The sequence below is a fragment of the Rheinheimera maricola genome, assembly GCF_016918075.2.
In the GTDB taxonomy this organism is placed as follows: domain Bacteria; phylum Pseudomonadota; class Gammaproteobacteria; order Enterobacterales; family Alteromonadaceae; genus Alishewanella; species Alishewanella maricola_A.
The window spans coordinates 403,701-519,043 of record NZ_JAERPS020000003.1 but is presented as its reverse complement, the minus strand read 5'-3'; the positions used below and the strand labels follow the sequence as shown (position 1 = coordinate 519,043).

The 115,343-nt window shown below is 48.2% G+C and carries 99 protein-coding genes, 2 tRNA genes and 1 pseudogene (2 of these 102 cut by a window edge); 71 read left to right on the top strand and 31 right to left on the bottom strand.

Annotation, left to right across the window (positions count from 1 at the left end; translation table 11 throughout):
* The 13 genes from I4W93_RS11105 to rimI all read left to right on the top strand — a co-directional run.
* Nucleotides 1-591, top strand: the 3' portion of a protein-coding gene (locus I4W93_RS11105; protein ID WP_205310855.1) for a phage tail tube protein. The gene continues 351 nt to the left of window position 1, outside the view; 591 of the gene's 942 nt are visible here — the last part of the coding sequence; the start codon falls outside the window, past its left edge; the stop codon is at nt 589-591.
* A gap of 91 nt (nt 592-682) precedes the next feature.
* Nucleotides 683-1,111, top strand: a complete 429-nt coding sequence (locus I4W93_RS11100) for a hypothetical protein (RefSeq protein ID WP_205310856.1) — start codon at nt 683-685, stop codon at nt 1,109-1,111.
* A gap of 98 nt (nt 1,112-1,209) precedes the next feature.
* Nucleotides 1,210-1,479, top strand: a complete 270-nt coding sequence (locus I4W93_RS20530; RefSeq protein WP_205310857.1) for a DUF1799 domain-containing protein — start codon at nt 1,210-1,212, stop codon at nt 1,477-1,479.
* Nucleotides 1,476-7,337 (top strand): phage tail length tape measure family protein, encoded by a 5,862-nt coding sequence (locus tag I4W93_RS11090; protein WP_205310858.1) that lies wholly within the window; start codon nt 1,476-1,478, stop codon nt 7,335-7,337. Before I4W93_RS20530 ends, I4W93_RS11090 begins: the two co-directional genes overlap by 4 nt.
* Nucleotides 7,334-8,758 carry a hypothetical protein gene (locus I4W93_RS11085; RefSeq protein WP_205310859.1) on the top strand — a complete coding sequence of 475 codons (1,425 nt, stop codon included), beginning with the start codon at nt 7,334-7,336 and terminating at the stop codon, nt 8,756-8,758. Before I4W93_RS11090 ends, I4W93_RS11085 begins: the two co-directional genes overlap by 4 nt.
* Complete coding sequence (locus I4W93_RS11080) at nt 8,755-9,594, top strand: hypothetical protein (RefSeq protein ID WP_205310860.1); 840 nt, start codon at nt 8,755-8,757, stop codon at nt 9,592-9,594. The genes I4W93_RS11085 and I4W93_RS11080 overlap by 4 nt, the downstream gene beginning before the upstream one ends.
* Nucleotides 9,594-11,096 carry a phage head spike fiber domain-containing protein gene (locus tag I4W93_RS11075; protein WP_224673394.1) on the top strand — a complete coding sequence of 501 codons (1,503 nt, stop codon included), beginning with the start codon at nt 9,594-9,596 and terminating at the stop codon, nt 11,094-11,096. Before I4W93_RS11080 ends, I4W93_RS11075 begins: the two co-directional genes overlap by 1 nt.
* A 164-nt stretch (nt 11,097-11,260) precedes the next feature.
* On the top strand, nt 11,261-11,560 hold the full coding sequence (locus tag I4W93_RS11070) for a hypothetical protein (protein ID WP_224673392.1): 300 nt from the start codon (nt 11,261-11,263) through the stop codon (nt 11,558-11,560).
* Entirely contained in the window at nt 11,557-11,943 is a 387-nt protein-coding gene (locus I4W93_RS11065) for a hypothetical protein (RefSeq protein ID WP_205310863.1), read from the top strand. Before I4W93_RS11070 ends, I4W93_RS11065 begins: the two co-directional genes overlap by 4 nt.
* Before the next feature lie 464 nt (nt 11,944-12,407).
* A complete protein-coding gene (locus I4W93_RS11060; RefSeq protein ID WP_205310864.1) occupies nt 12,408-14,444 on the top strand; it encodes a S9 family peptidase in 2,037 nt (678 codons plus the stop codon).
* A 152-nt stretch (nt 14,445-14,596) separates the two neighbouring features.
* Nucleotides 14,597-14,673: transfer RNA gene (locus I4W93_RS11055), tRNA-Trp, on the top strand.
* A gap of 9 nt (nt 14,674-14,682) precedes the next feature.
* On the top strand, nt 14,683-15,024 hold the full coding sequence (locus I4W93_RS11050; RefSeq protein ID WP_205310865.1) for a hypothetical protein: 342 nt from the start codon (nt 14,683-14,685) through the stop codon (nt 15,022-15,024).
* The gene (rimI, locus tag I4W93_RS11045; protein ID WP_205310866.1) at nt 15,014-15,454 is read left to right on the top strand and encodes a ribosomal protein S18-alanine N-acetyltransferase; all 441 of its coding nucleotides are present in this window, start codon (nt 15,014-15,016) and stop codon (nt 15,452-15,454) included. The genes I4W93_RS11050 and rimI overlap by 11 nt, the downstream gene beginning before the upstream one ends.
* A gap of 59 nt (nt 15,455-15,513) precedes the next feature.
* Here rimI and I4W93_RS11040 read toward each other — a convergent pair whose 3' ends face one another.
* The 7 genes from I4W93_RS11040 to I4W93_RS11010 all read right to left on the bottom strand — a co-directional run bounded on the left by I4W93_RS11040 (nt 15,514) and on the right by I4W93_RS11010 (nt 21,276).
* A complete protein-coding gene (locus I4W93_RS11040; protein ID WP_205310867.1) occupies nt 15,514-16,638 on the bottom strand; it encodes a M14 family metallopeptidase in 1,125 nt (374 codons plus the stop codon).
* Between the two features lie 18 nt (nt 16,639-16,656).
* Nucleotides 16,657-17,679, bottom strand: a complete 1,023-nt coding sequence (locus I4W93_RS11035; RefSeq protein ID WP_205310868.1) for a permease — start codon at nt 17,677-17,679, stop codon at nt 16,657-16,659.
* 54 nt (nt 17,680-17,733) lie between these two features.
* Nucleotides 17,734-18,021, bottom strand: coding sequence for an ArsR/SmtB family transcription factor (locus I4W93_RS11030; RefSeq protein ID WP_166836078.1), 288 nt, complete (start codon nt 18,019-18,021; stop codon nt 17,734-17,736).
* A gap of 60 nt (nt 18,022-18,081) precedes the next feature.
* Nucleotides 18,082-19,233 (bottom strand): nuclear transport factor 2 family protein, encoded by a 1,152-nt coding sequence (locus I4W93_RS11025; RefSeq protein WP_205310869.1) that lies wholly within the window; start codon nt 19,231-19,233, stop codon nt 18,082-18,084.
* 82 nt (nt 19,234-19,315) lie between these two features.
* A complete protein-coding gene (locus tag I4W93_RS11020) occupies nt 19,316-20,365 on the bottom strand; it encodes a helix-turn-helix domain-containing protein (RefSeq protein WP_205310870.1) in 1,050 nt (349 codons plus the stop codon).
* 31 nt (nt 20,366-20,396) lie between these two features.
* Complete coding sequence (locus I4W93_RS11015) at nt 20,397-21,119, bottom strand: sensor histidine kinase (RefSeq protein ID WP_205310871.1); 723 nt, start codon at nt 21,117-21,119, stop codon at nt 20,397-20,399.
* 19 nt (nt 21,120-21,138) lie between these two features.
* Nucleotides 21,139-21,276, bottom strand: a complete 138-nt coding sequence (locus I4W93_RS11010; protein WP_205310872.1) for a hypothetical protein — start codon at nt 21,274-21,276, stop codon at nt 21,139-21,141.
* Nucleotides 21,277-21,427: 151 nt separating this feature from the next.
* Between I4W93_RS11010 and I4W93_RS11005 the strand changes: the two genes are divergently transcribed.
* Nucleotides 21,428-22,912 carry an MBL fold metallo-hydrolase gene (locus I4W93_RS11005; RefSeq protein ID WP_205310873.1) on the top strand — a complete coding sequence of 495 codons (1,485 nt, stop codon included), beginning with the start codon at nt 21,428-21,430 and terminating at the stop codon, nt 22,910-22,912.
* Between the two features lie 54 nt (nt 22,913-22,966).
* On the opposite strand, the gene I4W93_RS11000 is transcribed toward I4W93_RS11005, so the two are convergent.
* Nucleotides 22,967-24,151, bottom strand: coding sequence for a helix-turn-helix domain-containing protein (locus I4W93_RS11000; protein ID WP_205310874.1), 1,185 nt, complete (start codon nt 24,149-24,151; stop codon nt 22,967-22,969).
* A gap of 64 nt (nt 24,152-24,215) precedes the next feature.
* Between I4W93_RS11000 and I4W93_RS10995 the strand changes: the two genes are divergently transcribed.
* From I4W93_RS10995 to pdxH, 6 genes are all read left to right on the top strand, one after another.
* Complete coding sequence (locus I4W93_RS10995) at nt 24,216-24,935, top strand: hypothetical protein (RefSeq protein WP_205310875.1); 720 nt, start codon at nt 24,216-24,218, stop codon at nt 24,933-24,935.
* A gap of 292 nt (nt 24,936-25,227) precedes the next feature.
* On the top strand, nt 25,228-25,644 hold the full coding sequence (locus tag I4W93_RS20360; RefSeq protein WP_255604742.1) for a formylglycine-generating enzyme family protein: 417 nt from the start codon (nt 25,228-25,230) through the stop codon (nt 25,642-25,644).
* 4 nt (nt 25,645-25,648) lie between these two features.
* Nucleotides 25,649-26,848 (top strand): SUMF1/EgtB/PvdO family nonheme iron enzyme, encoded by a 1,200-nt coding sequence (locus tag I4W93_RS10990; protein ID WP_205310877.1) that lies wholly within the window; start codon nt 25,649-25,651, stop codon nt 26,846-26,848.
* 192 nt (nt 26,849-27,040) lie between these two features.
* The gene (prfC, locus tag I4W93_RS10985; RefSeq protein WP_205310878.1) at nt 27,041-28,627 is read left to right on the top strand and encodes a peptide chain release factor 3; all 1,587 of its coding nucleotides are present in this window, start codon (nt 27,041-27,043) and stop codon (nt 28,625-28,627) included.
* Between the two features lie 12 nt (nt 28,628-28,639).
* Nucleotides 28,640-30,379: an arginine--tRNA ligase gene (argS, locus tag I4W93_RS10980; RefSeq protein ID WP_205310879.1), complete on the top strand. Its 1,740-nt coding sequence runs from the start codon at nt 28,640-28,642 to the stop codon at nt 30,377-30,379.
* 2 nt (nt 30,380-30,381) lie between these two features.
* Entirely contained in the window at nt 30,382-31,020 is a 639-nt protein-coding gene (pdxH, locus tag I4W93_RS10975; protein WP_205310880.1) for a pyridoxamine 5'-phosphate oxidase, read from the top strand.
* 5 nt (nt 31,021-31,025) lie between these two features.
* On the opposite strand, the gene I4W93_RS10970 is transcribed toward pdxH, so the two are convergent.
* The gene (locus I4W93_RS10970) at nt 31,026-33,008 is read right to left on the bottom strand and encodes a winged helix-turn-helix domain-containing protein (protein WP_205310881.1); all 1,983 of its coding nucleotides are present in this window, start codon (nt 33,006-33,008) and stop codon (nt 31,026-31,028) included.
* A gap of 110 nt (nt 33,009-33,118) precedes the next feature.
* Here I4W93_RS10970 and I4W93_RS10965 point away from each other — a divergent pair, with 110 nt between their 5' ends.
* Complete coding sequence (locus I4W93_RS10965) at nt 33,119-34,651, top strand: amidohydrolase family protein (RefSeq protein WP_205310882.1); 1,533 nt, start codon at nt 33,119-33,121, stop codon at nt 34,649-34,651.
* Nucleotides 34,652-34,739: 88 nt separating this feature from the next.
* Nucleotides 34,740-35,519 (top strand): TatD family hydrolase, encoded by a 780-nt coding sequence (locus tag I4W93_RS10960; protein WP_205310883.1) that lies wholly within the window; start codon nt 34,740-34,742, stop codon nt 35,517-35,519.
* On the opposite strand, the gene I4W93_RS10955 is transcribed toward I4W93_RS10960, so the two are convergent.
* Nucleotides 35,499-36,092 (bottom strand): AhpA/YtjB family protein, encoded by a 594-nt coding sequence (locus I4W93_RS10955; RefSeq protein WP_224673390.1) that lies wholly within the window; start codon nt 36,090-36,092, stop codon nt 35,499-35,501. The genes I4W93_RS10960 and I4W93_RS10955 overlap by 21 nt on opposite strands.
* An 80-nt stretch (nt 36,093-36,172) precedes the next feature.
* Between I4W93_RS10955 and serB the strand changes: the two genes are divergently transcribed.
* Nucleotides 36,173-37,219, top strand: coding sequence for a phosphoserine phosphatase SerB (gene serB, locus I4W93_RS10950; protein ID WP_368735602.1), 1,047 nt, complete (start codon nt 36,173-36,175; stop codon nt 37,217-37,219).
* Between the two features lie 2 nt (nt 37,220-37,221).
* Nucleotides 37,222-38,112, top strand: a complete 891-nt coding sequence (locus tag I4W93_RS10945) for an alpha/beta fold hydrolase (RefSeq protein ID WP_205310885.1) — start codon at nt 37,222-37,224, stop codon at nt 38,110-38,112.
* Here I4W93_RS10945 and I4W93_RS10940 read toward each other — a convergent pair.
* A complete protein-coding gene (locus tag I4W93_RS10940; RefSeq protein ID WP_205310886.1) occupies nt 38,086-40,614 on the bottom strand; it encodes a PilZ domain-containing protein in 2,529 nt (842 codons plus the stop codon). The genes I4W93_RS10945 and I4W93_RS10940 overlap by 27 nt on opposite strands.
* A 120-nt stretch (nt 40,615-40,734) precedes the next feature.
* On the opposite strand from I4W93_RS10940, the gene radA reads away from it, so the two are divergent.
* On the top strand, nt 40,735-42,096 hold the full coding sequence (radA, locus tag I4W93_RS10935) for a DNA repair protein RadA (protein ID WP_205310887.1): 1,362 nt from the start codon (nt 40,735-40,737) through the stop codon (nt 42,094-42,096).
* A 36-nt stretch (nt 42,097-42,132) separates the two neighbouring features.
* On the opposite strand, the gene I4W93_RS10930 is transcribed toward radA, so the two are convergent.
* On the bottom strand, nt 42,133-42,882 hold the full coding sequence (locus I4W93_RS10930) for an outer membrane protein assembly factor BamD (protein ID WP_205310888.1): 750 nt from the start codon (nt 42,880-42,882) through the stop codon (nt 42,133-42,135).
* 123 nt (nt 42,883-43,005) lie between these two features.
* On the opposite strand from I4W93_RS10930, the gene rluD reads away from it, so the two are divergent.
* From rluD to I4W93_RS10900, 6 genes are all read left to right on the top strand, one after another.
* Nucleotides 43,006-43,980 (top strand): 23S rRNA pseudouridine(1911/1915/1917) synthase RluD, encoded by a 975-nt coding sequence (gene rluD, locus I4W93_RS10925; protein ID WP_205310889.1) that lies wholly within the window; start codon nt 43,006-43,008, stop codon nt 43,978-43,980.
* A gap of 5 nt (nt 43,981-43,985) precedes the next feature.
* Nucleotides 43,986-44,726 carry a peptidoglycan editing factor PgeF gene (gene pgeF, locus I4W93_RS10920; RefSeq protein ID WP_205310890.1) on the top strand — a complete coding sequence of 247 codons (741 nt, stop codon included), beginning with the start codon at nt 43,986-43,988 and terminating at the stop codon, nt 44,724-44,726.
* A gap of 92 nt (nt 44,727-44,818) precedes the next feature.
* Entirely contained in the window at nt 44,819-47,395 is a 2,577-nt protein-coding gene (gene clpB / locus I4W93_RS10915) for an ATP-dependent chaperone ClpB (protein WP_205310891.1), read from the top strand.
* 119 nt (nt 47,396-47,514) lie between these two features.
* Nucleotides 47,515-48,354, top strand: coding sequence for a CDP-diacylglycerol--serine O-phosphatidyltransferase (gene pssA / locus I4W93_RS10910; RefSeq protein WP_224673388.1), 840 nt, complete (start codon nt 47,515-47,517; stop codon nt 48,352-48,354).
* Between the two features lie 188 nt (nt 48,355-48,542).
* The gene (gene gshA / locus I4W93_RS10905) at nt 48,543-50,126 is read left to right on the top strand and encodes a glutamate--cysteine ligase (protein WP_205310892.1); all 1,584 of its coding nucleotides are present in this window, start codon (nt 48,543-48,545) and stop codon (nt 50,124-50,126) included.
* A 94-nt stretch (nt 50,127-50,220) separates the two neighbouring features.
* Nucleotides 50,221-50,853: a transglycosylase SLT domain-containing protein gene (locus tag I4W93_RS10900; protein ID WP_205310893.1), complete on the top strand. Its 633-nt coding sequence runs from the start codon at nt 50,221-50,223 to the stop codon at nt 50,851-50,853.
* Nucleotides 50,854-50,895: 42 nt separating this feature from the next.
* Here the strand turns inward: I4W93_RS10900 and I4W93_RS10895 are convergent, their stop codons facing one another.
* The gene (locus tag I4W93_RS10895) at nt 50,896-52,164 is read right to left on the bottom strand and encodes an HlyC/CorC family transporter (protein ID WP_205310894.1); all 1,269 of its coding nucleotides are present in this window, start codon (nt 52,162-52,164) and stop codon (nt 50,896-50,898) included.
* A gap of 65 nt (nt 52,165-52,229) precedes the next feature.
* Nucleotides 52,230-53,036: a cytochrome C assembly family protein gene (locus I4W93_RS10890; RefSeq protein WP_205310895.1), complete on the bottom strand. Its 807-nt coding sequence runs from the start codon at nt 53,034-53,036 to the stop codon at nt 52,230-52,232.
* A gap of 149 nt (nt 53,037-53,185) precedes the next feature.
* Here I4W93_RS10890 and ffh point away from each other — a divergent pair, with 149 nt between their 5' ends.
* The 5 genes from ffh to rplS all read left to right on the top strand — a co-directional run bounded on the left by ffh (nt 53,186) and on the right by rplS (nt 56,713).
* Nucleotides 53,186-54,553, top strand: a complete 1,368-nt coding sequence (ffh, locus tag I4W93_RS10885) for a signal recognition particle protein (RefSeq protein WP_205310896.1) — start codon at nt 53,186-53,188, stop codon at nt 54,551-54,553.
* A gap of 181 nt (nt 54,554-54,734) precedes the next feature.
* Complete coding sequence (rpsP, locus tag I4W93_RS10880) at nt 54,735-54,986, top strand: 30S ribosomal protein S16 (protein WP_027671544.1); 252 nt, start codon at nt 54,735-54,737, stop codon at nt 54,984-54,986.
* Between the two features lie 29 nt (nt 54,987-55,015).
* Nucleotides 55,016-55,543 (top strand): ribosome maturation factor RimM, encoded by a 528-nt coding sequence (rimM, locus tag I4W93_RS10875; RefSeq protein ID WP_205310897.1) that lies wholly within the window; start codon nt 55,016-55,018, stop codon nt 55,541-55,543.
* Nucleotides 55,543-56,331: a tRNA (guanosine(37)-N1)-methyltransferase TrmD gene (gene trmD / locus I4W93_RS10870; protein ID WP_438646774.1), complete on the top strand. Its 789-nt coding sequence runs from the start codon at nt 55,543-55,545 to the stop codon at nt 56,329-56,331. Before rimM ends, trmD begins: the two co-directional genes overlap by 1 nt.
* Nucleotides 56,332-56,353: 22 nt before the next feature.
* The gene (gene rplS / locus I4W93_RS10865; protein WP_205310898.1) at nt 56,354-56,713 is read left to right on the top strand and encodes a 50S ribosomal protein L19; all 360 of its coding nucleotides are present in this window, start codon (nt 56,354-56,356) and stop codon (nt 56,711-56,713) included.
* A gap of 253 nt (nt 56,714-56,966) precedes the next feature.
* Here rplS and I4W93_RS10860 read toward each other — a convergent pair whose 3' ends face one another.
* Both I4W93_RS10860 and I4W93_RS10855 read right to left on the bottom strand, forming a co-directional pair.
* Nucleotides 56,967-57,956, bottom strand: a complete 990-nt coding sequence (locus I4W93_RS10860; protein WP_205310899.1) for a hypothetical protein — start codon at nt 57,954-57,956, stop codon at nt 56,967-56,969.
* Nucleotides 57,957-58,042: 86 nt separating this feature from the next.
* Nucleotides 58,043-58,777, bottom strand: coding sequence for a hypothetical protein (locus tag I4W93_RS10855; protein WP_205310900.1), 735 nt, complete (start codon nt 58,775-58,777; stop codon nt 58,043-58,045).
* Nucleotides 58,778-59,138: 361 nt separating this feature from the next.
* Between I4W93_RS10855 and I4W93_RS10850 the strand changes: the two are divergent.
* From I4W93_RS10850 to tyrA, 4 genes and pseudogenes are all read left to right on the top strand, one after another.
* A pseudogene (locus I4W93_RS10850) lies at nt 59,139-60,316 on the top strand (IS4 family transposase).
* Between the two features lie 93 nt (nt 60,317-60,409).
* Nucleotides 60,410-61,015, top strand: a complete 606-nt coding sequence (locus I4W93_RS10845; RefSeq protein ID WP_224673387.1) for a DNA-J related domain-containing protein — start codon at nt 60,410-60,412, stop codon at nt 61,013-61,015.
* Between the two features lie 239 nt (nt 61,016-61,254).
* Nucleotides 61,255-62,313: a 3-deoxy-7-phosphoheptulonate synthase gene (locus I4W93_RS10840; protein WP_205310901.1), complete on the top strand. Its 1,059-nt coding sequence runs from the start codon at nt 61,255-61,257 to the stop codon at nt 62,311-62,313.
* Between the two features lies 1 nt (nt 62,314).
* Entirely contained in the window at nt 62,315-63,448 is a 1,134-nt protein-coding gene (gene tyrA / locus I4W93_RS10835; RefSeq protein WP_205310902.1) for a bifunctional chorismate mutase/prephenate dehydrogenase, read from the top strand.
* Between the two features lie 72 nt (nt 63,449-63,520).
* Here tyrA and I4W93_RS10830 read toward each other — a convergent pair whose 3' ends face one another.
* Both I4W93_RS10830 and I4W93_RS10825 read right to left on the bottom strand, forming a co-directional pair.
* Complete coding sequence (locus I4W93_RS10830; RefSeq protein ID WP_205310903.1) at nt 63,521-65,959, bottom strand: CapA family protein; 2,439 nt, start codon at nt 65,957-65,959, stop codon at nt 63,521-63,523.
* 137 nt (nt 65,960-66,096) lie between these two features.
* Nucleotides 66,097-66,978: an LOG family protein gene (locus tag I4W93_RS10825; RefSeq protein WP_205310904.1), complete on the bottom strand. Its 882-nt coding sequence runs from the start codon at nt 66,976-66,978 to the stop codon at nt 66,097-66,099.
* Nucleotides 66,979-67,127: 149 nt separating this feature from the next.
* On the opposite strand from I4W93_RS10825, the gene I4W93_RS10820 reads away from it, so the two are divergent.
* The 4 genes from I4W93_RS10820 (at nt 67,128) to I4W93_RS10805 (ending at nt 71,258) form a co-directional block, all read left to right on the top strand.
* Entirely contained in the window at nt 67,128-68,534 is a 1,407-nt protein-coding gene (locus I4W93_RS10820) for an MBL fold metallo-hydrolase RNA specificity domain-containing protein (protein WP_205310905.1), read from the top strand.
* A 118-nt stretch (nt 68,535-68,652) separates the two neighbouring features.
* Entirely contained in the window at nt 68,653-69,627 is a 975-nt protein-coding gene (locus I4W93_RS10815; RefSeq protein WP_224673386.1) for a tetratricopeptide repeat protein, read from the top strand.
* Nucleotides 69,628-69,661: 34 nt separating this feature from the next.
* Complete coding sequence (gene gloA2 / locus I4W93_RS10810; RefSeq protein ID WP_205310907.1) at nt 69,662-70,057, top strand: SMU1112c/YaeR family gloxylase I-like metalloprotein; 396 nt, start codon at nt 69,662-69,664, stop codon at nt 70,055-70,057.
* A gap of 163 nt (nt 70,058-70,220) precedes the next feature.
* Nucleotides 70,221-71,258, top strand: coding sequence for a hypothetical protein (locus I4W93_RS10805; protein ID WP_205310908.1), 1,038 nt, complete (start codon nt 70,221-70,223; stop codon nt 71,256-71,258).
* Nucleotides 71,259-71,373: 115 nt separating this feature from the next.
* On the opposite strand, the gene I4W93_RS10800 is transcribed toward I4W93_RS10805, so the two are convergent.
* Both I4W93_RS10800 and I4W93_RS10795 read right to left on the bottom strand, forming a co-directional pair.
* A complete protein-coding gene (locus I4W93_RS10800; protein WP_205310909.1) occupies nt 71,374-72,528 on the bottom strand; it encodes a chorismate mutase in 1,155 nt (384 codons plus the stop codon).
* A gap of 184 nt (nt 72,529-72,712) precedes the next feature.
* Nucleotides 72,713-75,058, bottom strand: coding sequence for a penicillin acylase family protein (locus I4W93_RS10795; protein ID WP_205310910.1), 2,346 nt, complete (start codon nt 75,056-75,058; stop codon nt 72,713-72,715).
* A 55-nt stretch (nt 75,059-75,113) separates the two neighbouring features.
* On the opposite strand from I4W93_RS10795, the gene I4W93_RS10790 reads away from it, so the two are divergent.
* Entirely contained in the window at nt 75,114-75,761 is a 648-nt protein-coding gene (locus I4W93_RS10790; RefSeq protein ID WP_205310911.1) for a cytochrome b/b6 domain-containing protein, read from the top strand.
* Between the two features lie 34 nt (nt 75,762-75,795).
* Here the strand turns inward: I4W93_RS10790 and I4W93_RS10785 are convergent, their stop codons facing one another.
* Nucleotides 75,796-76,248, bottom strand: coding sequence for a c-type cytochrome (locus I4W93_RS10785; RefSeq protein ID WP_205310912.1), 453 nt, complete (start codon nt 76,246-76,248; stop codon nt 75,796-75,798).
* 182 nt (nt 76,249-76,430) lie between these two features.
* Here I4W93_RS10785 and I4W93_RS10780 point away from each other — a divergent pair, with 182 nt between their 5' ends.
* From I4W93_RS10780 to I4W93_RS10765, 4 genes are all read left to right on the top strand, one after another.
* A complete protein-coding gene (locus I4W93_RS10780) occupies nt 76,431-79,322 on the top strand; it encodes a bifunctional diguanylate cyclase/phosphodiesterase (RefSeq protein ID WP_224673385.1) in 2,892 nt (963 codons plus the stop codon).
* Nucleotides 79,323-79,344: 22 nt separating this feature from the next.
* Nucleotides 79,345-82,494: an amidohydrolase family protein gene (locus tag I4W93_RS10775; RefSeq protein WP_205310914.1), complete on the top strand. Its 3,150-nt coding sequence runs from the start codon at nt 79,345-79,347 to the stop codon at nt 82,492-82,494.
* Nucleotides 82,495-82,505: 11 nt separating this feature from the next.
* Nucleotides 82,506-83,810, top strand: a complete 1,305-nt coding sequence (locus I4W93_RS10770) for an amidohydrolase family protein (RefSeq protein ID WP_205310915.1) — start codon at nt 82,506-82,508, stop codon at nt 83,808-83,810.
* Nucleotides 83,811-83,876: 66 nt separating this feature from the next.
* Entirely contained in the window at nt 83,877-85,559 is a 1,683-nt protein-coding gene (locus tag I4W93_RS10765; RefSeq protein ID WP_205310916.1) for a M28 family metallopeptidase, read from the top strand.
* A gap of 163 nt (nt 85,560-85,722) precedes the next feature.
* On the opposite strand, the gene I4W93_RS10760 is transcribed toward I4W93_RS10765, so the two are convergent.
* Nucleotides 85,723-86,121: an SUI1 family translation initiation factor gene (locus tag I4W93_RS10760; protein WP_205310917.1), complete on the bottom strand. Its 399-nt coding sequence runs from the start codon at nt 86,119-86,121 to the stop codon at nt 85,723-85,725.
* 161 nt (nt 86,122-86,282) lie between these two features.
* Between I4W93_RS10760 and I4W93_RS10755 the strand changes: the two genes are divergently transcribed.
* Both I4W93_RS10755 and I4W93_RS10750 read left to right on the top strand, forming a co-directional pair.
* Complete coding sequence (locus I4W93_RS10755) at nt 86,283-86,999, top strand: GAF domain-containing protein (protein ID WP_205310918.1); 717 nt, start codon at nt 86,283-86,285, stop codon at nt 86,997-86,999.
* A 41-nt stretch (nt 87,000-87,040) separates the two neighbouring features.
* Nucleotides 87,041-88,237: an amino acid aminotransferase gene (locus I4W93_RS10750; protein ID WP_205310919.1), complete on the top strand. Its 1,197-nt coding sequence runs from the start codon at nt 87,041-87,043 to the stop codon at nt 88,235-88,237.
* A 52-nt stretch (nt 88,238-88,289) separates the two neighbouring features.
* On the opposite strand, the gene I4W93_RS10745 is transcribed toward I4W93_RS10750, so the two are convergent.
* Nucleotides 88,290-89,135, bottom strand: a complete 846-nt coding sequence (locus I4W93_RS10745) for an alpha/beta fold hydrolase (RefSeq protein ID WP_205310920.1) — start codon at nt 89,133-89,135, stop codon at nt 88,290-88,292.
* Between the two features lie 26 nt (nt 89,136-89,161).
* Nucleotides 89,162-89,536 (bottom strand): DUF6746 family protein, encoded by a 375-nt coding sequence (locus I4W93_RS10740; protein ID WP_224673384.1) that lies wholly within the window; start codon nt 89,534-89,536, stop codon nt 89,162-89,164.
* A gap of 431 nt (nt 89,537-89,967) precedes the next feature.
* Here I4W93_RS10740 and I4W93_RS10735 point away from each other — a divergent pair, with 431 nt between their 5' ends.
* Nucleotides 89,968-90,120 carry a hypothetical protein gene (locus I4W93_RS10735; protein ID WP_205310921.1) on the top strand — a complete coding sequence of 51 codons (153 nt, stop codon included), beginning with the start codon at nt 89,968-89,970 and terminating at the stop codon, nt 90,118-90,120.
* Nucleotides 90,121-90,264: 144 nt separating this feature from the next.
* Nucleotides 90,265-90,618 carry a VOC family protein gene (locus tag I4W93_RS10730; protein WP_205310922.1) on the top strand — a complete coding sequence of 118 codons (354 nt, stop codon included), beginning with the start codon at nt 90,265-90,267 and terminating at the stop codon, nt 90,616-90,618.
* Nucleotides 90,619-90,704: 86 nt separating this feature from the next.
* Here I4W93_RS10730 and I4W93_RS10725 read toward each other — a convergent pair whose 3' ends face one another.
* Nucleotides 90,705-90,965, bottom strand: coding sequence for a hypothetical protein (locus I4W93_RS10725; protein ID WP_205310923.1), 261 nt, complete (start codon nt 90,963-90,965; stop codon nt 90,705-90,707).
* Between the two features lie 330 nt (nt 90,966-91,295).
* On the opposite strand from I4W93_RS10725, the gene I4W93_RS10720 reads away from it, so the two are divergent.
* Nucleotides 91,296-91,970 carry a substrate-binding periplasmic protein gene (locus I4W93_RS10720; protein WP_224673383.1) on the top strand — a complete coding sequence of 225 codons (675 nt, stop codon included), beginning with the start codon at nt 91,296-91,298 and terminating at the stop codon, nt 91,968-91,970.
* 61 nt (nt 91,971-92,031) lie between these two features.
* Here I4W93_RS10720 and ettA read toward each other — a convergent pair whose 3' ends face one another.
* Nucleotides 92,032-93,693, bottom strand: a complete 1,662-nt coding sequence (gene ettA / locus I4W93_RS10715; RefSeq protein WP_205310925.1) for an energy-dependent translational throttle protein EttA — start codon at nt 93,691-93,693, stop codon at nt 92,032-92,034.
* A 159-nt stretch (nt 93,694-93,852) separates the two neighbouring features.
* Here ettA and I4W93_RS10710 point away from each other — a divergent pair, with 159 nt between their 5' ends.
* The 11 genes from I4W93_RS10710 (at nt 93,853) to purF (ending at nt 106,094) form a co-directional block, all read left to right on the top strand.
* A complete protein-coding gene (locus tag I4W93_RS10710) occupies nt 93,853-94,206 on the top strand; it encodes a DUF2750 domain-containing protein (protein WP_205310926.1) in 354 nt (117 codons plus the stop codon).
* Between the two features lie 142 nt (nt 94,207-94,348).
* On the top strand, nt 94,349-94,993 hold the full coding sequence (gene folE / locus I4W93_RS10705) for a GTP cyclohydrolase I FolE (RefSeq protein WP_224673382.1): 645 nt from the start codon (nt 94,349-94,351) through the stop codon (nt 94,991-94,993).
* Between the two features lie 200 nt (nt 94,994-95,193).
* Nucleotides 95,194-96,315 (top strand): 4-phosphoerythronate dehydrogenase, encoded by a 1,122-nt coding sequence (locus I4W93_RS10700; RefSeq protein ID WP_205310927.1) that lies wholly within the window; start codon nt 95,194-95,196, stop codon nt 96,313-96,315.
* A gap of 14 nt (nt 96,316-96,329) precedes the next feature.
* Entirely contained in the window at nt 96,330-97,349 is a 1,020-nt protein-coding gene (locus I4W93_RS10695; RefSeq protein WP_205310928.1) for an aspartate-semialdehyde dehydrogenase, read from the top strand.
* A 257-nt stretch (nt 97,350-97,606) separates the two neighbouring features.
* On the top strand, nt 97,607-100,252 hold the full coding sequence (locus I4W93_RS10690; protein ID WP_205310929.1) for a FimV/HubP family polar landmark protein: 2,646 nt from the start codon (nt 97,607-97,609) through the stop codon (nt 100,250-100,252).
* 65 nt (nt 100,253-100,317) lie between these two features.
* Complete coding sequence (gene truA, locus I4W93_RS10685; protein ID WP_205310930.1) at nt 100,318-101,103, top strand: tRNA pseudouridine(38-40) synthase TruA; 786 nt, start codon at nt 100,318-100,320, stop codon at nt 101,101-101,103.
* Between the two features lie 141 nt (nt 101,104-101,244).
* Complete coding sequence (gene accD, locus I4W93_RS10680) at nt 101,245-102,120, top strand: acetyl-CoA carboxylase, carboxyltransferase subunit beta (RefSeq protein WP_205310931.1); 876 nt, start codon at nt 101,245-101,247, stop codon at nt 102,118-102,120.
* A 7-nt stretch (nt 102,121-102,127) separates the two neighbouring features.
* The gene (gene folC / locus I4W93_RS10675; protein ID WP_205310932.1) at nt 102,128-103,405 is read left to right on the top strand and encodes a bifunctional tetrahydrofolate synthase/dihydrofolate synthase; all 1,278 of its coding nucleotides are present in this window, start codon (nt 102,128-102,130) and stop codon (nt 103,403-103,405) included.
* Nucleotides 103,402-104,013: an SPOR domain-containing protein gene (locus tag I4W93_RS10670; RefSeq protein ID WP_205310933.1), complete on the top strand. Its 612-nt coding sequence runs from the start codon at nt 103,402-103,404 to the stop codon at nt 104,011-104,013. Before folC ends, I4W93_RS10670 begins: the two co-directional genes overlap by 4 nt.
* A 59-nt stretch (nt 104,014-104,072) precedes the next feature.
* A complete protein-coding gene (locus tag I4W93_RS10665) occupies nt 104,073-104,561 on the top strand; it encodes a CvpA family protein (RefSeq protein ID WP_205310934.1) in 489 nt (162 codons plus the stop codon).
* A gap of 21 nt (nt 104,562-104,582) precedes the next feature.
* The gene (gene purF, locus I4W93_RS10660; RefSeq protein ID WP_205310935.1) at nt 104,583-106,094 is read left to right on the top strand and encodes an amidophosphoribosyltransferase; all 1,512 of its coding nucleotides are present in this window, start codon (nt 104,583-104,585) and stop codon (nt 106,092-106,094) included.
* 64 nt (nt 106,095-106,158) lie between these two features.
* On the opposite strand, the gene I4W93_RS10655 is transcribed toward purF, so the two are convergent.
* A complete protein-coding gene (locus tag I4W93_RS10655; RefSeq protein ID WP_205310936.1) occupies nt 106,159-106,758 on the bottom strand; it encodes a Yip1 family protein in 600 nt (199 codons plus the stop codon).
* Between the two features lie 197 nt (nt 106,759-106,955).
* On the opposite strand from I4W93_RS10655, the gene miaE reads away from it, so the two are divergent.
* Nucleotides 106,956-107,720, top strand: coding sequence for a tRNA isopentenyl-2-thiomethyl-A-37 hydroxylase MiaE (miaE, locus tag I4W93_RS10650; RefSeq protein ID WP_205310937.1), 765 nt, complete (start codon nt 106,956-106,958; stop codon nt 107,718-107,720).
* A 29-nt stretch (nt 107,721-107,749) separates the two neighbouring features.
* Here the strand turns inward: miaE and I4W93_RS10645 are convergent, their stop codons facing one another.
* Nucleotides 107,750-108,523, bottom strand: a complete 774-nt coding sequence (locus I4W93_RS10645) for a UDP-2,3-diacylglucosamine diphosphatase (protein ID WP_306660284.1) — start codon at nt 108,521-108,523, stop codon at nt 107,750-107,752.
* Between the two features lie 9 nt (nt 108,524-108,532).
* A complete protein-coding gene (locus I4W93_RS10640) occupies nt 108,533-109,027 on the bottom strand; it encodes a peptidylprolyl isomerase (RefSeq protein WP_205310938.1) in 495 nt (164 codons plus the stop codon).
* Nucleotides 109,028-109,183: 156 nt separating this feature from the next.
* Here I4W93_RS10640 and cysS point away from each other — a divergent pair, with 156 nt between their 5' ends.
* The 4 genes from cysS (at nt 109,184) to I4W93_RS10620 (ending at nt 112,682) form a co-directional block, all read left to right on the top strand.
* Nucleotides 109,184-110,563: a cysteine--tRNA ligase gene (gene cysS, locus I4W93_RS10635; protein ID WP_205310939.1), complete on the top strand. Its 1,380-nt coding sequence runs from the start codon at nt 109,184-109,186 to the stop codon at nt 110,561-110,563.
* 162 nt (nt 110,564-110,725) lie between these two features.
* A complete protein-coding gene (locus I4W93_RS10630; protein WP_306660288.1) occupies nt 110,726-111,523 on the top strand; it encodes a DUF6795 domain-containing protein in 798 nt (265 codons plus the stop codon).
* On the top strand, nt 111,520-111,720 hold the full coding sequence (locus tag I4W93_RS10625) for a hypothetical protein (RefSeq protein WP_205310941.1): 201 nt from the start codon (nt 111,520-111,522) through the stop codon (nt 111,718-111,720). Before I4W93_RS10630 ends, I4W93_RS10625 begins: the two co-directional genes overlap by 4 nt.
* A complete protein-coding gene (locus I4W93_RS10620; RefSeq protein WP_205310942.1) occupies nt 111,690-112,682 on the top strand; it encodes a lipase family protein in 993 nt (330 codons plus the stop codon). Before I4W93_RS10625 ends, I4W93_RS10620 begins: the two co-directional genes overlap by 31 nt.
* A 284-nt stretch (nt 112,683-112,966) precedes the next feature.
* Here the strand turns inward: I4W93_RS10620 and I4W93_RS10615 are convergent, their stop codons facing one another.
* Nucleotides 112,967-114,022, bottom strand: coding sequence for an alpha/beta hydrolase family protein (locus I4W93_RS10615; protein ID WP_205310943.1), 1,056 nt, complete (start codon nt 114,020-114,022; stop codon nt 112,967-112,969).
* A gap of 206 nt (nt 114,023-114,228) precedes the next feature.
* Nucleotides 114,229-115,089: a bifunctional methylenetetrahydrofolate dehydrogenase/methenyltetrahydrofolate cyclohydrolase FolD gene (gene folD, locus I4W93_RS10610; protein ID WP_205310944.1), complete on the bottom strand. Its 861-nt coding sequence runs from the start codon at nt 115,087-115,089 to the stop codon at nt 114,229-114,231.
* A gap of 189 nt (nt 115,090-115,278) precedes the next feature.
* Between folD and I4W93_RS10605 the strand changes: the two genes are divergently transcribed.
* Nucleotides 115,279-115,343 (top strand) — tRNA-Pro (locus I4W93_RS10605); it runs 12 nt beyond the window's last position.

The window sequence follows — 115,343 nt, the reverse complement described above, 5'->3', positions numbered from 1 at the left end:
AGCTGCACTGTGCATGTGTTTCGCGGCAAGCTAAAACACCCAATGTTAGGCGCACGCAGCAGCGTTGATATTTCACTGGGCCCGGATGCGCTGCCTAAATTTACCTTTAACAGCATTATCGGCCTATTTGCTGACCCAACCCAAGTCGCCAGTTTTCAGAATGCGGATTTTAGCCAATTTGAAAATCCGCTGGTGACAGATCCGGTATCCATTACCAAGATGCAGCTGTTTGGCCAGGACATCAATATGTCCTCGATGACGTTCAAGCTGGGTAATACCGTGACATACCGCGCTGTAACTAATGATGAGTCTGTGCAGATCACGCAGCGCCGGCCACAAGTTGAAATCACTTTTGAAGAGCCGTTAATCAATGATTTTAACTGGTGGAATAAGGTGAGTACCTACGGCACGCTGGCCTATCAGATTGGTGAAGATGTTACGGACGCCGGACAGATATTTGAACTGGCGATCCCAAACCTGCAACTGCGCCAACTGAATACCACCATGATAGACGGTATCAGCCATCTTGTTATGACGTTGGATGTGGTGCCGACAGCACGCGACAACGACTTTGAAATGATATTCCGTTGATCCAATAGAACCCTAATAACACAACCGCCGCATCAGGGATGAGTCAGGGGCACGGATGCCCTCAACCTAATCTGAAAGAGAGTTACTTATTATGAAATTCAATATCACCGATTTAGCAGCACAGAAGTTTAAGGCAATGGTACTGGTATCGCTTCCAACAGAAGAGCTGGATAAAGACGGCAACACCGTTTATGCCAAAGCGCGTTTTGTAGGCTTATTTCGTTGTGTGCCAGTTGAGACGGCTAAAGCGCAATTGACTGAGTTGACCAGGCTGCAAGAAAGCGGTGATTCGCTAAAGGCGATTGAGTCGGCTGGTAAGCAAATAGAAGAGTATTTCCTTGGGTTTGAAGCGGCGCCAGGTGAAGAATTGCCTTTTGTTGATTCAGAAGGACAAGTGCTGGCGAATACGCCTGCCAACGTGAAATTGCTGCTGAATAGTAAAGAGGTCCGCGATGCCGTTCAGCAAAGCTGGCAAGACGCACGTAATAAAGACGTACTGGCAAAAAACTCAAGGAAGTAGCGAGCTGGTGGGCAACTGGCCGGTCCGCAACGGATGTTAAGCGGTGTGCTGAAGCGCTTGAAGCTGCCGGTGCACCGCCGGAGATTGTTCAGAGAACGTTGTCAGAGCGAACCCAAAGCCCTGACATACAACCTGCCAATCAGCTGACCGTCCATTTGTTTTTTAAAGCCGTTACACAGTGGAACTATGCCGGAATGGCCGGCGCACGAACAGGGCTTAACTATCAGGCTGTGGAGCTAAGGGCCAACAAAGTACCAGACTATGTTGCTTTAACGTTGGAACTGCAAGACCTGGTTTGGAATGGCATTCAAATTATGGAAGCTGAGTGCTTAACCGTGTGGAATCAGCAGAGTAAACAATCTCGATGAGTGATTTATCGTTAGCGATTAAGCTGACCACTGAAGGCGGTCAGATCGTTGTGAAAGAACTGGCGCAAATTGGTCAGTCCGCTGGCGATACCAGTGATAAGTTAAACAGCACTAACGCTGCAGGCCAGTCTGCAGCAAAAGGCTTCGATAGTGCGACCAAAAGCGGCGCGTCGTTAAATAACCAGATGTCCTCATTGCGCGGGATGCTGGGAATGGTAGCTGGAGCCTTTGGTGTATTTAGTGCCAGTTCCTTCTTTAAAGGGGTTATTGACGAAGCTGAGCAGCTGCAGCGCAACATGCTTCGGACGCAAGCTGTAATCAATGCAACTGGCCAAGCTGCCGGATTTAGTGCTGAAGAACTGCACAAGCAAGCCCGCGAATTAGCCTTGGCCACACTTCAATCAACTGAAGGCGTAATGCATGCGCAACAAGTACTGCTGTCGTATAGCAGTATTGCCAGTGATGTATTTAGCCGGGCCATTGAAACTGCAACAGATTTATCTACTTTAATTGGCGGTTCGCTTAACGGTTCTTTGGAAATGCTGGCGAAGACGTTGGATAACCCTATTGAAGGGATTAATGCAATGCGACGCCAGGGGATTTATTTCACTGATGCGCAGCAAAATGTCATCAAGTCACTTATTGAAACTAACCGGCTTGCCGATGCGCAGCGACTTATTCTGGATGAGCTGGCGGGGCAGTTTGGCGGTATAGCTAAGCAGGAAGCGCTAGGGCTGAGCGGCGCCTATGACACCTTAAACCAAGCGATCCAGGAATCTAAACTTGCAATTTCGGATCAGTTAGACACCAATGAAAAATTGGCTGTCATCGTTAATGATCTCGCGACGGCGGTATTTTCATTTAATGATGCCTTAAAAGCGGGTGAGTTGGATGATTACTTAGATACGTTAGCGTTAGCGACTAAAGTAACGCTGGCGTTGCTTGCTGCCAAATATGGTGCCGCTGCGGCGTCAGCAGTTTGGGCTGGGGCGATGTCTGTAGCAACCGCAGCCAGCGCGGCATTTTCTGCACAAAACGCATTAACCACTAAATCTCTTTTTAGCTTTGCAAATGCTGCGAATGTGGCAGTTTCGGCTTTTATCGGTTGGGAGATTGGCAGCTATTTACGTAACGAGTTTGCTGTTGTCGAAAAAGCAGGTATTGCCTTGGCTGCGGGCATTCACAAAGTGCTGGTTTGGATAAAAGGGCATTTTGAGTCTTTAGCTGAGTCAGTCAAATATGCGCTGACCCATCCGCTCGATTTTGCCAAAGAAAAGTTTATTGATTACCTGCAGTGGCTAACGGGGTTAGGTAGTAAAACATTAGGGATGCTTGGGCTAGATGGCGTTTTTGATGAGCTCAATGGCAAGCTTGACGGCTATCGCTCTACCTCAGCTGTTGAGCATAAATCTGCCTTAGAGGATATCAAATCGCAGACGGCAGCAGAGCTGAAGCAGATTGATGCCATATATGGCGAAATGTTCACGAATGTTGCTGAGGGTTCTGCCAGAGCTGCGAAGTCGGTAAAGAGTATTCCCACTAAGGTACCTGCTCCGACATTAGATGAACCGGCTGAAGAGGTTGGTGATTTTAATAAAGCATTATTAGCGCTGTACAACACACAGAAGTTGAATGCTGAAGCGGTTGACACCTATGGACGAGCGCTAACCGGAATTGACCTTGAGTTGTTCAAAACGCAGTTTAAAGAAGTCACCGACTTACCTGAAAATGCCTCTGAGGCAATCCGCCTTTTTGTTAAAACTGCTGAAGATGCGGCAAAAGTGACTGCTGCAGATGAAGTGCTTAAAAGCCTACAGGAAGAAACTGCACTATTAGCTGAGCGTCTTAAGGTAGGCGAAAAAGAGTATGAAATTCAAAAGGCGCTGGCGGCGTTAAAAGGCACAGATCCAGCGGTACTGGAAGCAATAGAAGCCGAACTGCGTTTACGCCAGGAACTGCAAAGCCAAATTAGCATCAGCGAGGAAATCAGTTCGGGGGCGTTTAACAAAACCCTGGACGAAATGACGGCGCTAACATCCGCAGGCGAAAGTTTTGGCGATGCATTAACTCAAGCGTTTGGCCGTGTGGCACAGCAGATTGATGGCATGGCTGCTGCCCAGGTCAACTATAACCAAAAACTGGATGAGCTGAAGAAAAAGCGCAAGGAAGTGGAAGCGCTGGAAGAGGGCGATCCAAAACGAGCCAAAGCGCTAATTGATATTAAGAATAAAGAAGCGGCGTTAACTAAAGAGAACTTTCAAGCCCAGCTAGGCCAGTTTGCTGCCTTAAGTGGTGCGGCCAGCCAAATGTTTGGTGAGCAAAGCAAAGAGCGGGAAGCGTTACATAAGCTGGAAATGGCGTTTGGTGTGGCAGAAATTGCCATGTCACTGCAAAAAGCCGGTGCCAATGCGTTAACGGCGATTACCAGTGCATTTAGTGCACCGTTTCCGCTGAACTTTGCTGCCGGTGCCGCAATGATTGCGATTATGGCGGGCCTGGGTGTATTTAGCGGTGGCAGTTCTGCAAGTGTGCCCAGTGCGGCTGACCGCCAGGCTGGCCAGGGTACCGGCACTGTATTTGGTGATACTGATGCGAAGTCGGAATCTATCGCTAATGCGCTGGAGCGTATTGAATCACTGGAGCTAGACCAATACGGCGAACTGCGTGAGATTAACGCAAATATTAAATCGCTTTCAGCGGGTATTGCTAATCTGGCCGTTAGCCTGGTGGGCAATTACGGCAAGTTTAATGAAGACAATTATTCCGGCGAGCTGGGCACCGTTAAGCGTTTTGGCAACCAAAGTGCTATTGATTTTATGCATTTGCAAGACCAAATTTTTGGCGGCGTGATTGGTGCGGTTGATAAGCTACTGGGCGGCGCTTTGTCTGACATTGCAGGCAGCATTATTGGTGGTATCAGCAAAACCACTAAAAAGCTGCTCGACTCTGGCATTAGCTTTGATGCCCAGGAGCTGGGCGAAATATTAGCCACTGGCCTGGTTGAGGGTAGCTATTACAACGTTATAGAAACCACCAAGCGCAAGCTGTGGGGCCTGAGCAAAAAGACCAAACAAAACACCGAATACACTGACCTGGACAACGCCCTGGAAGCCGAGTTTGGCCGCATTTTTGCCAGCATTGGTAACTCTATTACTGCTGCCGTGGATATGCTGGGGCTAGATACCACCAAGCTGCTGGCCAACTTTGTTATCGACTTGCCGGCGCTAAGCTTTAAAGACCTTAGCGGCGACGAGATACAAGCCGAGCTGGAAGCCATTTTTAGTGCCCAGGCCGATTTGATGGTGCAATACCTGGTACCGGCGATCGGCGAATACCAGCAAATGGGCGAAGGGTTGTATGAAACCTTGATCCGCGTTGCCCAGGAGCAGGCTGTATTTAACGCACAGATGGATGCACTGGGGCTGCAACTTAGCCGCTTTGGTGATATCGCCGCTGATACCCAGATTGCTATTGCGCAATCAATCATTGAGTTGATGGGCGGTATTGAAGAATTCCGCGATGCGACGGCGCAGTACTTCAGCAGCTTTTATAGCGAAGCGGAACAGTTTGAGTATTTAAGCAGTTCACTGGCCCAGGCCATGAGTGATTTAGGCGTATCGCTGCCGGCAACACGGGACGGTTTTAAAGCGCTGATTGATGGTATTGACCTGACGACCGAGGCCGGCCAGGCATTGTATGCCGCGCTGATGGCGTTGGTGCCAGGATTGGACGAGTACTTTAAAGCCATGGAGCGGCAAACCGAGGCAGCAGAAAAAGCCGCCGAGGCTGAACGTAAACTGGCAGAGCAACGCGCAGCGTACAACGCAGGTAACGCTAATGAGCTGGCACGCTTTGATATGAGCCCGTTACAGCTGGCGATAGACGATTTAAACGAGTGGTACCAGAACGCTATAAAAGAAGCCGAAGAGCTGGGCGCGGACACTGGCCTGTTAACCTCTATTTACGCCAGACGCAAAGAGAACCTGGCAGAAAAGACCCTGCAGCAAGCAATTGACACCGCCAACAACGCTATGACCCGCTTAGTTACCGACTACGAGCGCGCCAGTGGCGCATTGCAAAGCACGCTGCAGCAGCAAACTAATGCCATAAACGGCATGGTTAACAGCATCGCAGGCACTATCAGCAGCATACAGCAGACATTACCTGGTTTTGATAATGTGGCGTTTTTACGTGGCCGGGTATCAGAATTAGCTGGTGGCGTGGGCAGCGGCAGCATTGATGAGCAGTTAAGCAAAGCCGGCGAACTGCAGCAGGCCATTCAGGCGCGCTACAACGCTGAGCTTGCAGCAAACCGCGACCTGCAAAACGCTGCGCAAGGCCGTTATGATGCGCTGGCATCTGAACTAAGCACACTGCAAAGTGATTTTGAAAGCGCGGGCGCTGCACTGCGTGATGCGTTTGACCAAGTAGTTGAGCGTATTGCCGGCGCAGCTAAATCGGTGGCACAAACCGCTGCGCAAATTCGCTTATCAATGCCCGGTGCCGATGCGGCAGGTTATTACAGCAGCCTGGTAAGCAGCTTACGCGGCCAGCTGGGCGGCGGTGATATTGATAGCCAGTTAACATTGGTTAGTGAACTACAAAACGCAATACAGGCACGCTATAACGCTGAGCTGCAGCAGCTTGAGCAAGTGCAGCAAGTGGCTGATGAGCAGTATCAACTGCAGTTAGACCAGTACAACACGGCGTTAAGCACGTATCGAGAGCTGGCCAAAGCGGCTGAGGCGCTGCGCGATGCGGCTGCAGCACTGCAAATTGGTGATTTATCGCCATTAACTACCGGCGAACGCCTACGCGAAACCCAAAGCCAACTGCAACAAGCGATGCAAAACGCATTAAGCGGCGACGCGGGCGCGTATGGTGATGTGCAACAGCTGGGGCAGCGCTATTTAGAACTGGCCCGGGATTTTAACCCCGCTAGTTACCAGGGCGCATTTGACTATATAACTGGTTTATTTGACCAGCTGGGCGGCACCACCTTTGCTGAGCCCACCGCGCCCCGGCCGCATGCGGACACAACGCGATATGAGCAGGAGCAAATTAGCCTGGCGCAGGCGGCACTGGCAGAGCTGGCACAGCTGCAGCAGTTTACCCAGGCATTGGAATCTACGGCCGCTAACACGTTACATAACGATTTAACCGCGTTAGAAAGCACCTATAACGCTAATACCACTTTAGTAAATGCCCAAATGCAGCAGCTGCAAGACGAACTTGCAGCGCTGGAGCAACAGCAAATTGTGCTTGCCCAGGCCGCGATTAGTGAGCTTGCAGCACTGCAGTCGACTGTGGCCGGCCTGCAAACGCTGGCAAATACGGAGTATGCGGCAGGTGTTGAGGAATTAAAGGCCCAGTTTGCGCAGGACTCTGCAGCTATAACGGCCTCGTTTGAAACGAGCCTGGCTGAGTTAACAGACTTGATGCCGGCAGAAACTGATCGTGTTGTCGCTAAGCTGCAAGAGCAGATAGATGCACTTTATCAGATGGGTACCGACATTACCGGCGCTATACGCGAAACGCCGGCACAAACTCCTGATGTAGTGGTAAACGTGCCAGAAATTGTGGTACCGCCGGTTGTATTTCCGCCTGAACTGATTGACCCCATTATCAAGCGGCCGCCGGATGGGATTTATCCTGATCCTAATCCGATTTTAAGCGACATACGCAACGAGTTGCAGCAACACCGGCAGCAGCGCGACGAGATAGCGGCTAGCCACAGAATGCTGTACGAGCAACAGCTAGAGCAGCAACGGCAGTTGACCCTGGTTACAGAGCGTTTTGGCCGTGAAATTGTGGATTTAAGCAACGAGCAGCTTGCTAACCGGAGGGCTATTGCATGACGTATGAGCAATGGTTAGCAACCCCTGGGCTGTATCGATGCGTGCTGGTAGAGCTGGATTATATCGATGCCGGCATTGCGAAAAGCGCCTATTTTAGCAGTGCCGCTTTTGTGAGTGCCGGCACAGATAGCCCAGCACATACAGCGTATGACCCGTTTGTTATCGGCGGTATGGATTTTGAGCGCAGCCTGGCAGAAGTGTTTACCGGCGCTACCAGCACCCGCACTGCAGATGTTGAGCTGGTTGCGATACCCGCCACCGCCTGGTTGGCCGGGGCCAATGTAGCGGGCCAGGCTATACGTATTTATTTAGGCGATAAAGCCTGGCCAAAGGCCGATTTTGGGCAAGTTATTACAGGCATTTGTGACGGCATTTGGCCAGATGCCAACAGTGTGCGGATCAAGTTTAAAGACATGGCCAAAGCACTGCAGCAGCCGGTACTAACCAGCCGGCACACAAGTGGTAATGCCGATGGCGAACTAAAACCGCTTTGCTTAGGGCGTTGCTACAACATTAGCCCGCAGCTGACCGATGCCGGCAGCCACATCTATATGTTTAACAGCGTAGCCAGTGAGGCAGTAAGCGCTGTGCGTTTTAATGGTGATGTTGTTGCGCCGGCGGATTACACGGTGGATTTAGCCGCCGGTACCATTACGTTTAGCGTGTTTCCTGTTGGCGATGTAACGATGGACGTCGACGGTGCCAAAATAGCCGGTACCTGGCTGCAATCTGCCAGCCAAATTATCGGCTATTTGTGTGACCGGGTTGGCATTACTGCGGACATTAGCGGTTTACCAGGCTATCAGCTGGGGCTGTATTTAACTGACGACACCCAATTAAGTACTGCGCTGGACGACATTTGTGCCAGCGTGGGCGGCTACTGGCTGTTTGACCGCCTGGGCCAGTTTACATGCCGCGCGTTTAACGGTGTGCCAGTAACACAAACTGCCGCCATTACCGACGACCAAAACCTGTACGCCAGCCGCACGCCGCGCCGGCGTATAACAGCGCTGCATGAGTTAACCCTGGGCTATGCCCGCAACTGGACGCCACTTAGCACCATAGCTGCCAGCATCTATGAAAACACGCCAGACGTTGCAAAGCGCTTGGCTAGTGAAGAGCAAACAGTAACGCAGTCAGCCCCAGCCGTGCTTACAGCCTATGCTGACGCGCAAACGCTGACAGTCAGCACATTAATAGTGTCTGAAGCTGATGCAAACACCGAAGCCACCCGGCGTATGGCGTTGAGTGCTGCGCCGCGCTATGTATACGAAACCCAGCAATTAGCGGCGCCCCTGCAGTGGCAACTGGGCGACGGCGCCACGCTACAAACGCCCGGTACCAATGGCAGTGATGCCGTAATAACCAAACTGGCGGAAAACCCGCTAAAAGGAGCAGTACGCGTGGAGTTTTGGCAATGAGCAATGTGCGCATGGTGATCATCAATGAATTTGATAGTGCGACGGTTGCACAAAGTACCGGCACGGCTGTAGCGACACTGCCGGCGACAAACATGCAGGTGTACAACAACAGCCGCATTTGGCGCAGTTTAACAGTGGCTAGCTCAGTGCTGCAGGGTAATTTCGCTGATATTAAACTCATCAGCGCTTTTGTGCTGTGGCGACACAATTTAACTAACGCGGCAACGATACAACTGCAGCTATACGACAGCGCCGACCAGGCCGGCACAGTGGTGTACGACAGCGGCGAAATTCCAGCAGTGCAGCAGATTGCCTTTGGTGATTGGGATTGGCGAGTGCAACCTGTGGTGGCCAGTGCACTGGATGACTGGGCGGTACGTTATAGCCAGATATGGTTTGCTGCAGTGTTTGCCGCCAGCTATAAAATCACCATTAAAGACCCGTTAAACACCACTGGTCAGCTCGATGCAACGCGCATTTATATGGGGCGCCATTTTGAGCCAGCAGTTAATTTCAGCTATGGCCGCCAGTGGCAGCTAGGTAGTAATGCACAGCAACTGCGCACCGATGATGGTTCACTGTTTACAAGTCAATCGCCAACATGGCGCACCAGTCAATTTAGCCTGGATTATATCGACGAAGGCGACAGGGCCGCGTTAATTACCGCCTTACGTTACGCCGGTACCAGCCGCGATTTTTTTATCAGTTTATTCCCGGAGCATGGCGGGCAAAAAGAGGTGGAAAACTCTTTTGCCGCCAAGTTCAAACAGCAACCCGCAATTACAAATTCAGCTTTTAACAATTACAAATTCCCGCTAAGCGTGGAGGAATGCTAATGCAAAAATTACCCGTACCAAATATCACGCTGGAAACTCAGGACCAGGGCAGCGTGTTTCAGACCAAAATGAACAGCTTGGCTAATGCATGTAAGACAGCAGTGCAGGCATACAACAACCAGATCGATGCTGCGACGACTGCTGAACAGTTCAGTGATGCCGCACAGCAAGCTTTGGCTGATGCTGATGTGACGCCGATATTGCGACAACTTAATTTGCTAACCATTGAAACTCCATCTATTAGCTTAGATTTTCAGCACGGGCACTATTTTGCTTATGTGGCTGGAGCCGGTGTAAATCGCTATCAACTTAGCGAACTGATGCAAACAGTAAGGGATACACCTGCTATAAGTAACGGTTTGTTAGGATTTGAAAACATCCCCTCACATACTCCCATGATTGAGGTGGACCCTGTATCACGTGAGATAATAGGACTTAAGTCAGCAGCTGTTAGGGTTAATAAACTACTAAAATCTAATAATTTTGCAGACTCTAAATGGGTTAAGAGCGGAGTTACAACATCTGAGTTAACTGCAACGCCATTGATAGAAGGCGCAAAAATCTGGAAAATCAGTGAAACCTCGGTTTTTGGCGTGCACTATATAACGCAAAGTATTTTATTAGAAGCTAATAAAATATACACAATTGTGGTGGTAGCAAAAGCAGCAGAACGCCAACAATTATCCTTGCAAACATCATCTACAATTAACTGGCTCGCGTCCAAATCTTCCAGAGTTAACTTGCTTGATTCTACCGTAATTGACGGTGAGGGTAAGGCTACCCAATTATATGATGGCTTTACCGAATTTTCCTTAACTGCTCAGTTCGGTTCCGTCGGTGGCAATGGTGGCGTTAATCTCTATTTGTCAAAAGATGGAGTGAACTCATACCAGGGTGACGGTGTTAGTGGTATTGAAATTTTTACAGTTGATCTAGTAGAGGGGCCAATTGCAGGTCCTCCGATAATCACTGACACCACTTCTTTAGCGACTTCATCAGATAAGCATTCTCTACCTGTGACTCACAGAGGCAGTTTTACTATCTATGGTGAATTTATAATTTACGATTTTCCGGTCGATACTTTTGCAGCCATATGTCGCCTTGCTGACGCTGACAATACCTCAACACGTGGGGCGGCTATTAGGATTGGCCGAACTTCTGGAGGTACCATTACAGCTGCTGTAGCAGTAAGGGGAGCCGACGGCATACTAACGTCTATCCCTGCGACGAATCAGAGTGACCTCAGGATAGGCATTAATAGACTTGCTATGTCGTTTGATGCTTTGAGCAACGAATTATCAATATCATTAAACGGAGTTACAAATAAAAAACAGGTTGATAGCGCAGATTTTTTAGAACTTTACGCAACTCATTTATATCCTATAAGCCGTATTAATATCACTTCAAGTAACACCAATCCAGAAACAGTACGATGTAGGCGTTGTATATTTTGGCCCTACACACTGAGCACCGAATCTCAAAACAAGTGGACGTTAATATGACAATACGAGTTGTAAGCACCGATCAAAGTGGCTGCCGAATTAATTCTTCGCTTCCTTTGCAAGGCATGGATTTTTTTATAGTCTTACCAGTAACGCCTAGCGAGCAGTTTTTAGGTATCGATACATATTATTATGTTTTTCTTGATGAAGACCAGGCTAAGCAAATGTTAAATTGGTCGCCTGATACTGGCTATCAACCGCTGTTTATACAACCCAAAGTGGTGCCACATTCTATCACTCGTCGTCAGGCCAGGCAGCAGCTGCTGTTAATGGGCCTGCTAGATAATGTCGATCCAACCATTGCATCGATACCAGATAATACAGCCAGGCGCCTCGCTGAGATTTATTGGCAGGACGCAACAGACTTTGAACGCGATAACCCTTACTTGCTAAGCATTGCCGGCGCGCTTGGGCTAACACCCGAGCAATTGGACGATGCGTTTATAGCAGCGGGGGCGCTATGATTTTTTACGTTGATAAAATTAACGGTGTTTCGGCTGGGCGTAAGGTAACTATGTTGCCTGTCGCAATAATTGAGAGACGGTATAAAGGTGATAAAGGACTACGGGCCCACGAAGTTGAGCACATCAAGCAGTACTGCGTTTTGTTTGTTATCGTTGGTACTCTAGGTTTGCTGCTCACCAATGCAGCTGTGGCATTGCCAGCTGCAATGATGTCGCACGATTTGGCATATACAGCGATCGGCAAATACAGACTGTGGTGTGAAGTAAAAGCATACAAGAAGCAAATACAGTACGGCTTCTCAATAGACAAAGCCGCAGCGATACTTTCAAAACATTACAGACTTAACTTGACGGTAGACGAGGCTAAAAAACTTCTGCAGTGATTGTGTATTTTGAAAAGTTGTTTCACTATGGGCAATAATCAATTTTCGCAATTATCGCACAACAGGCGCGTCAATTTTCGCGCGCCGCTTCAGTATTGCCTGATGGTTACCCGCCCGAGCGAGCGAAAGCTATGCGACAAAAATGTCTGGAACATTTTACACTCGCAACATCCATGTTGCTCGCCTTCAGCAGCCGAGCTGTGCAAAACGGCTATCCTGCCGTTTTGTGGGACAGCCGCAGGCTGGTCCCGTAGAGATGAGGCGCACGATGCGCCGAGCAATGTAGTTCACCGCTGGTAGGCCAGCCCCGCAGCCTCCCAATAAATAAACAAGCCCGTCTCGCAAGAGTCGGGCTTGTTTGCGTTTTATCTATATAAATTTGCCCTTGAACGAAATCATGGCTTCGCTGCTAGTTATTCGGTTAGTATCAAATTGCATCCATAACTATAACAACGGATACCGAGATGAAATTACCCCGTATAACCAGCCGTTTGTGTTTAACTGCTACATTGCTATTAACTGCAAGCAGTACAATGGCGGCAGCTAAGCCACTGCAATATGACGATGTATTTGAGTTGGAGTTTGTCTCAGACCCGCAGCCGGATACTAGAGGCGAGCAGATTGTGTTTGTGCGCAATTGGATGGACCGGCAAACAGATCGGCGGCGTATGACGTTGTGGTTAAGCTCTGCTGATGGTAAAACACTGCAAGCCTTAACCGATAAAGATATAAACGCAACTTCACCACGCTGGGCGCCGGACAGTAAACGCTTGGCATACATTGCCAATGGCCAAATTCATGTTAAATGGCTGGATACCGGCCGCTCTTCGCAACTGGGACAATTACCACAAAGTCCGGCCAATATAAGCTGGTCACCTGATGGTAAATGGTTGGCGTTTAGCATGTTTACGCCTAAAACCATTAAGCCACCGGTAAGCCTACCTGGTAAACCAGAAAAAGCCGAATGGGCCAAGGCCGCAATATACATTGATAACAAACACTATCGCGCAGATGGTGCTGGTTATCTGAAACCGGGTTATCAACATATTTATGTTATGCCTGCCGATGGCGGCTCTGCGATTCAACTGACTGATGGCGATTTCAATCATGCTGGTGCAATAAGTTGGGCAAGGGATAGTAAAGCGCTATATTTTTCAGCTAACCGCCACGAAAACTGGCAGTCGCTGCCGGTTAACAGCGAGATTTTTGCGCTAACATTACAAGATCGCCAACTAAGCCAACTAACCGATCGTAATGGCCCGGACGGGCAGCCGCAACTTTCTCCTGACGGCAAGTTAATAGCTTACGTTGGCTATGATGATCGTAAACTGGCGCATCAGGCGAATCGTTTATATGTGATGAATACAGATGGCAGCAATATCCGTAACCTGACTGAAGATCTCGACCGGGGTATTGATGATTTCCAATGGTTGCCTAATAGCAAAGCGCTGTATATCTCTTTCGATAGTGAAGGAAAAGGCATGTTGGCTGAGCAGGCGTTGTCGGGTAAACGCACTATTTTGACAGATGATCTAGGCGGCGTTTCTTACAGCCGGCCATACAGTGGAGGCCAATTTGCTGTTGCAGACAATGGTCTGATTGCCTATACCCAAATGAATACACAAAAGCCTGCAGAACTGGCTGTAATTGCTAAACGTAGTAAGCTGACACTAACTGACTTTAATGCAGATTTACTGTTTAGCCGTGATATCAGCAAGGTAGAGGAGTTTTGGTACACGTCTTCGGTTGATAACCGCAAGCTGCAGGGTTGGATTATCTATCCGCCAGAGTTTGACGCAAGCAAAAAGTATCCACTTATCTTAGAAATACACGGCGGCCCGCACACTGCTTATGGCCCGCACTTTGCGATGGAGCTGCAGCTGATGGCGGCACAGGGTTATGTGGTGCTGTATACCAACCCGCGCGGCAGTACTAGCTACGGCGAAGACTTTGCCAATCTTATCCATCATAATTATCCCAGCCAGGATTTTAACGACCTGATGGATGGGGTAGACGCGGTTATTGCTAAAGGCTTTATTAACGAGAAAGAGCTGTTTGTTACCGGCGGCAGTGGTGGTGGTGCATTAACAGCCTGGATTGTCGGCCATACTGACCGTTTTGCTGCTGCGGTGTCGGTAAAGCCGGTGATCAATTGGTTTAGCTTTGTATTAAATGCCGATATGTACAGTTACTTTACGCAGTATTGGTTTCCTGGTATGCCGTGGGAAGTGCCGGAACATTACCTGAAGTATTCACCTATCAGTTATGTCGGTAATGTCAAAACGCCAACCATGCTGATGACCGGCGAAGCTGATTACCGCACGCCGATCTCTGAAACCGAGCAATTTTATCAGGCATTGCAATTACGTGGTATTGATACGGCTATGGTGCGCATTCCGGAAGCGTCGCACTCCATTTATAGCCGGCCGAGCAATTTAATGACGAAAACGGCCTATATTCTGTATTGGTTTGACAAATACCGGCAGAAAACCAAGGAATAAAGAAAGCATTGCCCGGTAGGCAGATTACCGGGCTTATGCTAGGCTGCACTGAATAATGGCGCCGATGTTCGTTTTATATGCAGTTGAATGTAATTACACAGCTTTTTGCTTTACCTTTGGAGCGGCTTTTGTATAATGGCGCGACCAGCTACAGGGGCATAGTTCCAATTGGTAGAACAGCGGTCTCCAAAACCGATGGTTGGGGGTTCGAATCCCTCTGCCCCTGCCACTTCTTTTTATGAAAACACTGTCTTCTTCACAACAACAGTTGCTTAAGGTGTTACAGATAACACCACTTGAGCTAGGACCTGCATTCGTCCGTGAAACTTCTACTACAACTCTGGCTGAAACTGACGTTACCACAGAATCAGAGACATTAGCCGTTGCCGACTTAACGTCAGAGCTGGCACAGGATATTAATCTGGCATTGCCAGACGGCTTTAGCTGGCACATCAACCCGCAAAGTATTGCTGCAGAGCTAACAGACAAGCAGCTAATCACGCCGACACTATCCGTATTACAACAGGCAGAAGTAAAGCGTGCGCTGTGGCACATTTTAGGGGCGCTGGATGAAAATTGAACTGTTAAGCCCGCATGAGATCCCGCGCCTGATAGAAATTGAACAGCAGGCCAACCCTTATCCGTGGCAGCAAAGTGCTTTTGACAGTAGCTTTGCTGACAGTTATTTTAGCTACAAATTGCTTGATGACAGCGGCGAGATCCGGGGCTTTTACTTTGCCCAGCTGATCCTTGAGCAACTGGAGCTGTTTAGTATCTGTGTGGCCACCAATATGCAAGGGCGGGGTTACGGTAAAGCCTTGTTGCAACATTTTTTGCATGAAGGACAAAGCCGGGGGGCCACCGAAGCCTTTTTAGAAGTGCGGAGCACTAACCATGCTGCCATAGCACTGTATGAAAAATATGGCTTTAGTACAACCGGCGTCAGGAAAAACTATTATGTTTGCGGAGACAGCAAAGCAGGTGCTGTTTTAATGGCTTTAGTGCTATAACACTGCTGCTTGCTGCCCCGGTCTTAAAGCCAGTGTGCTTTAATCTAACATGCAAATTGTCAGTCAATCTCACTGCATATTGCCAATAAGGTGTTGGCAAGATTAGCCCCAAGTTGTTTCGCCGCTTCATGATCCCAGTGTCTAGATTGCTCAGCCGACTGCAACGGTTTAAACGACGCTTCCAGTAAAATACTGGCGACACCAAACTGCTGTTGCACAAAACTGGTGGCTTTTTGCTGGCCGCAGCTGGTGCCACAACTGCCAGCACCGCAGCCCACAGCAACATTGCTGTAGTCGTATTCGGTTTGAAAGTGGCTATCCAGTTCGGCCAGTGCAAGTTTTAGTTGATCAGCGAAGGGATGCTGTGTTTCCGCCTGCATAAAGTTGTAAGGCAGGGTTTCATCACCATGAATATCAATAAATGCATCCACGCCGTATTGCAGCATGGCTTGCTTGACCCAATACACTTCAGGGCAGAGTAGCGGATCCGGCGTGGCCCAATGCCGGTTTAAATTTATGCCATTGGCATTGGTACGGTGATTGCCCAGTGCAGTTCCATCCGGGTTCATATTCGCGACGATGTAGAAGCTGGTTGGCACACTATCGCCGCGCTGCGCGGCAAAGTGGCTGGCAAGTTGGCTAATTACACCTTCAGCCAGCCACTGCGCCATGGTTTCCCCCGGCTGTTGCCGGGCAATTAACCAGATTTTTTTTGCCCCGGCAGCAGCCGAACCAAGGCGAATTAACGTTATATCGCGGCCTTGCGCTGTTTGGCCTAATACCTCAAGCTGCGCCGCCGGCATGGCAGCGACTTGTTGCAGCAGTGCGCTGTGCCGCGTTAGCGGATAAGGTACAAAATAGGCGTAATAGACTTTTTCGGCTGTAGTCTCTAATGTCAGCATCAACTCGCCGTCAAGATACTGGGTATCGATACGAAACCAGTGCTGATTATCATACGAGGCAAACGCCTGATAGTCCTGCCAGGCGCCACTGAAGCTTACTTTGTCAGCGTTGACGAGGCGAATGCGCTGTAATGGGTCGCTGGTGCTCTCTATAGCAAAATAAAACCACTGCCGGGTGCAGCTCTTATTGTCTTTGTTAATTTCGAGCTGAATATTATCGGCCTGTTCTGCGCTAATAATACTGACCGCGCCACCATCAAAATCTGTGCTTACCTTAACCATCTCATTACTCCTGTGCGGTTAAACCAATAATTCAATGCTGATACCGGTGATGCAGGCGGTAAATAGCACCAGCAGCACAAAAGCAATTAGCAGCGGCCAGTGGAATATTTTCTTCAACATGATCATCTCGGGCAGGCTGGCACCGGCGCCGGCAATGGTGAGTGACATTACACTCCCCATACTTAAGCCCTTAGCCAGCAAAGAGGTCGCGATGGGGATCATGGTTGAGGCGCGCACATAGAGAAAGATACCTATCAGCGCTGCCAGCGGGATCAATACAAAGCTATTTAACGAAGCCAGTTGCGAAAACAAGCTAACCGGTACAAAACCATGTAAGACGGCGCCTACAGCAACACCAAGCACCATATAAGGCAGCATAGTACGCAACTGACTAATCGCATCTTGCGTTAACCGCTTTATTGGCAGTGTCGCCAAACGGCCAGGCTGCTTTACGCTGGCTGTTGCTGCACAGCAAGACACTGCTGCAGCGGGCTGGACTGCGGCTTCGCAACAGCTACTAGCCGTTAGCATGCTGGCGGTGCTGTTACAAGCAGTGCTGGAGTCTGTTGCTGCGCAGCTATCGGTTGCTGCCGCGCTTTGCAGCAGTTCCTGGCGGATATAGCGCTCAAAGCGCAACTGCTGTAGCAGATAGCCAGCGGTGGTAGCAATAAGGACTACACAAAAGCTGTATAGCAAGGTCACTTTAGCGCCAAAAGTTAGCCAGAACAGCGCAACAACAAAGGGGTTTAATAGTGGCGAGGTGATTAAAAATGCCATCAGCGGGCCAAAAGCGGCGCGGGCTTTTAGTAAACCCAGCAACATCGGCAGGGTTGAGCAGCTGCAAAACGGCGTTACTGCGCCCAGTGCAATGGCAACGCCATAACCGCGGTTACCTGATAATAGTCTTCGCACTTTACTGGCTGGCAGATAATAGTTGATTACGCTGACCAGCAGGCTTATCAGCACAAACAGCACAGCTAACTCAGCAAAGGTGCTGACAAAAAACTCAGTGGCAGCTTGCCATGGGGTGGATGTCGTCATAGTTTACTCCTTTGTTTTATATTTCCAGAAATATCGAAATATAGGTTAAATGTTTTAGCTGCCCAGGCAGCATTCGTCCGATAAAAAGTGAATGAGTTTGTCCAGCTGCTGGTACTGCGCCTGACAGCGCAAAACCCGGCCTTCCCGCGTCTGGCTTACCAAACCTACCTTTACCAGCCGTGCTATATGGTGCGACAGCGTAGAGCCGGGGATATCCAATTGCTGCTGAATAGCTGATACCGCCAGGCCATGCTGACCTGCCCGCACTAAAGCGCGGTAGATCTGGAGCCGGGTAGTGTGACCTAATTCAGCCAGTTGTTCTGCTGCGGTATCTATATTCATGCGCGCAGTGTAATGCGCGCTTTTTTAATTTGCAATATATTTCTAGAAGTATGGAAATGTTTAGTGGTGTTGCTGCGCCTGCAATATTTTAATCATCGCTTTGGCAACGGGCGCTGATGATTGGTAGTTTTGTCCGGTAACTATGCGGCCATCCACTTCTACATGCACTTCACCGCGCGGGCTAAACAAAAAGGTGCCGCCACGTTGCTCTATGGTTTTGGTGATATGAAATGGAAACTGTTTGAAGTAGGGCCGCTGCGGGTTCTCGTATTCGTCCGGATAACCGCTAATGCGTTTGCCTTTTACCAGGTAGTCACCATTTTGCAGTTGCAGGTGTGCTATACCTGCAGTGCCATGACATACCGCAGAAATAATGCCGTTATGCTGCTCATAAATCTCCATACTAATGCGTTGCAGCTCAGTGTTGTCGGCCACACCGTACATAGCGTTAGTACCACCAACGTAATGCACTGCCCGGTAGTTTTCTGCTTTAACCTGAGCAGGTGTTAAGGTATTGCCAATGGCATACATAAAGTCGGCGTTATACAAATATTTTTTCTGCGTTGGCTCGGAGGTGTTTATATAGGCCAGTGGCAAAGCGCCGCCATTGGGGCTGACAAAATCGACACTGTAGCCAGCCGTTATAAACTCATCATAGGCATTGACGATCTCAGCAAAACTGACACCTGTTGGTAAGTCTGAATCGCCATGAAAATGGGCGCTGGATAAAATAAACAAAATGCGCTGGCCGTTAGTATTACTGTCAGAGCCGGCGGCTGATTTACTGATAATCTGCCACTTATCCTCGATTTTCTTCAATAAAAACATATCGATATAGCGCTGCTTTTTGCCGGGAAGCAATATCTCGGCCTTTACGTTAGCTAGACTATCATTGCCGTCAATCTGTAAAATTCTGCCGATGCGGCCATTATTGCGCCCCTTGTTCGTGTCTTTGTGCCAGCTCAGATACTCTTTGGTCGATACCTGCCAAAGTGGCGTGTCGGCTTTTTCCAGATATAACCGGGCATCAGGATTAAACGCCTGCGCCAGTGCGTCGGCATCGCTGTGTGATGAACCATAAAAATACTGCTCAATGGTTTGGGTTATGGCAGCTTTATCCCCGTTCGCCAATGTTTGGTTCGCGCTTAAGGCTGCGCTAAACAACAAAGTAATCGTAAGGTAAAAGCCTGTTAGTAAAGTTGATCTACGCATAATGTCCTCCGAAATAATCGGCGGCTACCATAGCGCAGAGCCCAAGCTAAAAGTTGCGGATTTATAATTCCGTAATACTTAATCAGGCATTTTCCGGATCCTGATAGGCATGTTGCCGGTATTGGGCTGGCGTAGTGCCGGTAATTTTCTTAAATGCGCTGTAGAAGGTCGATAACGAATTAAAACCGCACAGATCAGCGATATGCTCGGTTGACAGTTTATTGTCGGCACAAAGCAGCGTTTTAGCGTGGTCTATGCGCAGCGTATTCAGGTAGCTTGGAAAAGACGTTTGCAGGTTGTCATTAAAAAACTGCGATAAGCGGCTGGTATTGGTGCCCAGCTTTTTGGCAAGTTGCACCAGTGTCAGATTGGCACTAAGAAATAGCTGTTCTTCTTGCATCAGGCGCGCTAATTTTTGCGTTATAGCGTCAACATCATCAGCTTGAAGTTTTTGCTGGTAGCGTGCTTCGCTTTTGCGCTGCGCTGCTGCGTGTTCTTTTTTTGCGCTAACGGCTAACACAATACTGACGTAGAAAATAAAAGAAAAACTCAGGGCTCCGCTGATATATGAGGTGTAGCTACCTGTGGCGTAGGACAGCCATATCATGGCATTAGCAATAACGATACTGAGGCTCAGCGTGTCTGGCTGGTTCAAGCTTCGCTTTGCAGTAAAGGCGGTTTTAAGTGTTGGATATAACACAGCAGCACTCAGCACTATATAAAACAACCAGACATAATTAACCAGTTTATATAAGGTGCCGCCCCAGAGCTCAGGGTAGTGTTGATACGGGTACAGGATGCCGATTAGCACAATGGCGATAAAAGGCAGCAAAACATGACCAAGCAGCTTCTTGGCTGGTGTTTTTCGCCGGGTTGTCGACAGGCAAAAAAGGTATAAGCAGGGACCAATGAGTAAGCAGGCGCTTAAGCCAAGTTGCAGGTAAAGCTTATGCAAGTCCGGTGAAAAGTAGAAAAACACTGATTTGCCAATCCGTACGCTAAGCATTATCAATAAGAGTGCCAGCGAACGGTTGCCAACAACAAGCGGAGTTTTATGTAATAAATAGCCGCTTAACAACACCGCATTAAACACGCCCAGGGCACTAAAAAAAAACAGTAACTGCGCGTTCATCTTGCGTCCGTTTGTTTAGTGGACAGGCCACCTAAAAGTCAATGCTGAGGTAAAACCAGTTTTGCTGCTGGCGTGATGTTAACTGCCATTGGTTGCGCTGACATATCCGATTTACGATATGCAGGCCCTGACCGATACCCGAACTGGTGTCACTTTTTACACCCGGAATTAACAGATCAGTCGGGCAATCATCTGCCATCGGGTTGGCAATCGTCAGAGTGTCGCCGACTAAGCTTATCTCGATCTGGCGGGCACTGCCATGGATCAGAGCGTTATCGATAATATTATGCAGCAGAATATGCAGTAAATTCTTATTGGCACTTATGCGGTAATCTGCGGCAACCTGCAGCTGTAACTGCAGCTCACTCTGGCGCATTAACCTTGGGTTATTTACCAGGCAGTGCTCAATTTCTTCCAGCAGACACAGTGGCTGTAGCTGCATGGATTCTGCTCTGGCCAGCGCCAGTAACACATTGATGGTCTGCTCCATTTGCAAGGCGGCTTGCTTTAATTGTGTCAGTGTTTGCTCATCAGGTGCCTGGCTGCTGCTTAGCCGGCTCAGTACCATTTTTAATACCGTGGCCGGTGTGCGCAGTTCATGGCTGATATCGCGGGTGAAATCGGTTTCGCGCGCCAACGCGGCTTGTAACTGGGCAACAGTGTGCTGGATGGTCTGGCCCAGATAGCCAATCTCATTGTTTGGCAATGCATCAGCTAAATTAAGCTCGGTACCCGGCTGGATCAGCTTTGTCATTACTTAACGTAGTAAAACCCTACTCTGAAAAGGTTTGGCTCAGCAGCTTTGAAAAGTTCTCTTTCTGGTAATCGTCCATAGATGCGTAAAATGCGACACATCCAAGTACCAAAACTAAAGCGGCGTATGCAGCTGTTCTTTTAAAATTTTTACTCATAAGTAACTCCATGTCAGTGATTTGGGGTGAACATAACAACAAGCTTAAATAATCCTTTGTGAAGATTTCGTTGGAAAACGCTGCCACGTTTCACAAATTTACGACATTGTCTTTGTTAGTTTGCAGTTATCGCATAATAGGAACAATGTTTATGAAAGTAATAACTCATTTGGTTACCGGTTTTTTGTTACTGGCTCTGACAGCATTTTGCGGCGTGGCAGCTAAAAACAACGTACCGGCTAAAACAGCATCGTCGGATGAAGTAAAGTCTATTGTCGATAAAATGGTTATAGCCTACGGTGGCGATGCGCTACTGCAGGCTAATAGCGTAAAAGTGGTCGATTACAACAAAGGTCCCTGGCCAGGCGAGGGCGAGTCACCGGATGTGCCTGAGTTATGGCGTATCAATGAAGAGCTGACCATCGATTATAAAAACCGGCGTAAAAGTTTGCTGTCGTATCGGGTGCCGCGCAGTACGCTGGATTTGGAAAAATGGGTGCAGCAGGGTGATAGCACCATCATGTACGACATTTTGCACGAAAAATACTCAGAAGAGAACTGGGCAAACTTTGACCGTTTAGGCGCATCGTTAGAGCGTAGTAGCGATACGCTGCAAGCCAGGCGTTTGGCCAGCCTGACGGCAGAGCTGGAGTACCTGGGAGATGAATATTTCCGTGGCCGTGTGCAGCAAAAGTTAATGTTGCAGCACGCATCCGGAGAGCGCTATACCTACTTTGTTGATAATACTTCCGGCCTTATCCATAAAATATTGCGCCAGCACCCGCGGGCAGGCGAGATGCTGTACGTGTTCTCCAATCACAACACCGCGGCTAAAGTGGCCTTTGCCCGTGATATGAATTTTTTCGTCAATGGCCAGCTGCGGCTGAGCTCAGTGCACCGTGATTTGACGCTTGAACCAGATTTAACAGCGGCATTTAGCGGCTATGCGCATTTTACGCCCTGGGGCGAAACGTTTGATAGTTCTGAATTTACTGCGAAAAAGCTCAGCACTGGCGTTTATCAGGCCGGTAAAGGCCGGGCACTAACAGTATTTATTGAGCAAGCCGATCATTACATTGCTATGGGTGCGGCGGAGGCGCTGGCAGAAAATTTTGCTGAAATTAAAAAGTTGTCGCTGCAAGATAAACCGCTGAAGTACTTCGTCGTTACCCATCATCATAATGCTAACGTGCGTGGGCTGGACAATGCCTTGGCACTGGGGGCAACACTGGTTATTGCCATGCAGCACCAGGCTACCATTTTAAAACATGCCAATACTGCACAGCCGGATAAGCTGCTGTTAATCCCAGAACGTGCAACATTCACGTTGGGTGATCTGATGTTGTTTGATATCGCTACCGCACATGCACAACATTATTTGCTGGCGTATTTACCCTCTGCCGGCATAGTGCTGGCAGAAGATCATTATGTCACCGAGTTAAAAACCGCTAAGCCACGCATTTACCAAGATATGGTACGCTTTGCCCAAGCATTAGAAGAGCTAAAACTCGATGTAAAGACGCTGGTGGATATCCGCGGCTGGCGCCAGTTCAGCATGAAAGAGTTCAGTCAATGGACCAGCGATTTTACGCCAAAAACCTGCCCGGCGGGTTACCCAATTTGTGTGGACGGTTAATAAACGCAGACACTGAACAACCAGCACGTTAAAAAGGTATAGTTAACCTGGTAATCAATCGCGGCAAATGGCAGGTGCTTTGGCCGCAAATTGTTTAGGCGTCTGCCCGGTTTTGACCTTGAAAGCTTTATAGAAAGACGACTTGGCATTGAAACCAGATGCGAATGCCACCTCTATGATAGGCAGTTTATTCTCGCTAATAAGCTGCTTACTGTACTCAATCCGATAGCCATTCACATAGTCAAAAAATGAACTGTTGAGTTTTTGATTCAGTACCTGCGAGACATAATTAGGCTTTTCTGCTACCTCGGCGGCCAAGAGTTTAAGCGATAAATCAGGGTTTAAATACAATGATTTAGCTTTCATAACCTGTTCAATTTTATCCGCAATTTTTTCACTGCGCGCCTCATCAAGCCCGGAGCGGTTATATTTTGCCGGTGTGTCTTCCATTGTTGTTAATGTCGCAATGGCATCAAGGTCTTCTTGTTGCAGGTATCGTTCACTGAAACCAGGCTTTTGCCGCAAGCCCCAAAACGACATTAACCAAAGCAGGGCAAAGTAAGCCAGCAGCAGCGTGTTGGTTAATGCATCATTAGCTTCGCCGGAGAAACTCAATAAAAGTACGCAGAAAGCCAGCAGCCAGGCAACGGATATTGCTGAAATAATGAAAAATAGCCAGCTCATTTCCCGCTTGTCATTGGATGCGAACAAGTGCCTGAGCTCGCTGCGATAAGCCAACAACCGTTTTATTATCAGATAAATATAAATTGATGACTGCATTAGCCAAATCAGCATAAAGGCGAAAGTGAACATGGCCAGCAATTCGGTGGTTTGCGAAAGCGGTTGCTCTGTCCCTTGCATAAGTTCAACAAGGTATTGTGAGGGTGTACATAACAGTGCCACTGCGTATAACAACGACAATATCGGCAATACGTAGTGTAATTTCCGGTTTTGTTTTATATGCCACAACGTGGGGGAGCACAGGGCTTTGACATAAAACCACAAACATATTGGCTGAAAAACGTAGCTGGGAATAACGATGGCTAGACTATAAAGTTCAAGGCTCGGGAATGCCTGGATTAACATTGGTAAGGCATTTGCCAATGCTGTGAAAATCAGAAACAGCGCCAACATAAGATAGGCTTGGCTGACCTCTCTTCTGGCCATGAGCATAGGGATCGCAATGCTAACCAGTCCAAGGCTGCCAGCCAATAGGTAGTTTGCAAAATAGGTTGGCATCTATGCTTTACCTTAGTAAGAGATTGGTCAAAAGATTCCTAGCCGTCATGCACGGTCTATTAGGATGCAAAAATACGTCATCCTGCAAGCCTTGCATCAATTAATGTTAAAGGATGAGGCAATAAAAATGAAGTCGGCTAACTATGTTACTGGAATCGCAGCGCTAGTGCTGTCGTTTATCTACATCTCTGCATTCATATACTACGACGCGGTTTGGCGCTTTCCTACTGACAGTGATGCGCAAACCAAGATGACGTTTATTGCCGAGCATCAAACGATAACCGCAGTTTTCTTATTTATTACCTACATACTGTTTGGTTTGGTGTTATCGATACTGGTCGCGGGCACATCGCGCATGCTGGGCAATGCCAGCGAGCGGCTAAAGTCTGTGACTAACGCTTTTGGCTATCTCTGGGTAGGCTTGGTGATCGCAAGCGGTATGATCGCCATTAGTGGCGTCAGCTATGCCATTGGTATAGCCCAGACTGATGCGCAAAAAGCCTTGGATGCCTGGGCGCTGCTGATGACCATTGCACAAAGTATTGGTGGCGATAATGAAATTGTTGGCGCGGTATGGGTCATTCTGGTCAGCGTTCTCGCGCTAAAGGCAGACGTTTTTTCTAAAAAGCTGAATTACTTAGGTATTACAGTGGGGGTGGCTGGTGTCGCCACTATTACTTCTGTTGTTATTTTTAAAGAGCTGTTTGGCGTATTGCAAATTATTTGGTTTTTCTGGCTGGGACTTTGCTTTATGCGGCAGCCCTCAGAGCAAGCGAAGGTGTAAGCGCAACACCTTTGCATACTGATGAGGCTTCTTGCATTAGGCGCTTCACATTTTAACGACACATGCTTTGCTAGTTTGCAACTGACACGGCAAGCTGATACCGGATGAAATAGTTATGACACCCGCAACGAGAGTAAGAACTCTATACCTACCTTATTTTGAGGTGGCGTAATGAATACTAAAAGTTTACGAATGGTTCTATTTGTTTTTCATGTTTTTATCTTTTTATCTTTTTATCTTTTTAACTTCAACAAGTTCTATAGCAGTATCTACAGAGCATATCGTGCCGCCGATGGTCAATATCCCCGCCGGCGAGTTTGTCATGGGTACTACCGGCGGAGAAAAGCAGGCTCAGCCTGCACATAAGGTCAGCCTGAGCGCCTTTCAGCTGGGTAAATACGCGGTAACCGTGGCGGAGTTTAGCAAATTTGCTGCTGCTACCGGTTACAACCCTGATAGTAGCTGTAACGACTTTATTGATGCTGAAGGCCTGCGCGGCCCGGAGCACAAAGGCAGTGGGCGCTGGGATAAGCACCGCTATAGCTACAGCGATTACCAGCCGGTAACCTGTATCTCCTGGCAAGATGCTAACAACTATGCGGCCTGGTTGTCTGAACAAACCGGCCAGCATTATCGCTTACCCACCGAGAAGGAGTGGGAGTACGCCACCAAAGCCAATACTACCAGCCGCTATTTCTTGGGGGGATGATCCATTGCAAACGCAAGCCTGTCAGTATGGCAACTTTGCTGATCTTAGCGGTGAACAGGTAAATAACCAGCTTTATGGTTACAGCAACAAAGGCTTTATCGAGCATCTTAATTGTGATGATGGCGAAGCCTACAATGCCATAGTCGGTTTATACCGGCCCAATCCGTTTGGTTTGTATGACATGGTGGGTAATGTCAGTCAGTTTCTGAATAGCTGTTTCAACCCGCAGGGCTATGTGTCTGATGCTGCCGCGGATACGGCATCGTGCGACTTTATCGCTACACGCGGCGGCAATTGGCATTATCCGGCTCAGCCGCACAGCAACCGCGGCCGCTTTAAACGTGAAGGTTGGAATGTCGCGGCTGGTATTGGCTTTCGCTTAGCGATGGATGGGCATGCAGATATCGTTGCAGCCTCGAGCCATGCATTTGAACAGCAACTGCAGCAGGCACAGCAAAAGCGACTGACACAGCGTGAGCAAATAATCTCTGCTGTAACCCAGCTGAGACTGCTCGAGCGCGACGACGGCAAAATGATACTTAGCTGGCTGCCATCAGCGGATAAACGGGTAACCGGCTATGACATTTACCGCTCGACGATAAAACAGGCGCATTTACTGGGTGGCTTTTACCAGAAGCATTATGCAAAAGCTTATGCCGTCGGTGCAGATAGTACTGAGCTGGAAGTGACGTTACCGGATAGCGGTGGCAGCTTTATTGTGGTTGCCCGCTCAGGACAGATGTTGGCTGTACCATCTGAAAAGGCGGTGAAGCTTGCGCCAGCTATGGTGTCCGCTATTCCGGGGCGTATCGATATGCAACAGCTGACGCAATTGCATAATGCACCCTTATATTACTTTGCCGCCAGCGAAGATAAACCCGAGCGCTATCTGGTATTCAAAACCAATAAAGCCACAGAGCAAAATATGGTGAGGCTGCGGTTTGACACACAAGTGGCAAAAGCAGGCTGGTATCAACTGAATTACAAAGGTAGTAGCTTCCAAAACGGTGCGTTTTTTCAGCTCTGGCAGGGTAGAAAACTGGCAGGCGTTGTTGGTTTTGACCGTTCGGTTGATGACTCGGTATCAAAGCGGCACAAGGTGTACTTAGAGGCCGGACGTCATGCATTAGAACTGACAATACTGCGAGAAGATTTTGATCGCTGGGGCTTAAGCTGGCTAGAGCTGACAGAAGCTAAGAGTTAACTGTTGGCAGTAGGCCTATAGGTAAGTCAGACCGTGTTGGCTGATGACAAGCGCGTGCTTATGCCATAATGTCACGTATCCACTCTGTGCCCTTGCCATTCAAGCTGCTATAATCGCGCGCATTATCATTTACTTTTGGGTTTTAACCCTGCACCGTAGCCCGATGCCTGCGGTAACACACTATTGGATATTATGAGCACAGATAACTTTTTAGCCGAAGTAAACAGCCGGCGCACCTTTGCGATCATCTCGCACCCCGATGCCGGTAAAACCACCATTACTGAAAAGGTATTGCTGTTCGGACATCTGATCCAAAAAGCAGGTACCGTAAAAGGTAAAAAATCCGGCCAGTATGCTACCTCTGACTGGATGGAGATGGAAAAAGAGCGTGGTATTTCGGTTACTACCTCTGTGATGCAGTTTCCGTATAACGACTGTCTGGTTAACCTCTTGGATACGCCGGGCCACGAAGACTTCTCGGAAGACACCTACCGCACCTTAACGGCGGTAGACTCTTGCCTGATGGTTATTGACGGCGCCAAGGGTGTTGAAGATCGCACTATTAAGCTGATGGAAGTTACCCGCTTACGCGATACGCCCATTATCACCTTTATGAACAAAATGGACCGTGATATCCGTGACCCGGTCGATTTGTTAGATGAAGTAGAAAGCGTACTGAAAATTGCCTGCGCCCCTATTACCTGGCCAATTGCTTCGGGCAAAGAGTTTAAAGGCGTGTATCACATTTTGCGTGATGAGATTATTTTGTATAAATCCGGTATGGGCCACACCATTCAGGATGTAGATATTATTAAAGGCTTAAATAACCCGGAGCTGGATAAGCGCATTGGTTATTACGCCGCTCAACTGCGCGATGAAATGGAACTGGTACAGGGCGCCAGCCATGAGTTTGACCGCGAGCTGTTTTTAAAAGGTGAATTAACGCCGGTGTTCTTTGGTACTGCGCTGGGTAACTTTGGTGTCGACCATATGCTGGACGGTTTAACGCAGTGGGCGCCAACGCCGCAAGCACGGGCTACCGATAGCCGCACTGTTGAGCCGACAGACACCGGCTTTAGCGGCTTTGTATTTAAAATTCAGGCTAATATGGACCCGAAGCACCGCGACCGCGTGGCATTTTTACGCATTGTTTCCGGCAAATATGAAAAAGGCATGAAGGTGCGCCATGTGCGTATTGGTAAAGATGTGTTGATCCCACAGGCGTTAACCTTCTTAGCCGGCGATCGTGAGCACCTGGAAGAAGCATATCCGGGCGATATTATCGGCTTGCATAACCACGGCACCATTAAAATTGGTGACACCTTTACTACCGGTGAAAACATGCAATTTACCGGTATACCGAACTTTGCGCCTGAACTGTTTCGCCGTATTCGCTTGCGCGATCCATTAAAGCAGAAGCAGTTGCTAAAAGGCTTGGTACAGTTGTCTGAAGAGGGGGCAGTACAGGTGTTTCGTCCGCTGGATAATAACGATTTAATCGTTGGCGCTGTTGGTGTGTTGCAGTTTGATGTGGTGGTAAGCCGGTTAAAGTCAGAATACAACGTCGATGCGCTGTATGAAGCAGTAAACGTATCAACGGCACGCTGGGTTTACTCTGATGACGGTAAAGCGCTGGATGAGTTTAAAAACAAAGCCAGCCAGAACCTGGCGCTGGATGGCGGTGATGCATTAACCTACATCGCGCCAACTATGGTGAACCTGAATCTGGCAATGGAACGCTACCCAAAAATCAAATTCCACAAAACCCGTGAACACTAACAGGCTGGGCGCATGAACATTAAGCATTTATTAACCGAAAAAACTCAGGCCGCCTTTGTCGCGCTTGGCTTACCTGCTGATACTAACGCTGCTGTTACCGTAAGTACCAAGCTGGAGTTTGGTGATTATCAGATTAACGGCGCTATGGCGGCGGCCAAATTGTTAAAAACCAATCCGCGGCAGTTAGCCGAGCAATTAATACAGCAGCTGGACCTTGGCGATATGGCTGATAAAGCCGAAATTGCCGGCCCGGGTTTTATTAACGTTACGTTGAACAAAAGCTGGTTGGCGGCACAATTACAGCAGGCCAGCAGCGATAGCCGTTTGGGTGTCAGCCAAAATGCAAATCCACAAACGGTAGTGGTTGATTACTCGGCGCCTAACCTGGCCAAAGAGATGCACGTTGGCCATTTACGCTCGACTATTATCGGTGATGCCGTCGTGCGCACACTGGAGTTCTGGGGCGATAAGGTTATTCGCCAGAACCATATGGGCGACTGGGGTACTCAGTTTGGTATGCTGATTGCGCATCTGGAAGATAAGCTGGCTGCAGGTATCGATTTAGAGCAGGTGGCACTGGCCGATCTGGAAGATTTCTACCGCGAAGCAAAAAAGCGCTTTGATGATGAAGCGGGCTTTGCCGGTAAGTCACGTGATTACGTGGTGAAACTGCAAAGCGGCGATGCGCACTGCCAAAAGCTGTGGCAGCTGTTTATTGATACCTCGATAAAACATAGCGATGAAGTGTATCAAAAGCTTAATGTCACGCTGACACATGCTGACATTAAGCCGGAAAGTGCTTACAACGCTATGTTGCATGGCATTATTGCCGATTTAAAAGCACAGTCGTTAGCGGTAGAGAGCGAAGGCGCTCTGGTGGTGTTTTTGCAGGAGTTAGCCGATAAAGAAGGCAATCCATCGCCGTTTATCGTGCAAAAAACCGGCGGTGGCTTTTTGTATTCCACTACCGATTTAGCTGCTTGCCAGCATCGAAGCCATACGCTGAATGCTGATCGGGTGATTATTTTTACTGATGCGCGCCAAGGCTTACACTTTAAGCAAGTTGAGCTGGTAGCACGCAAAGCCGGTTATCTTCGCAGCGAAACAGCCTATGATCATTGCCCGTTCGGCACCATGATGGGCGAAGATGGCAAGCCCTTTAAAACCCGTACCGGCGGCACGGTTAAACTGGCAGAACTGCTGGAAGAAGCCGTGGTGCGCGCCAAAGCTGTGGTGCAGGAAAAAGCCACTGACTTAACTGCAGATGAAATTGCTGAAGTCGCGCGTAAAGTCGGTATCGGCGCGGTTAAATTTGCCGATTTATCGAAAAACCGTACCAGCGATTATATTTTCAGCTGGGATGCAATGCTTAGCTTTGAAGGTGCCACGGCGCCTTACCTGCAATACGCTTACACCCGGGTGCGCAGTATTTTACGCCGCGCTGACGTCGCTGATGGCTATAGCGCGACATTACAATTGGTAGAAGAGCAGGAGAAACAGCTGGCGGTTAAACTGCTGCGTTTTGAAGAAACGCTGCAACAGGTGATGAAAGACGCCCAGCCTAACTTATTGTGTAATTACCTGTATGAACTGGCCAGTTTGTATATGAGCTTCTACGAGGCCTGCCCGATATTAAAAGACGGCGTTGAACCGGGCGTGCGCGACAGCCGTTTAATGCTGAGTATTTTTACCTCACGCTTATTACAACAGGGTCTGGACTTGTTGGGCATTGAGGTTATGGAGCGCATGTAGATATGAAGATCGACGCAATTCGCCGCAGTTATACCAAAGATAAGTTGGATCTGGATAAACTAAACCCGGATCCGATAGCTCAGTTTGAGTTATGGTTAAAAGATGCCATAGCGGCCGAATTGCCCGATCCAACCGCCATGTGTGTCGCCAGCGTTGATGCGCATGGTCAGCCGTCACAGCGGCTGGTGTTGTTAAAAGATGTCGGTGTGGAGGGGTTCACCTTTTACACTAACCTTGGCAGCCGTAAAGCTACCGAGTTAGGTGCCAACCCCAAAGTGTGCCTGCATTTTCCCTGGCACCCGCTGGAGCGCCAGGTTATTGTGTATGGTACTGCCGAGCGGGTAACCGCAACGCAGGTGGCTAAGTACTTTTTATCGCGGCCAAAAGAAAGCCAACTGGCTGCCTGGGCGTCAGAGCAAAGCCGGCCGGTGTCTACCCGTCAGGCATTGTTACAAAAATTCGCTGAGATAAAACATAAATTTGAACACGGCGAAGTGCCACTGCCGTCATTCTGGGGCGGCTTTTTAGTGCGGCCGCATAAAATTGAATTCTGGCAGGGCGGTGAGCACCGCTTGCATGACCGCTTTATGTACACTAAACAAGGCGATAACAGCTGGAGTATTGACAGGTTATGCCCTTAACCCTGTTACTGCGGTACTTCATTGGACTTTATTTCTGCCATTTCTGCAGCAAAGGCGTCTAACACCTGTTGTCGTTGCTGCTGCAGTTTGCTGAAAAACTCGACTGACAGCTGTTGCCACAGTGGGTGTTGTTCGGCCAGGTAATAGTCATCATGCGGTGATGGCAACCAACCGTTGTCCAGCAAATGCAGCGCCAGCTGGTTCGCTTGCTCTGTCAAACCGACCACAGATAACAATTGCAAGCTGAGGCTGTCGGCATTCTGTTGGCTGCTGACAAAGTCGCTGATATTACTCTGATAAGCCCGGCGCTCAGTCTGTGGCAGGCTTAACAGGAAATACAGCGCGTTAATTTGTTCGTTATTCGCTAAATCTTGTTGCAGCGCCTGGTCAGCATCCTGAGAATAGGCCGGCAATAACTTGTGCAATACACTGCGCTGCAATGTTGTAGCCGGTGGAACTGATAAAAACATGGCTTGTAGCTGAAAAATTTTATGCTGCGGGTTAAGGCTCAGCCGCTGTTGCAGATAAGCATTGGCAATAGCATCCTGGCCTTGAGCTTGTGCCAGCATTGCCTGCGCCAATAACACAAAGGGATGCTTATCCGACATTAATATCGCCTGCTGTAAACTGGCTTCAGCCTGCTTAATTTGCTGCAGGCTCAGTTGCACCAGGCTTAATTGTGTCCAGCGTTCAGGGCTATGCAACCGGTCAGGAAAGCGTTCAGCCCAAAGCAGAAATGCCAGTGCGCGTTGCCTGGTTAACGGTAATAGCTCTAATTCATCCAGTGCTCGATCTGAATAGTTATCTTCGAGCAACAAAGCGAGCTGGAATTCCACACGTGCCCGGCTAAGTTGGCCATCGCCGAGCAGGCTATAGGCATAATGCCGTTTTAGTAATCCGGATAACGGTGCCAACTTTGTCGCTTTATCCATCAATTCAAAGGCTTTATCATATTGCCCTTGTACCCGATGTAGCGCAGCGCGCCAGAGCATAATATGCGTGTCTTCAGGTGCAAGCTGTCCCGCTTTATCGAGGTAAAAGCGCGCACCATCCAGGTTGTTTCGCGACAGCTGCAGCGCGCCAAAACTGCCAAGCGCCGGCGCAAAATCTGGCTGCAATTTTAGTGCTTGTTGCAGCAGAGGCTCGCATAACGCCAGCGCTTTTTGTAGTGACCAATCACTGTAGGTATGCATAGCATGATAGCCGTTGCATAGCGCAACCAGCAGCGCAGGGTGGTGTTGATACTGCGGTAGTAGCGTATGCAAATAGCGTATGCCGTCACTGATAGCCGCTGCTTGCGGTTGATTCAGCAAATACAGGGCCTGCTGTAACATGCTCCAATCATGTTGCTCGAATCCGGTATATGGTAGCAATGGTTGTTGTGAGGTAACGGGGGCAGCTGTTAGTGGCGTATAAATGACTGGTATTTGCTCGTCATGCCAAAAGGCTAGCGAAATAACATACAGCGCCAGGCAAGATGCGGTAACAGCAGCAAAAATAGCGCGATTTGTCCGTGTTTTCCCCCTGAATTTGTCAGACACAGCTGGCGTATGTTGCGGTGAATGTTGTGAAATAGCCGTATTCGGAGGAGGCAGCATGCTGGCGTGTTGCAACAGACGATAGCCTTTTCGCTGCACCCGTTCAATCAGTTGATACGGCTTTTGCTGATCCGTTAACGCCTTACGTAACTGCGCAATCACCTGATACAAGGACGCGTCAGACACCACGACGTTGGGCCAGACGTTATTAAGCAATTGCTCATCACTAACTGTCTGGCCGTTGGCCCGTAGCAATAACAGCAGTGTTGTCATTAAGCGCGGTTCTAATTGTAGTTTGCACTCTTCACTACTTATCCGGTTAATGCCAGGCTCGATATACCAGACGCCAAGTTGCCAGCAAGGCTGTGCCAATTGATTTGGACATTGTGCTGTCGGCTCTATGCTACTTGGTATAAGCGTTACCGGGTCTATGCTATTCGGTGCTGTCATCGGAAAAAATAGGTTCTACAGGTAATCTTCAGAAAAGCTTCAGAAGTTCTTCAGGCATGTAGCGTTGAATTAACGCAGACTTAAGCCTTTGAATTACCGGAGCATAAATTATGAAAAATAAGGTTCTACTACAGTGTGCGTGGCTGGCAATCCTATTGTCAAGTTCAGGGCAGGCAGAAATTGGATTAACGCCAACAACGTCTGATGCTGCTTCTGGCCGGTATCTTTTAATCGAGCCTGTCACGGTATTATCAGCTGAGCTGACACAGCCGTTACTGCAACAGCAGGTCTTGATCCGCGATGGTATTATTACCCGTTTAGCGCCGGCGGGTACTCCACTTAGCGAAAGCGAGCGGAAGAATTTGCAGAGTATAGACGGCTCAGGTTTATACCTTACACCCGGTTTAATGGATAGCCATGTGCATGTCAGTGAAGCGCCCGGTGTCACATCTGCCAGAGCGGATGATTATCTGCCTGACTTTTTCCGACAGCAGCCGCGCAGTTATCTGTACTTTGGTGTGACGCAATTACTGGATTTAAGCAGCAGCCCACAAGGGATTGCTATGTTTAAAAAGCAGCCACAGGCACCTGATTTATGGCACTGTGGTGCTGCACCTGTAGCCGGTGGCTACGGACACGTCCATAAGACGCAACCAAACTACATTCATCAAGATGGCGCAAAGCGACCAGAATCCGCAGGAGAGGGCAATACGCCAGCAATAGTGGTTGAGCGTATTGCTGAAAGTGGTGCGCATTGCCTGAAAATTTTTATTGAAGATGGCTTTGGTGACGCCAGCCACTTGCCTTTATACAGCAAACAAACGCTGAGTGACATTCGCGCCGCGGCTAGCCGGCATCAATTGCCGCTGTTCGCGCATGCCAACGCCTATGACATGCAGCGGATTGCTATACAGCATCATGTTGATGTACTTACCCATGGCATATGGAATTGGACCGGGATGGAGGTTACTGCTCCGGCTGATGAAATACCGGCATTACCTGCAGAATTAATGGCACATTTGCAGGAAATTCATCGTGCAGGCATTGGGTATCAGCCCACTCTGAGTGTCATGTCCCGACTTGCTGCTATGCTGACGCCAGATGTGTTAACCGATCCGCAGTTAGCTGATGTGGTACCGCCAGCATTATTAAACTGGTACTTATCTGACGAGGCGCAATGGTTTAAGCAAGAATTACTGGTTGATTTTGAAGGTATGTCAGAAACAGAAGCTGCTGTTAGATTACAAATGATTGGTCTACGCGGCGCTGTTGCGGCAAAGGTACTATATGATCTGGGGCATCCATTACTTTTGGCCAGCGACACGCCCTCTGCACCGGCGTACAGCCATCAGCCCGGTTATGGCTCTTATCTGGAGTTAACCGAAATGGCCAAAGCGGGGATACCATTGCACGCTATTTTTGCCGCTGCGACGATAAACAATGCCCGCTTACTCAAACTTGAGGATAGATACGGTTCAGTAAGTGTAGGAAAAGTCGCCAATTTGTTGTTACTTAAACAAAATCCATTGGAAAATGTGGAAGCATGGAACAGTATTGCCACGGTCATATTACATGGGCGACCTATCGCGAGGGAAATGTTGTCTGCGCGCGAGCTTTTTACAACCTCCACTGACCCTAAATAGCAGGCAATTCAGTGTCAAATGCCTGTCAATTGTAAGATAGGCATTCCTTCCCCTTGAGGATGTAGTGATTATCTGCTGCAATTGCAGCATGAAACTATTCGACACCCATTGTCATCTGGATTTACCCGAGCTTGCCGCTGCGCAGCAGTCGCACTGGCAGGTGGCGCAACAAGCCGGTGTTAGCGCTTTAGTTATTCCCGCCGTACAACAATCGGCTTGGCAAAATCTACTGAGCTTACATCAACAACATTCCTATTGGCACGTCGCTTTGGGTATACACCCGTGGTGGGCGGCTAAGCATTCGTCTGACGCTTTGGTTGAGCTGGATAAGCTACTAACAACTCATAGTAGCGCTATTGTTGCTGTAGGCGAGATTGGGCTGGATTATGCGCTGGATGAAGCTACTTTCGCTATTCAGCAACAGCTGTTTACAATGCAATTGGCGCTGGCTAAGCAGCACGGTAAACCGGTGGTGCTGCACCATCGCAAAAGCCAACCACAGTTGCTGGCTGAGCTAAAACAGCAGCAGTTTGGCGAAGGCGGTATTTTGCATGCATTTTCCGGCAGTCAGCAACAAGGCATGGCTTTTGTCGATTTGGGTTTTAAGTTGGGTATCGGCGGCACTATTACCTATGACCGGGCGGAAAAAACCCGTAACACAGTGCGAAAATTGCCGCTTGAATGTTTTGTGCTTGAAACCGATGCACCGGCTATGCCGCTGGCCGGCTATCAGGGCGTAGTTAATACCCCGGCCCAGCTGGCGTTAGTGTTTGATGCTTTTTGCCAGCTACGGCCGGAGCCACGTCTACAGATTGCGGCGCAGCTGTGGCAAAACAGCATGAATGTATTAAGGCTTGGGGCGGCGTAAGCGCAGCGATTGGCGGGAGAAACGGGAAAAGCCGCGGCGCAGCATAAAGCCAACAATACCGGCCAATACCAGCATTGCCAGTAATTGCTGCATCATTTGCTGCCAGGACATACTTATAAGCGTTAAAGATGCATCCAAACGCAAACTAAGTTTAATATAACCCAGCAATTGCTGATCTTTACTTATAGGCTGAACCATAGCCTGCAACTGTTCATTCTGTGCTGGACTATACAATAAACGGGCTGGCGCGCTACCTTCTGACCAGCTCATACGTACGCCATTGGCATCATATACTACTACGTCATGCAAATAAGGACTGGCAGCAATATGCTGTGTAAGTTGCTCTAAGCCATCAAGTTGATCGTTTTCAATCAGATAGGCCGCTGTATGCGATAATGCGGTAAGGGTTTCGCGCATTAATTGACTACTTTGTTGCAGTAATAACTGCTTTCCCTGTTGTTGCGTTAATACCCAGCTATGCAGCAACAACCAGATACCCAGCACGGCAATACCTATCTGCAACAGTTTAATTGTGCTTGAAGTACTGTCTGGTATTGGGATATCGTTCTGCATATTTTCCACATATCGCCAGCTTGGCTAGTCGTTAAAGTCGGTAGCATGCCATGCTCGTGTCAGCAAGTATAGGTACTTAAGTGTCGTTTTTTTATCATATTCCTTTGCAACAGCAAGCCGTGCTATCGCCATTGGTTCACCTTACTGCTACAGATCGAGAAACCGTTAAGCTCTGCGGAACGGCGTTATTGCTACATAGTAGTCAAGCGTTAGATCTGGCTGAAACCGAGGCCTTCATAGCAGAAGCTAACCCCGGTACTGCAGTGATTCGCTTGTTTGGTGCGAGGTTGAATTGGCTCGCCGTTTCTGCTGCATTGCAGTTGATTGCGCCTGACCAAGCGGTGCCGTGCCGGATTTATCGACCGCATCCACAGTTAGACGGTGCGATAGAGCTATTGCTATCACAGCCGTTAAGTCTTGAACTGCAGCAAAAATTAGCCACCTGCATGGCAACAGATGGAGTTGAACTGGTGTATTTGCTGCAGCGACCTACGCTGACACAGCCAGGTTTGCTGGTTATGGATATGGATTCCACAGCAATACAGATAGAGTGTATCGATGAAATAGCTAAATTAGCTGGTGTTGGTGAGCAGGTGGCGGCAGTAACTGCCAGGGCGATGAATGGCGAGCTGGATTTTGCGCAAAGTCTGATAGCGCGTGTAGCCGAATTGCAGGGGGCGTCAGAGGCTATATTGCGCCAGGTGCTTGAAGCCCTGCCGTTGATGCCGGGCTTAACTGAGCTGGTTAGACATTTAAAGGCGCAACAGTGGCAAGTTGCTATTGCTTCTGGTGGTTTCACCTACTTTACTGATGCGCTTAAGCTGCAACTTGGCTTAACTGCTACTTTTGCTAATGTGTTGGAAATTGTCGATGGCAAACTCACCGGCAAGGTAAGTGGCGATATTGTTGATGCAAACACAAAAGCAGAGGTTATAAACCGGCTAGCAACTGAATACAGCATTGCAGCACAGCAAACCGTGGCCATAGGTGATGGTGCTAATGATATTCCAATGCTAAAAGCCGCGGCACTGGGCGTGGCATTTCATGCTAAACCCAAAGTGCAGGCACAAGCAAAGGCTGCTATTCGTCGGGGTTCGTTATTGCAGCTGCTGTATTTGCTGGATTAAGCATGAAACACCAGCAAAGTTCATTCTATCTGGACTTGCAGCAGTACCAGCTGCATGTGCGCCGATTGTTGCCAATACAACAAGGTATAGCGCCAGTTTTAATGCTGCATGGTGCTATTGAGAACGGCCGTATTTTTTACAGCCGCTCCGGCAAGGGGCTGGGTTGTTACCTGGCAGATCACGGTTTTATGGTGTATTGCGCTGACTTTGCCGGCCGCGGCCTGTCTAAGCCGCATGTGTCACAGGGCTTTATCCAAAGCCAGCATCAGATGATTACCCGGGATATTCCGGCGCTGATTGAGCATCTGCACCAAATACACCAGCAAAAAGTGATTTTGATATCACATTCATGGGGAGGCGTGGTCGCTGCGGCCTGTTTGGCGCGATTTCCTACACTTGCTGCTAAAGTCGCGGTTAAAGTTTGTTTTGGTACCAAGCGGGTTATCACGGTAAACAGCCTGGAGCGTAAACTCAAAATAGATCTGATTTGGAATACTTTGGCGCCATGGCTTAGCCGGCAACTTGGTTATTTCCCTGCACGCAAATGGCGTTTTGGCGCCGATGACGAACCCGGTCATTTCTTGCAAGACACTGTGCAGTGGATTAACGGCGCTGCGTTTACCGATTTGTGTGATCAGTTTGACTATGCTTCGGCCAGTAAAAAATTGAGTTGGCCGCCGGTTTGGCATTTTGCTGGCCAGAATGATCGCTTGCTCGGGCATCCACAGGATGTTAAAGCGTTTATAGCTGAGACGGTGCCTGAGGCACGTTATACCTTACTTAGCAAAAGGCATGGATACCAACAGGACTATGATCACATCTCTATGTTAACGCACCCGGCGGCCGTGCAAGACCACTTCGTAATGCTACGTGACTGGCTGCTTAAGCTGTAACGCTATCTGGTCTAGTTGTATTTGTTTTTGTTTAATTGGGTCAACCTTAGCGCCATAGCGCCAGGGAACTTCGGTAGAAATATCAACAATATCAATAACGCCAGCTACACTCCATAATTCTTCTTCGAGAGCTTTGGCTTTGTGAATGGCGTAGGTACTGATGTAGTTCATTTCGGCGGCGATATAATCGGTATCTGGACGGCCAGTGCGGGAAAGCATTAATTTAAAGCAAAAAAGACTGCCATTTTGCAGCGCATCTAGCACAAATTGTTGTTTTAACTGTTCTGTATCGAATTCATAATCGTAGCGACACAATAGTTCCGTCGGCGCGGTTTCTATTGTGGCTGGCAGAGCAATAAAAAGTTCGTAAGCTCTGGCAGAGTCAAATCGTTTCATCTGTTTTAGCTGTTGAGCAAAATGCAAACTGGCTGCATTGTTGCGCAGTATAGGAGCCAAATCCATTTGTGCGGCGTTCTTGCTGCTCAAGCTGAGTAAATTCTGCAGACTGTGGCAATCGGTACTTTGTGCCACCGTATCAATTTCATAACGAATGCCTTTGCGGTGTAAAAACAACGCAAAGTTATTTTGTGCATTTAAATACATATTGCGAAGTGCAGGTGCCAGCCCCTGATACTTCGGACTCTCTTCGGCGGGCGTCAGCTTAGCGCGGTTATTTTGGATCAATTGCTGGAAAAATAGCCTGCCGTTGTGCGGTTGCTCGCCTTCAACCGCTCGTAAGTTCATAATGCTGCGGCTTTTACTAATAGCCATAATTTCATAGGGTAGAGCGTTAAGCTCAAAGCGGCTGCTGATTTTTTGCATATCTGGCAAACTAATTAGCAGAACATCGCCTTTTTCAAACTGAACCGGTAGTGTGGTTTCCAGCTGTAGTCCTTTGGATGAGAAATCTCTGCTGTGGCCGTTAATCTCAGCATCGCCCTCTGGCTGTACAATCTGAACGGCTGTTTTATACAAGTAGCGTGACTCTGAGCGCAAATTGACATATTGCGCGGCTACCGCTTCACATGGTGGCGTATCAGCGCGCTTTTTATGGCCAAAATTCGCCAATTGTTTTAACTGCTGCGGGTCAACTTTATAGCTCTGGTACCAGAAGGTATTGTCTGTGCTAGTAATGTCGGTTAGGTTCACTATATACCGTAAATCTTTAATCAGCTGTTGCACTAAGGCCGAATGTGCACCCGCCGGCTTACTCTGATTTTGCTCTGGAATAGTGTCTGGCATTTCGGCCATAGCAGCTGATGTGCGCAGCAGGTTGCAATGAAATACGCGCCAACTGGATTTGCTGGCGCCAAAACCGAGAAAAAGCTGTTTCAATTGTTCTGATTCAGCTAGTTCTTCAGTTGTTGCAGAATAAAAGAATAGCTTCCCCTTGGCAGCATGGGTAAAACTGTAAATGATGGTTGATTTAACTTCAGAAGTTTGTTGCAACAACTGCTTCAGTCGCCGAACATTTAGCAGACTGTCAAATACTGCCTGATGTTGCTCATCAAGAAAATAGTGCCACACGCTTCTGCTGTATTCGGTTGTAAAAGCAAACTTAGGTATCGGCTGGCCATCTTTAACCGCAATAAATACCGGTAAAGCGCTAATACGTGGTACATAAAATTGTTCGTAACCTTTAGTTTGCACGGTCTGACAAACGCTGTCTAAATTAACTTTATAGCGGCGTTTATTGCCGGTTATAAAACGTTGCAGAAAGTCGGCAAACTGTTTGTCGTCGCCATCGGCACTAACCAAACGTTGCAGCCGCAAATAATGGTTAGCAGCCTTACTGTGATTTTCAATTAATTTATACATTACACCATCGGCCAAACCGAGCATAAACTCTTGCTCTAAGCCGGTAAAAAATAATTTGATACTTTCACCAGGATTAATTTGTACTGGTTTTGTTAGCTTTACCTTGCAGCCTGAAACGGATAAATCCGAGGTGCTGGCATCAAAGCGTCGGCCCTGATATTCAATCTCCACCTCTATAGCGAAATTCATTCGTTCATCTTGACGGGCGGTATAACTGCCAAAATGAATGATCTTGGCATATTGTTCAGGTAATGTGTCAGTGTCAGTGTCTGCTTTGCGGGTTGAAGATTGTTGCAAGGCGGTTTTTACCCGCTGCGCCGCTTCTTTGCGATGCATAACTCTGAAATTATTCTCAGTATTTAATACTTCTTCATATAAACCAATTGTATAACTGCCATATTGCTTTAATCCGCGCTCAAACACCTTAATGGCATTTTTGTCCATGTAATGGGTTTTACCCATAAATTCATAAGGAGACACGTCACCGTCGACATGACCACGTAAATCGATAAAGTAATTGCATGGCTGAGCCATGCGTTTTAACTCCATTTTAAGCAAAAATTGTTTTGACTTAGGCAGTTCAGAAGTTAATAAAGCAAATACCTGATCGAAGTCTGCTGAGTTAAGCAAACTCTTCATCCGGTCAATAACGCCGATATATTGCTGTAAATCTGCTGCTGTCATAATTCAATCATGTTAAATGCCAAAATACCGGCACCTTGGGGTTATAATCTGTAGTACGCTACGTTGTTACAATTTGAAAAGCAATATCCATGCCTTTCATTTAGCTTGAGAAAATAAATAATGGCAAAAGTTAAAACTGCTTACGTTTGCAGCGATTGTGGTGCCGATTTTGTCCGTTGGCAAGGCCAGTGTACTGAGTGTGGCGCCTGGAATACAGTAAGTGAAGTTCGGCTTGGCACCGCTAGCAACAAAAATGCCCGATTTGAAGGCTACGCTGGTATTGCGGTGGCCAAGGTTATGCGGCTGGATGAAGTGGACTTGCAAGATGTACCACGATTTAGTAGCGGCTTTGCTGAATTTGACCGTGTATTGGGCGGCGGCATAGTACCAGGGTCAGCTATTTTGATTGGTGGTCACCCGGGAGCCGGTAAAAGTACCTTATTACTACAAATAATGTGTGGGCTGGCACAGCACGGTGGTGCGCTTTATGTTACGGGTGAAGAATCACTACAACAGGTGGCTATGCGAGCACAGCGTTTGGGCTTGCCATCTAATGCTTTGAAGATGCTGGCTGAAACCAATGTCGAAACTATTTGTGTGTTGGCGCAGCAGGAAAAACCGCGCATCGTAGTTATAGACTCTATTCAAGTGATGCACCTGGCTGATATTCAGTCTGCACCAGGCAGTGTGTCGCAGGTGCGAGAAAGTGCGGCTTACTTAACGCGCTTCGCCAAGCAGCACCACATTGCCATCATTATGGTAGGCCATGTAACCAAAGATGGCTCTCTTGCCGGCCCAAAGGTATTAGAGCATTGTATTGATTGTTCGGTAATGTTGGATGGTGATAGCGATAATCGCTATCGGACCTTGCGAGGCAATAAAAACCGCTTTGGCCCGGTAAATGAACTTGGTGTGTTTGCTATGACGGGGCAGGGCATGAAAGAGGTAAAAAACCCATCAGCAATTTTTCTAACCCGCGGCAAAGAAGATCAGTCCGGCAGTATCGTTATGGTGTTATGGGAAGGCACCCGACCGTTATTAGTAGAGATCCAAGGGTTGGTAGATCACTCACCATTAAATAACCCTCGCCGGGTAACACTAGGTATGGACCAGAACCGTATCTCTATGTTGCTGGCGGTGATGCATCGTCACGCCGGTATTCAGATGGCGGATCAGGACGTATTTGTCAATGTGGTTGGCGGCGTCAAAGTAAATGAGACCAGTGCAGATTTAGCGACCTTGCTGGCGCTGGTATCCAGCTTTCGCGACCGACCGTTGCCAAATGATTTAGTTGTCTTTGGTGAAGTTGGTCTAGCCGGTGAGATCCGGCCGGTACCCAGTGGACAAGAGCGCTTGCGCGAAGCGGCAAAACATGGCTTTACGCGGGCGATAGTGCCATTGGCCAATAGCCCAAAAGAGCCAATTGCAGGCATGGAAGTGATTGGTGTAAGTAAACTAGCTGAAGCTCTGGAAGCGATTTAAGCAGTAAAAAGCCCCGCTGTTGCGGGGCTTTTGGTGCTAAAACTTGTTGTTTTGCGGATAATTTAATTTAAGAACCTGGTAAGTGTCGTCTTTAAGTTTTCTTAGGCCCAATTTGTCATAGCTTTCAATCATCACTTCCAGCGCTTGCTCTACCAGCGCTGAATCACGATAGTATTCAACTATATATTTTCCGCGGTTGGCAGCGGCCAGGTAAGCGCCGCGGCGCATATAATAATCTGCAATCAATAGCTCGTGCCGTGCCAGAGAATCTTTAATACTCAACATGCGGTTCTTTGCTTCTGCACTGTATTTACTGTTAGGAAAGCTGCTAACCAGCAGTTTGAAGTCATCAAATGCCTGGCGGGTACTGGCTAAGTCACGATCGGCGCGGTCAATGCCCAAAACGTCATGCAGCGCGTTTTCATCGGCTTTAAGGTTCGTTAGGCCTCGCATATAGTAAACGTAGTCTAGTTCAGGATGATTTGGATTTAAGCGGATAAAACGGTCAATACCCGCCAGAGCCTTCGGCAAATCGCCGGCCTGGTAGTAAGCATAAATCAAATCCAGCTGCACTTGCCTGGCTAAAGGGCCAAACGGATAACGGCTTTCAACGGCCATTAACAGCTCAATGGCTCTGTTATACAAGCCCTTATCAAGCACGTCTTTTGCCTGCTGATAGGCAGTTTGGGCAGTTTGTGTACTGCTGGTGTCTGGTTGTTCGGGCTTACCGGCACAAGCTGTGAGTGTTAACGCCAGCAGGGAAATCAGTACAAAATTCACTTTCATTTAAAAATCCGTTACTACTTGAGCTAAATGGCTGTCTAGTCAGGCGTAAAATCGCTAAAATACCTGTTATTGCGATTCTACCCCAGACCTGCCGGGGTTGCACACAGGATAACTGCTTCCGTTATGACAAAACAGCTAAAACTTTCAGAAATTATTCCAGACCATCTTTTTGGCAAGCGCTTAGATCAGGTTCTGGCCGAAATGTTCCCCGATTATTCGCGTTCGCGGATAAAAGAATGGATTTTGGCCGATGCTGTCACTGTCAATGGCTCTGTTCACAACACACCCCGAGAGAAGGTGCTGGGTGGTGAGCAAGTTGAAATTCTGGCCGAACTGCCAGAAGACCAGCGTTTCGAGGCCGAAGCGATAGAGTTGAACATCGTCTATGAGGACGAGCATATCCTGGTAATTAATAAGCCCGCCGGCTTGGTGGTGCATCCGGGCGCCGGAAACGCCGACGGTACCTTGTTAAATGCTTTGTTGCACCATTGCCCAGGTATTGGCGAAGTGCCGCGCGCCGGCATTATTCACCGACTGGATAAAGACACTACTGGTTTGATGGTGGTCGCAAAGACCATTCCCGCTCAAACGCATTTAGTTGAAGCTATGCAGGCTCGCGAAATTACCCGTGAGTATGAAGCGGTCTGTCATGGCGCTATGACCGGCGGTGGTACTATAGATGAACCAATAGGCCGCCATCCGACAAAACGCACTCATATGGCGGTAACGCAATCGGGTAAACCGGCGACCACGCACTTTAGGGTGATGGAAAAATACCGAGCCCATACCCGGTTACGCTTAAGGTTGGAAACCGGCCGCACGCATCAAATTCGGGTGCATATGACCTTCGTCAACCACCCATTGGTAGGCGACCCGGTATATGCTGGCCGGCCAAGGCCGCCGCGTAAGGCAGATGAGCAATTATTAACAATTTTGCGCAACTTTAAACGTCAGGCCCTGCATGCAGCAATGTTGCGGTTGGCGCATCCAATCACACTGGAAATTCTGGAGTGGCATGCACCTATTCCGGACGACATGGTGCAGTTAAATGCCGCCTTACGTGCCGATACCGTTGAGCATGGCTTGGATTACGTGTAACAGCGATGACGAATAACGGAGGCCTAATCATCCCGGATTGGCCCGCACCGCCTAATGTGCGGGCGGTGTGCAGTAGCCGGTTGGGTGGTAGCTCAGAAGGCGTTTATGCGTCGTTAAATCTCGGTGGTCACGTCGGCGATGCTGCGGAAAAAGTGGCAGCAAACCGCCAGCGCTATCGGCAAATGGCGCAAATGCCGGCATCACCGGTGTGGTTAAATCAAGTGCATGGCACAGACGTTGTACGCTTAACTGCGGCTACAATAAACGGTGCTGATGCCGATGCTGCTGTAACTACAGAACGCGGCGCAGTCGCTACCGTAATGACGGCAGACTGTTTACCTTTGCTGCTATGTAATGCAGACGGTACTCAGGTGGCCGCTATACATGCCGGTTGGCGTGGTTTGTGTAATGGCGTAGTTGAAAGTACGCTACGACACTTTGCAAAACCAGAGCAAGTGTTGGTCTATCTCGGCCCGGCGATCAGCCAAAGCGCTTTTGAAGTAGGCCCGGAAGTGCGCAGCGCTTTTATGGCTCAGGCACCTGAAGCAGCACAAGCCTTTATTGCTGCTGATAACGGTAAATGGCTGGCAGATTTGTATTTGTTAGCGCGACAACGTTTAAGCCAATGTGGTGTGCAACAGATTTACGGCGGTAATTTCTGTACCTTCCAACAACCACAACGTTTTTTTTCATACCGGCGGGATGGCCAAACCGGCCGTATGGCCAGCTCAATCTGGTTAGTCTGATCTAAGTCAAATTTTTGACGTGTTCTGCTTGAATTTCCAACAATAACACCCAATCTTATGACACAACAGTGTTGTGCTTGTAGGAGCCATAAATGCGTCTAGATAAATTTACCAGTAAATTCCAGGAAGCGATCGCCGATGCGCAGTCTTTGGCGCTGGGCCGTGATCAACAGTTTATCGAGCCGGTGCATCTGATGTTTGCTTTACTAAATCAAGAAGGCGGCACAGTACGTGAACTGCTAAATAAACTGGCGATTAATTTTAACGAGCTGCGCTCTAAAGTTAGCCAGGCAATAGACCGGTTGCCACGTGTAGAGGGCGAGGGTGCTAACCTGCAGTTGTCTTCGGCCACTGCACAGCTGCTGCAACAGTGCGATAAGCTGGCACAAAAACGCAAAGATCAGTTTATTTCCAGTGAGTTATTTGTACTGGCTGCCACTGAAGACAAATCCGATTTGGGTAAGATACTGCGCTTAGTTGGTATCGATAAAGAAGCGGTTGCAGTTGCTATAGATAACATGCGCGGTGGCCAGAAGGTGGATGATCAAAACGCTGAAGACACCCGCCAGGCGTTGACCAAATACACTGTAGATTTAACGGCCCGTGCAGAAGCTGGCAAGCTCGATCCGGTTATTGGCCGCGATGAGGAAATTCGGCGCTGTATTCAGGTGTTGCAACGGCGTACCAAAAATAACCCAGTACTAATTGGCGAGCCCGGCGTGGGTAAAACCGCCATTGTTGAAGGCCTGGCACAGCGCATCATCAATAAAGAAGTCCCCGAAGGCTTAAAGGATAAGCGGGTGTTGTCGTTGGATATGGGCTCGTTGCTGGCAGGCGCGAAATACCGCGGAGAATTTGAAGAGCGGCTAAAAGCGGTGCTAAATGAACTGGCGAAAGAAGAGGGCCAGGTCATTCTATTTATAGATGAAATCCATACTATGGTTGGTGCCGGCAAAGCCGAGGGCGCGATGGATGCCGGAAATATGCTCAAACCGGCACTGGCGCGTGGTGAACTGCACTGCTTAGGCGCGACAACGTTGGATGAGTATCGTAAGTACATTGAGAAAGATGCAGCGCTGGAGCGACGCTTCCAAAAAGTGCTGGTCGATGAACCTACCGTGGAAGACACTATTGCTATTCTGCGCGGCTTAAAAGAGCGCTATGAGTTGCACCATGCAGTGGAAATTACCGATCCGGCGATTGTAGCGGCTGCTACCTTGTCGCACCGGTATGTGTCAGACCGACAGCTACCGGATAAAGCGATTGATTTGATAGATGAAGCTGCCTCTAGCATTCGCATGCAGATGGATTCTAAACCGGAAGAGCTGGATCGGCTGGAGCGGCGAATCATCCAATTAAAGCTGGAAGACAACGCGCTTGCCAAAGAAACTGATGAAGCAACGATAAAACGTCGCGACATGATCCAAGAGCACATTCGTGAGCTGGATGTTAAGTACAACGAGCTGGACGAGGTATGGGAGTCGGAGAAAGCGGCCCTGCAAGGTACGCAAAATATCAAAACCGAACTGGAGCAGGCACGGCTGGATTTAGAGGTGGCACGCCGTGCTAGCGATTTGCAGCGCATGTCTGAGCTGCAATATGGCCGCATACCTGAGTTAGAAAAAAAGCTCGATTTAGCCTCGCAGGCGGAAATGCAAGACAATATTTTACTGCGCAATAAAGTAACAGAGCAGGAAATTGCTGATGTGCTGTCCAAAGCAACCGGCATACCGGTAAGCAAAATGCTGGAGGGTGAACGCGATAAGTTGTTGCGAATGGAATTAGCACTGCATGACAAAGTTATAGGGCAAGACGAGGCGGTAACTGCAGTGTCGCATGCTATTCGACGTTCCCGGGCCGGCTTGTCTGACCCTAATAAACCGATAGGCTCGTTCTTATTTTTAGGCCCAACGGGTGTTGGTAAAACAGAGCTAACCAAATCATTGGCCAACTTCTTATTTGATAGCCCGGATGCGATGGTGCGTATCGATATGTCTGAGTTTATGGAGAAACACGCGGTGTCGCGCTTAGTCGGGGCGCCACCAGGTTATGTTGGCTATGAAGAAGGTGGCTATCTTACCGAGGCGGTGCGGCGTAAACCCTATTCAGTCATTTTATTGGACGAGGTAGAAAAGGCTCACCCGGATGTGTTCAACATTTTGCTGCAGGTGCTTGATGATGGCCGTTTAACCGATGGTCAGGGGCGCACGGTCGATTTTAAAAATACGGTAATTATTATGACCTCAAATATGGGCTCAGATCTGATCCAAGAGCACTACCGGGAATATAGCTACCAAGAAATGAAAGACATGTTAATGGGTGTGCTGAGTAAGCAGTTCCGGCCGGAGTTTTTAAACCGGCTGGATGAAACAGTCGTATTTCACCCGCTGGATAGCAGCCAAATTCGCAGTATTGCTAAAATTCAGCTTGCAAGATTGGAGCAGCGTTTGGCAGAGCGGCAATACAAATTTAGTATCACTGATGCCGCGTTGGATAAGCTGGCGGAAGTGGGCTTCGACCCTCTCTACGGTGCGCGGCCATTAAAGCGGGCGATTCAGCAATACTTAGAAAACCCACTGGCACAAGCACTGCTGCAAGGTGATGTGGTGCCGGGCAGTACCGTTCAGCTGGAGCATGACGGCACAAAGTTTGTGGTTAGCAGCCACTGATTTAAGAGACTTTCTAGGCAAAAAAGTGACCGCCCCGGCGGTCACTTTTTTGTTAAAGGCTATCCATGCTATGGTATGTCCCTTATAATCTTAAGCAGTATCCCTTATAGAAGTGTGTTATGACAGAATCGAAAACGAATGATAGCGGGCCACGCAAGGGTATTTACCTACTGCCCAATTTACTGACTACCGGCGGTTTGTTCTCCGGCTTTTTTGCCATAGTGGCATCGATGAACGGTCGCTTTGAAGCCGCCGCCGTTGCCATTTTTATCGCGATGATTTTTGATGGTTTAGATGGCCGTGTAGCACGTTTGACCAACACTCAGAGTGAGTTTGGTGCTCAATACGACAGTATGTCAGATTTGATAGCCTTTGGTATGGCACCAGCTTTAGTGGCTTATAACTGGGGCCTGGCTGAATACGGTAAATTTGGCTGGTTGGCGGCATTTATTTACGTCGCTTGTGCTGCGTTAAGGCTGGCACGCTTTAACGCCAATCTGGGTATCACCGACAGCCGTTTTTTTCAGGGTCTGGCAAGTCCAGCTGCCGCCGGTATTATTGCTGGTATGGTGTGGGTTGGCAGCATTTATGAAATCAATGGCGACAATATTGGTTATCTGATTGGTTTGCTCACTATTGCCGCAGGCTTATTAATGGTGAGTAACTTCCGTTATAACTCTTTTAAAGATCTAAACTGGCGCGACCGGGTTTCGTTTTTAACGATATTACTGGTGTTACTGGTCTTTGTCGTTATTGCATCCCGACCTGCAGAAATGCTGTTTGGTATCTTTTTTATCTATGCTTGTTCAGGCCCGGTAACAACCATTCGCAGTGTGCGCAAGTTAAAGTTGGAGCACGTTGTGGGTGATTCAGACGATGCTGACTTTGCTGAGCCTGATCCAGCTGCAGCGGCCAATAACACCGAATCGAAGGTGTCAGATACAGACAAATCTCATTAGTGCTAAATGCTTTAGTAAATAGCCCCGCATTGGTCCGCCATTGCGGGGTTATTTTTTCCAACTGGCGAAAACAGCATTGTTGTTAAGGTAATTGCAGGCTAAATTGGCTGTCGGTCTTGAAGTTTAATATGGCGCCCCCAATTTCTTGCCACAGGCGTCTTGCTTTTTAAGGATATCACTTGGGTTCAATGATAAATCAACGGCTGCAGCAGTTAAGCGGCATCAACCCTCAGGCAGTTACCGGCATTTTGCATGGTATTGAACGTGAGACGCTAAGAGTGCAGACTGATGGGAAGCTTGCGTTAACACCGCATGCTGAGGCACTTGGTTCTGCGTTAACTCATCCGTGGATCACCACCGATTTTTCTGAATCGTTGCTCGAGTTCATTACGCCTGTAAGCGACAATATTGATACCACGCTGGCGCAACTTGCTGATATTCATCGTTTTACCATTCGGAATATTGGTGAAGAACAGTTCTGGGCGGCTAGCATGCCGTGCTTTATCGGTAAAGATCAGGCGATTCCGTTTGCACAATATGGCAGCTCTAACGTTGGCCGCATGAAAACATTGTACCGCAAAGGCCTGCACAATCGTTACGGCAGCATGATGCAAGCAATAAGCGGGGTGCATTTTAACTTCTCTTTACCACAGAGTTTCTGGCAACAGTATCAGCAAGTGCTGGGGCAAGACGGTGAGTTACAAAGCTTTATTTCCGAGCAATATCTGGCGCTTATTCGTAACTACAAGCGCTATGTCTGGCTTATTGTCTACTTGTTCGGTGCGTCACCGGCGATGTGTAAATCATTTTTACAGGACCGTAGCAGCAGGTATGCCTTTCAACCACTGGGTAAAGGGTCATTGTATTTGCCCTATGCGACGTCGTTACGCATGAGTGATTTGGGCTATACTAACAGTGCACAGTCTAGTTTAAATATAACCTATAACAGTCTGGAAGAGTACATCAGCGGTTTGCATGCCGCCATTAGCATGCCATCTGAGGAATATCGCAACATTGGCGTGAAAGTAAATGGCGAATATCAGCAACTGAATGCCAATGTATTGCAAATTGAAAACGAGTTCTATTCTACTATCCGGCCTAAGCGCACCACTGAATCCGGCGAGCGACCCACTTGCGCGCTTTCTAAGCGCGGTGTCGAATATATTGAAGTACGGGCATTGGATGTGAACCCCTTTAGTGCGGTAGGTATCAGCGCCGAACAAATGCATTTTCTTGATGTTTTTCTGCTGTATTGCCTGCTAAAAGATAGCCCGACATTATCCGCCGCAGAACAAACGGTAACAGAGCAAAATCTGAAAAAAGTGGTTACCGACGGTCGACGTAATAGTCTTGAATTGCTGCAAAATGGCCAGCCAAGGTTAATGCAAGACTGGGCTGAAGAGCTGTTCGCCGATATGATGCCAATTGCGCGGCACCTTGATACTGCTTATGGCAATCAGCGTTATTCAGCCGCGCTGCAACAATTTTATCTAAGCCTGCTAGACCCGTCACAAACATTTTCTGGCCAGCTGTTAAACCAATTGCTGGCAACGCAACAAGATAACGGCAGCTATATTTTGCAGTTATCTGCGCAGTATCGTCAGCAGTTAGGGCAGCAGGCTTACCAGTATTACAATGAGCCGCAATTTATGGCAGCAGCACAGCAGTCAACGCAGCGGCAACAGCAGATCGAAATGCAAGATACGGTAAGTTTTGAGCAGTATATTGAACAGTATTTTGCCGAAGTTCCTAAGTGCACTGATGCGACATAAAGAGGCAAAAAAACCGGCTACCATTGGTAGCCGTAAGAGTAATCCAGGGAGATAAAACTTGGTTGCATCCGTGCAAGTTGTTAGAATCAACTGAATGAAAAAAGTTCATACTCTCACTGCGCCACTACTATTTGCCACCACCGCGATGCTGTTTGTTAGTGGTTGCAGCACGCCACCGCCACAAAACACGTCGAACCTGTGTGAAATTTTTAATGAACACCGAGACTGGTACGACGCGGCCGCCAAGGTACGTGATAAATGGGGTGTACCTATACATGTCCCCATGAGCATCATGTATCAGGAAAGCAGTTTTAAGCATAACGCCCGGCCACCAATGCGCTGGTTTTTGGGTTTTATTCCTTATGGTCGCGCCAGCAGCGCCTATGGTTACTCACAGGCAAAAACCGTCACTTGGGACGAATATGTTAAAGAGGCAGACCGCTTTTGGGCCAGTCGGGATAACTTTGACGATGCCATCGATTTTATGGGTTGGTATATCAGCAAAAGCCAGCGGCTAAACGGTGTGTCAAAGTGGGACGCGTATAACCAGTATCTTAATTATCACGAAGGATGGGGCGGCTACAAACGTGGTAGTTATAAGCAGAAAGCATGGCTGGTGCAGGTAGCCAAAAAAGTAGATAACCGGGCGAGTAATTATGCAGCGCAACTTAAAACATGTGAAGACGATTTGAAGCGTGGTTGGCTGTGGCGATTGTTTTTTGCTTAGATAATAAAAAAAACCGGCTGAGCCGGCTTTTGTAAACGTCGACTAGCCTTTTTTCAAGTGAGCTAATATGCGTACAGTTTTAATCATATTGTCCTGTACGTCGACGACTTCCATTGGATAACCAGATAAGCGAATACTAAGTTTTCCTTGTGGAATTTCTTCCAGGTATTCCAATATCAAACCGTTTAACGTTTTAGGTCCATCGGTTGGCAGCTCAAGTTGCATTTCCCGGTTCAAATCACGCAAGTTAATACTACCGTCAATCAAGTAAGAGCCATCAGGTTGCGGCATAATATCTTCGTTGCTTTCATCGCTGATATCGGTGGTAAATTCGCCTACCACTTCTTCCAAAATATCTGCCAATGTAACCAGGCCCTGAATATCACCGTATTCATCTACCACTAAACCAATGCGATCTTTGGTGCGTTGAAATTTCATCAGCTGAGTATTTAGTGGCGTGCCCTCAGGAATAAAGTAAATCTCGCTGACAGCCCGCATCAATGTCGCTTTGGTAAGTTGTTCTTTGATTAATAATCGCATTAACTCACGTGGGTGCACAAAGCCTATAGCGTCATCTATGTTGTCACGATAGAGCAAGATTCGGCTATATTGCATATTGGCCAGCTGGCGCTCTATATCTTTCCATTCGTCGTTGATATCGATACCGACAATTTCATTGCGCGGCACCATAATATCTTCCACTGTGGCATTTTCCAGGTCCAGTACGCCTACCAGCATGCTTTGGTGTTGCTCGGGGATCAGCGCGCCGGCTTCATGCACCACAGTGCGTAATTCTTCTGCGCTTAAGCTGTTGCCTTGATGTTTTTCCGGGCTTATGCCCATCAGAGCCAGTATGCCGTTAGTAATAAAGTTTACCAGCCACACCAATGGATAAAATATTTTCAGTAATATCTTCAACAATGCTGAACTAGGAAAGGCGATACGCTCTGGATGCAATGCCGCGATAGTTTTAGGTGTTACCTCAGCAAACACCAGCACCACCATAGTCAGCGCAACCGTAGCAATAGCTATACCCACATCACCGTAAAGACGCATGCCGATAATCGTTGCAATAGCAGACGCAGCAATATTAACCAGATTGTTGCCAATCAAAATCAGGCCAATTAAACGGTCTGGCCGTTTCAGCAATTCGCTTACCCGGATGGCACCCTTATGATTTTCGTTTGTTAAATGTTTCAAACGATAAGGGTTCACAGACATCATGCCAGTTTCTGATCCCGAGAAATAGGCAGATATGAATAAGAGCACGCCCAAAACAATAAATAGCGTACCCGTCGATATGTCGTCCAAGAGTTAAATACCTGTATTGCCAAACACCTGTACTTGATATTACGAAGTGTCTGTTGAGTCAAGAATTAAAGTGAATTGAGTAGCACTTCTCGCACAAAACGGCTACCAAAATAGCCTAAAGTTAGCAGTGCTGCACCGCTCAATGTTAACGAATTGGCAATTTTGCCACGCCAGCCAAGCTTGGCGTGGCCCCAACACAATACCGCAAATACAATAAAGCCAGCAAAGCTAAAGACGTTTTTATGCAAATTTTCTTTTGCCAGCCAGTTATCCATAAATATTGCGGCGACCAGCAGAGCCAAGCCTAACAACACGGTACCGGCCAGTAAAATGCGAAATTGCAGCACCTCGGCCTGCACCAGTGGTGGCATATGACGGGTCATGGCAGCAAAATCTTTTTGCTTTAATCTGCTACTGATGTAGCTAACCTGAAAGGAATACAACATCGCCATCATTAAGATGGCATAGGCAATAAATGCCAATAAGATGTGTACAAGTAAGCCTATGTTTTGCTCAAAATGTTGTAACTGCACGCTATGTGGCAAGGTTAACACGGCCACCTGCATCAGGCTGGCAAAACCATATACCACAGGTAATAGCAACACGGCTGGCGCACGAAGCGACGTTAGAGTAACGGCAACGGTAATGAGCCAGCACACTAAAGAGCTCACATTAAGTAAACTGAAATTTTGGCCGTCAGCAGTGAACAGCATACTGGTCAGTACCAGCATATGCAGCACCAGGCCTGCGACTGCAGCACTAAACGTAGTTTTAAAATGTGGCCCTTTCGGGTGGAAAATGCGCAGCAATACTGAGCCGGTCGCAACCAGATAAGCATTTAATGCAAGTGCAGTTAACAGCACCGTAGACATCACTAGCAGTTCCTTTCATTTCGATGACTTGGTATTGTATTGCAACTTTTAGCAGATGCCCAGCGCTGCGATCAACAGTTTCTTAACGGCTGCTTCTGCCGCCTGTCTTTGGTATAATCGGCGACATCATCGCTGTAGAGTGAACAACCATGTTTGAAAATCTAGCAGATCGTTTAAGTGCCACGCTGAAAAACATTACTGGCCGTGGCCGTTTAACTGAAGACAATGTAAAAGATACGCTGCGCGAAGTGCGGATGGCATTGCTTGAAGCCGACGTTGCGTTGCCGGTAGTGCGCGATTTTGTTGCCAATGTAAAGCAGCGCTCTGTAGGACTGGAAGTGAGTAAAAGCCTTACACCTGGGCAAGAATTTTTAAAAATTGTCCGTAAAGCTCTGGAAGAGGCGATGGGTGAAGCTAACGAGGAGTTAGCGCTGAACACTCAGCCACCGGCAGTGGTGTTAATGGCGGGCTTGCAAGGCGCGGGTAAAACAACGTCAGTAGCCAAGTTGGCGAAGTTTTTAACATTGCGTAAAAAGAAAAAAGTACTGGTTGTGTCGGCTGACGTATATCGTCCAGCGGCTATTAAACAGCTGGAAACGCTGGCAAAAGAAGTGGGGGTGGAATTTTTTCCCAGTGATTTGTCGCAAAAGCCCGTTGATATAGTTAATGCTGCTATTGCACACGCCCGCACCCGCATTTTTGACGTGCTGCTAGTTGATACCGCAGGCCGTTTGCATGTTGACAGTAGCATGATGGACGAAATTATCGCGCTGCATGCTGCGGTAAAACCGATAGAAACGCTATTCGTCGTGGATGCCATGACCGGGCAAGATGCTGCCAATACCGCCAAGGCGTTTAATGATGCGCTGCCGTTAACAGGTGTTATTCTAACCAAGACTGATGGTGATGCCCGTGGTGGGGCGGCGCTGTCTATTAGGCATATTACTGGCAAGCCAATTAAATTTCTCGGTACCGGCGAAAAAACCGATGCCTTAGAGCCGTTTCATCCAGACCGTGTTGCTTCACGGATTTTGGGTATGGGCGATGTGCTGAGTTTAATTGAAGAGCTTGAGCAAAAAGTCGACAAAGATAAAGCAGCCAAAATGGCGCAAAAAGTGATGAAGGGCAAAGGCTTCTCACTGGAGGATTTTCGCGAACAGCTGGTACAAATGCGTGGTATGGGTGGCATGATGTCGATGCTAGACAAACTGCCGGGTATGAAAAACCTACCTGCGGGTGCGATGAATCAGATGGGTGATAAGCAATTTGTTAAGATGGAAGCCATCATTAATTCAATGACGAAGAAAGAACGTGAGTTCCCTGATTTGCTGAAAGGATCGCGTAAAAAGCGTATTGCTGCAGGTTCAGGCACCCAGGTGCAGGATATTAACCAACTGCTGAAGCAGTTTACCCAAATGCAAAAAATGATGAAGCAGATGTCCGGTAAAGGCGGCATGATGAAAATGATGCGCGGTATGGGCGGTAAGCTGCCACCGGGCATGCTACCACCGCGATAAATCCGGCCTATATTTAGTCAGCCCCGCCACAGTGCGGGGTTTTATTTAGCGCTGCAATGGCAGCCAAGCCGCGAAATACCTTGCAATTGCGCTCTAAATCAGTAAAATGCTGCAGCCCTTGGATCCAACCGGGGGCTTTGTTATTTTTGATAAAACCTGAACGATAAAATTAGAGGGCCTTATGGTAACTATTCGTTTACAACGTGGTGGCGCAAAAAAGCGTCCATTTTACCAAGTTGTGGTAGCGGACAGCCGTTTTGCTCGTGACGGCCGCTTTATTGAGCGCGTGGGTTTCTTTAACCCAATCGCTGGCGGTACTGAAGAGAAACTGCGTCTGGACCTGGATCGCGTTAATCACTGGGTAGCACAAGGTGCTTCATTAAGTGATCGCGTTGCAAACTTGGTAAAAACTGCTGAGAAAGCATCTGCTTAATTAGCAAAAGGTCGTGTGGAGTAGTCAGCTTGAGTGAGAAAGATTTAGTCGTTCTTGGCAAATTTGGTGCGGTTTACGGCATCAATGGCTGGCTGAAAGTTAACGCTTACACCGACATCCCGGAAGGGATTTTTGATTACAAACCCTGGCAGGTAAAATTTCAGGGTAGCTGGCAACCAGTGCAAATTTCTAGCTGGAAGCGCCATGGTAATGGCCTGATAGCGAAATTGGACGGCGTCAGTGACAGAGACTTAGCGCAGCAGTATGTAAATGCTGATATCGCTATAGCGAGCCAGGCACTGCCTTCTTTGGAAGTGGGTGACTATTACTGGAAAGACCTGATGGGCTTGGCAGTAATAACAGAGGCGGGTTATCACTTAGGTGAAGTAACTGACATGATGGAAACGGGTTCTAACGACGTTTTAGTGGTTAAAGCCAACCGTACCGATGCATTTGGTCAGAAAGAAAGGTTGTTGCCGTTTTTAGTGGATTCTGTCATTAAAAGCGTTGATTTAACCGAGCGTCGCATTATCGTAGACTGGGATCCCGCGTTTTAATGCCGGATGACACTAAGCTGTGGGTAGGGGTTGTATCCTTATTCCCGGAAATGTTTCAGGCAATAACGCAATATGGGGTAACCGGCCGTGCTGTAAAGCAAGGCATTATGCAACTGCAATGCTGGAACCCGCGTGATTTCACAACGGACAAGCATCGCACTGTAGATGACCGGCCTTATGGTGGTGGCCCTGGTATGCTGATGATGGTGCAGCCGCTGCGTGACGCTATACGCGCCGCCAAGCATGCTGCAGGTGAAGGTGTACACACGGTATATTTGTCGCCGCAAGGCCGCAAGTTAGACCAAAAAGGTGTTACTGAACTGGCGACGTATTCTAAGCTGCTGTTAGTAGCTGGCCGGTATGAAGGCATTGATGAGCGCGTAATAGAAGGCGAAATTGATTCTGAGTGGTCAATTGGCGATTACGTGTTAAGTGGCGGTGAATTGCCAGCGATGACATTGATAGATGCAGTGTCACGTTTAGTACCAGGTGTACTTGGGCATGAACAGTCAGCAGAACAGGATTCTTTTGCGTCCGGTTTGCTGGATTGTCCACACTACACAAGGCCGGAAGTGTTATCAGATAAACAGGTGCCATCAGTATTACTGAGTGGTAACCATGAAAATATACGACGCTGGCGTTTAAAGCAGTCTCTTGGGAGAACCTGGCTTAGACGACCGGATATGTTAAATCTCCTGGCTCTGACTGAGGAGCAACGACGGTTACTGGCTGAGTTCCAAAAAGAACATCAGCAAGAGTGCCGGACGGGGCAGCAAGAAGACAGTTAATTCCAGGTAAAGTGAGATTGTTATGAGCAAAGTTAGCCAAAACATCATCAAAATGCTTGAAGATGAACAGTTAAAGAAAGACGTTCCAGCGTTCGCGCCGGGCGACACTGTTGTAGTTCAGGTAAAAGTAACAGAAGGTGACAAAAGCCGTTTGCAGGCATTTGAAGGCGTAGTTATCGCTAAGCGTAACCGCGGTCTGCACTCTGCGTTCACCGTACGTAAAATCTCTAATGGCGAAGGTGTTGAGCGTGTATTCCAGACGCACAGCCCAATGGTAGACAGCATCACCGTTAAACGTCGTGGTGCCGTGCGCCGTGCTAAGCTTTATTACTTACGCGATCGTTCAGGTAAATCAGCGCGTATCCGCGAAAAGCTTAACTAAGCTACCCTTAAAAGGCCGACACTTGTCGGCCTTTTTTCTTTTTGGCATAGTGCAGCCTATGACCGATACGAAAGCACGCCATCTGCTACGCCGACCTAGGCAAAGCAAAAAAAGCTTGTTGGAATGGCAGGCTGAAAAACATTAGATGACATGGTACGCGACAGCTGGCAGCAGCAAAACCTTGATGGGTATCAGAAAAGTTAATAGTAATAGCGCTCCATTTAGTTGGAGCGCTTATTTTAAAGTACAAAACCTAACCAGTGCAACGATCAAGCAAGTCACTGCGATAACTCATGCTATCGAGCATGCCACGTACAGCTTGGCTCGCTTGCTGATAATCAGAATAAGAGCCACTTTGTTGTTCTAAATGTTGCTCAATTTGCAAGAAATCGTAGAGCAATAAATCCTGTTCTCGCTGCTGATGGCTAGGCTGGCTATATTGACTGACAATAATCCCCATCAATGCATAGACTCGAAGTGAGTCATAATACATAAGCCCTTCACAGCCACCTGCCAGCTCACATGCCAGCTGCTGCAAAATTAATCCAACCGGATCGGGACTATGTAACTCCTGAGTGGACAGACAAGAGCCCAGGCTAAAAAGTGCAGCTGGATCGTTGTCATGCAGCATTTCTTGGAACACTTGATATACATCAGGCTCATTTAGAAGCTGACGACTAATCAGTGGCATTTCAGCAATTGCAGCAGGAAAACCAGCCAAAGCTGCGGAGCTTTTCCACGCAATTGCCAGTGACAGTATGTCGTCCTCAAGCGAGCTCACAGGCTTTGACGCAAATGCTAATATGTTACTTTTATTGAAAGAATCACAATTATTCACTAACTGCTCTAAAAATAAGATGCTCTCCTCATTAGCTTTACTATAATTTACGTGCAGCATCGCTATATCATCCATAATTTTTTCTCTGAAAAGCACAGTCATCTGACACTGTTCTAGTATTCGCGCTAAACGATATTGGCTGAGTGCATCTCCTTGCCTTGCCAGCTCATACAATTGAAGTGTCAACTGAAAGTAATCGTCGTCAGATTCACTCTCATAATTCTGGTTCGGAGTAATTTCGGTTATAGCTCGATCAGATCTAATTGGACTTTGTACCAAGACTAGCTCCTTGGACTCAGACTTCCTATTAGATTCTCTATCTTTATCGGCTTCGCTAAAAAAGCCTAGCTTGCTAATGCTAAGGACCAGCAAAGCAAATAGAATGAAAAACATTTTTCGGTTCATGTAACTTACTCATCTGTACAATATTACAGAAAAGGCACAAGAAATAGCATTGAACCTTTTCTGTCTTTAGATATTCAAGATCAGTGCTAAACAATTATATTCCTGCAAACCATATTGTCCGCAGTTCCTGTACAAACTCGCACAGTTCTTTCACTTGATCCTCCGAATAGTTGAATCGTAATGGTGTTGCCTGCGGTTTGCCCATAACTGCTGCTGTCACCAATGCCGCCGCCATTACCAGTGTTAGAGGACATGCCATTTAGTTGTGTTGCAATAATATTGCCATCAGAGTCCACAATTGATATTAAAACGAAAGTAGTTGACCTAGCTTTTAAGATAAGATTAATCGTATATCCAGAACTAAAATAAACACTTACAACCACATCAGTAAAGTTGTACCAAATGCTTTTCTGTAACAATTGATTCCTCGCCCATGTGGAGACGTCAGCAACAAAACCATAATCAGCAGTAGGAATCTCATTAGACGGATAAATTAGATTTTTAATAGCATCCTCTGCCCGAGGCTGTCTGTCAAAAGCAACAAGATCTAAATACTCATTAAAATCATTAATATGTTTAGGTAAGTTACTAATAGCATGAGCTTCGTTTATTTCCATCCCGAATTCAGGGTCATAGATATTAACTACAAAGAAGGTTCTGAATTCTTGGTAGTCAGAGCTAAACACAATAACATGATGTGATTCATTAGTTGATACAGTTTCTTTTGCCTTAGCTTCAAATTGGCTAGCGCTAAAACAATTCGAACATTCAACAACTTGAGGAAACTCGCGGCTATAGCTATCTTGCGCCTGAGCAGACACACTAATTAAGCAAGCAAGCAAGCAAGCAAGCAAGCAAGCAAGCAAGAAATGATAGTTTGAACTTCATATATTAAGCACCTTTAGGCTATTAAAAGAGGCAAAACATTATCACATTGAATCAAATGGTCAACAATAAAATAACTTTTAATACTTAATTATACTAAAGGTGAGTAATTTATTTACTCTTTAATCAGGGTGTAGGAAGTATAAACCACTACTTTCCCCATCTAAATAGCGTATCAAATAGCTGACGAATCCCCACGAATGGCGTAGATAAAACAAATAGTTAAGGGTGAAGGGAACATTCATGGCAGTTTCCGATCAGATCATTCGCCAAAACTCACAAACCATGAATGCTGCCATGAATGTAAAAACAATGCTCGCCGATTTTCTCTCGTTTGTCACCCCCCAAAGTATGCATAAAGCCAGACTTTCTGCACTAAGTGCCGCCGCACAGAGCCTGCTTAAGAAAGGGTGTTGTACTGTGACCGCTATTGGCCGCGACTATGAGGATCAGGAAAACGAGAAGCACGGCATTAAACGTGCTGACCGCTTGCTTAGCAATGCGGCACTGCAGGCTGAAACACCGTTAATCTACGGCGCAATGACCCGCTTGTTGCGCCAGGGCAAACAGCCCCCTCATTCTGGTGGATTGGAGCAATGCTGATACAGCCAAGCGTCATCACATCCTACGCGCCAGCCTGGCATTAGAAGGTCGTCCACTGACGCTGCACCAAATGGTGGTACCAATGGACGAGTACACTTGCCCGCACGTACACAAGACATTCTTAAACAGGCTAAAGCAGGTATTGCCGGCAGATTTTAAACCGGTGATTATTACCGATGCAGGCTTCAAAGTGCCGTGGCTCAAGCAAATACGTAAGCTCGGCTGGCACTACATCGCCAGAGTGCGCGGCAACCAGACACTGCAACTGCCAGGCCAGGAAGCCTTTATCACGGTGACGAAAGCATACAAAAAGGCCCGTACTTCACCCCAGTTGCTGGGTGAGGTGAAACTGACCAAAGCACAGCAATACCGGACTCAAGCCGTGCTGGTGGGCACCGGTTGGAAGCTGCGTAAATCTGATAAGCACAAACAGTACAAAGAGCCATGGTTGCTGGTATCGTCACTACCGGATTGCTTCAACTATGCGACGAAAATTGCTAAATGTTATGGTAAGCGGATGCAGATAGAAGAGAGCTTCCGTGACCAGAAAAGCCAGACTTACGGGCTTGGCAGCAATGCTCATGGCACTTACAAGCGAGAACGACTGGAAGTACTGTTGCTGCTGGCTGCGTTAGCTAATTGGCTGCATTACATGATAGGACTGGCAGCAGAGCTAGCCGGAAAGCACTTACAGTTTCAGGCAAACAGCATCAAGCACCGGCGCGTGTTGTCGTTCAACTATCTGGGATTACGATTATCTAAGGCCGCCCAGCTAGGGGCTAACCGAAGAAGAGATGCAAGCAGCGAGACAGCAGATTATGCTCTGGGCCGCAGAGTCTGACTGGGGTGTCATCAAACTGGAAAAGAGCTGATACTATGACAATATTCGAGGGGATCCCTCAGCTAAGCTACCCTTAAAAGGCCGACACTTGTCGGCCTTTTTTCTTTTTGGCATAGTGCACCCTATGACCGATACGAAAGCACCACTGGCAACACCCATTCTTAACCTGTTGCAAGGCCAGCTGGAAAGCCTGATTTTGGCGTTTACACCGGCGCACAGCTCGATAGAAGAGCAATACTTGCTATCACGGCTGGGGTTAAAGCTACACAGTGATACGCTGCAAAGCGCCGATCTTGCCCGTTTTCAACAACACTTCGTGCTGTACCATCTGTTATACCGTATTCAGCAGCATTGGCTGGCCCAGCGCCACGGCTATTTAGCCATTGGTCTGGCCAAACTACAGCTATTACCCTTAACGCAAGCATTGCCGCCAGACTCCGATACCGGCCGGCAAGACTATTATCTTAACTGGCAAAACTTTTATGCCATGACAGAGCAATTACTTGATCAGCATCTGGATGCTTTCTGGCAACAGTGGCAACGGCCGGCTGTAGCGGTAAATATTATGGCGTATAGCGAAGCGCTGGCCTTGCTCGACCTCCCGGCTTCGTTTACGCCGCAACAACTGAAAAAAGCTTATCGCACTAAGGCATTGCAGCTACACCCGGATCGCGGTGGCGAGCCGCAGCAATTTATTTTACTGCAACAGGCTTATAAGCAACTGCAGTAACCTGGTTGATAGCTTTTTGTACACTTAACTATACGTATTTTCTAAGGTGTAATTATTTGCTGCTATCTTGATTTTATTGGTCTGTAATGGGTTGACGTGTTGCTTTTGGATCTTTACTATTCGCAAAACGTATTTAAATAATTACGTGTTGTACATTAATGTTTACGTAAGGGCGCCACTAAGCAACTTTCGCGTTTTTACCTATGCTTAATGCCAACACCGCACACCGGAGTTTAAGCATGAGTAAGATAGTAGATGACCTGCGCATAGTGGCAGAAAAACCATTGAGCCCGCCGGCAGTATTGAAAAAAGTATTACCCTTGTCAGAACAAGGCGCTGAGTTTGTGCAACAGGCGCGCAATACCATTGCCGATGTAGTACACGGCCGCGATAAACGTCTGCTGGTGGTAACTGGCCCATGCTCTATCCACGATCCGGTAGCGGCGATTGAGTACGCGCAAAAGTTGAAACAGCTACAATTACAATACGCCGACACCCTGTACATAGTAATGCGGGTGTATTTTGAGAAACCCCGCACTACGGTAGGCTGGAAAGGCTTTATTAATGATCCGCATTTGGACGACTCGTTCGACTTGGAAACCGGCTTAACCTGGGGTCGTGAGCTGTTGCTGAAAATGGTTGCGATGGAATTACCTACTGCCACCGAAGCGCTGGATCCCATCAGCCCGCAGTATATGTCAGATTTAATTAGCTGGTCTGCCATTGGTGCCCGCACCGTAGAATCGCAAACACACCGCGAGATGGCCAGTGGCTTGTCGATGCCGGTAGGTTTTAAAAACGGTACCGACGGTAATTTAAATATCGCGCTCAACGCGCTGCAATCCGCTGCCAGTGGCCATAGCTTTATCGGTATTAATCAGCGTGGTGAGGTTAGCCTGGTGCAAACGGCCGGTAACCCGGATGGCCATATAATATTGCGTGGCGGTGCTAAACCAAACTACGACGAGCATAGCATTGGCGAGGCTTTGGCCAAGCTGGACAAACTTAAACTGCCGCGCGGCATAGTGGTAGATTGCAGCCATGGCAACTCTAACAAAGACCATAACCGCCAGGGCGAAGTGGCGCACAATGTACTGGCGCAACGTTTGGCCGGTAATGCCGCCATTATAGGCATTATGTTGGAGAGCCATTTACACGCAGGACGGCAGGAGCTAATTGACGGTAAAGCCGAAAAATACGGGGTGTCAGTAACCGATGCCTGTATTGATTGGGACACCACCGCAGCGCTGTTAGCCAGCTTACACCAGCAAATGCAACCGGCGGTTGTGGCAGCCTGATATGACACAGCTGACAGCCCAGCAGGCATTGGCGCCACTGCGCCAGCAAATAGACAGCATCGACAGCCAACTGGTAGCGCTGTTGGCGCAGCGCGCTGGCGTTACTGCGCAGGTTGGCAAAATTAAGCAGCAATTCGCCTTGCCGGTATATGTGCCTGAGCGAGAACAGGCTTTGCTTAGCGCACGGCGAGAGCAGGCTCAAGTGCTTGGTGTCTCCGCTGACCTTATCGAAGATGTACTGCGGCGTATAATGCGCGAGTCATACCAAACCCAGGAAAGCGGCTTTGTTTGCTGTCGCGACGGTGGCGGTAAAGTGGTGGTGGTTGGCGGTGCAGGAGCGCTGGGTGCGCGCTTTGTCAGCTTATTTACCCGTTCCGGTTACAAGGTTGCCGTGCTAGAGCAGCAAGACTGGCGCGATGCAGAAGCAATTTGTGCTGATGCTGCGCTGGTGCTGCTGGCAGTGCCGATTACACTAACCGAGCAGTTGATTAATCAGCTACCCGCACTGCCAGAAGACTGCGTACTGGCCGATATCACCAGTATTAAAGCGCAGCCTTTGGCGGCGATGCTGGCAAAACACAGCGGCCCGGTAGTCGGGCTACACCCGATGTTTGGCCCGGATATTACTAATCTGGTAAAACAAGTGGTAGTGGTATGCCATGGCCGTGCTGACGGCCAATATCAATGGCTGCTAAAGCAGCTGAATGTCTGGGGTGCCGAGTTGGCAGTCAAGCAGGCGGCCGAGCATGACAGCGCCATGCAGTTAATTCAGGCGATGCGGCACTTTTCGTCGTTGGTCTACGGCGTTCATTTGGCTGATGAAAATGCCGATCTTAATGAGCTATTGCAGCTAAGCTCACCGATATACCGGCTGGAGCTAGCGATGGTAGGGCGCTTATTTGCGCAAAATGCTGAGTTGTACGCCGATATTATGCTGTCATCTTGCGAAGTTGCCGCACTGCTTGAGCGCTATCAGCAACGCTTTACTGGGCTACTGCAACTGCTTAAAGCTAAAGATAAAGCCGGTTTAATCGCGCAGTTTAGCAAGGGCCAGCAGTTTTTTGGCGAGCTGGCTGGCCAGTTTTTACAAGAGAGTAAACAGCTATTACAAAAAGCTGCCGATAGCCGCAGTTAAATTCGCCTTAACAGCGGATACCGTCAAAAGGGCGGCTTCCCGACGGCGGCATTTTAACGAGCAGTCGGGTAGTTAGTTGTTATTTAATTTTGCTATAACCTGGCTTAACTTCATGGCATTGGAGCCTTTAAACAACACTATGTCACCACTGATAAGTGCCGAACTGAGTAAGTCTGGCAGGGTGGAGGTATCTGGTAATATAGCGCCTTGCATATTGTCCGGTAGTAGCGGCCACAACGCTGCCATGTTTTTACCCACCAAAAATACTTTACTTACGCCAGCAGCCAAAAGTGGTTTTAGTAAATCCCGGTGCAGTTTCTCCGATTGCGAGCCAAGCTCCAGCATGTCCGCCAAAACAGCTATGGCACGACAATCGCGTTGTTTACTATAGTGATGTTGGCTATATTGATGCAGTAATTCCAAGCTTGCTTTCATCGAGGCTGGGTTGGCATTGTAAGACTCATCCAATAGCACTACGTTTTTTCCTGCAATTTCAATGTCGATTTTTTCGCCCTTACCTGCTTCAGGGCTAAAGCGTTGCAGGTACAAAGCATGTTGCTGCCAATTCATTCCCAGTTGCCGCAGCGCAATTAACACCGCCATACTGTTTAAAACCTGATGCTTGCCAAGTTGGCCCATGTTGTAGTGAAACGCTGTGCCAAAAACGCTGATCTCAACCCGGCCTGTGGCAAAGTTGTAACTGCGTAACCGAACATCTGCAAGTACACTTTCACCGTACAAAATAACCTGTGCACCACTATTGCGCGCTTTCATTAGCACAAAATCCAGGCAAGGCATATCAGCGTTAACAATCGCTGTGCCTCCTATAGGCATATCGCGAAACAGTGCCGATTTTAGCAAGGCAATATCAGCAATGTGTCCAAACGACTCGGCATGAGCATTAGACAAAGAGGTAAAAATAGCAATGTTTGGCCGGACGTAAAAATGGTGATGGTCAAACTTTTGCGACGCTGACACTTCCAGCACGGCATGGTTTGCACCTTGCAACTTAGTAAGGCTATGGAGTGAGTCTTGGAATAAGTTTCTGTTTTTGCCTTTGGTAACAAATAATTCGCCGGTGTTAGGGTTAAGCGCCAGCGCCTGCTGCATCATCATTACTGTGCTGGATTTACCGGCAGAGCCGGTAATACCTATCAGCCGGCACTGGGAATAATCCCGCATAAAATTGGCGGCTTTTTTAACCAAACTAAAGGTATTGTCTATCACCAACACGTTGGCATCAGGCACTAACGCTATGAGTGCGTCAGACATGGCATTGCAAACAACGAAATTGTTATACCCCAGTTTTTTTGCCTTGATGACTATTTCATCGAGTGTCTTGTTGGCCTGGTTATGTTGCTCTCTCGGCCAGCTATCGTCACGCAGAACAAAAAAACTGTCTGGCCGATAGTCGTGAAACGAAGAGCTAAAACCAGCGCAAGGTGCAGCGGTATCACCTTGATAAAAGTACAAGCCATCAGCTGCAATATGATCAAGCCACTGGCGAATACTTAGTGGTAGGTTTTCATCCTCTTCATCAACCGTAAAAGGTTGAGCAATGACGGGCTGTTCAGTACCGACCAAGCGCACTTGAAAATCGGTTAGTTTGTTGTCGGTAAGTATATTTTGCGCAACACTTTGCCATCCATCGCCGTTATCAACCAATGAGACAATAAGGCTTTGTGGTGCAGCGTCTAGTTTTTGGTATCGCCCGGGAGAATTAAACACAAAATTACCAATCGAGTAAAAAATCTGGCCAGAGCCAAACTGCTCTATTGTATCGGCGGTGTGGCTACCATGAGCAATAATATAATCAGCGCCAACGGCGACCATTTCGCGGCACCATTCCTGCTGCTGTACTGTTACGGGTTTGTAGTCAATACCCTGCCAGTGTGGGCACATGATAATGGTTGCATCGGGCTCATCGTCTCTAAGTTGCATCAGGGTGTCAGCCCAGAATTCGCTGTCGGCTTCGGCTACGCCGGCGCTAGTGTCGCTGGCAAAAAAACCATAGTCATGGTAGCGCTTGTTAGCCAGCATGGCATTAAAGATATAGATTTTCTTACCGCAATCCGTTGGGTGGTTAATGATGTAAGGCCGGCAGGCGCGTTGTCTGTTTTGTCCAGCACCTAATACAGCGATACCGGCCTGCTCTAGTTGGCTTATCATATCCAACAGCGCATCGGCACCAAAATCCATACTGTGATTATTGGCCAGCATAACCGCAGTTACGCCTATTTTTTTTAATATAGGTATAAAAACATCCGGCTTATCGCGACCTGGATATTGTTTGCCAGTAATAGCTGGTGCTGGCAGATTACTGAGCACAGCTTCAAGGTTTACAATAATTTCGTTACTGGCGGCCAGGGCAGGCAACAGCTGGCTAAAAAATGACTCAGGTTGTTGCTGTAGCCGGGCAAAGGCCACAGGATAGCGTGCGCTGGCGCGCTCCAAGTAGTAATAACCTAAACTGGTGTCACCACAAAAACTGATTTTGAAACTGCGTATCATGTTATCTCTCTAGCTATCTTGTTCAACCCATCTTGCCCTGTTTCCCAAAGCTACTGCAGCCGAAGAGGCGCACTGTTGCCGCACTTTTTTGCGGCGCACTATAGCATGCAAAAATCGCTTTTTGACACGAAAATGCATTAGGTTTCTAACTGATAGAAATCTGAAATTAATTGCCATGCATGCTCTGGCGTATCAGCGTATTGGATCAGCTCTACATCCTCCTCGCTTATCAGGCCTTCTTCTACCAACATGTCAAAGTTTATCAAACGCTGCCAAAAAGCTTGATCGTAAAGAATAACGGGTACCCGTTCAGATTTTTTGGTTTGGATTAGGGTTAGTGTTTCAAACAACTCATCCAAAGTGCCAAAGCCACCTGGGAAGGCGACCAAGGCGCGAGCTCGCTGTAAAAAGTGCATTTTGCGTATAGCAAAATAGTGAAATTGAAAACAAAACTGCGGTGTTATGTAAGAGTTGGGATGCTGCTCTTTCGGTAGCACAATGTTTAAACCGATACTTTCGCCGCCGGCATCCATCGCTCCGCGGTTGGCCGCTTCCATAACACCGGGGCCGCCGCCACTAATAATGGTCATAGCATAGTCAGGCTTGCAGCAACTAAAGCGGGTAGCCAGTGCAGCAAACTGCTGTGAGGCAGCATAATATTTACTGTTATCCAGCTGTCTGCTTGCGCGTTTTAAAGCCAATCGATGTTCGGCTGAATCGGTTTCTATCAGCTGTTTTTCAGCTAACGCCAATGCCGTTTGGGCCTGTTGTGGTGATAAAAATCGTGCACTGCCAAATACCACTATGGTGGCATTAATGTTGTGCTGCTCCAGCACTAGTTGTGGTTTTAAGTATTCCAACTGCAGCCTGACGTGGCGCAATTCGTCCTGCATTAAAAACGCATTATCGGCAAATGCTAACCGGTAGGAGCTGTGGTGCTGTCCTTTTTCCGCAGCCTCTAATGATTGTTGCGCCGACGCCAGATGACGTTCGTGCAACTGATGTGGGTCACTTGCCATAATATATTCTCCTGCAATGTGTTATCGCCGCAATGCAAATAAGCTTAAAGCAAATGTGGCAAAACTAATATCTTGTTTGATATAGGCTAATCTTTAACTCAGTTTTATGCGCTATAAGATTAAGCAAGCTTTTAATAGGGATAATGCTCATGCCACTTTCTGCGACGTTGCAATTTATCGGTGCTGCGCAACAAGTTACCGGTTCTTGCTATCTAATTAAATTGAATAATAAGCAAATTTTACTCGACTGCGGCATGGTGCAGGGCGCGGATCAAATTCGTGAATGGCACAAATTCCGTTTTTCTTTTAAACCGAAAGATATCGATTTGGTGATTTTATCTCACGCCCATATCGACCACAGCGGTTTGTTACCGCTTTTGGTTGCGCGTGGCTTTGATGGCAAAATACTTTGCACCCCCGGCACGGCCGAGTTGTTGCCGGTTTTGCTAAAAGACTCAGTGCATTTGTATTTAAAAGACTTAGAGTGGCAAAACAAAAAAGCCGCGCGGGCCGGCAAAAAACTGCAAGAACCGGTATTGTCAGTGACAGACGCTGAACGGGTCGTGCATTTGTGTGAACCTGTAGCCTATAAAAAGCGCGTAATACCGCTACCTGGCTTAGAGTTGGAATTTGCCGATGCCGGGCATATTTTAGGCTCAGCCATCGTGCAGCTGTGGTTAAAAGGCAGCCAAGCCATGCGCAAGCTGGTGTTCTCTGGTGATTTAGGTAACCCGGCTACCGTATTAATGCACGACCCAACCGATATAGGCCAGGCCGATATTGTATTAATGGAAAGTACCTATGGTAATCGCAATCATCAAAATATGGACAGCTCATTGGATGAGTTTGCCGATGCCTTACAACAGGCCAACAAAGACGGCGGTAATGTGTTTATTCCAGCCTTTGCACTGGGGCGCTCGCAGGAAATTTTGTACTACATAGCGCTATTGCATCATCAGGGCCGGTTAAAACAACGCATGGTGTTTCTTGACAGCCCTATGGCGATTAGCATTACCAATATTTACAACGACTTCCTGTATTGCCTGGATCAAAAAGATTTAGCCGCTATTGGCTTTAAAAAAGGTATGCAGCTGCAAGATTTGCTGCCAATGCTGCGCTTAACCGAAAGCGTAGAAGAATCTATGGCAATAAACCGCGTTAGCGGCGGCGCTATTATTATCGCTGGTAGCGGCATGTGTAACGGTGGCCGTATAGTGCATCACTTTAAGCACAGTTTATGGAAAAGCAGCAACCATCTGATCTTTGTTGGTTTTCAGGCCTACGGTACCCTAGGCCGGCGCTTGGTAGAAGGTGAGCGGCGGGTTAAGTTGTTTGGCCAGGATATAATGGTTAAAGCCAAAGTGCATACCATCGGCGGTTTTTCGGCCCATGCCGGCCAAAGTGAGCTACTGGACTGGGCGCAGGGCATTGGCGGCAAGCCGGCGTTTTATCTGGTGCATGGTGAGCCAGAGGCACAACAAGCATTGCAGCAGGAGCTGATTGAGCTGGGTATTCAAGCGCAGATCCCGGCCAAAGACGATGTTATTGAGCTGTAAGATACGGCATACAATTTGTTACTTTTGACCTATAGAAAGGCTCCGTGCCGTGCTTTATAGTGCTGACAATGTCAATGTCGGCAGCGCGAAACGGAGCAGCAAAATGCTTAGCAACACCATGCGTAGTACCCTCTTATTCTCAAGCCTGTTGCTGTTAAGCAGCGCACTACAGGCTACTACTTCTGATCTGGCAGATCAGGTTGAAACTTTGTGGCAGACAGAAAATTACACTGCAGCACAGGCGTTATTGGCCCCTTTAGTGAATAAGAAAACTAAAGATGCACAGTTGCTGGCTCTGCTGGGGCAAACTGAGGCGGTGTTAAAAAATAGCGAGCGCGCAGAAGAGCTGCTGGAAAAAGCCATTAAATACAACGCCAATAATGCCGACTACCAGCACTGGTACGCTACAGTTAGTTGCAATCTGGCTAGCAGCGCCAGTATGTTTAGTGCGCTGGGGTATGCTAAACGTTGTAAAAAAGCTTACGAAACGGCACTCGAACTGGCACCACAAAACCCGCGAAGTTATATTGCACTTGGCAGTTTTCTGGCCCAGGCGCCAGGTATTGCCGGTGGCGACAAAAATGAAGCTTTAAAGCTGGCAGAGCAGTTAAAACAGCTGGATACCTTACAAGGCTGGTTACTTGAGCTAAAGCTCACAGATATTAGCGATGAGGCGGCATTTAACCAGTTTCTTGCCAGTGCCGAACCATTAAAAACGCGGCCTGAAGCTTATTTTCAGCGCGCGATGCAACTTGCTGGTACAGAGAACTACAGCGCAGCTATTACGCTGTTGCAGCAGGCGATAAGCCAAACTGCCGTGGATGATGACGCCAAAGCATCGATAAGCGAAAGCCATTATCAGCTGGCACGCTGTGCCGTGCTGGGTAAAACTGCAGTTACTGAGGGCATAGCTGCCATGCAGCACTATTTGCAAGAGAATCCGGCATCTGAGCGCTACGACTGGGCGCAGTTGCGTTTAGCACAGCTTTATGTGCTGGCCAATAACCGCGATAAAGCGACAGCTATTACTCAGCCGCTGCTGGCATCAACTAATGATGACAAACTAAAGGCTGAGCTGAAAAAGCTACTCTGATACACTAAAGGCCTGACTGTTTCAGGCCTTTTTTATGACCCGTCCAATACTTAACGCTATTCATCATGTGGCTATTATTTGCAGCGATTATACCCATTCAAAGCAGTTCTATACGCAATTGCTGGGCTTAAGCGTAATTGCTGAAAACTACCGCCGCGAGCGTGATTCCTGGAAGCTGGATCTGGCGTTACCTAATGGTAATCAGCTTGAGTTATTTAGCTTTCCCAACCCACCTGCCAGGCCAAGCCAGCCGGAAGCGCAAGGCCTGCGCCATCTGGCTTTTGTGGTAGATGATGTCGCAGCATTTACCACTTACTTAACGCAAAATGGCGTAGCAGTAGAGCCAATTCGCATTGACGAGTTCACCGGTAAAGCTTTTACTTTCTTTCAAGACCCCGACGGACTGCCGCTGGAGTTGTATCAGCGATAACTACTTTTTGCTAACTATTGCAACGATAGCATGGCATAAGCATAAATATTTTAACGGCGATATTGCTTAACGTTTTCAGCTTGGATATGTTTGACGGCGTTTAGTACTGTATCCATGCAACTAACCTCAACCTCGGGTCAACACGCTTCCTAAAGGATAAAACATGACATTAAATAGGCTAATGGCGCTGCTTTGTGGCGCTGTGTTATTGACCGCGTGTGGTGGTGGCTCCGACACCAAGGATACGGGTACCGGCGGAGGGGCAAACGCACCGCTTAGCATGACGTATTATGGCATGTGGCAACTTGATGGCGATACCTACGTAGGCATATCTGATAGCTCAATAACTACCTATGTCAATGACCCTACTCAAGGCTGCATGGAAGTGGGGTTGTTTAATATTGTTACCAGTACAGTCAACTCTGTTGTCACCGAGGATGCACAGACAGGTGAACGCAGCACATCGCTTTTTGCGATGAATGGCGCGAATTTGCGGGTGACAGAAGATAATGTAACGCTTGAATTTGTGGCTGGTGATTATCCGCACTTGTCACAGGCCTGTGGTGTTGTCAGCGGTGCAAGCAGCATTGCATTTGCATTGCAGCTAGACTATTTGCCGCCAGTGGTACGCATAAATCGAGATGCACAGCTCACCGGCCGTGTTGAGTATCAGTACGGTGTTCATTTTGATATAAATCGCAATAATGTCGCGGATCCGGGCGATGTACTCGTGCAGTTGCAACATTATAAGTCGAGCTCGGGTAGCGCAGAGGATATTGCATTACCCTATCTTGGTGCCAACATTTGGGCGGTATTCCCACGAAAACAGGCTTTGGGGACTACGACAACCACATCAAGTACTACCGCTAATAGTGTCCAGGTGCAACAAAGTGCTAGCACGCTTACTTTTAACGTTGATATGAGAACGCATCCTTTAATGCGATTTGTCGATGCACAGACACCAATGTTTGTGTATACCTACATCAATTATCCGCAACCTGAAGCAGAGGTGATTGCCGAGTGGCTAGACGGCCCGTGGAACTGGTCATCTGAAACACATCAAGATCGCTACCCTGACGTTGGCTTAACCCAGCCAAACTTTCACGCCGATATGCAAATGACGGATGCATCTGGAGATTTAATAAAAGGCGAGGCCAAATGGGTCGATATTAAAGGCATAAGTTTGCGCTTTATCGAATGATTGCGCGCAATGCTTGTCGAGCTTGGTTAAGCTTAATGAGTTAAACCTACTGCATTTTTACTGCTGCTATCAGGTTGAAACCGCTAAGGGGCTAGTGCCCCTTGTTGCTGTATTGCTAGCTACTGGTTACCTGAGTGGGCTCGATATCTTCACTGGGGTAGCAGCCTAGTACCTTAATAAATTTTGTGATTTTATTCAGCTCCTCCAGTGCGCGTGTCATGGCGTAGTCGTTAAGATTGGCAAATACATCCACGTAAAACATCTCTTCCCAAGGGTTGCCATTAATAGGGCGGGACTCGAGCTTACCCATACTGATACCGTGCTGCTTTAATACCAATAAAGCATCTACCAGCGCACCCGGCTGCTGGCCGGTATACATGATAAAAGTAGTTTTCGCCGGTATGGCCTTGGCCACGGTTACCGGTTTGCGTGCTACTACAATAAAGCGACTAACGTTGTCTTTCTGGTTGGCCAGATCGCGGGTCAGCACCTCAAGGCCATACAGCTGGCCGCCTTCTTCGCCGCCAATGGCGACTACGGTAGGGTCTTTTTGCTGCTTTATGCGGTTAAAGGCGTCGGATGAGCTGTCGCAATACTCAATTTTTACTTGCGACAAACCCTGCAGGAACTGGCTGCATTGGGCAATCACCTGCGGATGTGCGCACACTTGGCGAATTTTGCTTAAATCGGTATCCGGTAAGCCCAGTAAGCAGTGGGCGATAGGGTGGGTTAGCTCGCCAACGATAGACAACCGCGTGTGCTGCAGTATGTCGTATACCTCGTTGATACTGCCGGACGAGGTGTTTTCAATCGGTAGCAGGGCATAGTCGGCATGGCCGGTTTCTACTGCCTGTACTATCTCGTTAAAGCTGTCGCAGCCTTGCTCGATTATACGCTCGGCGCGGCGGGTAAAGTACTTTTGTGTTGCCCAGTAACTGTACGAGCCCTGGCCACCGAGAAAGGCAACCCGCACAGCCGGGCTATTGGTGCCGTTGAGCTGGCCCTGAATTTTGGCCTGTTGCTGTAATACCGAGTCTTCAATAATGACATGGTACAGCCGCGTCACGTACTGCGCATCAAGCCCTAACGGCTTGCCCTGGCCAATCAACGATACTAGCAGCTCCTGCTCACGCTTTTGATCGCGTATCGGTTTGTTTTGTGCCAGCTTAGCATCAGCAACCGCTAGCGCCAGCTGGCGCCGTTTAGACAACAACACCAGCAGTTGTTGGTCGGTATCGCTTATCGCGTGGCGTATTTCATCCAGTTCCATGTTGATATTCTCTTTGTCTGATAATTTTTAAACGGCAAAAAAAAACCTCCCGGCGGGGGAGGTTTTCTGGTTTTACTGCGCGCGCAGCTCACCGCCTCCCGTTGGGGGTGGTAAAGTTAAAAAAGCAGAGCGCGATAAATACAGTTTTCATGGCTGCTAACATAATCCGTCCGGATGGCTAAAGTCAACCCTGCGGTGTCAGCAGCAGTTGATATTTTTTCTCGCCCGGTAAAAACGGCAGCGCGACTTCATTTAACCAGTATTGGTGATCGGCGCGATAAAACGGCGATAACGGATGGCCGGACTGACCGGCCGGTATGGTTAAAATGCCTAAATGCTCTTGCCCGGGCGCTACCACCATACGTTGTGACTGGCCAAAGCCAGGCCGCTGCACTCTTGGCATGTGGCTGTCGCCATTTAACGGTGTTGCTGGCATGTTTAGCCAGTCACCCAGCAGTGGTACAGCAGATGCCAGCGGATGCTGAATACGCGCCTGGTTTTCAGCGCCCCAGGTACTGTCATTTAAGCTACCATTTTTTTGCTCAAGTTGTTGTTTGCTCTGTAATATGGCGTCCAGCAATAGTGCTTGCCAATTGGCATAACCTGCGGGCAATGTATCGGTGCGGCCTTGGCGAAATAGTGCCCAGAACGGCGTTTCCAGAGCGTACTTTAAGTCTTGGCTGCGGGCTGCATGCTGCTCCAAATAAGCAGACAGCGGGGCGAACTGCAATTCAAGTGCTTTTTGACGAAAGGCGCGCACCAATGTGTAGCCGATATCATCTATTGCGGCCTGTTTGCTGCTGTTAACAAGGTGCTGTCGGTAGGCTTGCAGTTGGTGTTTGGTAACGGTGTCTGTCGTAAGAGTATTTAGCAGTAGTTCATACCAGGGCGCTAACATCATGGCACGATTGTCCAATTGAATGCTATGCAGCGCTTGCTCATCAGCCTGCATCAAGCTGTCCAGCCCTTGTTTGATTTGCCAGCCACGGGCGCCTAAATCATAACCGCCATTGCCAATCAGCTCATCGGCGTCGCCGCCTATCATACGTGAATTGGCAGTCCATAAACGTTCGGCGCCAGTTAACTGCGGTTGCTGTGCCGCATCGATATAGCCTAGCCAGCGTTGCTCGCCGCTACTCCAATCTTGTGCGATATCGAAATCTGACAATTGCCGCATCGGCACCGGCCCCATTAGGCTCCAGCCAATTTGGCCTTGGCTGTCTGCCACCAGTAAATTTTGTACCGGTATACCGGCTTTAGGGGCAATAGCTAACGCCTGTTGTACAGTGTTAGCCAGTTCCAGTTGCATTAACTTAAAGTTTACCGCTACCTCGTCATAGGCCACCCAGCGCAGCGCATAAGCCGGGCTGCTGCCAAACCTGACCAGTGGCCCCCACATTGTTTCTGCCAGTTTTAGCGTTTGGTCCGGTTTGCCTGCTACCTTGATGGTTTCGTAATAGTACTGCAGCGCCCGCCAGCCATCAGGTGTCAGGTAGCGCTTACCGTCTTCAGAAAGCTGCAGCGCGACTAAATCGTGCCAGTCTGCCGTGCTGTTGGTAAAGCCCCAGGCAATATTGCCATTTGAGCCTGCCACTATGGCAGGCGCACCGGGTAACGTCAGGCCAGTAACGGTGCGTAGTTCTCCAGCTTCACGCCAGTTTAGTTGAGCTTTATACCAGGTGCCCGGCACCCGGATGCTCAGATGCATATCATCCGCCAGAATGGCACTGCCATGCGCAGTTAAACTGCCGGCAACCGCAAAATTATTGCTGCCTATATCTGCAGCATCATGCAACTGGCAGCTGTTACAGGCCAGACTATCGTCGCGTAGTACTGCAGGGTAGGCTGTGTCGGGCACAGCCACAGGTTGAACTGTGCTGCCATCCAATGCCGCCTGCCAGGTAGCAGAGTGCTGCTGCAAGAAGGCATACCACTGCGCGGGTACTGCCTGTTGCAATAGTGTCATCGCGTAGTCATCGCGTCCTAGTTTTCCTTGCAAGTCCAGATACATTGAGTAGATCACCAGAAAGGCGTCTTCATCCTGCCATGGCGCTGGCGTCTGCTGTAGCAATAAGTATTCAAACGGACTTAAACTAAGCGCTGTAAGTCCGGCGTTAACGCCGCTGCGGTAATCACTGAGCAGCTTGCGCTCTGGTTTGCTCAGCAAGTTTAGCGCCTGTTGTGCTCTGGCGCGAAAGCGGTGCTGACGCAGATTTCTGTCAGCTTCTAGCGCGCGTTCGCCAAACAGAGCTGCCAATTCACCGGCGGCATTGCGCCTTAGTATGTCCATCTGGAAAAAACGTTCCTGAGCGTGAGCAAAACCCAGTGCATAGGCGGCATCATTACGGTTAGCGGCATGGATGCTCAGGTAGCCGGTGCCATCGCGCTCCAGCCTCGCGGTTCTGCTGATGTTAGCCTGTTGCTCGCCGTCATATTGCGGCAAACTCAGATACAGCAAGCTATACAAACTTAGCGCTGCCAGAGCGGCGAATGCGACCACTGTGCCGATTATCCATTTGTACCAATTCATCTTTTTGCTTCTCTGGTATAAAATCAAAAACTTAGCATAACGGAGACAAAGCTCAATGTCACAGAAAGTAAAAGTATGGGATCTGGCCGTGCGGTTTTTTCATTGGAGCCAGCTACTGTTGATTGCGGGCTTGTGGTACACCGGCGAAGAAGGCTTAACCGCACAGCACCAGTTGCTGGCCTATACCTTACTGGCGTTGGTTATTACGCGTATTGTCTGGGGTTTTGCCGGCAGTGACAGCGCCAGGTTTGCCCGCTTTGCGGCAACACCCACAGCAGCAGTGCGCTATTTGCGTAAGCCTTATGCCGTTACCGGCCATAATCCGGCCTCGTTTTATATGATCATACTGCTGATCAGCTTGGTATTACTGCAATTACTTACCGGGTTGGCAACGTTTGATAACAGCTATATGAGTGACGGCCCGCTGGTAGCCTGGTTGCCGGCCAATTGGGTTGAGCTGGCGTCAGATATTCACAAAATAAACATCAATATATTGCTTGCAGCTATAGCGGTGCACGTTGTCGCGGCATTGTGGCACAGTTTTCGGGTGCATAACGTGTTGACGGCGCTTTTTACCGGCAAAGATAAAACTGCTGTGCATGCGGTAACACTGCGGCACAGCGGCTGGTTTTTTCTGTTATTTGCGGCGTTGTTAGCGCTGCTGTATTACTGGCAGGGTAGTAAGTTAATGGCGCTGCTTTAGCAAAGCGCCATTAACAACAAAGCGCCATTTAAAATCAGTTTTTGTAGTCGTCGTGGCAGGCTTTGCAGTTGCGGGCAAAAGCGCCAAAGGCTTTGCGCACTTCTGCTTGCTCACCGCTGTCGGCAGCGGCTTTTAAAGTTAGTGCATCGACGGCTAGTTTCTCGCCACGGCTGTTAAAATCTTGCAGGTTTTGCCAGATTTCAGCTTTGGCGTCACCGCCACCTTGCTCGGTGCCCGGCACGGCAAAGGCCTGCCATGGCAGTGTGGTTAAGGTTGCAAGTGCTGTGGCGCGCTGCGTTACGCGGTTGGCGTCGTAATTGACTTCACCTTTTAACATATCGCCGATATCTGCCATATTGTGACGAATAAGCTGAAATGCTGCCTGGCGATAAGTAACGCTGTCTTTGGCGTCGGTAAAGGCGCTGCCAGCATAGACTGATGAGGAAATAGCGGACAATAATATCAGGGAAATTAATGGTTTTTTCATGGTGACGTTCTCTTTTGCTGAATTTACATGCAATAATGATTTGGTTGTATCTTAACAGAAAGCGCTATCTTGCCAATAATCAATAGTTTTCAAAAAATCAGGCAGAGCCAGTGAAGGACGTAAATTTTACTAAACCATCAGGAATGGACTCGTTGGGGCGAAAATTCGCTCTGGTTGTGTTTATGTCAATATTGCTTGCCGGGTTAATCATCGGTTATGCGGTAATATTGTTTCAGGAAGACACGGTACTGAAACAGCAGCAAAGCTTTATTGGCAAGACCGCTGTGCATCACGCAGAGATGATTAACAACAACTTTTTGCACAAAGAGCAAAAAGCCATTGCTGCCAATCAGATTGTCAGTCGCAGTATCAGTCAAAGTAAACTTAATGCCGGATTGTCGCTACGTGCTGCCGCTGATGGCAGTGTCAGAGAACAGGACGAATACTCGGCTGCTTTTGTTGCTGCACAACGCTATAACCAACGCACCGCAGCTTTGTTTAATACAACGGCAGAATTATGGCGGCAGCTGGCACCTTTGATGTTGCAAGATTTTTTTAACTTCTACTTTATTTCTAAAGAGCAGTTTATACGAATTTCGCCGTCGGACTGGGCGTTGCAAGTTGAAAGCGAGCATGACTTCTCTCAAGACGTGTTTTACCAAATAGCTACACCGGAGCAGAATCCGGTACGTCAACCGCGCTGGACACCACTTTACTACGACAATATCTGGAAGAAATGGATGACAAGTCTGATTATCCCGGTTTATGTCAAAGATGAGTTTATTGGCGTTACCGGCGCAGACTACGTGCTAGATGATATCTTACTGCAACTGCCGTCCGCCGCAGTTAGCGACAATATTATTCGAGCATTTGTTTTCGATAAAAACGGCAGCGTCGTACAAAACAGCGGTAAATCGTTGAATAACGAACTAGCAATGAATTCGCCTTTTGCCGGGCAGGGGCCAGATAATACCCAGCTGCAGCAATACATACAGCAAGTGCTGACGAACGGGCTGTCGTCGGCCGACGACAGCGTAGCCAATTCACAGCAGCTCGTGGCATCGGCGGCAATAGAACGTATGGGGTGGTATCTGGCAGTGTATGCCGATAAACATCGTGTTGTGGCAAGTGTGACTAATTTTCGTGGCAAATTAATTGTAGTGTTTGTCATGATTGCGCTGGTTGTCGCCATGCTATTACAACTGGTGGTGTATCATTTCATTTTAAAGCGTTTAAACAGGTTATCTGCTGCGATAAATCGATTATCACGTGGTGATTTACAGCAGTCTGATTTAGACAACAACGCTGATGAAATTGGTATTTTAAACCAGGCATTTGGCAGCATGTCGGCAGAGATATCTGATTTGGTTAACGGTCTCAATGCCCGTATTGAAGAAAAAGAACAGGCCGAACGCTCGGCACGCAAATTAAGTAAAGCGGTGTCGTTTTCAAGTTCTGGCATCGTGCTAACCGATCAGCGCTTGAATATTGAATATATTAATCCCTTTCTGATAGAAATAATTGGCTGCGATGCAGAGCAGTTGCAACAACAACCGCTAGCCAACCTGTTTGCTGACGAAATGCATCATTTGGAAGAAGAGATAAGCCATACCCTAAACGAGCGCCAGCATTGGCGTGGTGATATGTTGCTGCAACATAAAGAGCGGCAATTGTGGGTATCGCTGGCGATAGCACCGATCCGTGATGAGAAGGGCGGTATCAGCAATTATGTGTGCGCCATGCAAGACATCTCGTTTATTAAACAAAGCCAGAAAAAAATGGAACAACTGGCTTATTATGACGTGCTAACCGGGCTGGCTAACCGCAGCTACTTTCGTGACCAACTGCGCAAAGCTATCGCTATGTCCCATCGCGGCTATTACAACTTTGCTTTGCTGTACTTTGATCTGGACGAATTTAAGCGCATTAACGACACTTTAGGTCATGATGCAGGCGACGAACTGCTAAAAGAAGTGGCCAAGCGGCTTATCAGCCGACTGCGTGAAGAAGATACTATCGCTCGTTTAGGTGGCGATGAGTTCGCGGTAATTCTTAGTGGTATTGCCGACCGCGGCCAGGCGTCTGCAATAGCCACTAACCTGCAGCAAGCTTTTGCGGCTCCGGTAAAGTTGGGGCATCAGGAAGTGTCTATCAGCGCCAGTATTGGTATTACCGTAGCACCCGAAGATGCCTCAGAAGAAGAACTGCTGCTAAAGCATGCTGATTTAGCGATGTATGAAGCTAAAGCCCGCGGCAAAAACACGTTCCATTTTTTCAGTGCGGATTTAAATGAAGCCGCCAATGAAAGATTACTGATTGAAAACCAGCTGCGTGAAGCAATACGTGAACACCAGTTTTTATTGTATTACCAGCCAAAAATCGATATTCGTGACAACAGCATTATTGGTTATGAAACCTTATTGCGTTGGCTGCGACCAGACAACACCTTGGTACCGCCACTGCGTTTTATCCCCGTTGCCGAGAGTACCGGGCTTATTGTACAAATTGGTGAGTGGATCATTTGGGAAGCCTGCCGCTTTTTATCGCGGCAACACAGTCGTGGTCACAATGTTAGTTTGTCGATAAATTTATCTGTACGGCAATTTCGGGATGATAATTTGCCGGAAATTGTCGATCGTATAATGAAACGCACCGGCGCCAATCCGGCCAATATAATTTTTGAAATTACCGAAAGTATGTTAATGGGCGATACAGATGCGGCTATTAACCAGTTAAATCAGTTAAAGCGCCTCGGTGTGTCTTTATCTATCGACGACTTTGGTACAGGCTATTCTTCGCTTAGTTATTTAAAGCGTTTCCCGGTAGACGAGCTGAAAATAGATCGCTCCTTTGTCAAAGATATTCCTGATGATAGCAACGACATGGACATTGTTGCTGCGATAATAGCCATGGCACAAAAGATGAATTTGCGCGTGGTGGCTGAGGGAGTTGAAACTGTCGAACAGGTAGAGTTCTTAAGAAAAAATGCTTGCTATTATGTTCAGGGCTATTACTTCAGCATGCCATTGGCCGAGCAGGAGCTTAACCGCCTGAACTACGTTATTAACAGTTAACTTTTAAATTCAGGACCATGTTATGACCAAAGCCCGCCTGTCGCTGCTTAGCTCAGCGCTGCTGACGGTATTTACCGCTGGCAGCCATGCTGATCAGACGTCCCCTTTGCAAGGCATTGTGGATAAAACCCCTAATTTTGTTGCGTTAACCGGTGTCACCGTTTACACCGAACCTGGCAAAAAGCTGCAAAATGCCACTGTGTTGGTAGCTGACGGCCGTATCAGCGCTGTGGGCACTAAAGTCAGTGTACCTGCCGGTTATCAGCAAATTGACGCTAGCCGTTATACGCTTTATCCCGGTTTTATCGACCCTTATACCCAGTATGGTATTGAGGCCGCCAAGCCGGCAGCCCGCGGCAGTTACCGCGATGCGCCGGTATATAAAAACGATCGCAAAGGCGGTAACGCCAGTAATGCGGCTATTCACGCTGAGCTAGACTGGGTAAATGAATTTAAACCAGATGCTAAAGCGGCGGCAGAATTGCGAGGTTTAGGTTTTACTGCGGCGCAATCTGCGCGGTTTGACGGTATTTTCCGTGGCCAGGCTTTTGTCAGTGCGTTAACCGATGGGCAGCCAAACGAGCTTGTGTTAAATGCCAGCGGCCCTCAGTTTATGGCCTTTAGTAAAGGTACGTCCAAGCAAAGCTATCCCTCTTCATTAATGGGGAGCATGGCACTTATTCGCCAGACATTAAGTGATGCCAGCTGGTACAATCAGGCTTACGGTAAAACCGACGTGCGTTATTTTAACCAGCCAATTGAATTTAATGCTGCGTTGCAGAGTCTGGAAAATATTAATGTGCAAGGTGCCATTTTTGAAACTGCAGATGACAGGTCCTTGCTGCGCGCGCACCAGCTGTTAAGCGAATTTAAACTGAACAACGCCACCATGGTGGCATCTGGCTATGAATATGTGCGGCTGGATGAAGTCAAAGCTATGCAGCGCAAGTTGATATTGCCGTTAAACTTCCCCGCGGCACCAGCTATAGAGCAGGTCGCTGATCAGCTTGATGTTAATCTGGCCGACTTACGCCACTGGGAGCGTGCTCCGGCCAATGCGGCAGCACTGGCAAAGGCGGGCGTACCGTTTGCACTGACAACGTTCAAATTAAAAGATAAAAAGGATTTCTGGCCGAATCTGCAAAAAGCCGTAAAACATGGTCTGTCTGCGGATACTGCCTTGGCTGCCTTAACGACAGTACCGGCGTCAATCGCTGGTGTGGCCGACAAGCTGGGCAAAATTGCGCCGGGTTATCAGGCCGATTTTGTGTTGGCCAGTGGTGACTTATTTGTCGACGGTGAAATTATCGCAACCTGGGTGCGCGGTCAGCAGCACAGCATTAAGTCCATAGCGCCGGTAGAGTTTGCTGGTGACTATCAAATGTCAGTAGCGGGTAAAACCCTGAAAATCAGCTTAAAAGGCGATGCTGATAAACTCAGCGGTACAGCGCTTGTTGTGCCCGCGGCGGCAGATGCTAAGGCTGTGAAACTGGAGCATGTGCACAGCCAGCAACAGCAACTGCAGTTTAATCTTAACCTGCTTGAGTTAACCGGAGATAAACAGGTGGCGCAGTTTAGCGGCCAGTTGCTGGATAACCAGTTAAGCGGTAAGTGGCAGTTGACTTCAGGTACTGAAACTATTACCGCGCAGCGTCAAACGTTAGCAGACAGCGCCGACGATGCAAAAACCGCCGACGATGCAAAAACCGACGGTACCGATCTTACTCTGGTATCGCAGTTGACCTTTCCTAACCGCGCTTATGGCTTGCCAGCTTTGGCAAAGCAGCAAAACGTGCATATCAAAAATGCTACCGTCTGGACAGCGGAGCAAGACGGTGTGCTGGAAAATACTGACGTGATAGTACGCAACGGCAAGTTCGATAAAATTGGCAAAAATCTCAGCACTCCACGTGGCTTTGACGTGATTGATGCCACGGGTATGCATTTAACGCCAGGCATGATTGACGAACACTCGCATGTGGCTATAGAAGCAGGTGTAAACGAGGGTACAGATGCGGTCACTTCAGAAGTGCGTATTGGTGATGTGTTAAACCCGGAAGATATTAACCTGTACCGTGGCTTAGCTGGCGGCACTACCACCGCACAACTGTTGCATGGCAGTGCTAACCCTATTGGTGGTCAGGCGCAGGTTATACAGTTTCGCTGGGGCGAAAGCGCTGAGGGGCTGAAAATGCAGGCAGCACCGCCAAGCATTAAGTTTGCGTTGGGTGAAAACGTTAAACAGTCAAACTGGGGTGATGCCTTCACTGAGCGTTATCCACAAACTCGTACCGGGGTAGAAACTATTATCCGTGATGCCTTCCAGGCAGCCAAAGAATATAAAGCAAACCTGGCCGCGTACAATGGTTTATCAAAACGCCAACGCGAACAGGTGGCACCACCGCGTATTGATTACCGCTTACAAGCCTTGGTCGATATTTTAGATAAACAACGTTTTGTGCACACTCACTCTTATGTGGCGTCAGAAATTTTGATGTTGATAGAGTTAGCGGACGATATGGGTTTCAGTATCACCACTTTTACCCACATTCTGGAAGGGTATAAAACAGGCAAAGAAATGGCGGCGCATGGCGCTAGTGCTTCAACCTTTGCTGATTGGTGGGCATACAAGATGGAAGTGCAGGATGCCATCCCAACCAATGCCTGTTTAATGGCAGAACAAGGTGTGAATGTCAGTATTAACTCTGATGATGCCGGTTTGCAGCGCAGGCTAAACCAAGAGGCGGCAAAATCGGTAATGTATTGCGGTATGGACCAACACGAAGCACTGAAAATGGTGACGATTAATCCGGCGATGCAACTTAAAATAGACAATACGACAGGCTCAATTAAAGCCGGCAAGCAAGCTGATTTTGTGTTGTGGAATACGCATCCCTTATCGGTTTATAGCCAGGCACAGCAAACCTGGATAGCCGGTACTAAGTATTTTGATATCAATACCGACAAACAGTTGCAGCAACAGCTTGAAGCCGAAAAAACTGCCCTGGTACAAAAAATACTGGGTGCGGGTGATGCAGCGAAAGCCGGTGATAAAGATGCCTACAAACAGGACGAACCCGAGTGGCACTGTGAAGATCAGGGCGACTGGTGGCAAATTGGCAGTCACTTGAGCAGCCATGCTCAGAACCAACATCATAATCACAGCCACTAAGGAGCAGCAGCATGAAGTTTAACAAAATTCGTTTAAGCCTGTTAGCCGCCTTAGCCGGTAGCTTAAGCATAGGTACGGCAACTGCGCATGATATGGTACCGGGGGCCGCTCAAACTGCACCGATATTATTAACCGGCCTAACCGTACACACGGTAACTGATGGTGTAAAAGCCGACAGCGATGTGTTGATCATCGATGGCAAAATTGCTGCTGTCGGTACAGATTTAACCGCGCCAGAGGGCGCAACTGTAATGGCATTGGATGGTAAACACTTGTACCCCGGACTGATAGCGCTAGCTAACCAGTTGGGTTTGATTGAAATTGAAGCGGTGCGCTCCACCGATGATTCAACAGAGGTAACACAAACTAACCCGGACATTAAAGCCAAAGTGGCGTACAACGCTGATTCTGAGGTGATCCCGACAATACGCAGCAATGGCTTTGCTTATAGTATGGTGTATCCGTCTGGCAGCATGCTAATGGGGCAATCGAGTTTAATGCAATTAGATGCCTGGAACTATCAGGATGCAGTTGTTGCTGACGGCACCGGTTTGCATGTTCGTTGGCCCAATGCCAGCATGCTGGGCTCGCGTTGGAATCCAAAACCGGCCGATGAAGTACGCAAAGCTAACGCCGAACAACTGGAAAAATTGCAGCAGCATTTTAAAGCCGGAAAAGCTTACTATGACGCTGAAAAGGCCGGTTTGAACCACGGTGTAGACTCGCGTTGGCATGAAATGCTAGCGGTGTTTGACGGCAAGCGGCCATTGTTTGTGCATGCTGATGACGAACGCCAAATTCGCCAGGCCATGTTACTGGCTAAAGAATATGCTTTACAACTAACCATTGTTGGCGGCCGTGATAGCTGGCGTATGGCCAATGAGCTGGCTGCAGCAAAGGTGGCGGTAGTTTACACCGCACCCTATGGTTTACCCAGCCGTACGGATGAAAACTATAGTCAGGCCTTTGTGGTACCCAAAACCTTGCAAGATGCCGGCGTGCAATATGCACTGTCACTGGATGGTTACTGGGATACGCGCAATCTGGTATTTGCCGCAGGCCAGGCCATTAGTTTTGGTTTAACACCAGAGCAGGCGTTACGTTCTGTTACCATTAATGCCGCGCAAATTGCCGGTGTTGCCGATAAAATTGGTAGCATTGAGGTGGGTAAGGCGGCCAGCCTGGTGGTGTCAGAAGGCGATATCTTCGACTATCTGGGCCATAAGGTCACGCATTTGTGGATTGACGGCCGTGCTGTCGATTTAAACAACCGCCACAAGCAATTACATGACAAATATCAGCAGCGGATAAACTAAGGTTAATCTTTTGCCGTAATGTCAGTGCCAGCTAAGAGCTGGCACTGCTGTTTTTAAGGAAAACTAATGAAAAAAAACCTAATAGTGGGCGCTTTAGCCTTTGGCTTAATTGTTGGCTGCACCAGTACAACTGCACCAAAACCTGAGGCTATTGCTCCAGCTGCCAATGCTCAGGCAATAGAGGCGCATATGCAGTTTCTGGCCTCAGATGCTTTGGCAGGGCGCGATACTGGCAGTAGCGAGCATGAAATAGCCTCGTTATATATCGCTACACAGTTGCAGGCATTGGGCTTAAAGCCTGCTGGCGATAATGGTAGTTACTTACAGCGGGTACCCTTGCGTAAAGCCAGGTTGGCGCAAGACAGCGCAACGTTTACCTTGCACGTTGACGACACAAGCACTGCGCTTAGCTACCCGAAAGCGTTTTTTACCGGGCCTAGTATGCAGTTTGCCCAAACGGAAGTGACAGCACCCTTGGTGTTCGCCGGCTATGGCCTGGTATCAAAAGAATTTGGTTTGGATGATTATGCTGGCTTGGATGTAAGCGGCAAAATAGTGGTACTGCTAACTGGCCGGCCAGACAGCCTACCTAGCGAAGAAGCGGCGCATTTAAACAGCCTGAAAACCCGCTTAGCGGCAGAGCGCGGTGCGGTGGGCATTATTACCGTGCATACACCAAAGCAAGAAAAAGTACGGCCCTACGCTACGAGTTTACTGTATTTAAATACGCCGTCGATGGAATGGCTGCAAAGTGATGGCGTGCCTGCTGACAGTTACCCGAATTTAAAGGGCGGCGCCTACATGCACCATGACGCCGCAGCTGCGCTGTTTACCAAAGCGCCTGTTAAGCTGGCTGAACTGTTTAGCCAGTTAGATAACGCCAAAGGCCCGTCCGGTTTTGAGCTGGGTGTGTCGGCTACGTTAAGCCGCAGCAGCAGCCATGAGGATATCTCAAGCCCCAATGTTATTGCCGTGCTGGAAGGCTCAGATCCGCTGTTGAAAGATGAGTATGTGGTGGTAACGGCACACTCAGACCATATTGGTTACAGTAACGATTTACGCAATGCAGATAAAATCAATAACGGCGCCATGGACAACGCTGCCGGTGTGGCCATACTGCTGGAAACCGCACGCTTATTTGCTCAGCTACCAGAAAAACCCAAACGTTCTATTTTGTTTGTCGTGGTCACCGGTGAAGAAAAGGGCCTGTTAGGCGCCGATTACTTTGCCAATAACCCAACTCGGCCAATAGATAAGCTGGTGGCTAATGTAAACCTGGATATGCCGGTATTGCTGTATCCGTTTGCCGATATGATAGCTTTTGGTGCTAATCACTCTTCGCTTGGCAAGGTGGTTGAACAAGCCGCTGCCAAAGAGGGCATAGCGCTAAGTGCCGACCCGATGCCGGAGCAGGCGATTTTTACCCGCTCAGATCACTATACGCTGGTGAAAAAGGGTGTGCCGGCGGTGTTTCTAATGACGGGGTTCAAATCGAAAGATCCCAACCAGGATGGCGGTAAAGTATGGTCGAGCTTTTTTGCTAAGCATTACCATAAACCGTCGGATGATATTCCCAGCTTAATCAAGGACTATGGCGCTATCCGTTACGATGCCGGTGCCATTTTTGCTGATATTAACTTTAATATTGCGCTGGATGTAGCGAATACGCAGCAGCGGCCATACTGGTTAAAAGACAGCTTTTTTAACGGCGTGTTTGGCCAGCCGTATAACCGCGAAGCAGTGAAGTAAGGTTTTCTCAACGGTACTGATATAGAGAACTGGTTTGCTCTAAGCTAACCGTTGAAGCCCCGGACGGGCTGAGACGAGCCCCCAGGGATGGGTTTACGGCGTGTTGGCGTGAGCAAACCGGTTCGGCTATACTGCGCAGGTGTCTGACGATCAGGATGGGGCGTCAACCACCGGCCCATTTGGTTTTAAAACCTTCAGCTTGCAATAGTTGTTCTACCAGCTCACGCTTATCGCCCTGAATTTCAATTACGCCCTCTTTAACCGCGCCGCCACAAGCACACTTCTTTTTCAGCTTTGCCGCTAGCAGCACCAGCTCATCATGTGGCCTGGCAATGCCGCTAATGGTAAGTACTGCCTTACCGCCACGGCCTTTAGTTTCACGCCTAATGCGCACAGCTCCATCGGCAAATGCTTCTACCTGTGGCTTGGTTGCAGGCTTAGTAGTTATTTTGCCGCTATCGGTGCTGTATACCAGATTAGGGTCATTTTTTACTGTTGTTGTGTTTGCTGCCGGGTTCATTTTGGCCTGCCAATCGGCCAGAGAAATTTTATTGCCTGCCATAATTTGCTTCGCTTACGTTACTTCGCTTACTTTACAGAGCTGTCAGCTTAAACATCCACAATAGCGGCGGCAACAATTTCCTTAACTTGTGTACTGCTAGCTTGGCTTTTTAACCGCTTCTGGTAAAATGCCTGTCAATTTTAGAAATCTGGATGGCTATAATGTTGCGAGATGCGGTTTCTGTAGCAGATTATATTGAACGTGCCGGTTTAACGTTAAGTGGCGCTACTGTGGCAAGCTTTGCTGAAAAAGTGCAACAACTGCAAACCGAATTACAGGCTTACCTTGCAACCACGGCCGCAAGCAATGCCGCGCCAGAAGTACAGTGGCAATATAAAGTTCCGGAGCTGGGAGAGGGCGGCGCCTGCTCGCTGTTTGGCCATTTAGCTGACGAACCTTATGACTTAACCGCTATTTTAGGTGGCAAAAACGCAGAGAATCAGCGTTTGCTGGCGCAGTTGAGTAATATCGCGGCGTTTTATCGCGAGCATTCCGGCCTGGATTGGTTCGGTATTTATCAGGCGCGGGCCAATATTAACGCTGAGCCGGTGCTGGTTAAGCTAGCCTATTATGGCGCTGCGTCGCGGGCGGAGTTTCCGCTAAACAGCGAATTTGCCAAAATCAGCAATAACAGCACTGTGGGCCTAAGTGGTAAAGCCAAAGTGATAAACGATGTGGCAGCGTATTTGGGCACAGGTGGCGAATATTACACCTGCGATCCTAAAGTACAGGCCGAAGCCTGTTTGCCTCTGTTTGACCAATCAGGCAAAATAGTCGGCATTGTCGATGCTGAAGATTTTAATAAAAACGTATTTACTGCGGATGCACTGGCATTGCTGGTGGCGGTGTGTTTAACCATACCGGCGTACTTGCCTTAAGCGCAGTCTTTTTCATGCAACTTTAAATCAGGTAGAACATTATGTTTGCTCAGTTACAACCGGTGGCCACCGATCCAATTCTAGGTTTGATGGCAGCGTATAAAGAAGACCCGAACCCGAATAAAGTAGACCTTGGTGTAGGTGTATATAAAGACGAGCAAGGCCACACGGCAGTACTGAAATGCGTAAAAGAGGCCGAAGCGCTGCGGCTGAAGCAGGAAGACAGCAAAACCTATATTGGTATGGCAGGCGATTTAGGCTTTAACAGCCATATTGAAAAGCTGGCGTTTGGTAACGCGCATAAAGTATTGCTGGCCAATCGCGTTACCACAGCGCATACCCCGGGCGGCACCGGTGCTCTGCGGGTAGCGGCGGAATTTATTAAAAAAGCCAACCCCAATGCCACTATCTGGGTAACCAGCCCTACCTGGGCGAACCATATTTCGATGTTTAAGGCCGCTGGCCTGAATGTAAAAGAATATACCTACTACGATTACGGCACTAAGGGCCTGAACGAAGAGGCGATGTTTGCTGATCTGGCCACCGTGCCCGCCGGCGATGTGGTGTTGGTGCATGCCTGCTGCCACAACCCCAGCGGTATGGATTTAACCTTTGCCCAGTGGCAGCGTTTTACTGATGTCGCTAAAGAGCGCGGCTTTACGCCGCTAGTCGATATGGCGTATCAGGGCTTCGGCGCCGGCCTGGATGAAGATGCCAAAGGCTTGCGCTACCTGGCAGATAACGTTGACGAGATGATCCTATGCAGCTCGTGCTCAAAAAACTTTGGCCTGTACCGCGAGCGTATCGGTGCGGTATCCATTGTGGCGGCAGACAGTAAAGTCACTGATGTTGCCCGAGTAAATTTATTAAGCGTAGTGCGCAGCATTTATTCAATGCCTCCGGCGCATGGTGCCATAATCGTTGCCAATATTCTTGATAGCAACGAGCTTACCGCGCTGTGGCATGAAGAGCTGGCCGAAATGCGTAACCGTATTAACAGCTACCGTCAGCTGATCATTGATAAATTGGCAAGCGAGGGTGTACAGCAGGATTTCAGTTTTATTACCCGCCAACACGGCATGTTCAGCTTTTTGGGCATCAATAAAGAGCAAATTGGCCGTTTACGCAACGAGTTCAGTATCTATATGGTGGATTCCAGCCGGGTGAGTATTGCTGGTTTAAACCACAGCAATATTGATTACTTTGCTAAATCTGTGGCGACAGTACTAAAAGGCTAAAGCTGTTGCGACAAACTGGTGTATGAAAAAACCGCAGTTCGCTGCGGTTTTTTTATGTGGTTAAAAAGCGCTGTATATGCTGTGCTACCACGGCAGCTTGTGTCATATGGCAATGATGGCCGCCGCTGACTTCTGCCAGCTGCAATTGCCGATAATGCACAGCAAACCGTTCAGCTTTGCTGGAGAAAGAGCTGTCGTTGGCGATAAGCCCCAGCACCTTGCACTGTACCGCGGATGTCAGCGTTTTGGCCTGTTCAGGCGTTAAGCGATACACCGAGTTGTGGCGCAGGCGCATGTCGGCGCGCCAGCTCACGCCTTGCTTTGTGGTACTGACGCCTGGCGCTGCGGTAATAGTGCCGCGTTCTGCCAATAACATGGCTTCGGTTAAGCTAAAGTCACTTTGTTTTTGTCTGGCAGCTGCGGCGTCTGCCAGGCTGGCATAATAAGGTTTGCGTGACGGCGCTTTTAAGCGTGAAGTAATACCGTCGCGCAACTGCTTTGCTGCGTTGCCGGCGTCGTCAGTAACAAAGCCCAGGCTGTCTATCAGCACCAATTTGGCCACCAGCTCAGGAAAACTGGCCGCCAGGGCTGTGGCCACCATAGCGCCCATTGAATGGCCGATAATCGTTAGCTGTTGCCATTGCTGCTGGCGGCAAAGAGCCACGATATCTTGCACCCAGTCGAAAAAATAATAATGTGCATCACTACTGCGATGGCTGGAATGGCCGTGGCCGGGAAATTCCACGGCCAGTAATGACAGATGAGGCAACTGTGCCGCCAGCGGCATAAAGCTGGCGGCGTTGTCCAGCCAGCCGTGCAGGCAGAGCACCGGCTGACCGCCCACTTCAGCCCGGTTGCTTAGTGCTGCCAGTGACTGCTGACCAACGGCGTACTGCATTGTGAATGGCAGTGATGACACTGTAGTTACTTCACCAAGGTTTGTGCGGCGTTAATATACGCATCACCGCTGCGTTTAGCGCTGGCCATGTCCATATGTTCAGAAGCAACATGCAGCTCTTCCAGTGTGTCTTTTAGCTTGCCGGTTTCAGTGTGGATTTTCTCCAGCGCCACTTCAATGGTGTAGGTTAGCTGGTGTATATCGGCCATCGCCTGTGGCGTCAACTCGGCTTTTAGTAACGCATTTAGTTTCTCATTATATTCACTGAAATTAGCCACCGCTTGTTGCAGCGTGTCTGCCGGTTTGCCTTTATAGTGATCCGGCCGTTCACTGGCCGAAACCGGTGTGGAAAGTAACGCTGAACTTAGCAGTAAAACAGCAGTAAGGCATAGTTTCATCATGAGCTCCAATATGTAAATGAGAATATTTCGCAATTAATTTAGCATAATAGTGGACAACTGCCTACTGCAAAGAACAAAAATTCTGTTTGTTAGAATTGGCACAAAAAATACAACTGCCAGATTTTTTGGGATTAGAATAACTAACCAATAATTTATGGGTGGTAACAGCCCGTACTCAGGTTTAATGCCAGTGTATTGCCTGTTTTAGGCAAGGCGTATTGCATATATCGCTATTTTTAGTGCATAAAAATAGATTTTCACTTGGGCGAAGCATTTGGCTGTATGGCATTAATTTGAATGCAAAATGAATATCGACTGGTTAATTGATTAGTTATATTAATGCTTAGGTTGTAATTTATCTCGCTCGTCGACTGAGTGGAAAATCGGCATAATGCATAACATTAAGGCAAACGCAGATACCGAGGTGAAGCATGACAACATTAAATACCGCAGCAGTTAAACACAATGTTACTACCAAACGTAGCAATGCTATTGGTCGCGCTTTGCTGATCCGTAAGCTGAACCGCTTGTTAGCTAATATTGGCCGGGCAATGCATACCAGCAGCTTAGTACGCAGTAAATAAGCCAGCGTATTAACCAGACCTGGTTGTTACAACAGAAAAGCCACGTGATCCCAACCCGCGTGGCTTTTCTGTTTCTGCCGGCTTGTAGCAACCGGGCGCTTGCACTACATTAGTGAGCTGCGCATACACTCGGAGCTTGGCGTCATGATTGGACAAGAAAAAATTAATTATATAGAGCTGCCGGCGGCTGACTTGCTGGTAACGAAACATTTTTATACCAAGGTGTTCGGCTGGGTGTTCGCTGATTACGGCGCTGATTATATTGCCTTTGCAAATTCGGGTTTAGATGGCGGATTTTATCGAGCGGCAAAACAGTCAACCACGGCAACTGGCGCTGCATTGATCGTGTTGTACAGCAAAGACTTAGCGGCATGCGAACAAAAAATTGTTGGCGCAGGGGGTAAGATTGTAAAACCGGTATTCAGTTTTCCCGGTGGCCGGCGCTTTCATTTTACCGATCCAAATGGCAATGAACTTGCGGTGTGGTCGGAGCAATAAGACTACAGCCGATTAAGTTACAGTGTAGTCGCTTACGCGATACAACTGGCGTAAGCGATGCTTTGTCGAACACATAACAACGGTCCTTAGTTTGTCTTATCTGTACTTTCCTCATTTTTTTGCTCAGCAACATGCTGTGCTGCTTGCTCATCACCTGAACTAAAGAACAGCTCCGTGGCTGTTTTTTCTAACGCCGTTTTAGCCTGTTGTTTAATGTTACTACTTAGCTCGGTCAGTTGTGAGGTAACAATGTCAGTTAGCATTTCAGTGACAGTATTGGCATGCACAGGCAGAGACAGTGCAAGCATAATTGTGGTGGCCAAGCTTATTTTAGTTACGGTTTTCATTTTAGTATCCTTCAGTGCAATTTGGGGTTAACAACACTATGACTAATTCAAATGCCGTGCCAAGATTTGAATTTATTTAAATGTCTGATTTATAATGTAAAAAAATAAATCCCATCTGTATTGTGAGATACTGTGGTGTAAAAGTGAAAGTCGACTTTGGTTAAATTGACTAAAATTTAGCGTTTTTTATAAGCGATGCGCTGATTGCTGTAAAGTAGAATTGCGCTATGCTACAGGTAATGAAAACTGTGGTTATCGCACATTATGGCATGTCGTTGGCTGGTGTTATTTTGCTGTCTTTGTAGTGTAGGTGTAAGTGCTCAAACGCCTTTGCGAGTAGTTACTGAGCTATCTCCACCACATCAGACATTGGTGCAGGGTGAAGTATCGGGGTTGAGCACTGAACTGGTAAAGGATGTGCTGGCCGCTGCAGGTTTGGCCGGTAAGTTTGAGTTGTACCCTTGGGCAAGATCGTTCCGCATTGCCAGAAGCCAACCCAATGTGCTGATCTACAACATGGCCCGCACGACAGAGCGTGAAGCACAGTTTCATTGGATAGGTACAGTGGCGGCGTATCAGCTTGGTTTTGTCGCACTTAGCCACCGAGATGATATCCAAATTAATACCGTTACTGATGCCATTCACTATACCGTCGCTGTGCAACGAGACGATATTTCCGCCGACTTTTTAATGAAAAATGGTTTTAAGAAGGGCATGCAGTTGGTGCTGGCTGCTGATATTACCGAGTCCTGGCAATTACTGTTTAATGGCAAAGTTGACTTAGTGATCGATGATCCCGTGGCATTAACCGGCATGGCTATGCAATTGGGTGTGGCTAACCAAGACGTACGTTTTGTTTATGGTATTACCGAGCTGGAACAACACACCTGGCTGGCGGCCAGTTTGCAAACGCCGCCAGAGTTGATAGAGCGTTTGCAGCAAGCCCATAGCCAGATTGCTAAAACCGAACGTTACCGCCGGATAATGGCATCTGACTATCGGTAACTAGCATATTAATTGGGTGTTGTGCACGATAAAAACGCCCGCAGTAGCGGGCGTGGTGCGGTTAGATTTTTTTGTATTTAATACGATGTGGCTCTAACGCTGCAGCACCGTAAGTCGCTTTTAACCAGGTTTCATAATCTGAGTAGTTACCCTCAAAGAAATTGACTTGGCCTTCGTCGCGATAATCAAGAATATGTGTGGCTATACGGTCAAGGAACCAGCGATCGTGCGATATCACCATGGCACAACCTGGGAAATCCAATATGGCGTTTTCCAGCGCGCGCAAGGTTTCTACGTCTAAATCGTTGGTTGGTTCATCCAGCAACAGCATATTGCCACCGGCTTTTAGCAGTGCCGCCAAATGTACCCGGTTGCGTTCGCCTCCGGATAACTCGCCAATAAACTTCTGCTGATCGTTTCCTTTAAAGTTAAAACGGCCAACGTAAGCACGGCTGGGGATCTGGAAGCTACCAATTTGCAGCATATCCTGGCCGTTGGAAATTTCTTGCCATACGGTATTCTTCGGGTTCATGCTATCGCGGAATTGGTCAACACTGGCCAATTGTACGGTATCACCCAGGCTAATATCACCTGAGTCGGCTTGATCTGTGCCGCTGATCATTTTAAATAAGGTGGATTTACCGGCGCCGTTCGGGCCGATAATGCCCACAATGGCGCCTTTGGGGATGCTGAAGCTTAAATCGTCTATCAGCAGGCGATCACCAAAAGATTTACGTAAATGGTTCACTTCCAATACTTTATCGCCTAAACGCGGCCCTGGTGGAATAAACAGCTCGTTGGTCTCATTGCGTTTTTGAAAATCCTGGCTTTGCAGCTCTTCAAACCGTGCCATCCGCGCCTTGCTTTTAGCATGACGACCTTTGGGGTTAGTGCGCACCCACTCCAGCTCTTGCTTGATAGACCGTTGGCGAGCGTTTTCGGCTTTTTCTTCCTGCTGTAAGCGGGCATCTTTTTGTTCCAGCCAGGAAGAGTAATTGCCTTCCCACGGAATGCCGTAACCACGGTCTAATTCTAAAATCCATCCTGCAACGTTGTCGAGGAAGTAGCGGTCGTGGGTAATCGCGACCACAGTGCCTGGGTAATCGTGCAAGAAGCGTTCTAACCAAGCGACAGATTCAGCATCAAGGTGGTTGGTCGGTTCGTCCAGCAGCAGCATATCGGGTCGTTCAAGCAGCAAACGGCATATCGCTACGCGACGACGTTCACCACCTGACAAGTGCTCAATTTTTGCATCCCATGGCGGCAGTCGCAAAGCGTCGGCAGCACGTTCCAGGGTGTTATCCAGGTTGTGACCTTCTTTAGCTTGAATTAAGGCTTCTAATTCACCTTGCTCGCGTGCTAAAGCGTCAAAATCGGCATTTTCATCAGCGTAGGCGGCATAAACTTCATCTAAGCGGGTTAGCGCGTTTTTGACATCGCTAACCGCTTCTTCGACAATTTCGCGTACCGTTTTGTTGGTATCGAGTACCGGCTCCTGCGGCAGGTAGCCAATTTTGGTGCCTGCCAGCGGCCGCGCTTCGCCTTCAAACTCGCTGTCGACACCGGCCATGATGCGCAGTAACGTCGATTTGCCCGAGCCATTTAAACCTAAAACACCAATTTTGGCGCCAGGAAAAAACGACAGCGAAATGTCTTTTAAAATAGTGCGTTTAGGTGGAACCACCTTAGACACGCGGTACATTGAATAGATATATTGAGCCATAGTTATACGCTTATATTTGCCAAAAATATTGTCGGCAATTGTACGTTATTTTTCTCTGGCATGGAAAGCCAGCTCGGTGTCAGTCAAGATAAAACTCGCTTTTACGCCGCGCTTTCTGGTCTAATAGCAGGCAATACTCTAGCTCGGGCAGGAATTAATATGAATCAGTTTGCACAAGATCCAAGTTTTCAGCGTTTTGTCGAAGAAGCCAAAACTAATGGTGTGGTATATGTGTTGGCCGATGGTGAAGATTTATTGGTAGTTGAGTCTGTAGAATTTGAAGAAACAGACGTGATGCCATTTTGGTCTGATGAAGCTGCGGCAAAAGCGCATTGTTCAGAAGAATGGGCAGTGTATAAAACCGAAGCTATTCCACTTGATGTGTTCTGCGATGGCTGGTTAAAAGAAATGTATGACGATGGCGTGTTAATTGGTACCAATTGGGATGAAAGTTTAAATGGCCCGGAAGTGGAACCTCGTGAACTGCTTGAAGCCTTGTCGTTGGTACAGTAACGCGCCATGGCATTATGGCTTTGCAGTTATAATTTGTGCAAAGGCAGTGAAATGATGAAAATGGCAAAAAAATGACTTCGCCCGTAAACTATTGGCTGTGGCGACACGTATTATTGGTTACTCAGCCGGTTTGGATATAGTTATGTTATCAGATGAAGCAATATTGGTACGTAGTGCACTTGAAGCTCAAGGGCTTGAAACGCCCATGCTGGATAATGGCTTGTCTCGCGATCAGAAGTACAACAAGATTAGTGCACTGATGACCGAGCTAGTTAGTACTCTGGGTTTAGACTTGCAAGATGACAGTTTAAGCGAGACTCCGCACCGTATAGCTAAAATGTACGTTGATGAAGTGTTCGGTGGTTTGGATTACGCTAATTTTCCGAAAATTGCATTGATAGAAAATAAAATGCAAGTAAAGGAAATGGTGAAAGTGAAAGATATCAGTTTCACCAGTACTTGTGAGCACCATTTTGTTACTATAGACGGCAGCGCGACAGTCGCTTATATCCCGGAAAAACGTATCATTGGCTTGTCTAAAATAAATCGTATAGTGCGGTTTTTTGCCAATCGACCACAGGTGCAAGAGCGATTAACGCAGCAAATATTGATAGCGCTACAAACCTTGTTGCAAACCAAAAATGTGGCGGTGACGATGGAAGCGGTACATTACTGCGTAAAATCGCGCGGCGTAATGGATGTTAATTCGAAAACGCAAACTACGGCTTTGGGTGGAACTTTTAAAGACGACGGCCGAACGCGTGCTGAGTTCCTTTCCCGCTATTAACACTGTAATCAGCCTGCGAACGAAGCGCCCTTTGCGGCGCTTTTTTTATCTGAATTTGCCAGGCAAATACCATTGGTTATCATTGTCGCGACAATGTGATGTTGTTCTGATTGAAACCAACACAGCCAAATTGAATAGGCTGGCTTGGTGCTATTTGTTACACTGCGTTTCGCCTTTTTACGCTTTAGCAGGAACCGTTGATGCGCATTTTTGCCGATGAAAATATGCCGTTGGTGCAGCAGTTTTTTCGCCAGTTTGGTGAGGTTAGCTTGTTTGACGGCCGCAATGTCAGCGCCGCACAGTTGCAGGATGCTGATATTTTGCTGGTGCGCTCGGTCAGCAATGTTAATGCGCAGCTGCTGCAGCACAACACTAAGCTGCGCTTTGTCGGCACCGCTACCATTGGCATGGACCATATTGACCAAAGTTACCTGGCTGCGCGCAATATCGCGTTTTCCAGCGCCCCGGGGTGCAATGCCCAGTCGGTGGTGGAATATGTGCTTAGCAGCTTATGGTGTTTAGCCGATAAATATCAGTGGCAACTGGCAGACAAAACCGTCGGTATCGTTGGCGTGGGTAATATAGGCAGCCGGCTGGCTAAGGCGCTGCAGGCACTGAATATTAAGCTGCTGCTGTGCGATCCGCTGCGCGCCCGCAATGAGGCGGACTTCAACCATACTGATTTTACTCAGCTGTGTACTGAGGCCGATATTATCAGTTTTCATACCCCGCTGATAAATAGCGGCAGTGATGCCACTAAGCACTTACTTAATGCCCAAACCTTAGCGCAATTAAAGCCCGACTGCGCGCTGATTAACGCTTCCCGTGGTGCGGTAATTGATAATAACGCTTTGCTGCAGGATTTAAGCCGTGCGGCCACACGCCGCGCCGTGGTGTTAGACGTGTGGGAGCAAGAGCCGAATATTCTTACTGCATTGCTGCCTTATGTCGATATTGCCACTGCGCATATCGCTGGCCACAGTATTGAAGGTAAAGCCCGCGGCACCGAAATGCTGTATCAGCGCTGTGCTGCGTTGCTGCAACAGCCGCTGCAACAGCAACTACAACAGTTGTTGCCGGTACCCGCGATGGAAAAACTGCAAATTAGTGCAAATTTTGGGCTTCCGGATGTCCAAAACTTAGCAAGACTGTTATATGATGTACGCCGTGACGATGCCATACTGCGGCATTACCTGCAAAGTAAGGGGTTTGACTGGCTTAGAAAGTCATACCCACCGCGGCGCGAATTCAGCTCGTTACAACTGTGTGGCAAGGTCATACCCGACTTTTTGCCACAATTAGGTTTTAGCCTCGCACAATAACAAGAGGAACTGTCATGGCTTCGCAATACAATGTTGCCGTTTTGGGTGCAACAGGTTTGGTAGGACAACATTTAATTGAAATTCTGGAACAGCGTGATTTCCCGGTAGGGCAGTTGTTTCCGTTAGCCAGCAGCCGTTCTGCCGGCGGCACCGTGACATTTAAAGGCAAAAAAATTAAGGTTATCGACGCAGAAACGTTCGACTGGTCGCAGGCGCAAATTGGTTTGTTTTCTGCCGGTGGCAATGTATCAGCTATGTATGCGCCCAAGGCCGCTGATGCCGGTTGTGTGGTGATTGATAACACCTCACATTACCGCTACGAGCCGGATATTCCGCTGGTGGTGCCAGAAGTGAACGCCCATGCCATTGCCGATTACCGCAACCGCAATATTATTGCCAACCCGAACTGCTCGACTATTCAGATGCTGGTGGCGTTAAAGCCAATTCATGATGCTGTGGGGATCAGCCGGGTTAATGTTGCTACTTATCAGTCGGTCAGTGGTGCCGGGCAAGACGCGGTAGAAGCCTTAGCCCATGAAGCAGCACAGCTGATGAACGGCCGGCCGATTGAAAAAGAAGGCCAGTTTGCCCGTCAGATCGCGTTTAACGTTATTCCGCAAATTGATGTGTTTATGGATAACGGCTACACCAAAGAAGAAATGAAAATGCACTGGGAGACGCAAAAAATCTTTGGTGATGACAGTATTTCAGTTAACGCCACCGCAGTGCGGGTACCGGTGTTTTTTGGCCACGCCGAAGCGGTGCATATTGAAACGCGGATGCCGATAAGCGTCGAGCAGGTAAAAGCGTTACTAGCCAATGCGCCAGGCGTGGTATTGCTGGAAAATAATGCTGATTTCCCTACCCAGGTATGCAGTGCGGCCGGTAAAGATGAGGTATTTGTCGGCCGGATCCGCCAGGATTTATCGCACGAAAACGGCATTAACCTGTGGGTAGTGGCAGATAACATCCGCAAAGGTGCGGCCACAAACAGCATTCAGATTGCTGAGCACTTGGTCCGCGACTACCTGTAAAACAAAATTGTCATCTCCTATCTTATCGCAGGGCTTGTTATAAGCCCTGTCGTATTTCTCCGCAGAAACTCCACAACGTTTTTTTAACACTGGTCAGAATCGTTGCAGTGCTTTATATTTTCAGCACTTAGTAACCATGTTTAATTTGCAGCAATGTTTGCCATTAGTTGGAACAATGCTTGCAGATGAATTAAAGATTGCAGCCTGTGCTGCCGATTTATGCTGTAACAGCGCCTGTTTTGGGGTAGGGGATTGTAATGCCTTGGTTATTTATTCTAGTGATTACCGTGTTTGTCAATTTTTCGGCGCCGTTGCTGGCGCAGGAAAACACAGTACAAATTCGTGGCCCGCGCAGCGCTGACACACCGCAAAAACTTGGGCCGCTCAGCCCTTCAGATACGCTGTGGCGAGTTGCTGAAAGGGTCAGACCAGACAGCAATATCAGCATGTATCAGGTTATGTATGCTTTCTATTTAAAAAACCCTGATGCGTTTTTAGACGATAATTTGAATCATTTGAAACCGGGCGCAACCTTGTTGGTGCCTTCAGCTCGGGAGATGCGTCAGGCTGATCTTACGCTCGCCAGGCAAAAATCAGAGCGTGATGACGAACTATGGGCACAACGCTCGTCAAGTAATGACACCAGTGGCAATGCCGGTTCGGCTACTTCCGTTGCTAAAGCCAGCAACACTAGTGGTTCCTGGCAATCTGAATTGAAAAATCGTGATGAGCGCCAGCGTCAGGAGCTTGATGCCATTCGCAGTCAGTTTGCCAATTCTATGCAGGTGGTTGATAGCATCGCAGATGAGAATTTACAGCTTAAAACCAGCCTGGCAAAGGTACAGCATGAACTGGAGTTGATCAAAGCAGCGCTGGCAGACGATAGCGAGATACAGCAGCAAATTGAGCAGCTGTTGTCGCAACAAGCAGAGCTGCTGCAAGCGAAGGCCGAGCAAGACGCTGCCGCTAAAGCCGCAGTAGAAGAAAGTATCGACTGGCAAAGCTTGTTTAAAAATCCACTAACTTGGGTGCTAGCAGCCTGCGTGCCGGCGCTGCTGATTTTACTAGGCGTTCTATTGTGGGTGAAATCGCGCAGCCGACGTACTGAAAAAGTCTTGCATGCAGCTAATGTCGAGCCCACTGTTGACCCAACCTATAAATCGCCACTGCCACCATTAGATGAAACGGATGAGCTGGACGAGAGCCTATTTGAAATAGATGATGCCCTGCTCGAGGATGCTTTCGCTGATGACGGTATGACGGCCTCATCCGGTGCGGTAGATGATGATTTGCTGGAATTTAATGATGATGAATTATCGTTTGAAGACGACAGCTTATTGCCGGCTACTGCAGCCGCCTCAGCTACTGAAGGGCAACTTGACGACGATTTTGCGTTTGATGCGGACAATATTCTGTCAGATGACGATTTATCAGCATTGCTGGCCGCCGAGGACGATGATGACGCCATTATTGAATTGGCCGATGATATTGATGATATTGACGGCGATAGTGATGCCCTGGCCATCGACGATGACGTACCTGCTGCCGAGGCAACGCCTGAAACTCCGAGCAATACGGATGATGATGCATTAAACGCTGATGAATGGACTGTAGATGATGACAGTATCGATGACAAGGGCGGTATCGATGACGAAGACGGTATTGAAGAATTTGACATTGACGATCTGATAGAAGAAGTATCGTTGGATAACTATGATGAACTTGACGCATTGACTGAGCAAGAACAGGAAATGCAGGCAGTACTGCAAGCAAAAGATAATAGTGTCGATAATGCTCAGGTAGTGCAGCAGCTTGAACCGGAAGAGTTACTTGCCGATATTGACCTGGCAGTAGAAGACGACAGTATTTCATTGAGCCTTGACGATGAGCCCTATTTGGAGTCAGAGCATAATTTTGATAGCTCAGAGCTGGATGAGTTTGCCGAAAGTTTGGTTGCAGAAAGTGAAGCTGAAACAACGCTGGAAGTGTCTGAGTTTGACCTTAGCAATGACGAGGAAAGTTTACTCAGTGCTGAACTCGCGGAATTGCTAGACCAGGTTGATGCGATTGAAGAAACTGAAGGTGTAACCGACGATGTCATAGCGGAAATTACGCCGGAAGATATTGGCCTTGAGCAAACTGAACAAGACTCGATGGCTCTAAACGAGCAGGACAACAGTGATGATATGTTGCTGGACACGGCAGATGATGATGACAAAACACTAATTAATTTAGACTTATCTGTATCCGATGATCCTTCTTTCAGTAAGCCAAGTGAAGCGGCGTTATCGGTAGAAAATCCAAGTAAAATTCTGGATCAATATCCAGAGCTTGAGTTACTCGACGACGAATTGCTGGCAGAGCAGGACTTCAGTATTGCGCAAGACGCTGTTGCAGCCGACGGTTTGGCAGACAGCGAGCTTGAGATCGAACTGGATCCGTTGCCAGACGCTCAGTTTGATTCATTGATGACTGAGCTTGAGGCTATGGCTGGCAATCTGGATTTTGCCGAAACTGATACGCAAATCGGATCTGATTTTGATCTGACAAACGACAGCAGCGATACCGAGCAGGTTGTCGCCGACGATTTTAATTTTAATGATGATGATTTTGTTGAGATTGATACGTTACTAGACAACGCCGATCAGCAACCAGATCAAGATAGATTTAACCATCTCAATGTTGATGTGGGCCTGGATGAATTTGCTGATATTATTGGCGAGCATGAACAGCGTGATGTCGATATCGAAGACAATGGCTATGCCGCCAAACTAGATTTAGTGCGGGCGTACATAGAAATTGATGATACCGAGACAGCAGAATTGCTGTTAAACGATATATTGGCTTCAGATGCACCGGATAACGTTAAGCTTGAAGCGGAGAAACTAAAGCATAGCGAATAAGCTTCTGCACTGCACATTAGCCGCGGTTACGCTATAATCGCTGCCGTTTATCATTAGGAGGCGGCATGCGCATTGCTCTGGGGATTGAATACGACGGCTCGGCTTTCTATGGTTGGCAGCGGCAGCGCGACGTAAATAGTGTGCAACAAGAGCTGGAAACGGCGCTTAGCAAAGTAGCAAACCAGCCAATTGAACTGTTTTGCGCTGGTCGCACTGATGCTGGTGTTCATGCTACTGGCCAAGTTGTACATTTTGACACAACAGCGCAGCGGGATGCCAAAGCTTGGGTTATGGGCACCAATGCTCAACTACCTGATGCTATTGCGGTTCGTTGGGCGACGCCTGTAGCTGATGATTTTCATGCCCGTTTTAGCGCTACTGCAAGGCGTTACCGATACATTATTTATAACCGAAAATACCGACCGGCTATTTTGCGCTCTGGACTGAGCCATTACCATCAAGCACTGGATATAGACCTTATGCAGCAGGCGGCGCCGTTGCTGCTTGGCGAGCAAGATTTTAGTTCATTTCGGGCAGTGCAATGCCAGTCTAAAACGCCGTTTCGCAATGTGCACCATTTAGACATTAAACGTTTGGGTGATTTCATTGTGCTGGATATTAAAGCCAATGCATTTTTACATCATATGGTGCGCAATATTACCGGTAGCTTGTTAGAGGTTGGCATGCAAAATCGGCCGCCAGAGTGGATTGGCGAATTGTTAGCGGCAAAAAACCGCAATCTCGCGGCGGCAACGGCAAAACCGGGTGGGTTATATTTGGTCGATGTCGATTACCCTGAACATTTCAATGTGCCAGGGACGGAAGCGGGACCTTTATTTTTACCGGTCTAACTGGCACTACTAAGACCAGTTTTCTATATTCTACGCTGTACGTTTTATGCTTTAATAGCGCCGGTTTACTGAATTTCGGCGTTTTTTAACGTTTTTTACGGCATGGCGAGTCAGCGGTGCCGTTAGCTATAGGACAATTTTATGAGTTGGTTAGAAAAGATCCTGCCCAGAACATCCTCTTCTTCCGCGCGTCGAAATATCCCGGAAGGTGTCTGGACCAAGTGTACCTCCTGCGAAGCCGTACTGTATAAGGCTGATCTGGACCGCAACCTGGGCGTATGCCCTAAGTGCGATCATCATATGCGGGTATCGGCCCGGGCGCGCTTAACCAGTTTTCTGGATACCAATACTACCAAAGAGCTGGCAGCCGAGCTTGAGCCACAAGACTTACTGAAGTTTAAAGATAGTAAGCGTTATAAAGACCGCATCAGCGCTGCGCAAAAAGCCACTAATGAAAAAGATGCTATGGTGGTAATGCACGGTAGCTTAAAAGGTATGCCTATTGTGGCGGCTGCTTTTGAGTTTGAGTTTATGGGCGGCTCTATGGCGTCTGTGGTAGGTGCCAAGTTTGTGGCTGGTGTTGAACATGCATTAAAACACAAGGTGCCCTTTGTGTGCTTTTCTGCCAGCGGCGGCGCGCGCATGCAAGAAGCGTTATTTTCGTTAATGCAGATGGCGAAAACCAGTGCGGCTTTAGCAAAAATGAGCGAAGCCGGTCTACCTTATATTTCAGTATTAACTGACCCGACCATGGGCGGCGTATCAGCAAGTTTAGCTATGCTTGGCGATGTGAATATCGGTGAGCCCAAAGCCTTGATTGGTTTTGCCGGCCCGCGTGTTATTGAACAAACGGTGCGGGAAAAGCTGCCGGAAGGGTTCCAACGCAGTGAGTTTCTGCTGGAACACGGCGCCATTGATATGATTGTTGACCGGCGCAAAATGCGCGATACAATTGCGCGATTAGTCGCTAAGTTTATGCAGCTGCCTGCTCCGGTATCGGAGCACGACGCCGCTTAAGGGTTTCATGTCTACTGCTTTACTAAATAGCCAATCGTGCCACAGCCTGGCCGATTGGCTTTGTTATATTGAGCAAAACCATCCGGTCCATCAAATTGAACTCGGTCTTGAGCGCGTACTTCAGGTCGCTCAGCGCGCCGACTTACAGCTTCTGCCCGGTAAAATCATTTTAATCGGCGGTACCAACGGCAAGGGCACTACCGCCTGTTGTTTAGAACAATTACTGCTGGCGCAGGGTTTTAGCGTTGGTGTATACAGTTCTCCGCATTTGTTAACGTTTAATGAGCGCTTAAGACTCAATGGCAAAGATGTCGCCGATGCTGATTGGGCCAGCGCTTTTGCTTTTATAGAACAGCTGCGTGGCGACACCGCACTGACGTACTTTGAGTTTACTACGCTGGTGGCGTTTCGTTTGTTGCAACAGCAGCAAGTGGATTTCTGTTTGATAGAAGTGGGTCTGGGCGGGCGGTTAGACGCTACTAATATAGTTACGCCTGATGTCAGTGTGATCACGACCGTTGACCTGGATCACCAGGACTGGCTGGGTAACGACCGGGAAACGATTGGTCGGGAAAAAGCCGGTATTTTTCGTCTTGGTGGCGCTACGGTGATTGGCGAGTTAAACCCTCCGCAATCTGTATTGCAGCATGGCGCAGCACTGCAGTGTAACACGATGTTGGTACAGCGTGATTTCCACTACTCCGAACGCGCAGATAGCTGGCAATGGCAAAGTAGCAGTGCGGTTTACAACGGCTTACCGTTACCGGCGATGCCGGTGCAAAATGCCGCTTGCGCACTGGCGGTGCTGCAACAGCTGGCCGTATTGCCAACGCCGGAGCAATTGCATGCGGTACTAACCCATCTGACATTGCCTGGTCGTATGCAATGGCTGCAGCAGCGGCCCGGCGTCATCGTTGACGTTGCGCACAATCCTCAATCTGCGGCCTATTTAGCCGCACAACTCCAGCGGCTTAAGCCGCGCTTTGCACGTATAGTTGCATTAACGGGTATGTTAAAAGATAAGGATATTCATCAAACTCTGTTACCCTTGACGCAGTTATTTGATCAATGGCATCTTGTCAGCTTAGGCGGTGCCAGAGGGGCTTCAGCTCAGCAACTGGCAGATAACTTAAGTGCAGCAACCGCCCAAGTGCATTTGCATGCTGATGTACAACAGGCTTATCTGCAGATCAGTGCAGAATTGCAGCCGGATGAGTTACTGGTCGTATTTGGTTCTTTTTTCACTGTGTCAGCCGTTTTGGCAGGCAGTCAGGAGGCAACGTGACACCCGCATTTAAACATCGTTTATTGGGCACCGCGATTCTGGTGACTGCAGGTATTATTTTCCTGCCAGATTTGCTTGATGGTGAAAAGCAGGTGGTAAAAGATGATTTTAAAGTGATCCCTAACCGGCCAGAATTTCAGGGCGTGCAGCAACAACAGGTGTTTGCGCAGCAACCTTTTGTCGACGCCGCGGCAGAGTCCACGACCGCGCCAGTTGATGAGCAGCCACTAGATGAACAGCCGTTAGCTGATACCGACCTGCGTGGTGAGCTGCCATCGCAAGAATTTACTCAGGTCACCGTTGAGCCTGTGGCGCAACCCGATGCTGCAGTCACTAACCCGGCTTTAGCTGAAGCGGGTTGGGTGGTAAGAGTAGGCAGCTTTAGCAAAGTGCAAAATGCCAACGCATTAGTCACCAAATTACGTCAGGCGGGTTTTGTCACGTTTACCCGTAATATCGTCAACTCCCAGGGCGTAAAACTGACCAGTGTGTTGGTGGGGCCGGAATTGCGTAAAGAAAAACTGGAGCAGCAACTGGCCAAACTGCAACAATTGACCGGCATAGAACGTTTATCGGTAATGAGTTATCAACCAACTGAAAATAATTAGCCAAGCAGCCATGCAGTTTGATAGAATGCGCGCCGTCATCAAGTAACCTTTGGTAGCAAATGGTCTGGGTTGATTTTGCCATAATGGCAATTATAGCGTTATCGGCGGTTATTAGTCTGATACGCGGCTTCGTTAAAGAAGCCATTTCGCTAGCTGTGTGGATCCTGGCATTTTTTATCGCCAGCCAATACTATCCGCACCTTGCAGGGTTATTCAGCTCAATGCAGGATGAAACTCTTCGCAACGCTACCGCCATCGCTATTCTATTTATCTGTAGCCTTATTCTTGGCGCATTAATCAATTTTATTATTGGCAAACTAGTGCAATCCACTGGTTTATCTGGCACAGACCGCTTTCTAGGTTTGGTATTTGGTGCATTGCGCGGTGTGCTAGTGGTCAGCGCCATATTATTTTTTATGGATGCATTTACGCCCGCTGCAGACGCCAGCTGGTGGCAAAGTTCAATCCTGATCCCCGAATTTGGTTTTATCATTGAATGGTTCTTCGAATATTTGCAGAGCCATTCCAGTTTTATGCAAAAGCCCTAACGCTGGCGAGGAAGAAAATCCATGTGTGGTATTGTTGGAATTGTGGGGAAATACCCGGTTAATCAGGCACTGTATGATGGTTTAACAGTGTTACAGCATCGCGGTCAGGATGCTGCCGGTATTGTTACCGTTGATCACAACACGCTGCGCTTACGCAAAGCCAATGGCTTGGTTAAAGACGTGTTTGAAGCACGGCATATGCAGCGGCTGGCAGGTAACATGGGCATTGGCCATGTGCGTTACCCGACTGCTGGTTCATCGAGTACGGCAGAAGCCCAACCATTTTACGTCAATAGTCCTTTTGGTATTTCATTGGCACACAATGGTAACCTGACTAATTCACATATTCTGAAAGATGAAATATTCCGCGTTGCTCGTCGCCACGTCAATACTACTTCAGATTCTGAGGTGTTACTTAACGTTTTGGCGCATGAGCTGCATAACAGCGGTGTTATGGAGTTGCAAGCAGAACATATCTTCCGCGCTGTCGCCAATGTACACCGTAAAGTCAAAGGTGGATATGCGGTAGTAGCGCTAATTATTGGCCACGGTTTACTAGCATTTCGTGACCCTAACGGCATTCGTCCGCTCGTTATGGGTAAGCGTGAAACCAAGCTTGGTACCGAGTATATGGTAGCGTCAGAGAGCGTGGCACTGGATGCTGATGGCTTCACAGTACTGCGTGATGTGTCTCCTGGCGAAGCTGTATACATTACCGAGCAGGGTGAATTACATAGCTTCCAGTGTGCAGAAAATCCAAGTTATACGCCGTGTATTTTTGAGTATGTTTATTTTGCCCGGCCAGATTCCACCATCGACAATATTTCGGTGTATGCCTCGCGCGTAGCGATGGGGACGGTACTGGGGCAAAAAATTAAGCGGGAATGGGCCCATTTAGATATTGATGTGGTTATACCTATTCCTGAAACTAGTAATGATGCTGCTTTGCAAATCGCCACGGTATTAGGGTTGCCTTATCGCCAGGGTTATGTAAAAAACCGTTATATCGGCCGTACTTTTATCATGCCAGGACAGGAAGCGCGGAAAAAGTCAGTTAAGCGTAAACTCAACGCGATTAAGCAGGAATTTAAAGATAAGAATGTACTGCTGGTCGATGATTCGATAGTGCGTGGTACGACGTCACAACAAATTATTGATATGGCTCGTGAAGCTGGCGCAAAGAAAGTGTACTTTGCTTCAGCGGCGCCGGAAATTCGTTTCCCAAATGTTTATGGCATCGATATGCCGTCAGCAAATGAGCTAATAGCCCATGGCCATGATGTGGACAGTATTTGCGATATTATTGGCGCTGATGGTTTGATTTTCCAGTCATTGCCAGATTTGATTGAAGCGGTGCGTACAGAGAATCCAGAAATTAAGCGCTTTGAAACCTCAGTATTCGATGGTAATTATGTTACCAACGATATTGATCAGGATTACCTGAACCGGTTAGACCAAATGCGTAGTGACGGGGCAAAAGAAAAATCTGGTGCGGCGATGGCAACCAATCTGGAAACCTATAACGAAGGCTAATTGTTGCAACAGCAATGAATAAAAAGGGAGCTAAAGCTCCCTTTTTTTGTCGGTTAAACTTGTGCTAATTAGTAAACGTCGGACCGAAACCAGAACTCCATAAAATGGCAGTAGCCGTCATAATGCAGACCAGTAAAATTAAGCCACAGGTAACTACCGAGCTGGCGTAAATAAAGCCACGCTCTTCCGGAATATGCATCAGTATCGGCACGCCGACATACAACAAATATACCGAGTAAGCCAAGCCCACCAGGCCTACCGTCATTACTACCCATAGCTCAGGATATAAACCGGCAAACCCGACCATAAACAATGGTGTTGAAGTGTAGGCAGCCAGTTCTAAGGTCTGGGTGTAGGTAGGTTCAGCACCAAAAGTATGTGCCATCCAATGTGCCAACAGAGCCAGCGCAAATACACCGCCAATTAAGGCAATATACATCGCGACCGACAACATCAGCGCACTGTCGTGGGTTAGCATAATGCGGTCACCCACGCCAATGCTCCAGCCTAAATGCACCGCAGAGTAATAGGCGCACACTGAGGGTATCAGTGCTACCAATAAAATATGGATCAGGCTGTAACGAAAGCTTTCATGTCTTGTATCTATCGTATGCCACTCTTCTTTCGGGTGTGCATACAGTCCCCATAAGTGATTCAATATCATAATTATTATCCTTGTCACTACGTCTATACTACCGGGTTACTTTGCGATAACCGTTACATCAGTTATGAACAATATTAAGCGCTTCGTCAAGCATCTTGCACGAAATTTGAACATGGCTTGTGCCAGATCAGCTTGTGCTGGTGCCGACAGCACAATCCGCTATAATAGTCGGCAGTTTTTGTTCAAGTAGTTATAACATGTTAAGCGCAGAGATCCGCCAGTTACTTCAACCCGTTCAGCAGTTTCTGCTGTGTGAAACGCCGGATAAATGGCTGGCGCAAGCTAGGTTGCCTGAAAGCTTACCGGTGTTATTACTAGACCATCTGATTTGTGAGTTGAAAGCAGCGCAGAGCGCCATGTATCTGATCCGTCGCTACGCTGTAAATGAACAAAGTGCAGACGCGTTGTTGCAATGGTTACAGCCCTATGAGGAATTCACTTACCGCGAGCAAGGCGATTGGCGAGCATTGGCCGGACTTAGCTTGAAAAAGTCGATGTTGCCAAAAGCGAGCAGTAAGTATGCACAAGATTTAATCGACAAAATGGTGTTGTTGATTAAAGAAGAACTGCACCATTTTTATCAAGTACTGGAAGTGATGGCTGAGCACGGTATCGCATATAAAAAAATAACCTCGAGCCGTTATGCCAAAGGGCTATTGCGCCATGTGCGTACATACGAGCCAGCGGCTATGGTTGATAAACTTATTTGTGGCGCTTTTATTGAGGCTCGCTCGTGCGAACGTTTTGCTAAACTGGCGCCACTTTTGCCAAAGCCAATTGGCGATTTTTATACTTCGTTACTGCGTTCAGAAGCCCGGCATTATCAGGATTATCTAGCGCTGGCGACAGATATAGCAAACGAAGATATCAGTGACCGTATTGCTTTCTTTGCCGCTGTTGAAGCAGAGTTAATTAGCACCGTGGATGCAGATTTTAAATTTCATAGCGGCATTCCGGCCTGATATACACGCGAACGTGATGCCTACCAATTCTATGCTTGAGCAAGGTCGGTAAAATGCAGCTGCCATTGGCTGGCGCTAACGCGCAAATAACTGCTTTGTGTATACCAGTCACCCAAGACATAACGCTCGCCTGGTTCACCGTTGATATCAACCCGGTGTACTGCTGGTCGGTGGGTATGACCATGGATCAGTTTCAACACGCCGGCTTCGGCCATTACCCTGGGTACCTCGCTTGGGGTAACATCCATAATCTGCGGTTGCTGTTGTCCTTGCTGCTGTTCAGCGTAGCGGGCTTTGTGGGCGGCACTTTTACGCCGGGCTTTGGCGGCTAATCTCTGACGATACGCAAGAGGGGTTTTTAACAACAGCCACTGCCACCAAGGCTGGTTCCACCATTTACGAAACTTTTGGTAGGCAATATCAAGCGTACAAAGACTGTCGCCGTGCATAATCAGCGTTGGCGTACCGTACAAGTCTACAACCTGTTGCTGCGGCAACAACTGCATACCTGCACGCTTGGCATAGCCCTGACGTAAAATAAAGTCACGATTACCATGAATAAAGTACACAGGTATGTGTTGCTTAAGCTCAGATAGCGCTGATGCCACCGTATCAAGCAATGGCTCAGGGTTATCATCACCAATCCATACTTCAAACAGGTCGCCCAGAATATACAGCGCGTCGGCCTTGATGGCTTGCTGGCGCAAGAAACGCAAAAAGGCTGCCGTTATATCGGGCCGATCTGCAGCTAAATGCAGATCGGCGATAAACAGCGTATGCGGTTCAGACATCAGCTCAGACATCAACAATGCTTAATCGTGTAGCTCAGCTTTTTCGATGATAACTGGTTTTACCGGCACGTCGCTGTGGCCTGCTTTATTTCCTGTGGCCACTTTTTTAATGGCATCGACTACGTCCATTCCTTCTACCACTTCACCAAATACACAGTAGCCCCAGCCTGAACCTGTTTCAGAACTGAAGTTTAAGAAGTCGTTATCGGCAATGTTTATAAAGAATTGGCATGTCGCTGAATGCGGCTCATTGGTGCGTGCCATCGCAATAGTACCTTTCTTATTGGCTACTTTATTGTTGGCTTCATTCTTTATCTTGCCCTTAGTCTCTTTTTGCTCCATTTCGCCGGTAAAACCACCGCCCTGGATCATAAAGCCATTAATCACCCGGTGAAAAATGGTGTTGTCATAAAAGCCGTCTTTTACATAGCTGATAAAATTTTCTACTGTAGCCGGTGCTTTGTCGGCAAACAGGTTTAATTTAATTACGCCGTAATTGGTGTGTAAGCTAATCATAATAGGGTGTCCTTAGTTCAAAGTGGCGCTATTCTACCGCACGCCGAGCAAATCATAAAGCAAGGATAGCCGCGTTAGGGTGCCGGTGATACACTAGCGCGCTGTTGCAGCCGCTGCACTGGTTTAGCGTATTTAGTCAAAGGATTCGGGGAAGACATGTTACATATTTATAATACCTTAAGCAGAAGAAAAGAACTTTTTACACCAATTGAATCCGGTAAAGCGGGGCTCTATGTCTGCGGTATTACCATTTATGATTACTGTCACATCGGCCACGCCCGCACTTATGTCGCCTTTGACATCATTAACCGCTATCTGCGTTTCTCCGGCTTTGACGTGACTTACGTGCGCAATATTACCGACGTAGACGACAAAATTATTAAGCGCGCCGCCGAAAACAACGAAAGCTGTGATGCGTTAACCGAACGCTTTACCCAAGCCATGCACGCCGATTTTACCGCGCTGGGTTTACTGCCGGCCGATATCGAGCCGCGCGTTACCACCCATATGGCTGAGATTATCGCCCTGATTGAAACCCTGGTGGCCAAAGGCTATGCCTATGTGGCGGCCGATGGCGATGTATTGTTTGATGTTAGCAAATATGAAGCCTACGGCGAGCTTAGTCAGCAAAACCTTGAAATGCTGCAATCTGGCTCGCGAGTAGAAGTGGCCGACAATAAAGACGATCCGCTGGATTTCGTGCTGTGGAAAAGCGCCAAACCTGGCGAGCCGTTCTGGCAATCGCCATGGGGCAATGGCCGCCCCGGCTGGCATATTGAATGCTCTGCCATGAGCGCCAAGCATTTAGGTGAGCATTTTGATATACACGGCGGCGGTTCAGATTTGCAGTTCCCGCACCACGAGAACGAAATTGCCCAGTCGACTTGTGCTCACGGCCACAAATACGTAAATACCTGGATCCACACCGGTATGGTGCAGGTAGATAAAGAGAAAATGTCTAAGTCTTTAGGCAATTTCTTTACCGTAAAAGACGTGCTGGCAGAATACAACGCCGAGGCCGTACGCTACTTTTTGTTATCCAGCCAATACCGCAGCCAGTTGAACTATTCGGCAGAGAACTTAACACAGGCCCATGCGGCGCTAGGCCGTTTATACACCGCGCTGCGTAATGTTACGCCAAGCCACAGCATTGATTTAAACAGCCCTTATATTGTGCGCTTTAAAGCGGCAATGGATGACGATTTCAACACCCCGGAAGCCTTACCGGTATTGTTTGAACTGGCACGTGAAGTAAACCGCTTTAAAGAAACCGAACCGGCCAAGGCTGCCGAGCTGGCCGGTTTGTTAAACCTGTTAGCCGGTGTGCTGGGTTTACTGCAGGGCGATGCTGAGCAGTTCTTACAATCAGGCGCGACAGATGATGATGTCGCCGAAATAGAAGCATTGATTGCCAAGCGTAATGAAGCCCGTGCTAACAAAGACTGGGCAGCAGCAGACGCCGCCCGCGATGCGTTAACGGCAAAAGGTATTATCGTAGAAGATAAAAACGGCGTAACCAGCTGGCGTAAAGGCTGATTAAGTTGCCCCGATAAAAAAACCGCCTGTTGGCGGTTTTTTTATGCATGAATTTTACATGGCAGCTTTGCAGAAATCTCAAATGTTGCTTTTAGGTTGATTGATTGTTTGCGAAAGATACAATGGTATAAAATTTTAAACAGAGGATGTTTTGTGTGGGACATGCAGCGCAGCACCTTAAAGTGCATTTTGGTAGGGTTATTTGTCCTGCTTATCAACAACTCTGCGGAGGCCGGTGTGTTTGGTTGGTTTAAACGAATTGATGTGCAGGTTTCGCCGGAAATTAAAGGTGCTATTGCCCTGGAGGGTAAGCCTCAAGCGGATATGGTTATAAAGCGTGGCACCTTCTTTGATGATAGCTGGAGCTGGGAGAGCACCCGCACCGATGCCGATGGTCACTTTTACTTCGCTGAGAAATTAGTTAAGGCACGCCCGGTATTGTACGAGCGCCAGGTAGCGTTACAGCTGCTTGCTGTGGATCACTCCAAAAAAGGCGATGAAGATCTGTTTTTTGAAATGGGCACATCACACAACCTGAAAAGCCCATCCAGCGATTTACTCGCCGCCGGCATGCACTGCGAACTTAGCGACGATTACACCACAAGCTATATGAAATATATTGAAAATCCCAGCGGAGTATGGCGCGGTTTTCACTCAAAATGCCGCTTTTTGCATGCAGACAAAGTAGTTGTCTCGCAAGCTGAGCTCGATGCAGTAGATCTTGAACAAAACTGGGAAGGTGTATATCGCTTGTTATCAAATATAGAGCGCAGCTCTGAGGTAATTAACACCGATAAATATGCTCGTGATGACATTCGAAGCTATGCAGAGAGTGGAATTTTGATCTTGCAACAAATTCACGAGCAAGAAACTTCCCCTGAAAAGCTTAACTCTATTCCAAGACTTAAACAGCAATTTCAGACCTACTTAGATTTACTCAACAAGGATGTGCAACAATGATTATTGATACGCTACCGCCAAAAATAGCCGCAGCTCTTGCTGCCGATGTGTATGACACTTTGGATATGCCCGCCGGAGCAGTCTTTACACCAAAAGATAAAGCATTAAGTAAACTTTTTGACTTTAGTAGTCAGGGGGGGCTATACATGGCCGCAGTGGCGGTTTCATGTTTCGTCGAGAGTCTGGGTTTGCTGTAGTGGGCAAAGGGAAAGTGGGGGGCCAATATAAAGACGCTGTTGCCATTGCTTTTCGTGGCACCCAAACCAGTTTTGACTGGCTAAGTAACAGCAACACCCGCACTGTAGCAATAGAAAACCAAACCCAGGCCCATAAAGGCTTTTATGATATTTTTAACAGTATGCGCCCGGCATTAGAGCAACAGCTAAACCCACTGCTGCGTGGTAATAGCCGTGCCATTGTGCATTGCTCCGGTCATAGCCTGGGGGCTGCACTGGCTCAGTTGGCGGCTATATGGATAAAGAAATTTTACGGCAACCGCGTAGCGCTTTATACCTTTGGCTCGCCCAGGGTTGGATTAAAAAGCTTTGCTATGCAGGCACCGGGCAGTATTGATGCCAGCTACCGCTGTATTCATGGTGATGATCCGGTGCCGTTGGCGCCGGTTTGGCCGTATTACCATGCACCATACAATGGGCAGGTGGTGCGCTTAACGTCCGATACCGGTATCCGTATCAGCTCACATGCCATGCGAGAAGCGTCTCACTGCTACCAAAATAGTGCCCGTGGTGAATGGGCTAACTTAATTGGGGCAGAGCGTCTGCCCAAACAAGTGTATCTGAAGTATGGCGAACAGCATAAAGTGACCTTTAGCGAATATTGGAAAAACCAAATTGAAGATGCGCTAACCACTATTTTACGGAAGTCAGGCGTAGCGTCTGCCGCTATTTTAGCAGTGCAGAATCTTGGGGGCGGCGTGCATACCTTTTACGACAATTTGGCGATGGAGCTGGAAAAAAGTGCCAAAGTTTTTCCCAATGACGAGCATGTAAAAGGCTTACTAGCGCATATGCTGGTGTTTGCCGGAAGGGGAGCGCACGTGGTTATTAAACTAACCGCCCGTTTTATCCGCTGGGTGTTTGAACAAGTGCTGGCTGTACTAAGTCGGGCAGTGCGCTACGCAGTCTCGGGGTTAAGCTAAAGACAGTGGTCGGGCTTGCCAAGCTTTCCCTGCGTCAATGGATAAAACCCTTGTTCTGGCCGCGTTAGCGGCCAGTGTTTTATTTATCAGCAAGATAGACTGCTGCATCTGTCATCATGATTGCGCTTGATTGTGAACCTGCGGCACGTCAACTTGAATTCTATACTCCTTTGGCGTAGTGTCCACTTATGCTGACAACCATTGAATTACCGCTTACGCCAAGAGTGCGAATAATTGGGGTCAGAAAAAATTAGAGCATAGAGTTGATCTCGGCAACAACCGAATTATACCCCCCAATTATCTGAGCGAATAAACTTAGACAATACCGCTTGATGTTGCTGTGCCCACAGGCTTATTGCCTGGCTGTCATCAGTGGTTATTTGCTCAATAAACGCACTGGATAACGCCTGGGTTGCAGCTTTAATTACCTGCTGCTGTGGCTGGGTATCTTTACCGCCACGCCAGCCAGAAAAAATATTGTGGCTGCCTGAGCTAAATACCGCTAGCACTTTGTAGCTGCTGGCCATGGCGTTGTACAACTCAAACCTGTCTTGTGGTGATGAATAATAGCCCGGCACCCGAATTTCATCTTCGGTGGTCGTAATATGCAACGTGGGAATGCTCACGTCAGCCAGCACTTTATCCAGCGGCTGATCGTTATAAAAAGGCGGGGCTGAAATTAAAATAGCCGCTTTGATGCGCTCATCTTTCAGGCTGACAGAGCTGCCGTTTTGCTCAACTTGTGCGCCGCTTAATAGCATGGCGGTATTGGCACCATAGGAGTGGCCGGCCATCACAATAGTTTGCTTATCAAACGTAGCGGCATGGTCTGACGCCAGGATTTGGTCTAAAGCAAACTTTACATCCTGCACTCTGGCTAACGCTTCGGTAGTATCTGCGGCATCCATCAAGCGAAAAGGTAACATTAGCTTGCTGCCGCGCCAAACTTTTCTGTCGCTGCCGTCATGTTGTACATGCAAGCTGGCATAGCCCTGGCTGGCCCAATATTGGCCGAGGTAAGCATAACGTTCTTTCGAACCACCTAAGCCATGAGAAAACACAACTAATGCTTTGGCTTTTTGCTGTCGCGCGGGTTTAAACAACAATGCCGGTACTACGCGGTCTCTGCTTTGGTCCAGCCAGTTAAAACGGATTTCTTCAATATTCAGCCACAAGCGTTCAGTAACTTCAGCTGAGTACTTTACCGAGGGTAAATTCAGTTGCTGTTGCCAGATAACATTATCCGGCGCCGGCTTTTGCGCGCATCCGCTTAACGCTATCAGCAAAGCAAGGATAACTGCTACGGCACCCGATGCTTTTATCCTGATATAAGCTGGCATAAAAAGTCCTCTTTGCTAAAACCAGCCACTTAATACGCGCAAAACGGCGTTAGGGTTTGGTTACTGTGCAATTCAAGCTGACAGTATGCGGATGTAAAGTAAAAACGAAAAGTAGTGATAGTGGTATGACGCCGGGTTATGACAAAAAGTAGCAGATTTAACGGGGCGAGGGCAGCGGCTAATGCAACTGCCGCTGCCAGTCAGGTTTAGTGCTTATCGTGATACAACTCGCAAGCTTCCAGCGTATTCTCAACTAAGCTGGCAACTGTCATCGGGCCTACGCCGCCCGGCACCGGGGTGATATAACGTGCGTGTTTTACTGCTGTGCCGTATTCCACATCACCCACCAGTTTGCCGCTATCCAGGCGGTTAATACCCACATCAATAACTAGCGCGCCCGGCTTTACCCAGTCACCCGGGATAAATTCCGGCCGGCCTACAGCAACAACCAGCAAGTCAGCGCGGCGTACCTGGGCTTCCAGGTTACGGGTAAATTTATGGCACACTGTAGTGGTGCAACCGGCCAGTAACAGCTCCAGCGCCATCGGCCGGCCAACGATGTTAGATGCCCCTACGACTACTGCGTCCATACCTTTTACATTAACACCGGTGCTTTGCAGCAGCGTCATAATACCTTTAGGTGTGCAGGAGCGCAGCGCTGGCATACGCTGGGCTAAGCGGCCGATATTATAGGGGTGAAAACCGTCGACATCTTTGTGCGGGTTAATGCGCTCTAAAATGGCAGAAGAGTCTAAGCCTGCCGGTAGGGGCAGCTGCACCAAAATGCCGTCAACGCTGTTGTCGTTGTTAAGCTTATCTATTAACTCAACCAACTGTTGTTCAGAGGTGTCGGAGGGCAAGTCGTAAGACACTGAATGAAAACCCACTTCCTCGCAGGCTTTACGCTTGCTGCCCACATATACCTGTGAGGCAGAGTCAGAGCCTACCAGCACAACGGCTAAGCCCGGTGCTCTTTTTCCTGCGACTACCCGGGCGCGAACCTGGGCAGCCACTTTATCTTTTGTTGCCTGAGCAACGGCTTTGCCATCAATAATTTGTGCTGTCATCTGCTTACGTCTCTGCCATGATTTTATTGCGGTATATTTTCGCACAGCTACCGTCTGAACGCCATCCTGCAGTAGTTACAGCACAATAGGTTCAAATAATAAGCAATCAGTTGGTTTGTGCAAAAAAAGGTTTGACGCTATAGCCCCTCAGCTGTAATATTCCGCCCCGTTGCAGCAGTGCAGCGAAGTCGGTGATTGGCGCAGCTTGGTAGCGCACTTGGTTTGGGTCCAAGGGGTCGCAGGTTCAAATCCTG

Coding starts and splice junctions, on each gene's coding strand:
- I4W93_RS11100 (WP_205310856.1), top strand. CDS start 683: ATGAAATTCAATATCACCGATTTAGCAGCACAGAAGTTTAAGGCAATG.
- I4W93_RS11090 (WP_205310858.1), top strand. CDS start 1,476: ATGAGTGATTTATCGTTAGCGATTAAGCTGACCACTGAAGGCGGTCAG.
- I4W93_RS11085 (WP_205310859.1), top strand. CDS start 7,334: ATGACGTATGAGCAATGGTTAGCAACCCCTGGGCTGTATCGATGCGTG.
- I4W93_RS11080 (WP_205310860.1), top strand. CDS start 8,755: ATGAGCAATGTGCGCATGGTGATCATCAATGAATTTGATAGTGCGACG.
- I4W93_RS11075 (WP_224673394.1), top strand. CDS start 9,594: ATGCAAAAATTACCCGTACCAAATATCACGCTGGAAACTCAGGACCAG.
- I4W93_RS11070 (WP_224673392.1), top strand. CDS start 11,261: ATGTTAAATTGGTCGCCTGATACTGGCTATCAACCGCTGTTTATACAA.
- I4W93_RS11065 (WP_205310863.1), top strand. CDS start 11,557: ATGATTTTTTACGTTGATAAAATTAACGGTGTTTCGGCTGGGCGTAAG.
- I4W93_RS11060 (WP_205310864.1), top strand. CDS start 12,408: ATGAAATTACCCCGTATAACCAGCCGTTTGTGTTTAACTGCTACATTG.
- I4W93_RS11050 (WP_205310865.1), top strand. CDS start 14,683: ATGAAAACACTGTCTTCTTCACAACAACAGTTGCTTAAGGTGTTACAG.
- rimI (WP_205310866.1), top strand. CDS start 15,014: ATGAAAATTGAACTGTTAAGCCCGCATGAGATCCCGCGCCTGATAGAA.
- I4W93_RS11040 (WP_205310867.1), bottom strand. CDS start 16,638: ATGGTTAAGGTAAGCACAGATTTTGATGGTGGCGCGGTCAGTATTATT.
- I4W93_RS11035 (WP_205310868.1), bottom strand. CDS start 17,679: ATGACGACATCCACCCCATGGCAAGCTGCCACTGAGTTTTTTGTCAGC.
- I4W93_RS11030 (WP_166836078.1), bottom strand. CDS start 18,021: ATGAATATAGATACCGCAGCAGAACAACTGGCTGAATTAGGTCACACT.
- I4W93_RS11025 (WP_205310869.1), bottom strand. CDS start 19,233: ATGCGTAGATCAACTTTACTAACAGGCTTTTACCTTACGATTACTTTG.
- I4W93_RS11020 (WP_205310870.1), bottom strand. CDS start 20,365: ATGAACGCGCAGTTACTGTTTTTTTTTAGTGCCCTGGGCGTGTTTAAT.
- I4W93_RS11015 (WP_205310871.1), bottom strand. CDS start 21,119: ATGACAAAGCTGATCCAGCCGGGTACCGAGCTTAATTTAGCTGATGCA.
- I4W93_RS11010 (WP_205310872.1), bottom strand. CDS start 21,276: ATGAGTAAAAATTTTAAAAGAACAGCTGCATACGCCGCTTTAGTTTTG.
- I4W93_RS11005 (WP_205310873.1), top strand. CDS start 21,428: ATGAAAGTAATAACTCATTTGGTTACCGGTTTTTTGTTACTGGCTCTG.
- I4W93_RS11000 (WP_205310874.1), bottom strand. CDS start 24,151: ATGCCAACCTATTTTGCAAACTACCTATTGGCTGGCAGCCTTGGACTG.
- I4W93_RS10995 (WP_205310875.1), top strand. CDS start 24,216: ATGCAAAAATACGTCATCCTGCAAGCCTTGCATCAATTAATGTTAAAG.
- I4W93_RS20360 (WP_255604742.1), top strand. CDS start 25,228: ATGGTCAATATCCCCGCCGGCGAGTTTGTCATGGGTACTACCGGCGGA.
- prfC (WP_205310878.1), top strand. CDS start 27,041: ATGAGCACAGATAACTTTTTAGCCGAAGTAAACAGCCGGCGCACCTTT.
- argS (WP_205310879.1), top strand. CDS start 28,640: ATGAACATTAAGCATTTATTAACCGAAAAAACTCAGGCCGCCTTTGTC.
- pdxH (WP_205310880.1), top strand. CDS start 30,382: ATGAAGATCGACGCAATTCGCCGCAGTTATACCAAAGATAAGTTGGAT.
- I4W93_RS10970 (WP_205310881.1), bottom strand. CDS start 33,008: ATGACAGCACCGAATAGCATAGACCCGGTAACGCTTATACCAAGTAGC.
- I4W93_RS10965 (WP_205310882.1), top strand. CDS start 33,119: ATGAAAAATAAGGTTCTACTACAGTGTGCGTGGCTGGCAATCCTATTG.
- I4W93_RS10960 (WP_205310883.1), top strand. CDS start 34,740: ATGAAACTATTCGACACCCATTGTCATCTGGATTTACCCGAGCTTGCC.
- I4W93_RS10955 (WP_224673390.1), bottom strand. CDS start 36,092: ATGCAGAACGATATCCCAATACCAGACAGTACTTCAAGCACAATTAAA.
- I4W93_RS10945 (WP_205310885.1), top strand. CDS start 37,222: ATGAAACACCAGCAAAGTTCATTCTATCTGGACTTGCAGCAGTACCAG.
- I4W93_RS10940 (WP_205310886.1), bottom strand. CDS start 40,614: ATGACAGCAGCAGATTTACAGCAATATATCGGCGTTATTGACCGGATG.
- radA (WP_205310887.1), top strand. CDS start 40,735: ATGGCAAAAGTTAAAACTGCTTACGTTTGCAGCGATTGTGGTGCCGAT.
- I4W93_RS10930 (WP_205310888.1), bottom strand. CDS start 42,882: ATGAAAGTGAATTTTGTACTGATTTCCCTGCTGGCGTTAACACTCACA.
- rluD (WP_205310889.1), top strand. CDS start 43,006: ATGACAAAACAGCTAAAACTTTCAGAAATTATTCCAGACCATCTTTTT.
- pgeF (WP_205310890.1), top strand. CDS start 43,986: ATGACGAATAACGGAGGCCTAATCATCCCGGATTGGCCCGCACCGCCT.
- clpB (WP_205310891.1), top strand. CDS start 44,819: ATGCGTCTAGATAAATTTACCAGTAAATTCCAGGAAGCGATCGCCGAT.
- pssA (WP_224673388.1), top strand. CDS start 47,515: ATGACAGAATCGAAAACGAATGATAGCGGGCCACGCAAGGGTATTTAC.
- gshA (WP_205310892.1), top strand. CDS start 48,543: ATGATAAATCAACGGCTGCAGCAGTTAAGCGGCATCAACCCTCAGGCA.
- I4W93_RS10900 (WP_205310893.1), top strand. CDS start 50,221: ATGAAAAAAGTTCATACTCTCACTGCGCCACTACTATTTGCCACCACC.
- I4W93_RS10890 (WP_205310895.1), bottom strand. CDS start 53,036: ATGTCTACGGTGCTGTTAACTGCACTTGCATTAAATGCTTATCTGGTT.
- ffh (WP_205310896.1), top strand. CDS start 53,186: ATGTTTGAAAATCTAGCAGATCGTTTAAGTGCCACGCTGAAAAACATT.
- rpsP (WP_027671544.1), top strand. CDS start 54,735: ATGGTAACTATTCGTTTACAACGTGGTGGCGCAAAAAAGCGTCCATTT.
- trmD (WP_438646774.1), top strand. CDS start 55,543: ATGCCGGATGACACTAAGCTGTGGGTAGGGGTTGTATCCTTATTCCCG.
- rplS (WP_205310898.1), top strand. CDS start 56,354: ATGAGCAAAGTTAGCCAAAACATCATCAAAATGCTTGAAGATGAACAG.
- I4W93_RS10860 (WP_205310899.1), bottom strand. CDS start 57,956: ATGAACCGAAAAATGTTTTTCATTCTATTTGCTTTGCTGGTCCTTAGC.
- I4W93_RS10845 (WP_224673387.1), top strand. CDS start 60,410: ATGACCGATACGAAAGCACCACTGGCAACACCCATTCTTAACCTGTTG.
- I4W93_RS10840 (WP_205310901.1), top strand. CDS start 61,255: ATGAGTAAGATAGTAGATGACCTGCGCATAGTGGCAGAAAAACCATTG.
- tyrA (WP_205310902.1), top strand. CDS start 62,315: ATGACACAGCTGACAGCCCAGCAGGCATTGGCGCCACTGCGCCAGCAA.
- I4W93_RS10830 (WP_205310903.1), bottom strand. CDS start 65,959: ATGATACGCAGTTTCAAAATCAGTTTTTGTGGTGACACCAGTTTAGGT.
- I4W93_RS10825 (WP_205310904.1), bottom strand. CDS start 66,978: ATGGCAAGTGACCCACATCAGTTGCACGAACGTCATCTGGCGTCGGCG.
- I4W93_RS10820 (WP_205310905.1), top strand. CDS start 67,128: ATGCCACTTTCTGCGACGTTGCAATTTATCGGTGCTGCGCAACAAGTT.
- I4W93_RS10815 (WP_224673386.1), top strand. CDS start 68,653: ATGCGTAGTACCCTCTTATTCTCAAGCCTGTTGCTGTTAAGCAGCGCA.
- gloA2 (WP_205310907.1), top strand. CDS start 69,662: ATGACCCGTCCAATACTTAACGCTATTCATCATGTGGCTATTATTTGC.
- I4W93_RS10805 (WP_205310908.1), top strand. CDS start 70,221: ATGACATTAAATAGGCTAATGGCGCTGCTTTGTGGCGCTGTGTTATTG.
- I4W93_RS10800 (WP_205310909.1), bottom strand. CDS start 72,528: ATGGAACTGGATGAAATACGCCACGCGATAAGCGATACCGACCAACAA.
- I4W93_RS10795 (WP_205310910.1), bottom strand. CDS start 75,058: ATGAATTGGTACAAATGGATAATCGGCACAGTGGTCGCATTCGCCGCT.
- I4W93_RS10790 (WP_205310911.1), top strand. CDS start 75,114: ATGTCACAGAAAGTAAAAGTATGGGATCTGGCCGTGCGGTTTTTTCAT.
- I4W93_RS10785 (WP_205310912.1), bottom strand. CDS start 76,248: ATGAAAAAACCATTAATTTCCCTGATATTATTGTCCGCTATTTCCTCA.
- I4W93_RS10780 (WP_224673385.1), top strand. CDS start 76,431: ATGTCAATATTGCTTGCCGGGTTAATCATCGGTTATGCGGTAATATTG.
- I4W93_RS10775 (WP_205310914.1), top strand. CDS start 79,345: ATGACCAAAGCCCGCCTGTCGCTGCTTAGCTCAGCGCTGCTGACGGTA.
- I4W93_RS10770 (WP_205310915.1), top strand. CDS start 82,506: ATGAAGTTTAACAAAATTCGTTTAAGCCTGTTAGCCGCCTTAGCCGGT.
- I4W93_RS10765 (WP_205310916.1), top strand. CDS start 83,877: ATGAAAAAAAACCTAATAGTGGGCGCTTTAGCCTTTGGCTTAATTGTT.
- I4W93_RS10760 (WP_205310917.1), bottom strand. CDS start 86,121: ATGGCAGGCAATAAAATTTCTCTGGCCGATTGGCAGGCCAAAATGAAC.
- I4W93_RS10755 (WP_205310918.1), top strand. CDS start 86,283: ATGTTGCGAGATGCGGTTTCTGTAGCAGATTATATTGAACGTGCCGGT.
- I4W93_RS10750 (WP_205310919.1), top strand. CDS start 87,041: ATGTTTGCTCAGTTACAACCGGTGGCCACCGATCCAATTCTAGGTTTG.
- I4W93_RS10745 (WP_205310920.1), bottom strand. CDS start 89,135: ATGCAGTACGCCGTTGGTCAGCAGTCACTGGCAGCACTAAGCAACCGG.
- I4W93_RS10740 (WP_224673384.1), bottom strand. CDS start 89,536: ATGATGAAACTATGCCTTACTGCTGTTTTACTGCTAAGTTCAGCGTTA.
- I4W93_RS10735 (WP_205310921.1), top strand. CDS start 89,968: ATGACAACATTAAATACCGCAGCAGTTAAACACAATGTTACTACCAAA.
- I4W93_RS10730 (WP_205310922.1), top strand. CDS start 90,265: ATGATTGGACAAGAAAAAATTAATTATATAGAGCTGCCGGCGGCTGAC.
- I4W93_RS10725 (WP_205310923.1), bottom strand. CDS start 90,965: ATGAAAACCGTAACTAAAATAAGCTTGGCCACCACAATTATGCTTGCA.
- ettA (WP_205310925.1), bottom strand. CDS start 93,693: ATGGCTCAATATATCTATTCAATGTACCGCGTGTCTAAGGTGGTTCCA.
- I4W93_RS10710 (WP_205310926.1), top strand. CDS start 93,853: ATGAATCAGTTTGCACAAGATCCAAGTTTTCAGCGTTTTGTCGAAGAA.
- folE (WP_224673382.1), top strand. CDS start 94,349: ATGTTATCAGATGAAGCAATATTGGTACGTAGTGCACTTGAAGCTCAA.
- I4W93_RS10700 (WP_205310927.1), top strand. CDS start 95,194: ATGCGCATTTTTGCCGATGAAAATATGCCGTTGGTGCAGCAGTTTTTT.
- I4W93_RS10695 (WP_205310928.1), top strand. CDS start 96,330: ATGGCTTCGCAATACAATGTTGCCGTTTTGGGTGCAACAGGTTTGGTA.
- I4W93_RS10690 (WP_205310929.1), top strand. CDS start 97,607: ATGCCTTGGTTATTTATTCTAGTGATTACCGTGTTTGTCAATTTTTCG.
- truA (WP_205310930.1), top strand. CDS start 100,318: ATGCGCATTGCTCTGGGGATTGAATACGACGGCTCGGCTTTCTATGGT.
- accD (WP_205310931.1), top strand. CDS start 101,245: ATGAGTTGGTTAGAAAAGATCCTGCCCAGAACATCCTCTTCTTCCGCG.
- folC (WP_205310932.1), top strand. CDS start 102,128: ATGTCTACTGCTTTACTAAATAGCCAATCGTGCCACAGCCTGGCCGAT.
- I4W93_RS10665 (WP_205310934.1), top strand. CDS start 104,073: ATGGTCTGGGTTGATTTTGCCATAATGGCAATTATAGCGTTATCGGCG.
- purF (WP_205310935.1), top strand. CDS start 104,583: ATGTGTGGTATTGTTGGAATTGTGGGGAAATACCCGGTTAATCAGGCA.
- I4W93_RS10655 (WP_205310936.1), bottom strand. CDS start 106,758: ATGATATTGAATCACTTATGGGGACTGTATGCACACCCGAAAGAAGAG.
- miaE (WP_205310937.1), top strand. CDS start 106,956: ATGTTAAGCGCAGAGATCCGCCAGTTACTTCAACCCGTTCAGCAGTTT.
- I4W93_RS10645 (WP_306660284.1), bottom strand. CDS start 108,523: ATGTCTGAGCTGATGTCTGAACCGCATACGCTGTTTATCGCCGATCTG.
- I4W93_RS10640 (WP_205310938.1), bottom strand. CDS start 109,027: ATGATTAGCTTACACACCAATTACGGCGTAATTAAATTAAACCTGTTT.
- cysS (WP_205310939.1), top strand. CDS start 109,184: ATGTTACATATTTATAATACCTTAAGCAGAAGAAAAGAACTTTTTACA.
- I4W93_RS10630 (WP_306660288.1), top strand. CDS start 110,726: ATGCAGCGCAGCACCTTAAAGTGCATTTTGGTAGGGTTATTTGTCCTG.
- I4W93_RS10625 (WP_205310941.1), top strand. CDS start 111,520: ATGATTATTGATACGCTACCGCCAAAAATAGCCGCAGCTCTTGCTGCC.
- I4W93_RS10620 (WP_205310942.1), top strand. CDS start 111,690: ATGTTTCGTCGAGAGTCTGGGTTTGCTGTAGTGGGCAAAGGGAAAGTG.
- I4W93_RS10615 (WP_205310943.1), bottom strand. CDS start 114,022: ATGCCAGCTTATATCAGGATAAAAGCATCGGGTGCCGTAGCAGTTATC.
- folD (WP_205310944.1), bottom strand. CDS start 115,089: ATGACAGCACAAATTATTGATGGCAAAGCCGTTGCTCAGGCAACAAAA.